At 39.0% G+C, this 115343-nt stretch carries 108 protein-coding genes, 1 tRNA gene, 1 pseudogene and 1 riboswitch (1 of these 111 running past the window's edge); of the genes and pseudogenes, 57 read left to right on the top strand and 53 right to left on the bottom strand.

The genetic code is table 11. The annotated features are described in order from the left end of the window. From RMB06_RS09380 to RMB06_RS09370, 3 genes are all read right to left on the bottom strand, one after another. A protein-coding gene (locus RMB06_RS09380; RefSeq protein WP_199997483.1) for an NADH:flavin oxidoreductase/NADH oxidase crosses the window boundary here: on the bottom strand, nt 1-175 show its 5' portion. It extends 935 nt beyond the left edge of the window; only the first 175 of its 1110 coding nucleotides appear in the window; the start codon lies at nt 173-175; the stop codon falls past the left edge of the window. Nucleotides 176-184: 9 nt separating this feature from the next. Further along, nucleotides 185-2305 (bottom strand): TonB-dependent receptor, encoded by a 2121-nt coding sequence (locus RMB06_RS09375; protein ID WP_311079177.1) that lies wholly within the window; start codon nt 2303-2305, stop codon nt 185-187. A 134-nt stretch (nt 2306-2439) separates the two neighbouring features. Further along, nucleotides 2440-3006, bottom strand: coding sequence for a DNA-3-methyladenine glycosylase (locus RMB06_RS09370; RefSeq protein WP_311079175.1), 567 nt, complete (start codon nt 3004-3006; stop codon nt 2440-2442). Nucleotides 3007-3081: 75 nt separating this feature from the next. On the opposite strand from RMB06_RS09370, the gene mutM reads away from it, so the two are divergent. After that, nucleotides 3082-3906 (top strand): bifunctional DNA-formamidopyrimidine glycosylase/DNA-(apurinic or apyrimidinic site) lyase, encoded by an 825-nt coding sequence (gene mutM, locus RMB06_RS09365; RefSeq protein WP_032005485.1) that lies wholly within the window; start codon nt 3082-3084, stop codon nt 3904-3906. A gap of 19 nt (nt 3907-3925) precedes the next feature. Further along, nucleotides 3926-4216, top strand: a complete 291-nt coding sequence (locus RMB06_RS09360) for a peptidylprolyl isomerase (RefSeq protein WP_002051379.1) — start codon at nt 3926-3928, stop codon at nt 4214-4216. An 88-nt stretch (nt 4217-4304) separates the two neighbouring features. On the opposite strand, the gene RMB06_RS09355 is transcribed toward RMB06_RS09360, so the two are convergent. The 4 genes from RMB06_RS09355 to typA form a co-directional block, all read right to left on the bottom strand. Beyond that, nucleotides 4305-5486, bottom strand: a complete 1182-nt coding sequence (locus tag RMB06_RS09355; protein WP_311079173.1) for a carbohydrate porin — start codon at nt 5484-5486, stop codon at nt 4305-4307. A gap of 199 nt (nt 5487-5685) precedes the next feature. Next, entirely contained in the window at nt 5686-6027 is a 342-nt protein-coding gene (locus RMB06_RS09350; protein ID WP_284089959.1) for a gamma-glutamylcyclotransferase family protein, read from the bottom strand. Between the two features lie 134 nt (nt 6028-6161). Continuing rightward, nucleotides 6162-6593, bottom strand: coding sequence for a large conductance mechanosensitive channel protein MscL (gene mscL / locus RMB06_RS09345; RefSeq protein ID WP_311079172.1), 432 nt, complete (start codon nt 6591-6593; stop codon nt 6162-6164). A gap of 257 nt (nt 6594-6850) precedes the next feature. Next, complete coding sequence (gene typA, locus RMB06_RS09340) at nt 6851-8686, bottom strand: translational GTPase TypA (protein WP_002116501.1); 1836 nt, start codon at nt 8684-8686, stop codon at nt 6851-6853. 178 nt (nt 8687-8864) lie between these two features. Here typA and RMB06_RS09335 point away from each other — a divergent pair, with 178 nt between their 5' ends. The 5 genes from RMB06_RS09335 (at nt 8865) to RMB06_RS09315 (ending at nt 14415) form a co-directional block, all read left to right on the top strand. Next, nucleotides 8865-10223 carry a uracil-xanthine permease family protein gene (locus RMB06_RS09335; RefSeq protein ID WP_262440452.1) on the top strand — a complete coding sequence of 453 codons (1359 nt, stop codon included), beginning with the start codon at nt 8865-8867 and terminating at the stop codon, nt 10221-10223. Nucleotides 10224-10286: 63 nt separating this feature from the next. Then, on the top strand, nt 10287-11300 hold the full coding sequence (locus RMB06_RS09330; RefSeq protein WP_069141457.1) for a methyltransferase: 1014 nt from the start codon (nt 10287-10289) through the stop codon (nt 11298-11300). Between the two features lie 21 nt (nt 11301-11321). Next, on the top strand, nt 11322-12782 hold the full coding sequence (locus tag RMB06_RS09325; RefSeq protein ID WP_311079171.1) for an amino acid permease: 1461 nt from the start codon (nt 11322-11324) through the stop codon (nt 12780-12782). Nucleotides 12783-13047: 265 nt separating this feature from the next. Continuing rightward, the gene (locus RMB06_RS09320; RefSeq protein WP_311079222.1) at nt 13048-14253 is read left to right on the top strand and encodes an RtcB family protein; all 1206 of its coding nucleotides are present in this window, start codon (nt 13048-13050) and stop codon (nt 14251-14253) included. A gap of 3 nt (nt 14254-14256) precedes the next feature. Then, nucleotides 14257-14415 (top strand): hypothetical protein, encoded by a 159-nt coding sequence (locus tag RMB06_RS09315; protein ID WP_017402640.1) that lies wholly within the window; start codon nt 14257-14259, stop codon nt 14413-14415. A gap of 121 nt (nt 14416-14536) precedes the next feature. Here the strand turns inward: RMB06_RS09315 and omp38 are convergent, their stop codons facing one another. Beyond that, nucleotides 14537-15580 carry an outer membrane protein Omp38 gene (gene omp38 / locus RMB06_RS09310; RefSeq protein WP_014207589.1) on the bottom strand — a complete coding sequence of 348 codons (1044 nt, stop codon included), beginning with the start codon at nt 15578-15580 and terminating at the stop codon, nt 14537-14539. A 379-nt stretch (nt 15581-15959) separates the two neighbouring features. Here omp38 and RMB06_RS09305 point away from each other — a divergent pair, with 379 nt between their 5' ends. The 3 genes from RMB06_RS09305 to RMB06_RS09295 all read left to right on the top strand — a co-directional run bounded on the left by RMB06_RS09305 (nt 15960) and on the right by RMB06_RS09295 (nt 18332). Continuing rightward, complete coding sequence (locus RMB06_RS09305) at nt 15960-16475, top strand: GspH/FimT family pseudopilin (protein ID WP_311079170.1); 516 nt, start codon at nt 15960-15962, stop codon at nt 16473-16475. A 108-nt stretch (nt 16476-16583) separates the two neighbouring features. Continuing rightward, nucleotides 16584-17759 (top strand): thiolase family protein, encoded by a 1176-nt coding sequence (locus tag RMB06_RS09300; protein ID WP_170248313.1) that lies wholly within the window; start codon nt 16584-16586, stop codon nt 17757-17759. A gap of 129 nt (nt 17760-17888) precedes the next feature. Then, nucleotides 17889-18332, top strand: coding sequence for a VOC family protein (locus RMB06_RS09295; protein WP_017392465.1), 444 nt, complete (start codon nt 17889-17891; stop codon nt 18330-18332). Nucleotides 18333-18380: 48 nt separating this feature from the next. On the opposite strand, the gene RMB06_RS09290 is transcribed toward RMB06_RS09295, so the two are convergent. From RMB06_RS09290 to RMB06_RS09265, 6 genes are all read right to left on the bottom strand, one after another. Beyond that, on the bottom strand, nt 18381-18734 hold the full coding sequence (locus RMB06_RS09290; protein WP_017385603.1) for a multidrug efflux SMR transporter: 354 nt from the start codon (nt 18732-18734) through the stop codon (nt 18381-18383). 81 nt (nt 18735-18815) lie between these two features. Further along, nucleotides 18816-19301, bottom strand: coding sequence for a DUF934 domain-containing protein (locus RMB06_RS09285; RefSeq protein WP_130173375.1), 486 nt, complete (start codon nt 19299-19301; stop codon nt 18816-18818). Continuing rightward, the gene (locus RMB06_RS09280) at nt 19294-20937 is read right to left on the bottom strand and encodes a nitrite/sulfite reductase (RefSeq protein ID WP_004789205.1); all 1644 of its coding nucleotides are present in this window, start codon (nt 20935-20937) and stop codon (nt 19294-19296) included. Before RMB06_RS09280 ends, RMB06_RS09285 begins: the two co-directional genes overlap by 8 nt. A gap of 165 nt (nt 20938-21102) precedes the next feature. Continuing rightward, nucleotides 21103-23508: a glucose/quinate/shikimate family membrane-bound PQQ-dependent dehydrogenase gene (locus RMB06_RS09275; RefSeq protein WP_017400275.1), complete on the bottom strand. Its 2406-nt coding sequence runs from the start codon at nt 23506-23508 to the stop codon at nt 21103-21105. Between the two features lie 174 nt (nt 23509-23682). Then, nucleotides 23683-24915: a carbohydrate porin gene (locus RMB06_RS09270; RefSeq protein WP_311079221.1), complete on the bottom strand. Its 1233-nt coding sequence runs from the start codon at nt 24913-24915 to the stop codon at nt 23683-23685. Nucleotides 24916-25070: 155 nt separating this feature from the next. Beyond that, nucleotides 25071-26189, bottom strand: a complete 1119-nt coding sequence (locus RMB06_RS09265; protein WP_086265204.1) for a CaiB/BaiF CoA-transferase family protein — start codon at nt 26187-26189, stop codon at nt 25071-25073. A 210-nt stretch (nt 26190-26399) separates the two neighbouring features. Here RMB06_RS09265 and RMB06_RS09260 point away from each other — a divergent pair, with 210 nt between their 5' ends. The 5 genes from RMB06_RS09260 (at nt 26400) to RMB06_RS09240 (ending at nt 32238) form a co-directional block, all read left to right on the top strand. Further along, a complete protein-coding gene (locus RMB06_RS09260; protein WP_002116561.1) occupies nt 26400-27410 on the top strand; it encodes an AraC family transcriptional regulator in 1011 nt (336 codons plus the stop codon). Between the two features lie 169 nt (nt 27411-27579). Then, entirely contained in the window at nt 27580-28785 is a 1206-nt protein-coding gene (locus RMB06_RS09255) for an acetyl-CoA C-acetyltransferase (protein ID WP_284089965.1), read from the top strand. 18 nt (nt 28786-28803) lie between these two features. Continuing rightward, a complete protein-coding gene (locus tag RMB06_RS09250; protein ID WP_311079168.1) occupies nt 28804-30939 on the top strand; it encodes a 3-hydroxyacyl-CoA dehydrogenase NAD-binding domain-containing protein in 2136 nt (711 codons plus the stop codon). Nucleotides 30940-31104: 165 nt separating this feature from the next. Continuing rightward, nucleotides 31105-31362, top strand: a complete 258-nt coding sequence (locus RMB06_RS09245; RefSeq protein WP_001280981.1) for a hypothetical protein — start codon at nt 31105-31107, stop codon at nt 31360-31362. 15 nt (nt 31363-31377) lie between these two features. Further along, nucleotides 31378-32238 (top strand): patatin family protein, encoded by an 861-nt coding sequence (locus RMB06_RS09240; protein WP_311079166.1) that lies wholly within the window; start codon nt 31378-31380, stop codon nt 32236-32238. A 29-nt stretch (nt 32239-32267) separates the two neighbouring features. Here the strand turns inward: RMB06_RS09240 and RMB06_RS09235 are convergent, their stop codons facing one another. Both RMB06_RS09235 and RMB06_RS09230 read right to left on the bottom strand, forming a co-directional pair. Then, entirely contained in the window at nt 32268-32687 is a 420-nt protein-coding gene (locus RMB06_RS09235; RefSeq protein WP_311079164.1) for a GNAT family N-acetyltransferase, read from the bottom strand. A 12-nt stretch (nt 32688-32699) separates the two neighbouring features. After that, a complete protein-coding gene (locus tag RMB06_RS09230) occupies nt 32700-33911 on the bottom strand; it encodes an SAM-dependent methyltransferase (RefSeq protein ID WP_202733267.1) in 1212 nt (403 codons plus the stop codon). A gap of 128 nt (nt 33912-34039) precedes the next feature. Between RMB06_RS09230 and RMB06_RS09225 the strand changes: the two genes are divergently transcribed. Both RMB06_RS09225 and RMB06_RS09220 read left to right on the top strand, forming a co-directional pair. Next, nucleotides 34040-34681, top strand: coding sequence for a hemolysin III family protein (locus RMB06_RS09225; RefSeq protein ID WP_031944657.1), 642 nt, complete (start codon nt 34040-34042; stop codon nt 34679-34681). A gap of 132 nt (nt 34682-34813) precedes the next feature. Further along, on the top strand, nt 34814-36124 hold the full coding sequence (locus RMB06_RS09220) for an MFS transporter (RefSeq protein ID WP_002116183.1): 1311 nt from the start codon (nt 34814-34816) through the stop codon (nt 36122-36124). Between the two features lie 66 nt (nt 36125-36190). On the opposite strand, the gene RMB06_RS09215 is transcribed toward RMB06_RS09220, so the two are convergent. Together RMB06_RS09215 and secA are read right to left on the bottom strand one after the other, a co-directional pair. Then, nucleotides 36191-36634 (bottom strand): hypothetical protein, encoded by a 444-nt coding sequence (locus RMB06_RS09215; RefSeq protein ID WP_075383739.1) that lies wholly within the window; start codon nt 36632-36634, stop codon nt 36191-36193. A gap of 131 nt (nt 36635-36765) precedes the next feature. Continuing rightward, entirely contained in the window at nt 36766-39486 is a 2721-nt protein-coding gene (secA, locus tag RMB06_RS09210; protein ID WP_311079158.1) for a preprotein translocase subunit SecA, read from the bottom strand. 406 nt (nt 39487-39892) lie between these two features. Between secA and RMB06_RS09205 the strand changes: the two genes are divergently transcribed. From RMB06_RS09205 to RMB06_RS09195, 3 genes are all read left to right on the top strand, one after another. Next, nucleotides 39893-40543 (top strand): peroxiredoxin, encoded by a 651-nt coding sequence (locus tag RMB06_RS09205; RefSeq protein WP_005050084.1) that lies wholly within the window; start codon nt 39893-39895, stop codon nt 40541-40543. A gap of 215 nt (nt 40544-40758) precedes the next feature. Next, the gene (locus tag RMB06_RS09200; RefSeq protein WP_206217045.1) at nt 40759-41571 is read left to right on the top strand and encodes an MBL fold metallo-hydrolase; all 813 of its coding nucleotides are present in this window, start codon (nt 40759-40761) and stop codon (nt 41569-41571) included. Then, nucleotides 41568-42146: a dual specificity protein phosphatase family protein gene (locus tag RMB06_RS09195; RefSeq protein WP_213072821.1), complete on the top strand. Its 579-nt coding sequence runs from the start codon at nt 41568-41570 to the stop codon at nt 42144-42146. The genes RMB06_RS09200 and RMB06_RS09195 overlap by 4 nt, the downstream gene beginning before the upstream one ends. Before the next feature lie 29 nt (nt 42147-42175). Here the strand turns inward: RMB06_RS09195 and RMB06_RS09190 are convergent, their stop codons facing one another. The 5 genes from RMB06_RS09190 to RMB06_RS09170 form a co-directional block, all read right to left on the bottom strand. Further along, nucleotides 42176-43234, bottom strand: coding sequence for an SPOR domain-containing protein (locus tag RMB06_RS09190; protein ID WP_002116434.1), 1059 nt, complete (start codon nt 43232-43234; stop codon nt 42176-42178). Further along, nucleotides 43225-44511, bottom strand: coding sequence for a bifunctional tetrahydrofolate synthase/dihydrofolate synthase (gene folC / locus RMB06_RS09185; protein ID WP_311079155.1), 1287 nt, complete (start codon nt 44509-44511; stop codon nt 43225-43227). The genes RMB06_RS09190 and folC overlap by 10 nt, the downstream gene beginning before the upstream one ends. After that, the gene (accD, locus tag RMB06_RS09180; RefSeq protein ID WP_002116475.1) at nt 44508-45404 is read right to left on the bottom strand and encodes an acetyl-CoA carboxylase, carboxyltransferase subunit beta; all 897 of its coding nucleotides are present in this window, start codon (nt 45402-45404) and stop codon (nt 44508-44510) included. Before accD ends, folC begins: the two co-directional genes overlap by 4 nt. Further along, a complete protein-coding gene (gene trpA, locus RMB06_RS09175) occupies nt 45401-46204 on the bottom strand; it encodes a tryptophan synthase subunit alpha (RefSeq protein WP_002116163.1) in 804 nt (267 codons plus the stop codon). The genes accD and trpA overlap by 4 nt, the downstream gene beginning before the upstream one ends. Before the next feature lie 246 nt (nt 46205-46450). Continuing rightward, a complete protein-coding gene (locus RMB06_RS09170) occupies nt 46451-47500 on the bottom strand; it encodes an AraC family transcriptional regulator (protein WP_014207612.1) in 1050 nt (349 codons plus the stop codon). Between the two features lie 121 nt (nt 47501-47621). Here RMB06_RS09170 and RMB06_RS09165 point away from each other — a divergent pair, with 121 nt between their 5' ends. Next, on the top strand, nt 47622-48497 hold the full coding sequence (locus RMB06_RS09165) for a metal-dependent hydrolase (RefSeq protein ID WP_311079154.1): 876 nt from the start codon (nt 47622-47624) through the stop codon (nt 48495-48497). Nucleotides 48498-48505: 8 nt separating this feature from the next. Here the strand turns inward: RMB06_RS09165 and RMB06_RS09160 are convergent, their stop codons facing one another. From RMB06_RS09160 to RMB06_RS09145, 4 genes are read right to left on the bottom strand one after another with little or no spacing between them, the layout of a single operon-like run. After that, the gene (locus tag RMB06_RS09160; RefSeq protein WP_311079152.1) at nt 48506-49501 is read right to left on the bottom strand and encodes a DUF2804 domain-containing protein; all 996 of its coding nucleotides are present in this window, start codon (nt 49499-49501) and stop codon (nt 48506-48508) included. Nucleotides 49502-49538: 37 nt separating this feature from the next. After that, on the bottom strand, nt 49539-50051 hold the full coding sequence (locus RMB06_RS09155; RefSeq protein ID WP_001139542.1) for a DUF1543 domain-containing protein: 513 nt from the start codon (nt 50049-50051) through the stop codon (nt 49539-49541). Between the two features lie 9 nt (nt 50052-50060). Continuing rightward, nucleotides 50061-51290 carry a tryptophan synthase subunit beta gene (gene trpB / locus RMB06_RS09150; protein ID WP_002116129.1) on the bottom strand — a complete coding sequence of 410 codons (1230 nt, stop codon included), beginning with the start codon at nt 51288-51290 and terminating at the stop codon, nt 50061-50063. Continuing rightward, nucleotides 51265-51933, bottom strand: a complete 669-nt coding sequence (locus RMB06_RS09145; RefSeq protein WP_311079149.1) for a phosphoribosylanthranilate isomerase — start codon at nt 51931-51933, stop codon at nt 51265-51267. Before RMB06_RS09145 ends, trpB begins: the two co-directional genes overlap by 26 nt. Nucleotides 51934-52059: 126 nt before the next feature. Further along, nucleotides 52060-52267: riboswitch (cobalamin riboswitch) on the top strand. Nucleotides 52268-52290: 23 nt separating this feature from the next. Between RMB06_RS09145 and RMB06_RS09140 the strand changes: the two genes are divergently transcribed. From RMB06_RS09140 to RMB06_RS09130, 3 genes are all read left to right on the top strand, one after another. Next, entirely contained in the window at nt 52291-54141 is a 1851-nt protein-coding gene (locus RMB06_RS09140; protein ID WP_311079148.1) for a TonB-dependent receptor domain-containing protein, read from the top strand. A 95-nt stretch (nt 54142-54236) separates the two neighbouring features. Then, nucleotides 54237-54815 (top strand): cob(I)yrinic acid a,c-diamide adenosyltransferase, encoded by a 579-nt coding sequence (locus RMB06_RS09135; protein ID WP_032056707.1) that lies wholly within the window; start codon nt 54237-54239, stop codon nt 54813-54815. Between the two features lie 75 nt (nt 54816-54890). Beyond that, on the top strand, nt 54891-55604 hold the full coding sequence (locus RMB06_RS09130; protein ID WP_311079145.1) for a glycerophosphodiester phosphodiesterase: 714 nt from the start codon (nt 54891-54893) through the stop codon (nt 55602-55604). A gap of 28 nt (nt 55605-55632) precedes the next feature. On the opposite strand, the gene RMB06_RS09125 is transcribed toward RMB06_RS09130, so the two are convergent. Continuing rightward, the gene (locus RMB06_RS09125; protein ID WP_311079144.1) at nt 55633-56166 is read right to left on the bottom strand and encodes an META domain-containing protein; all 534 of its coding nucleotides are present in this window, start codon (nt 56164-56166) and stop codon (nt 55633-55635) included. 208 nt (nt 56167-56374) lie between these two features. On the opposite strand from RMB06_RS09125, the gene RMB06_RS09120 reads away from it, so the two are divergent. The 3 genes from RMB06_RS09120 (at nt 56375) to RMB06_RS09110 (ending at nt 59744) form a co-directional block, all read left to right on the top strand. Continuing rightward, on the top strand, nt 56375-57547 hold the full coding sequence (locus RMB06_RS09120) for an acyl-CoA desaturase (RefSeq protein ID WP_002116208.1): 1173 nt from the start codon (nt 56375-56377) through the stop codon (nt 57545-57547). A 99-nt stretch (nt 57548-57646) separates the two neighbouring features. Beyond that, nucleotides 57647-59089 (top strand): YdiU family protein, encoded by a 1443-nt coding sequence (locus tag RMB06_RS09115; RefSeq protein ID WP_017385626.1) that lies wholly within the window; start codon nt 57647-57649, stop codon nt 59087-59089. 73 nt (nt 59090-59162) lie between these two features. Further along, on the top strand, nt 59163-59744 hold the full coding sequence (locus RMB06_RS09110) for a L,D-transpeptidase family protein (RefSeq protein WP_311079142.1): 582 nt from the start codon (nt 59163-59165) through the stop codon (nt 59742-59744). Between the two features lie 70 nt (nt 59745-59814). On the opposite strand, the gene RMB06_RS09105 is transcribed toward RMB06_RS09110, so the two are convergent. Then, nucleotides 59815-60501, bottom strand: a complete 687-nt coding sequence (locus RMB06_RS09105; protein WP_002116101.1) for a response regulator — start codon at nt 60499-60501, stop codon at nt 59815-59817. Between the two features lie 21 nt (nt 60502-60522). Continuing rightward, the gene (gene baeS, locus RMB06_RS09100; RefSeq protein WP_104079964.1) at nt 60523-62181 is read right to left on the bottom strand and encodes a sensor histidine kinase efflux regulator BaeS; all 1659 of its coding nucleotides are present in this window, start codon (nt 62179-62181) and stop codon (nt 60523-60525) included. Nucleotides 62182-62313: 132 nt separating this feature from the next. On the opposite strand from baeS, the gene RMB06_RS09095 reads away from it, so the two are divergent. The 3 genes from RMB06_RS09095 to RMB06_RS09085 all read left to right on the top strand — a co-directional run bounded on the left by RMB06_RS09095 (nt 62314) and on the right by RMB06_RS09085 (nt 66733). Further along, nucleotides 62314-62691, top strand: a complete 378-nt coding sequence (locus RMB06_RS09095; RefSeq protein ID WP_311079140.1) for a hypothetical protein — start codon at nt 62314-62316, stop codon at nt 62689-62691. A gap of 290 nt (nt 62692-62981) precedes the next feature. Continuing rightward, the gene (locus RMB06_RS09090) at nt 62982-64784 is read left to right on the top strand and encodes an acyl-CoA dehydrogenase C-terminal domain-containing protein (protein ID WP_311079138.1); all 1803 of its coding nucleotides are present in this window, start codon (nt 62982-62984) and stop codon (nt 64782-64784) included. Nucleotides 64785-64951: 167 nt separating this feature from the next. Continuing rightward, entirely contained in the window at nt 64952-66733 is a 1782-nt protein-coding gene (locus tag RMB06_RS09085) for an acyl-CoA dehydrogenase C-terminal domain-containing protein (protein WP_002116088.1), read from the top strand. Between the two features lie 72 nt (nt 66734-66805). Here the strand turns inward: RMB06_RS09085 and RMB06_RS09080 are convergent, their stop codons facing one another. Further along, a complete protein-coding gene (locus RMB06_RS09080) occupies nt 66806-67684 on the bottom strand; it encodes a LysR substrate-binding domain-containing protein (RefSeq protein ID WP_311079216.1) in 879 nt (292 codons plus the stop codon). Between the two features lie 123 nt (nt 67685-67807). Between RMB06_RS09080 and RMB06_RS09075 the strand changes: the two genes are divergently transcribed. Together RMB06_RS09075 and RMB06_RS09070 are read left to right on the top strand one after the other, a co-directional pair. Beyond that, a complete protein-coding gene (locus RMB06_RS09075; protein WP_311079137.1) occupies nt 67808-68518 on the top strand; it encodes a glutathione S-transferase family protein in 711 nt (236 codons plus the stop codon). Between the two features lie 161 nt (nt 68519-68679). Continuing rightward, complete coding sequence (locus tag RMB06_RS09070; protein ID WP_002116490.1) at nt 68680-69162, top strand: phosphate-starvation-inducible protein PsiE; 483 nt, start codon at nt 68680-68682, stop codon at nt 69160-69162. Nucleotides 69163-69200: 38 nt separating this feature from the next. Here the strand turns inward: RMB06_RS09070 and RMB06_RS09065 are convergent, their stop codons facing one another. Continuing rightward, nucleotides 69201-69584: an RcnB family protein gene (locus RMB06_RS09065; protein WP_005064209.1), complete on the bottom strand. Its 384-nt coding sequence runs from the start codon at nt 69582-69584 to the stop codon at nt 69201-69203. A gap of 165 nt (nt 69585-69749) precedes the next feature. On the opposite strand from RMB06_RS09065, the gene RMB06_RS09060 reads away from it, so the two are divergent. Next, the gene (locus RMB06_RS09060; RefSeq protein WP_002116392.1) at nt 69750-70196 is read left to right on the top strand and encodes a hypothetical protein; all 447 of its coding nucleotides are present in this window, start codon (nt 69750-69752) and stop codon (nt 70194-70196) included. A 278-nt stretch (nt 70197-70474) separates the two neighbouring features. Here RMB06_RS09060 and RMB06_RS09055 read toward each other — a convergent pair whose 3' ends face one another. Next, entirely contained in the window at nt 70475-71938 is a 1464-nt protein-coding gene (locus RMB06_RS09055) for a phospholipase D family protein (RefSeq protein WP_311079136.1), read from the bottom strand. Nucleotides 71939-72013: 75 nt separating this feature from the next. Then, nucleotides 72014-74083 (bottom strand): zinc piracy TonB-dependent receptor ZnuD, encoded by a 2070-nt coding sequence (znuD, locus tag RMB06_RS09050; RefSeq protein ID WP_311079134.1) that lies wholly within the window; start codon nt 74081-74083, stop codon nt 72014-72016. 136 nt (nt 74084-74219) lie between these two features. Between znuD and RMB06_RS09045 the strand changes: the two genes are divergently transcribed. Next, nucleotides 74220-74984, top strand: coding sequence for a DUF4184 family protein (locus RMB06_RS09045; protein WP_068528965.1), 765 nt, complete (start codon nt 74220-74222; stop codon nt 74982-74984). 170 nt (nt 74985-75154) lie between these two features. Beyond that, nucleotides 75155-76939 (top strand): aspartate--tRNA ligase, encoded by a 1785-nt coding sequence (gene aspS, locus RMB06_RS09040; RefSeq protein WP_216967758.1) that lies wholly within the window; start codon nt 75155-75157, stop codon nt 76937-76939. Between the two features lie 59 nt (nt 76940-76998). Here the strand turns inward: aspS and RMB06_RS09035 are convergent, their stop codons facing one another. Continuing rightward, nucleotides 76999-78027: a stealth conserved region 3 domain-containing protein gene (locus tag RMB06_RS09035; protein ID WP_311079131.1), complete on the bottom strand. Its 1029-nt coding sequence runs from the start codon at nt 78025-78027 to the stop codon at nt 76999-77001. 207 nt (nt 78028-78234) lie between these two features. Here RMB06_RS09035 and RMB06_RS09030 point away from each other — a divergent pair, with 207 nt between their 5' ends. Continuing rightward, nucleotides 78235-78453 carry a hypothetical protein gene (locus RMB06_RS09030; protein ID WP_014207632.1) on the top strand — a complete coding sequence of 73 codons (219 nt, stop codon included), beginning with the start codon at nt 78235-78237 and terminating at the stop codon, nt 78451-78453. Nucleotides 78454-78490: 37 nt separating this feature from the next. On the opposite strand, the gene RMB06_RS09025 is transcribed toward RMB06_RS09030, so the two are convergent. Continuing rightward, nucleotides 78491-79441 carry a lipooligosaccharide outer core biosynthesis glycosyltransferase GtrOC6 gene (locus RMB06_RS09025; protein ID WP_086393594.1) on the bottom strand — a complete coding sequence of 317 codons (951 nt, stop codon included), beginning with the start codon at nt 79439-79441 and terminating at the stop codon, nt 78491-78493. An 8-nt stretch (nt 79442-79449) separates the two neighbouring features. Continuing rightward, nucleotides 79450-80205 (bottom strand): glycosyltransferase family 25 protein, encoded by a 756-nt coding sequence (locus RMB06_RS09020; protein WP_039762845.1) that lies wholly within the window; start codon nt 80203-80205, stop codon nt 79450-79452. Between the two features lie 68 nt (nt 80206-80273). On the opposite strand from RMB06_RS09020, the gene ghy reads away from it, so the two are divergent. Further along, nucleotides 80274-81164, top strand: coding sequence for a glycosyl hydrolase Ghy (gene ghy, locus RMB06_RS09015; protein ID WP_311079128.1), 891 nt, complete (start codon nt 80274-80276; stop codon nt 81162-81164). Here the strand turns inward: ghy and RMB06_RS09010 are convergent. The 8 genes from RMB06_RS09010 to RMB06_RS08975 all read right to left on the bottom strand — a co-directional run bounded on the left by RMB06_RS09010 (nt 81161) and on the right by RMB06_RS08975 (nt 90769). After that, entirely contained in the window at nt 81161-82195 is a 1035-nt protein-coding gene (locus tag RMB06_RS09010; RefSeq protein WP_060465998.1) for a glycosyltransferase, read from the bottom strand. The genes ghy and RMB06_RS09010 overlap by 4 nt on opposite strands. A gap of 11 nt (nt 82196-82206) precedes the next feature. Beyond that, a complete protein-coding gene (locus RMB06_RS09005; RefSeq protein ID WP_060465997.1) occupies nt 82207-82971 on the bottom strand; it encodes a glycosyltransferase family 2 protein in 765 nt (254 codons plus the stop codon). Next, entirely contained in the window at nt 82968-83723 is a 756-nt protein-coding gene (locus RMB06_RS09000; protein WP_060465996.1) for a polysaccharide deacetylase family protein, read from the bottom strand. The genes RMB06_RS09005 and RMB06_RS09000 overlap by 4 nt, the downstream gene beginning before the upstream one ends. After that, nucleotides 83720-84748, bottom strand: a complete 1029-nt coding sequence (locus tag RMB06_RS08995) for a glycosyltransferase (RefSeq protein ID WP_060465995.1) — start codon at nt 84746-84748, stop codon at nt 83720-83722. The genes RMB06_RS09000 and RMB06_RS08995 overlap by 4 nt, the downstream gene beginning before the upstream one ends. A 22-nt stretch (nt 84749-84770) precedes the next feature. Continuing rightward, complete coding sequence (locus RMB06_RS08990) at nt 84771-85661, bottom strand: ELM1/GtrOC1 family putative glycosyltransferase (protein WP_311079123.1); 891 nt, start codon at nt 85659-85661, stop codon at nt 84771-84773. Between the two features lie 67 nt (nt 85662-85728). Beyond that, a complete protein-coding gene (locus tag RMB06_RS08985) occupies nt 85729-86655 on the bottom strand; it encodes a branched-chain amino acid transaminase (RefSeq protein WP_004705670.1) in 927 nt (308 codons plus the stop codon). 24 nt (nt 86656-86679) lie between these two features. Next, complete coding sequence (glnE, locus tag RMB06_RS08980; protein WP_311079121.1) at nt 86680-89430, bottom strand: bifunctional [glutamate--ammonia ligase]-adenylyl-L-tyrosine phosphorylase/[glutamate--ammonia-ligase] adenylyltransferase; 2751 nt, start codon at nt 89428-89430, stop codon at nt 86680-86682. A 67-nt stretch (nt 89431-89497) separates the two neighbouring features. Further along, the gene (locus RMB06_RS08975; protein WP_032056720.1) at nt 89498-90769 is read right to left on the bottom strand and encodes a sensor histidine kinase KdpD; all 1272 of its coding nucleotides are present in this window, start codon (nt 90767-90769) and stop codon (nt 89498-89500) included. A 564-nt stretch (nt 90770-91333) separates the two neighbouring features. Between RMB06_RS08975 and RMB06_RS08970 the strand changes: the two genes are divergently transcribed. Genes RMB06_RS08970 through RMB06_RS08960 form a run of 3 tightly spaced genes read left to right on the top strand, consistent with a single transcriptional unit; the run spans nt 91334 to nt 93513 of the window. Further along, on the top strand, nt 91334-92431 hold the full coding sequence (locus RMB06_RS08970; protein ID WP_309165046.1) for a hypothetical protein: 1098 nt from the start codon (nt 91334-91336) through the stop codon (nt 92429-92431). 51 nt (nt 92432-92482) lie between these two features. Beyond that, nucleotides 92483-93103 carry a Panacea domain-containing protein gene (locus tag RMB06_RS08965; protein WP_309165047.1) on the top strand — a complete coding sequence of 207 codons (621 nt, stop codon included), beginning with the start codon at nt 92483-92485 and terminating at the stop codon, nt 93101-93103. An 11-nt stretch (nt 93104-93114) separates the two neighbouring features. After that, entirely contained in the window at nt 93115-93513 is a 399-nt protein-coding gene (locus RMB06_RS08960; RefSeq protein WP_309165049.1) for a hypothetical protein, read from the top strand. A 235-nt stretch (nt 93514-93748) separates the two neighbouring features. Here RMB06_RS08960 and RMB06_RS08955 read toward each other — a convergent pair. Beyond that, nucleotides 93749-93835 (bottom strand) — tRNA-Leu (locus RMB06_RS08955). A gap of 182 nt (nt 93836-94017) precedes the next feature. Here RMB06_RS08955 and queA point away from each other — a divergent pair. The 5 genes from queA to secF all read left to right on the top strand — a co-directional run bounded on the left by queA (nt 94018) and on the right by secF (nt 99837). Next, nucleotides 94018-95055, top strand: coding sequence for a tRNA preQ1(34) S-adenosylmethionine ribosyltransferase-isomerase QueA (queA, locus tag RMB06_RS08950; protein ID WP_311079117.1), 1038 nt, complete (start codon nt 94018-94020; stop codon nt 95053-95055). Nucleotides 95056-95349: 294 nt separating this feature from the next. Next, complete coding sequence (tgt, locus tag RMB06_RS08945; protein WP_002116306.1) at nt 95350-96483, top strand: tRNA guanosine(34) transglycosylase Tgt; 1134 nt, start codon at nt 95350-95352, stop codon at nt 96481-96483. A 97-nt stretch (nt 96484-96580) separates the two neighbouring features. Next, entirely contained in the window at nt 96581-96910 is a 330-nt protein-coding gene (gene yajC / locus RMB06_RS08940) for a preprotein translocase subunit YajC (RefSeq protein ID WP_002116168.1), read from the top strand. 51 nt (nt 96911-96961) lie between these two features. Beyond that, complete coding sequence (secD, locus tag RMB06_RS08935) at nt 96962-98863, top strand: protein translocase subunit SecD (protein WP_002116237.1); 1902 nt, start codon at nt 96962-96964, stop codon at nt 98861-98863. 8 nt (nt 98864-98871) lie between these two features. Further along, complete coding sequence (secF, locus tag RMB06_RS08930; RefSeq protein ID WP_014207646.1) at nt 98872-99837, top strand: protein translocase subunit SecF; 966 nt, start codon at nt 98872-98874, stop codon at nt 99835-99837. A 63-nt stretch (nt 99838-99900) separates the two neighbouring features. On the opposite strand, the gene coaBC is transcribed toward secF, so the two are convergent. After that, entirely contained in the window at nt 99901-101154 is a 1254-nt protein-coding gene (coaBC, locus tag RMB06_RS08925; protein WP_002116235.1) for a bifunctional phosphopantothenoylcysteine decarboxylase/phosphopantothenate--cysteine ligase CoaBC, read from the bottom strand. Nucleotides 101155-101253: 99 nt separating this feature from the next. Here coaBC and radC point away from each other — a divergent pair, with 99 nt between their 5' ends. After that, nucleotides 101254-101973, top strand: a complete 720-nt coding sequence (gene radC / locus RMB06_RS08920; RefSeq protein ID WP_311079113.1) for a DNA repair protein RadC — start codon at nt 101254-101256, stop codon at nt 101971-101973. 61 nt (nt 101974-102034) lie between these two features. Next, nucleotides 102035-102946, top strand: coding sequence for a bestrophin family protein (locus RMB06_RS08915; RefSeq protein WP_068563554.1), 912 nt, complete (start codon nt 102035-102037; stop codon nt 102944-102946). Between the two features lie 5 nt (nt 102947-102951). Here the strand turns inward: RMB06_RS08915 and RMB06_RS08910 are convergent, their stop codons facing one another. Further along, entirely contained in the window at nt 102952-103803 is an 852-nt protein-coding gene (locus tag RMB06_RS08910) for a PHP domain-containing protein (RefSeq protein ID WP_311079112.1), read from the bottom strand. 44 nt (nt 103804-103847) lie between these two features. Between RMB06_RS08910 and RMB06_RS08905 the strand changes: the two genes are divergently transcribed. Genes RMB06_RS08905 through mnmC form a run of 4 tightly spaced genes read left to right on the top strand, consistent with a single transcriptional unit; the run spans nt 103848 to nt 107181 of the window. Beyond that, entirely contained in the window at nt 103848-104462 is a 615-nt protein-coding gene (locus tag RMB06_RS08905) for a septation protein IspZ (protein ID WP_005064166.1), read from the top strand. A 34-nt stretch (nt 104463-104496) separates the two neighbouring features. Then, complete coding sequence (locus tag RMB06_RS08900) at nt 104497-104799, top strand: YciI family protein (RefSeq protein ID WP_002116400.1); 303 nt, start codon at nt 104497-104499, stop codon at nt 104797-104799. Between the two features lie 4 nt (nt 104800-104803). Continuing rightward, nucleotides 104804-105283: a hypothetical protein gene (locus tag RMB06_RS08895; RefSeq protein WP_238515358.1), complete on the top strand. Its 480-nt coding sequence runs from the start codon at nt 104804-104806 to the stop codon at nt 105281-105283. 23 nt (nt 105284-105306) lie between these two features. Next, entirely contained in the window at nt 105307-107181 is a 1875-nt protein-coding gene (gene mnmC / locus RMB06_RS08890) for an FAD-dependent 5-carboxymethylaminomethyl-2-thiouridine(34) oxidoreductase MnmC (protein WP_311079109.1), read from the top strand. 36 nt (nt 107182-107217) lie between these two features. On the opposite strand, the gene RMB06_RS08885 is transcribed toward mnmC, so the two are convergent. Beyond that, nucleotides 107218-107532, bottom strand: a complete 315-nt coding sequence (locus tag RMB06_RS08885) for a rhodanese-like domain-containing protein (RefSeq protein ID WP_002116171.1) — start codon at nt 107530-107532, stop codon at nt 107218-107220. 91 nt (nt 107533-107623) lie between these two features. On the opposite strand from RMB06_RS08885, the gene RMB06_RS08880 reads away from it, so the two are divergent. From RMB06_RS08880 to RMB06_RS08870, 3 genes are all read left to right on the top strand, one after another. Beyond that, the gene (locus RMB06_RS08880; RefSeq protein WP_002051423.1) at nt 107624-108112 is read left to right on the top strand and encodes a YajQ family cyclic di-GMP-binding protein; all 489 of its coding nucleotides are present in this window, start codon (nt 107624-107626) and stop codon (nt 108110-108112) included. A gap of 34 nt (nt 108113-108146) precedes the next feature. Further along, a complete protein-coding gene (locus RMB06_RS08875) occupies nt 108147-108641 on the top strand; it encodes a DUF4442 domain-containing protein (RefSeq protein WP_017482212.1) in 495 nt (164 codons plus the stop codon). A 76-nt stretch (nt 108642-108717) separates the two neighbouring features. Next, on the top strand, nt 108718-109224 hold the full coding sequence (locus tag RMB06_RS08870; protein WP_068930203.1) for an ester cyclase: 507 nt from the start codon (nt 108718-108720) through the stop codon (nt 109222-109224). A gap of 70 nt (nt 109225-109294) precedes the next feature. Here RMB06_RS08870 and RMB06_RS08865 read toward each other — a convergent pair whose 3' ends face one another. Genes RMB06_RS08865 through RMB06_RS08855 form a run of 3 tightly spaced genes read right to left on the bottom strand, consistent with a single transcriptional unit; the run spans nt 109295 to nt 111047 of the window. Next, nucleotides 109295-109711 carry an acyl-CoA thioesterase gene (locus tag RMB06_RS08865; protein ID WP_002116010.1) on the bottom strand — a complete coding sequence of 139 codons (417 nt, stop codon included), beginning with the start codon at nt 109709-109711 and terminating at the stop codon, nt 109295-109297. 1 nt (nt 109712) lies between these two features. Beyond that, nucleotides 109713-110150: a thioredoxin TrxC gene (gene trxC, locus RMB06_RS08860; RefSeq protein WP_003655112.1), complete on the bottom strand. Its 438-nt coding sequence runs from the start codon at nt 110148-110150 to the stop codon at nt 109713-109715. Next, a complete protein-coding gene (locus tag RMB06_RS08855; RefSeq protein ID WP_311079104.1) occupies nt 110151-111047 on the bottom strand; it encodes an alpha/beta hydrolase in 897 nt (298 codons plus the stop codon). Nucleotides 111048-111239: 192 nt separating this feature from the next. On the opposite strand from RMB06_RS08855, the gene RMB06_RS08850 reads away from it, so the two are divergent. From RMB06_RS08850 to RMB06_RS08840, 3 genes are all read left to right on the top strand, one after another. After that, nucleotides 111240-111575 (top strand): TIGR01244 family sulfur transferase, encoded by a 336-nt coding sequence (locus RMB06_RS08850; protein WP_002116083.1) that lies wholly within the window; start codon nt 111240-111242, stop codon nt 111573-111575. 363 nt (nt 111576-111938) lie between these two features. Continuing rightward, entirely contained in the window at nt 111939-113135 is a 1197-nt protein-coding gene (locus tag RMB06_RS08845) for a hypothetical protein (protein ID WP_311079100.1), read from the top strand. Between the two features lie 82 nt (nt 113136-113217). Next, a complete protein-coding gene (locus RMB06_RS08840) occupies nt 113218-114591 on the top strand; it encodes a dihydrolipoyl dehydrogenase (protein ID WP_311079099.1) in 1374 nt (457 codons plus the stop codon). A 62-nt stretch (nt 114592-114653) separates the two neighbouring features. On the opposite strand, the pseudogene RMB06_RS18265 reads toward RMB06_RS08840, so the two are convergent. Beyond that, nucleotides 114654-115164 (bottom strand): annotated as a pseudogene (locus tag RMB06_RS18265) (DUF2007 domain-containing protein). Nucleotides 115165-115343 lie beyond the last annotated feature (179 nt).

The following is a 115343-nucleotide window of genomic DNA, read 5'->3' as shown; positions in this document are numbered from 1 at the left end:
TCGCCTCTACAATACAAAGTCCTGCACCAGATAATGCATAATTTGCCCATTGCTGTTCATGCCAATAGGTAATTTCACCATCATCTGTTGCCGAATATTGGCACATCGGAGCAATTACAATTCTATTGACCAGTTGTAGTGAACCAAAGTTAACCGTTTCAAATAATTTTGCCATTTTTAATTCCTAGAATTGCTTAATTACACGTAAACCTGCACTCCAGTTACGCCCATCCGCTGGTTCAAAGTAACGTCCATTACCATCATTTACGATCACTGAACCTGCATAGTTTTTATCAAATAGGTTATCTACACGGGCAAAGCTATTCACTTTCCAGTCGCCCATTACCCATGCATAACCCACATTAGCTGAGGTTACACTGTAGCTTGGTGCTGCGTCACTGTTGGTATCATTCACGTATACTTTATCCATATACTGTACATCTACACCACCATATAGACCATGCGATGGCTGCCAAGCCAAAGAGGCATAAGCTTGATTTTTAGCAATTCCAGGGATGGCATTGCCTGATGGGATTTGAGCAATACTTCCTAAAGCTGGAATATCAGCATCAAAAGTTGCATCTAAATATGTATAGCTAGCAGTCGCTGTTAAATCTCGCCACAACTTTTTATTCCATGCAAACTCTACGCCTTCACGTAAGGTTTTATCTGCATTACGAAAGGTTGATCGGCCATTTGAGTTCCCTGCAGAAACGATGTCGTCTTTGGTTTTAGTTTGGAATACTGCCAAAGTAAAATCACCTAATTGGTTTTGTGATTTTAAGCCTGTTTCATAGGTATCGCTTGTAGATGCTGTTAAATCAAAATTAAAACCACTTTCTCCATCTGGACGATATGCCATTTCAGTAAAAGTTGGGGTTTCAAAACCTTTGGCATAACTCACATAGGCCATGAGTTCAGGTAAAATTTGCCAACTTAAAGCAGCAGAAGGCAAAACTTTATCGTAATCAGTTTTGCCGCTATCATCGCCATTACTTAAATAGTTATCTTTAGATTTGTAATGAACATTGCTATAGCGCACACCTGTGTCTAAACGCCAAGTTGGTAAGAACTGCCATGAAGCTTGCAAATATGGATCGATATTCCACAAAGTATTATCTTCATCACGGCGTAACCTACCTTTGACACCATAAATACCATCCGCATTAAAGTTTTCAAAACCTTTACGATCTTCATCCATTGCATCGAGTGCAACACCGACACTTAGCGTGGTATTAGGAAGTAACTCTTTGCCTGTCCAACGAAGATCAGCACCATAATAATCCCGTTCAAAATCGATCACCCCGCCTGCATGATTGATGCTGGCATCTTGTGTGGATTTAGGAATAGATTGATATTGAGTAACTTGGCGATTACCTAAATATGCCATGGCATAGAGTTCATTTTTATCATTAATAGGCTTAGACCATGTCACCCCTGTTTGGGTCTGTTCAATATCTTTACGGACATTAAATTGCTTTAAAAATGGAACTTGTTGCTTTGGGTCGGCACTCCACTGATCATGCGTTAAACCCTGCGGGTCGTCTGCATGAATTTTGACATAGTTGGTTATCCAGTTGATTTTGCTACCATCATCAAGATTCCAACTGAGCTTTGCATTATTTAGTACTTTTTCTGCACCGCTATGTTCTCGGTAACCATCAGTATCGAAGTATGATGAACTAATAACATAACTTGGTTCATTCGCACCCTTTGCTCCACCTTGTAGCACGAGCCCTGCTCGGCTTTTATCGTGACTGCCTCCCGAATAACTCAGCTCTATTGAATCTTTCCCTTGCCCTTCTTTAGTAGACGTTAAAATTGTCCCACCCGATGAGTTTCCATAAAGTGAAGAAAAAGGTCCTGTTAGAACTTCAACATGGTCCAGACTACTTAAATCGATATTAGACGTTTGGCCTTGTCCATCCGGCATTGTTGCAGGAATACCATCGACATATAAACGAATACCTCGAACACCAAAAGTTGAACGTGCACCAAAACCACGCATAGATAACTGTAAATCTTGCGCATAATTTTCACGATTGCGAAGCTGTAAACTCGGTATACCCTTTACAACTTCGGTTAAATTTACTTGTGAAGAAGTATCAACTTGAGGTGCATCTATCCGAAAAACCGAAGCCGGTGTCTGCAAATAGGTTGTATCGGTACGGGTTGCTTCCACATGTAATGTTGGCAATACAGTTACGTCTTGTGTTAAATCTTCTGCCCAAACAAGTGGGCTAGAAATACAGCCCATACTCATCAAAATACAGTAATGCAGTCGGTCTAAGCGTAATAAGGACATGCTTATTTCCTTTATTTATATTGTAGTTATGATAACAAAAAGCGGTGTCTTGTCTGGATATTGAATTCGATCTGCATTGTTGTAAATCTGGAACACTCTTCCTCGATATCTAAAAACTGATTTCCAGATTAAAATTATCGACTCAAAGATGGATGATCTTTCCAGCAATATCGTTCAGGCCAATGTTTTGCTTCTTCGGCATAATCAATTCCAATCCGTGGCGTCAATACCACTTCTGGCTGCGTTGAAGCTGCTTCAATCCATAGTCCAGACTCCTCTCCCAAGGTTTGACCTTTTAAAGTCCGATCAATACCCAAATAGCGTGTCAGTTTGCCGGGTCCAGCTAGAAGCTTATAGTCTTTTTTGGTTGAAGCACCATTTAAAAATGCAGAACGAATCATTACCCCTTCAGGCACACCTTTTGTCTGAGTAATGAGATTGAGCATTTCATACATGCCATAAATTAAATAGACGTAAATTGTGCCACCAGGACAATACATTACCTCTGTTCGAGCGGTGCGTTTGTCATTGTAACTATGGCAAGCTTTATCACGAACGCCCAAATAAGCTTCAGTTTCACTAATTGTACAGCGGATCACTTGGCCATCAGGTTGTCGCTTACACAATACGCAGCCGATTAAATCATAAGCTACTTCTGAGGTTTCTCGTTGAAACCAGCTTAATGGTAAAATATATGACATAGTAATCTCTGAAATATTACATACCACACGTTATACTTGATTAATCCAGTATATCTGTTAATTCTGCGAGTTGGCATGCCTGAGTTACCCGAAGTCGAAACCACCAAAACCAGTTTATTTCCATTATTGAATCAAAAAGTTCTAAGTGTTGAAGTACGCAATCCTAGCTTACGCTGGCCTATACCAGATGATGTTCAGAAACTTGTTGGGCAACGTCTCATTGGGTTAAATCGACGTTCAAAATATATTTTGGCAGAGTTTGAACAAGATCAAATGCTTTGGCATTTAGGCATGTCAGGAAGCTTTCGTCTAACCGAGCCAAATGACGAACTGAGAAAGCATGACCATTTAATTATTCAATTCGAAGATCAGCAATTACGTTACCATGACCCTCGCCGTTTCGGTTGTATTCTTTGGCTTAATCCCGAGACTCAAGGCAAACTCATAGATACTTTAGGGCCTGAACCTTTAAGTACTGATTTTCATGCAGAATATTTAGCTTCTAAGCTCAAGAATAAGTCTGTCGGCATAAAAATTGCACTCATGGATAATCATGTAGTGGTTGGTGTAGGCAATATCTATGCAACTGAAAGCTTATTTAATGTAGGCATTCACCCAGCTCAGCCTGCTGGCGATTTGACTATGCAACAAATTGAAAAACTTGTTGTCGAGATTAAACGCATTTTAAAGTCGGCAATTGATTTAGGTGGCTCGACATTACGAGACTACAGCAATGCCATGGGAGAAAATGGTTATTTCCAGCAAACACTTCTTGCTTACGGTCGTGCTGGAGAAATGTGTGTTAACTGTGAAACCACATTAGAAAACTTAAAACTTGGTCAGCGTGCCAGTGTATTTTGCCCACAGTGCCAACCGCTTAAAAAGCTGAGAAAGCCTTAATTTTTTGGAGGAAGACAACATGCAAACAGCAATTGTCCGACATATTTTAGTTAAAGATAAAGACTTAGCTGAGCAGCTAAAAAAGAAGCTTCAAAGTGGCGCTGACTTTGCCAAACTTGCCAAGCAATACTCTACCTGTAATTCGGCAAAACGTGGTGGTGAACTTGGTGAAGTCAAAAAAGGGCAATTGGTGCCCGTCATCGACAAAGTTGTTTTTACAGCTGCTGAACGTGTGTTACAAGGCCCAATCAAAAGCCAATTTGGCTATCATCTTTTAGAAGTTAAATTCAGAATGGGTAGCTTAAGATAAGCCCCCTCACAAGTTAATGTAAACTCATAACCGATAGCCCAGTTACTCAATAAAAGAGGCCATTACCGACCTCTTTTATTTTTTAAATTTACCACCAATATTCTAGTTGCATGCCAAAATTTGACCCATGTCCTGTGTTATAAAAATCACTATCAGGATATAAACGATCTCTCAAATTCTGTTCATCCTTGTTCCAAAAAGCATATGTGTAATACAACCGAAGTTCAGGTCTGTCGTAATATCCTGTTCCTTTTAGTGACCAAGTTGGTGCAATAGTCAATTTTGTTAGACTTCGATTTTGATCATTGCTATCTATCCGGTCATAGCCAATTTCGGTCGATATTTTAAAATGGTCTTGTACAACATAAGCTATTCGGGAGCCTATCGAAAACCATTCATTATCATTCTGATTCTTAAATTTATCTTTTTGATATATAAATTGAGCCTGTCCATTGAAAACTTTATTTTCAGATTCCCAATCTAAAACTTCAATGAATCTTAAAGAAGAATTATCTCGGTCCAACTCAGGGTTGCCAGTATAACTTAGCCCCATACCTGCTCCTTCGCCATATTGCAAAGCAACTGTATTCTTACCATTTAAGACATCGGAAGTTATATTCTGCAATGTTAAGGCCCAACCTGTATGATCTGCATCAATAATAGATAAGCCTGTATTGAGTTTATTTGTACCATTTAGCTGAACGTCTTTTATGGTAAAGTCATGTCTATTAATATATTTTTTCTGAAATACATTATCTTTTCTAGAAAAAACATAACTTAATGACAGATCATTAATTTTATAATTATCGATCCCGAACCCTGTACCACTTTGGTTCCAATAGAATAAATCAGACATATGAATATCATTTCGATTATAAAATCTTCTTCCAAACCAAAGATTTGCTCCATTTAAATAAGAAATATTTTTCCAGTCTAGATAGATCTGGTTTAAGCGCGTATAGCCATCGTCACCACTAAAACTTAAACTTTGACCATACTGGTTATAAAATTGAAGCATTCCATTAATACTAATCTCAGAATTATCATTCAATTTTAGAAGATTCTGTTTGGCAAATAGCTCCGCATATTGTTCACATTCATTTCCAAGGCGGTATTTTGAAGGTGCACCAGTAAGCTGAAAACATTCTTGTAATTCCCCGCTCTCTGCAACTCCTATGCCTGTACGTACATATCCTCCAATTTCAGTAGCGAAAGTAATTTGCGATATGGCATAAAACGTAGTTCCAATAATCCAAGGAGACTTCTTCATTTAAAATTCCTTTTTAAGTGTGAGTTTTCCACACTCACTTATATTCCAAGCAAGGTTGGATAAAAGGACTAATGGTTATTAGAAAGAAAATGAAGACTATTTGATTGATTTGAAAAGGCTCAAACAAGAGCCTCTATATATTATTTTTAAAATTAGATCTAAAAGAGAAAAATTGAGTTCGTAAGGCCAGCTTTTGTATTTAAATATTTTTAGCATGAGCATTCATTTGATATGTCCAAGCTTTAACAGTCTCTCCTGATTCAAGCATTACATCTACTACAACTCGTTCATATTGAAAGCCTTCAAAATCATCAAGCATCTGCCAGTTTTCAGCAAGTTTTTCTGTGCTAAATAGATAGCCTTCTACCCACTCCGCCTGAGGATCTAACACAATTGCTTTTAAGCCTTGATCTGGTCCCCAATCTAAAATATGTATGATTCCTCTTACCGAAGCTTTGGTCCACGTTCCCCCAATCTGTTCGAGAATATGAGCATTTGCTTTATTTGGACATAATGTTCCATACACAAAAAGCTGATTCATTCATCTATCCCTTTTTCAATATTCATAGTTGGTCTGATCTGCGATCTTGCAATTTTATCAATATCTTAATTCCAATATAAAATATGAAGTAATAAAAAACGGCACTCAAGGTACCGTTTTTATTTCAAGTCTTATTAGGCTTGTTTTTTCAACTCATCACGAATTTCACGTAATAATTGAATATCTTCAGGAGTTGCAGCTGGAGCTTCTGGTTCATTTTTATCACGGCGAAGTCTATTTAATAATTTCACCATTAAGAACACAACCCAAGCCAAAATAATGAAGTTAATTAAAATGGTGAGGAAATTACCATAAGTTAAAACATTAACACCTGCTTTTTGCAAGGCATCTAAAGATTGTAAATTATTAGGGTTTGCACCTAATACAATGAATTTTTGTGAAAAATCAACACCACCACCAGTAATCATACTGATAAGTGGCATGATAATATCTTTTACTAAAGAGTCTACGATTTTGCCAAAAGCACCACCAATAATCACACCGATGGCTAAATCCATCATATTGCCTTTAATGGCAAATTCTTTAAATTCTTGAATAATACTCATCTAAACATCTCCAGATGTCGGGGGGCCGAAACACGTCATATTTTTCTTTTTCATTGGCATCTTATCGAATTAGATAGTACTCGCCATGATATTGATAATTTAATATTTTTATCAAAAAAAGAAAGTTATTTCACACTTTAACAACATATTCTCTTACAACAAAAATATGATTTTAAGCCCACTTTAATTTCAAATATAACGATTAAAAAAAACCGCTAAATTAATTTAGCGGTTTTTTCTTTTTCATTTAAGAAAAATTATTTATCACGGTTACGTTTACGTTCATTTTCAGTCAAGTAACGCTTACGGATACGGATTGATTTAGGTGTTACTTCTACTAACTCGTCATCTTCAATGAATTCAAGCGCTTGTTCAAGCGTATATTCAATTGCAGGTACTAAAGTTAAAGCATCATCTGTACCAGACGCACGAACGTTAGTTAATTGTTTCGCTTTAGTAGGGTTTACAACCATATCGTCTGAACGAGAGTTAATACCCACAATCATACCTTCGTAAACTTCTAACTGTGGTTTAGCGAACAAACGACCACGGTCTTGTAAACTGAACAATGCATAGCCCAAGCAAGTACCTTGAACCATAGAGATCAATACACCGTTTTGACGTTTCGCAACAGTACCTTGTTTAACAGGACCATAATGCGAGAAGCTTGAAGTCATGATCCCTGTACCAGAAGTCATGGTCAAGAATTCAGAACGGAAACCAATCAAACCACGTGAAGGTACAGTTGCTTCAATACGGATACGGCCTTTACCGTCAACTTCCATATTGGTCATCTCGCCTTTACGGTGACCCATTTGTTCCATTACAGCACCTTGATGCTGTTCTTCAACGTCAAAAGTTACGTTTTCGTAAGGCTCTTGTCTTTCACCATCAATTTCTTTGATGATTACTTGTGGACGAGATACGCCCATTTCGAAGCCTTCACGACGCATGTTTTCAATTAAAACTGAAAGATGAAGTTCACCACGGCCAGATACTTTGAAACGGTCTGGACTATCAGTGTCTTCAACACGTAAAGCTACGTTATGAATTAATTCGCGATCAAGACGTTCACGGATATTACGTGAAGTTACGAACTTACCTTCTTTACCAGCAAACGGAGAGTTGTTTACTTGGAAAGTCATAGATACTGTAGGTTCATCTACAGATAAAGCCGGTAATGCTTCAACATTTTTAGGATCACAAATCGTGTCAGAAATGTTAAGTGCGTCGATACCAGTAATACATACGATATCACCAGCAGATGCTGATTCAACATCGATACGCTCTAAACCATGGTAACCCATGATTTTTAAGATACGGCCGTTACGTGTATTGCCTTCTTTGTCAATTACAGTAACAGGAGTATTTAATTTTACTGAACCACGCTGAATACGACCAACACCGATAACACCTACAAAGCTGTTATAGTCAAGTGATGAAATCTGCATTTGGAATGGACCATCAACATCAACTGCTGGTGGTTCAACGATGTCTACAATCGTTTCAAACAACGGAGTCATGTCTTCTGCAAGTTCTTCAGGAGCAGGACCCGCTACACCACGTAAACCTGATGCATAAACGATTGGGAAATCTAATTGCTCATCAGTTGCACCAAGGTTATCAAATAAATCAAATACTTGATCAATAACCCAATCTGGACGTGCACTTGGTTTGTCTACTTTGTTAATAATAACAATTGGTTTTAAACCACGAGCAAAGGCTTTTTGTGTCACAAAACGTGTTTGTGGCATTGGGCCTTCTTGAGAGTCAACTAAAAGTAATACGCAGTCAACCATAGACATTACACGTTCTACTTCACCACCGAAGTCGGCGTGTCCCGGGGTATCCACGATGTTGATACGGTAAGTTGTATCAGTACGTTTATCTAACCAAGTAATAGAAGTGTTTTTTGCAAGAATGGTAATACCACGTTCACTTTCAAGCGCATTTGAGTCCATGACACGCTCAATCTCGCCTGCTCGTTCACCGAGAGCACCAGATTGCTGAAGTAGTTTATCGACAAGTGTGGTTTTCCCGTGGTCGACGTGCGCAATAATTGCGATATTACGGAGATTTTTGATATCTGACATGAAAATTCGAAACGCCTGAAATTTGAGGGCAAATTATACAGAAAAACACTACTCTTGAGTAGTGACAGTTTATTGACATTGACAAAAAAATTTTCCAATAGCTTGTATTTCGTTTTGTAAAGATAGGTATCTCGATTAGAATAGCGCCAATTTGCGAAATTGCGGCGGACCTACACCCATGTCCAATCAACACTCTCAAGACCATCTTGACCTCGTTTATGGCTTAGATGATCGACCAAAACCTTTGGTCGCTTTTTTAGCAGCGTTCCAGCATTTACTTGCGATTATTGTACCAATTGTTACACCTGGGCTTTTAATTTGTTTAGCTTTAGGTGTGTCACGTACCGAAACCAACATGATTTTATCGATGTCTTTGGTGATTTCTGGTATTGCTACATTTTTACAATGTAAAAAAGTCGGCCCGTTTGGTGCAGGCCTTCTAATTGTTCAAGGTACAAGTTTTAACTTTATTGGTCCAATTATTGGTATTGGTAGTGCAATGGTTGCCGCAGGAACTCCTGTAAACCAGGTTATGGCTGCAATTTTTGGTGTAGTAATTGCTGGCTCCTTTATTGAAATGGGTGTTTCGCAAATTCTTCCATGGGTAAAAAGATTAATTACTCCTTTAGTAACCGGTATTGTTGTCTTATTAATTGGTTTAACACTTATTAAGGAAGGCTTAATTAGTATGGGTGGTGGCTACCAAGCCATGCAAGACCATACTTTTGCAAGTGCAGACAACCTTATTATGTCATGTACCGTACTTGCTATTATTATTGTGCTAAACCGCATTCGGGTGGTTTGGATTAAAAGTTCAGCCATTTTAATTGCTTTAGTGATTGGTTACATTCTTGCAGGATTTATGGGTTACCTAGATTTCTCAGGTATTAAAGATGCGCCTCTTGTACAGATTCCAACACCAATGCACTTTGGTTTAAGCTTTTCTTGGGGCTTATTCATTCCAATGGCTTTTATTTATTTAGTCACATCTTTAGAAGCGATTGGTGACGTGACTGCAACTAGTAAACTTTCAAACCAACCCGTTAATGGTCCGGAATGGATGAAACGTATTAAAGGTGGCGTTTTAGTGAATGGTGCAAACTCTTTACTTGCAGGCTTATTTAATACTTTCCCAAGTTCTGTTTTTGCTCAAAATAATGGTGTAATCCAACTCACTGGGGTTGCAAGTCGTTATGTGGGTATTTGGATTGCTGCTTTACTTATTTTATTAGGTTTATTTCCAGCAGTAGCTGGTGTAATACAAGCCGTACCACAGGCGGTATTAGGTGGCGCTGTGATGGTCATGTTCGGTGCCGTAGCTGCATCAGGTATTAACATTCTCTCATCTATTCATTTAGATCGCCGAGCACTTTTGATTATCGCAATTTCACTTGCATTAGGTTTGGGTGTTGCTCAAGTTCCTCAAATTTTGGAACATCTACCAGAATTATTTAAAAATATTTTTAGCTCTGGCGTAGCGACAGGCGGTATAGCAGCATTAATTTTAAATGTTGTACTTCCTGAAACACACAAATAACTATTTTTTAATTTTGATTACTGCCCAGTTTCCACTGGGCATTCTTCTTCATGAGAGATGTACATGGATCCTAGAAGTGAAGTGGTATTGAGACAACAAGACTATTTAAAAGGTAGAGTCTTGTTAATTAATGCACCGAATGATGCCCTAGTCAGTCAATTACCAGCGGATATTAATGCTTCAGTCTGGACATGGAACCATGCTGACTATCAGAGCTTTATAAATAGTGGAACAAATGCGCATTTCTCAGTTGAGTTTCCATTACAAGAATTCGATCAAGCCGTCATTTTTGTTCCCAAATCTAAAGAACTATTAAATTACATACTGCATGTCGTAATGAGCAATCTTAAAACTGCTCAGTCTGTTTTTTTAGTCGGTGAAAAAAAAGGTGGTGTTGAACGCGCTGCCAAACAACTACAAAGCTTCGGCAAAGTCCTTAAACTTGATAGTGCACGCCACTGTCAGCTATGGCACTTAAAGATTGAAAAAACAGAACAAATTAAACCTCTCGAAAGTTGGCTTAAAACTTACACTGTTCATGTTAATGAACAAGAGCTTACGATTTGTGCCCTTCCCGGTGTATTTAGTCAAAATCATCTAGATGTCGGAACTGCTGTTTTACTCCCTTATCTTAATCAGGTGAAATCAGGTAGAATTGCCGACTTCGGGTGTGGTGCTGGAATTATCAGTTGCTATTTGGCAAAAATAAATTCAAGTAATATTATTCATGCCCTAGATATTGATGCTTTCGCTTTACGGTCAACGGAAATGACTTTTAGTCGAAATGGAATAGGTTCAGACCAGTTGAGATTGCAGCCTGTTACAGGAATTGCAGACGCTCCAACAGAACTCGATGCCATTGTCAGTAATCCCCCTTTCCATCAGGGTATTCATACCAACTATGATGCAAGTGAAGGACTCTGCCAGAACGCTAAAAAACATTTAAAGGCATCAGGTGAGCTATGGATTGTAGCAAACCGTTTTTTAAACTATCCGATCTTAATTGAGAAGCACTTTGGTCAGTGCCAGATTAAAACTGATCATCAAGGCTTTAAGGTGTTATATGCCTGTGCATAACAAACTATGTAAGGAATCTCCATGAGCGAAACACATGCTCCTGAAAAACTCCAGCGTAAGCTCGGGGCTCGTCATCTGAATATGATCGCCATTGGTGGTTCCATTGGTACAGGCCTCTTCCTTGCTTCTGGATCAACCATTGCAAACGCTGGTCCCGGTGGAGCGCTACTCGCCTATTCACTCATTGGCATTATGATTTACTTCTTAATGACCAGCTTAGGTGAGCTTGCAACTCACACACCAACATCTGGTGCCTTTTTTACTTACGGCAGTCGTTATGTCGAAGAAGGCTTTGGTTTCGCTCTAGGCTGGAACTATTGGTACAACTGGGCAATTACGGTTGCATTCGAACTTGTTGCGGTTCAGTTTATTATGAAGTTCTGGTTCCCTGATATTCCAGGGTTCTATTGGAGTGCCCTGTTCCTTATTGTTATCTTTCTGATCAATGCTATGACAGTAAAGGGATTTGGGGAAAGCGAATTCTGGTTTTCGATGGTCAAAGTAATTGCGATTATTGCATTTATTATTATTGGCTTAGCCATGATCATCAAGATTATGCTAACTCCAGGTGTTGCAACCTTTGGGAACTGGACCTATAAAGAGGCACCTTTTGTAGGCGGTTTACAAGCCATGATTGGTGTAGCAATGATTGCTGGATTCTCTTTCCAAGGAACCGAAATGGTTGGGGTTGCTGCTGGCGAATCAAAAGATCCAAAGAAGACAATTCCACTTGCAATCAAACAGATTTTCTGGCGAATCTTATTATTTTATATCCTATGTATTTTCATTATCGGCACTCTGATTGCCTATGATGACCCGAATTTACTACAAGCAGCTGCCACTGAAGATATCGCACTATCTCCATTTACATTGCTTTATGAAAGAGTAGGTTTTGCTTTTGCTGCGAGTTTAATGAATGCTGTCATTCTTACTGCTATTTTATCAGCAGGTAATTCAGGCATGTATTCCTCAACTCGTATGTTGTTTAAAATGGCTCAAGAAGGCCGTGCACCAAAGTGGTTTGCAAAACTTGATGGTCGTGGCGTTCCAATGAACGCGCTATATGCAACGACATTTATTGCTGCATTCTGTTTCTTAACGACATTTATTGGTGAAAAACAAGTATTTAACTGGCTACTCAATATGTCGGGTATGTGTGGTTTTATTGTTTGGTTAGGAATCGCGATTTCACATTACCGTTTCCGTAAAGGATACATTGCTCAAGGCTATAAATTAGAAGATTTAGCATATCGTGCCAAATTTTTCCCATTTGCACCTTGGTTTGCATTTATTCTCTGTTCAATCATTATCTTAGGACAGAACTACCAAGCCATTTTAGGTGGAAAAATTGATTGGTTAGGCTTACTTTCAACCTATATTAGCTTACCTTTGTTCTTGATCATTTGGTTAGGTTATAAGTGGAAAAATAAAACCAAATTGATCTCTTACGATCAAATGAACGTCAAACCTGAACAAGATTAAAACTGGTCATTAAAGTAAATCAAAGATCAAAAACTTGATCTTTGATTAAAAGAGCGTAAAATGCCGTTCAGATTTTCAACGGCACTTTTAAATAAGGAGGACATCATGCCATTAGTACAAGGTAAAACAGATTAAATAATTTGGCACGATGTCAGCTCACGGACAAGTGTACAAATTCACACCACTTGTCCGAATGCTTAAATTTAAAACCTAGCATTCGCTAGGTTTTTTTATGCCTGCTCGGACAAAAATAAGAGAAAAAATTATGGGCATACAAAAAATATTAAACAAGGAGGCACTCTACGGTGTCCCTGTTAAAATTTTCACTCAAGACATAGATAGTGAAAGTATCGAACAACTCAAGAAAATGGCACAACTGCAATTCATCTATTCTCATATTGCTGTTATGCCCGATGTTCACCTAGGAAAAGGCGCAACTGTAGGTAGTGTTATTCCAACTAAACACGCCATAATCCCTGCTGCTGTAGGGGTAGATATTGGTTGTGGTATGAATGCAATTCGCTTGAGTTTAAAGGCTTCACAATTACCTGATAACTTAAGTCGTTTGCGTGATGCGATCGAACGCAAAGTCCCGGTTGGCTTTGCTTTACATAAACAGGTTAAGGCAAAGGCTTCCAGCATTATTCCACTTGAAAAACGCTTAGAGCCAATTATCAAAAAGCATCCTGGCCTTGTTCGTATGCTTCGACAATTTGATGCAACATGGCAAAAGCAACTTGGGACTTTAGGTGGTGGTAACCACTTTATAGAGTTATGTATTGATGAAAATCAAGACGTATGGGTAATGCTACATTCAGGTAGCAGAGGGCTTGGTAATGTTATTGGTACTTACTTTATTGAGTTAGCCAAAAAAGAAGCGCAGCTTCGCTTTGGCCATGTACCTGATAAAGACTTAAGTTATTTTGCTGAAGGTTCAAACAGTTTTAATGATTATGTAGAAGCTGTAGAGTGGGCACAAGAATATGCTTTTGAAAATCGAAAAGAAATGATGCGATTAGTCTTAGAAGCAATTCGACCTCTTCTACCTTCGTTTCAAATGACAAAAGAAGCGATTAATTGTCATCATAATTATGTAAGCCGTGAAACACATTTTGGCGAAAATCTATTGATTACCCGAAAAGGTGCAATTAGAGCAGGCTTAGATGAGCTAGGTATTATTCCAGGTTCAATGGGAGCACGATCTTATATTGTTAAAGGCAAAGCAAATCCTGAATCATTTTGTTCTTGTTCTCATGGCGCGGGTCGCAAGATGAGCAGAAGTAAAGCAAAAGTTCTTTTTAATCAGCAAGATCTTATTGAACAAACCCAAGGTATTGAATGCCGTAAAGACAATGGCGTTGTCGATGAAATTCCAAGCGCCTATAAAGACATTGATGAAGTCATGGCGAATCAGTCAGATCTCATTGAAGTCGTTCATACTCTAAAACAAGTTTTATGTATTAAAGGTTAAAGCATGAAAATTAAAGAAATGCCAAAGATCAAAGTCCGTAATCAAGTAGCTCTATCCCCTTTACTTCACAAAGGTGGTATGCACGAAACGGAAAAACCTCGTGCTCAACATCGCAGAGACAGACAAGACACTAAACAGCAATTGAGAAAAGGTAATTGGTAACTAATTTAAACCAAGATCGAAAGTCATTATTAAGGAGACACAGAAATGACTAAATATTTTAAAAATCGCAATAAAAAAAGCGACTCTAACGAGTCGCTTTTTTACTGTTCAAGAGCTCAAATTATTGAGCTGCTGCAGGAGCTGCCGCTTCTTGACCAGGTTGAACAACTACAGTACGGCTACCAGTGATTGTCGCGAATACACGACGGTTCATAGCACGACCTTCTTTAGTTTTGTTGTCAGCAATCGGTTGATCCCAAGCGAAACCTTGAGTAGACAAACGAGATGCATCAACGTTGTATTCGTTTACAAGAGCTGATTTAACAGAGTTAGCACGAGCTAAAGATAAACGTTCGTTCAACTTACGTGGACCAGTGTTATCTGTGTGACCTTCGATACGTGCAGTAGCGTTAGGGTATTCAGTTAACTTCTCAGCAACTTTAGCGATTTCTGGTTTGTATTGGTCTTTGATGTTTGATTTGTTAGTATCAAAGAACACACGAAGTTCCATGTTAAGGTCTTCAGTTAACTCTTGTGGTTGTGGAGCAACTGGAGTTGGTTCAACTGGAGCAACTTCTACTACAGGAGCAGCAGGCTTCAAGTGACCACCAAGAACTACGTTTAAACCAGCAAGAGCTGTATAACGCCAGTATTTTTCGTCAAAATCATAAGTACCACGAGCTTCTGTACGAAGTGATAGTGCGTCGTTCAAACGGTAGAAAGCACCAACACCGGCATTACCGATAGTGTCTTTCTTGTCTTCATAGATACCATCAAACTCAGTTTTAGTTTGACCTGCACCTAATAATACATACGGCTTGAATTTGCTGTCGTAGTTCTTAGTGATTAAGTCTGAAGTTGCGTAGAAGTTACCAGCAATAGTTTTTTGCTTATATTCAGAACCAGCTACGCCAGTACCTTCAAGATCGCCTTTAACTTGGTTATATTCAGCTTCAAAGCCTAACCAAGGAGTTAACTCAACACCTAGTGCAGCACCAACGAATAAATCATCTTGTAATTCAGCATGACTTGTTAATTTATCGTTGTTGTGGTCACTATCCTGCCAAGTATAACCTACTAGTAAAGGAGTAACAGTTACGCCCGCATTAGCAGCAGCTAATGGAGCAGCGACAAGCATAGCAAGTGCAATACGACTCAATTTCATGGATATCCTCCAGAGATAACAATTGTTGTTCAAGCTCAGCCTAAATTTATTGGCCCCTGAGATATTTTCACCCCAGTATTATTTTTAAGCTATTCACATTTGAATCATACAAACACTTGATAGACTTTCCAAGTGCTTGATAATTTTAATCAAGTAAATTATTGACAAAATTACTTACAATTTCCGTTGTAATTCGGTAATTTTTCACTCAACTAGCAAATATGAACAACTTCTTTCTTTCGCTTACGGTGATTTTACCAGTATTCTAGCATCCTGATAACCTTTATTTAATTTTGTGTTTCCTCACTATAAAAATCATTATAAATCATTGATAGAAAGCATAAAATCAAAATATTTCTTTATATATTAAGGAATTTTAATGTTTAGAACTCCCGGTTTCACGTTGTTGGAACTCACTATAACGCTCGCAATTCTTATGATCATGGCCACTATAGCGCTTCCTTTATATCATCAATTTATGGCTTCTGTAGAATTAAAAAATTCGTCTCGACTACTCACAATTCATATACAAAAAGCCAAATACGACGCAATTCTACGACATAAGAGTGTCGTACTTTGCCCAAGTGTTGATTTGTCTACATGTAATAGTAACTGGGATACAAGTCTTATAAGCTTTGTAGACACGAATCAGAATCTACAAAGAGAAAACAATGAAGAAGTATTAACCAATGTTGAACTTGCTCATCGCTACGGTTCTTTAAAATTTCAAAAGTTTGGAAAAAAACTAAATAGTATTGTATTTCAGGGCGACACAGGACTCCCACGCGAATCTAACGGCACATTTACTTACTGTTCTTATAACCAGCTTAAAAACTTTAAATTAATTCTCAGCAAAATGGGACACACCCGTTTAGAAGACCTTAAAAATTGTTAGAACTCTACAGTCTAATGCAGAAGATATCTCTCTTTGATTTTTGCAATATACTGCCTAGGTTTTAAACATTTCTTATTTTGAGATTAAGAACAATCGGAGATTACAACAATGACTGACATCGTAATTGTAAATGGTGCTCGTACTGCCATGGGTGGTTTTCAAGGATCACTATCAGGACTTACAGCGCCTGAATTGGGCGCGGTAACGATTAAAGAAGCAATCGCACGAGCAGGTTTACAGCCTACTGATGTCGAAGAAGTTATTATGGGTTGTGTACTGCCTGCTGGCCTAAAGCAAGGTCCAGCACGTCAAGCGATGCGTAAAGCTGGCTTACCAGACTCTACAGGTGCAGTAACGATTAACAAGCTTTGTGGTTCTGGCATGAAAGCTGTTATGCAAGCCGCTGATATGATTAAAGCAGGTAGTGCTGAAGTTGTTGTTGCTGGTGGCATGGAGTCTATGACAAATGCACCTTATGTTTTACCAAAAGCACGAGCTGGCTACCGCATGGGCCATGGTGAAATTAAAGATCATATGTTCTTTGACGGGCTTGAAGATGCTGAAACTGGGCGTTTAATGGGCTCGTTTGCTCAAGATATGGCCAATACTCGTGGCTATACACGTGAACAAATGGATGACTTTGCGATTCGCTCTTTGAAACGTGCTCAAACAGCAATTACTGAAGGCTATTTCAAAGATGAAATCGTTCCAGTTACCGTACCTAGTCGTAAAGGTGACGTCGTTGTTGATCAGGATGAACAACCTTTAAATGCTAAAATTGATAAAATTCCTTCACTCAAACCAGCTTTTGCAAAAGACGGTACAATTACCGCAGCGAATGCAAGTTCTATTTCGGATGGTGCGTCTGCATTAGTATTGACTTCAAGTGAAGTTGCAGCACAGCGCAGTTTACAACCACTTGCGAAAATTATTGCGACAGCGTCAAACTCTCAGCATCCTTCAGAATTTACGATCGCTCCAGTTGGTGCTATTGAAAAAGTTCTTAAAAAAGCGGGATGGAATGCTCAAGACGTCGATCTTTGGGAAATTAACGAAGCTTTTGCTATGGTTACCATGTGTCCAATTGATGATTTCAAACTTGATGCTGAGAAAGTGAATATCAATGGTGGTGCTTGTGCCCTAGGTCATCCAGTAGGTTCTACTGGTTCTCGTATTATTCTTACTCTTATTCACGCACTCAAACGTACTGGCGGTAAAAAAGGTATTGCTGCACTCTGTATCGGTGGTGGTGAGGCAACAGCGGTTGCAATTGAACTCATTTAATCCAGATTCATTATTTTTAAATCCCACTTCGGTGGGATTTTTTATGAAAAAACTACAAAAAATGACCCACAAAATCACTTTTAAGTTTTAACTTATTCCTTTAAACGAAAACAACAATGGACAATAACAATGCAACTCAATCACTATCTCAATTTCCAAGGTCAGGCAGAGCAAGCTTTTAATTTTTATAAGTCAGTATTTGGCGGTGAATTCGGTATGTTAAGCCGATATGGTGATATGCCACCTACCGAGGGCGTGACTCTATCTGAAGCCGACAAAAATCTAGTTCTGCATGTATCTCTACCAATTAATGAATACACTGTACTTATGGCCTCAGATACAAATGATCAGTTCTGTGCCCCTAACAGCGTTTTTACCCAAGGAAATAATCACTACATCTCGATCAATCTTGAAAAAGATGAGCAAGAAAAAGCAAAACAACTTTTTGATGCTTTATCTGTGAATGGTCAAATTGAAATGCCTTTAGAAAAAACGTTCTGGGGTGCATTGTACGGTGCTTTTACCGATCAGTTCGGTATAAAGTGGATGATTAACTGCCAGCTTGATACTTAATACTTCAATATATCCCTTATAGAGATACTTACTATTTCTATAAGGGCTTTAAACATCGATATTAGAATATTGCGCAATAATCATTAAACCTACAGTAATAAAACCAATTCCCACCCATCCTGCCACATCAATATTCTGACCAAGAAAAATCTTCGCCAAAAAAGCTGTTGCTAATACACCTATCCCAGACCAAAGCACATATAAGATTCCAGCTTGCATATATTTCAAAGCAATAGCAGCGCATGCAAAAGAAATAATATACAAAACCAGAGCAATACCCTGAGCTGTTTTATTGACTAAGCCATTCCCCTTAGCAGAATAAAATGTTGAGAGTACATCTGTCGCAATAGCAAAAAGTAGCCACCAAGCACCAGGATTTATTTTTGAAATTAAACCAAACATTTTTGTTCTTCAGTTGAATCATTTAAAAATTATTCATAAAAAAAGCTGAACCTGAGTTCAGCCTTTATATTTAAAAACTATTTAAGCACCAGTTTGATAACTTGCTTGCGGTACGGCTGTTGAAGCTTGGTATGGGTTGGTAAAGTCTTGCAAACCAGCTGCCGCTTCTTGCACATCTTTACCTTCTTTAATCATAAAACTATCAAAACCTGAACGTTTTAAGTAATTTAGAACATCCTTAAACACATCACCAGTTGCACGCAATTCACCTTGGAAACCTTGGCGACGCAATAGTGCAGCGAATGAATAACCACGACCATCACCAAAGCCTGCAAACTCAATGAAGATTGCATCAAGTTCACTTAATGGAAATGTGTGCTCTTCAGGTGAATCATTTACAGTTACATACAAAGCTTTTTTGCCTTGAACGTTAGCTAATTGATCAAGTTGAGCTGTTGTAACCACAACATCACCTTGGGGAATAACACCATCTTCAGCAATGATTTGATAAGTATTATCTGCAATCGTGCCATCTTTATAAAGCACTGGTAGAGCTGTATTAAGCATATGCACGCTCCTTAAATGGTTGAATTCCTACACGGCGATATGTATCAACAAAACGCTCACCTTCAGTACGCAAATCAAGATAAGTATTTAATACTTCTTCAATGACATCAGGCACAGCATCTGCTGCAAATGATGGCCCTAAGATGTCACCGATTGATGCATCATGATCAGAATTACCACCTAATGTAATTTGGTAGAATTCAGCGCCTTTCTTATCTACACCTAAAATACCGATGTTACCTACGTGGTGATGACCACAAGCATTCATACAACCAGAAATATTTAGATCTAAATGACCAAGATCATAAACTTTGTCTAAGTCATCAAAACGACGTGTAATCGCTTCAGCAATTGGAATTGATTTTGCATTTGCAAGTGAACAGAAATCACCGCCCGGGCAACTAATGATATCGGTAATAAAACCAATATGTGCACGCGCCATATTTTGTTGTTCAAGCGCTTGCCATACATCAAACAAATCTTTTTGAGGTACATCTGCCAAAGCAATGTTTTGTTCGTGAGTCGTGCGAAGTTCACCGAATGTATATTTATCAGCAAGGTCTGCAATAAAATTCATTTCTTCGGTGGTCATATCACCTGGCGCAATACCTGCACGTTTTAAAGAAATCGTAACAATACGATAGCCCTTCACTTTATGCGCATGTGTGTTGATATTAAACCACTGTTTGAATTTTGGATGCTCAGCAAACAATGCTGTGAAGTCTTCATCTGCTAAATCTTGATAGTCAAACGGTGTGAATTCTTCATCCAGTTTTTTCAAGATTTCTGGCTGAATCTTCAATGCTTCACGTGTATGTTCGAATTCAGCTTCAACTTTTTGTGCAAACACTTCAGGAGTTAATGCCTTAACTAGAATTTTGATACGCGCTTTATATTTGTTATCACGACGACCATGCAAGTTATAAACACGTAAAACCGCTTCTAAGTAAGCAATTAAATCTTCACGTGGTAAAAACTCACGGATAACGCTACCGATGATTGGGGTACGGCCTAAACCACCACCAGCCATAATCTTATAGCCGATTTCGCCTGCTTCATTACGCACGATATAAACACCAATATCGTGGAATGCAGTTGCCGCACGATCTTTTTCTTCAAGTGCAGAAACAGCAATTTTGAACTTACGTGGCAAGAATGCAAATTCTGGGTGGAATGTACTCCACTGACGAATTAACTCACATGTTGGACGTGGGTCTGCAATTTCACCAGCAACCACACCTGCATATTGGTCAGTTGTGGTGTTACGAATACAGTTACCACTGGTTTGAATGGCATGCATTTGTACAGTTGCAAGTTCAGCCAAAATGTCTGGCACATCTTCAAGTGCTGGCCAGTTTAATTGAATGTTTTGACGCGTAGATACATGTGCATAACCACGGTCATAAGCAGTTGAAACTTCGGCAACTTTACGTAACTGTTTAGAATTCATTAAGCCATACGGCACAGCTATACGCAGCATAGGCGCATAACGTTGCACATATAAACCATTTTGCAAACGTAATGGACGATATTCATCTTCAGAAAGTTTGCCAGCTAAATAGCGTTCTGTTTGATCACGGAACTGAGCAACTCGTTCATTAACCAGCTGCTGGTCGAAATCGGTATATAAATACATGGCGTATGGCTAGTAGATTCATTATTAAGGCGGATAGCATAGCGAGCTTTTATTCATCAATAAAATGCTTTTTTTGCATATTTAATAGCGGTTTTATTGATAAGCTTTAATATAAATCGACATAAAAAAGCCCGGATAAATCCAGGCCCTTTCTATAAAAGCTTTTTATTTGTTATCTGGTAAAGCATAAGCCACTAAATAGTCGCCCATTTTCGTACCAAATGAACCATGACCACCAGCCATGATTACGACATATTGCTTACCATTGATTTCATAAGTCATTGGTGTTGCTTGTCCACCTGCTGGTAAACGCGCTTCCCAAAGTTTCTTACCATTCGTGACGTTAAACGCACGTAAGTAGTTATCTTGAGTTGCACCAACAAACATGACATTACCGGCAGTAGAAATTGAACCACCTAAACCAGGCACACCAATTTTCACAGCTGGTAACTGGAACAAGTTCGGCAAACTGTCACGAATTGTACCAATACGTTTTTTCCATACCACTTCATGAGTTTTCAAATCAACGCCAGCTACATATCCCCAAGCCGGTTGTTTACAAGGTAAACCAAGCGGAGATAAGAATGCGCTAATTTCAACACCATACGGTACGCCATACATCGGTTGTACGCCCTGCTCAGTTCCTGCACCTTTTGCAGTTTGTGCACGGTTTGGATCAGCAGGAATTAAACGACTTACGAATGGCAGACCAATCGGGTTCATTACAGCAACCTGACGATCAGGGTTAACTGACATACCGCCCCATTCAAACACACCCAAGTTACCAGGGAAAACTAAAGTACCGTTTTCAGATGGTGGCGTATAAATACCATCGTAATTTAGACGTTTGAAAGATACACGACACATGAGCTGATCAAGCATAGTGGCACCCCACATGTCTTTATCAGTCAATTTATCTTGTGGTGCCAAGTTCAAGTCAGAGAATGGCTGAGTTTTTGAATAGAACTCACCTTTAGTTTGTGGTCCACGTTTAACTGTTTGTGGAACTGGTTTCTCAGTTACAGGAACAATCGGTTGACCATTACGGCGATCAAGCACAAAGGCATTACCTGTTTTCGTCAATACATAGATTGCAGGAACAGTTTGGCCAGCTTTGTTTTTGATATCAGCTAAAGATGGTTGTGATGGTACGTCCATATCCCATAAATCATGATGGGTTGTCTGGAAGTTCCACACTAATTTACCAGTAGAAGCATTAATCGCTAACATTGAGTTTGCATAACGCTCTTTCAGCTCGGTACGGTCACCACCCCAGATGTCTGGTGTACCTACACCTGTTGGTACATAAACGATATCAAGTTTTGCATCGTATGCTAAAGGTGCCCACGCGTTTGGTGAGTTATGAACAAAAGTAGTACCTTCGCCCGGCATCGCATTTGGATCTGCTGCACCAGTATCAAATACCCAAAGAAGTTTACCAGTGTTAACGTCATATCCACGAATCACACCAGATGGCTCTTTATTTGAGTAGTTATCTGTTACAGAACCAGCAATTACAACAGTTGAACCAGTCACGATACCAGGAGATGTTGGGTTGTAACCGCCTGGATACGCATATGGCATAAACTCTTGCAAGTTCACTTCACCATTTTGACCAAAGTCAGTACATGCTTTACCAGTGTCAGCATTTACAGCCACTAGACGGCCATCGTTGACTGGTACAAATACCTTACGTGGACATTGTGTAGAACTAGATTTCTTGCTTTGAAGACTCGTTGCAAACTCAGTTGTATTGTTTGCATCGTAGTACATCACACCACGACAAGTTAAATGTTGGAATGATTTATCCGTTTTAAGTTTCGGATCAAAACGCCATTTTTCTTTACCTGTAGCAGGATCAATCGCAATTAACTGCTGGTGAGCTGTACAGATAAACATGTTATTACCGATTTTAATCGGTGTAACCTGATTAGTCGTTTCGCCAGAGTCGTTATCTGTTTTTAAATCACCAGTACGTAAAGTCCAAGCAACTTTCAAGTCTTTTACGTTTTGGTCATTGATCTGTTTCAATGGAGAATAACGCACACCTGCTTGAGTACGACCATAAGCTGGCCAATCACTTTCAGCAACACCAGGCACGGCTTGAGCTGTTTCTGGTTGAGGTGTTTTGATTTCACCATTAATTTCTTGCGGATCATTGAAGATAGAATAAACCATCAACACGATTGCAATTGCTAAAGTTGAAGATAAGGCAACCTTACTTGATCCAAGGTTGTTGATTCCACGAGTTACAGCCGGAACCAATAACCATAAACCAAGAATACCTAAAATATCTAAACGTGGTGCAAGCGCCCAAAAGTCTGTTCCAACTTCCCAGACACTCCAGATAATGGTACCTAGCATTAATGCAGCATAAACCCACAAAGCAGTAGAAGCACGCTTGTAGAGTTGCCATGCAACAATGAGGAGTAATACTCCAGCTATAATGTAGTAAATTGAACCGCCTAGTGTAGCGAGCCAAATACCTCCAATTAACAGGAATAACGCCAGTAACCCAATAATAATTACGGTAAAAGTCGTTAAACCTGATCTTGAAGTAGGTTGATTCATAAACCACCTCTTATCAATCATCATTTTTATAGGAAAGATGTGCCAAGAACCTTATAGAAAAATGGCATCACCAATACATCTAAAACAAATTCAGGCATCAAGAAAAAACGGAAGGTCAGGATAATTCAATTAATGAGTTAGCCCTTGACAATCCGTTTTTCGGAGTAATTACGCTTAGAATGCAGTTGAGAATTTAATACCGCCAACCCAAGTGTTATCACCATTTTTTAATGCGCCAACATGACGAACATATTGCACATTTGGACGAATAGTTAACCAGTTAGTCGCATGAATACCGTAGTAAAGCTCGGTATTGTATTCAGTGTCATATTCTTTAGTTTGAACATCGTTCCAATCATCATTGATATGGATACGAGCCACACCGAGTGCCAACTCATCTTGAGGACGTTGATTGAGCAAACCTTTATAGACCAAGCCTACATTTTGCATATTATCAATTTTGTTGGTATCAGAGTCATGGAAAGTCAGGTTCACAAAACCTGTCAAACCGCGATCTGTTTGATCAGCAGGCTGGAATAATTTTTGTTTTGCAGTTACCCAAACACCTTGTTTATGTGAGTTTTTGGTTTCATTTGCAATTTCTTTGGCGTCAGCAGTGCTGTAGTAATAACCTAAACGGTATTCACCAGCCATACTTTGAGCACCTAATTTAGGTGACCAAACTACTTCGGCAGGAATAATTGCACCGTGAGAACCATCAGTACTTAAGTTAAAACCTTTGCCTCGGTCCAGATTTTCTGGATTGTACTCATATACACCAACTTGCGTATATAAGTCGGGTTGCAAGTTATATTTAACACGCATTGCCCATTGGCTTACTGGCCAGTTATACCACTGATCACCCACCCAGTTACCGACTTGCGAACCACAAAGCGCTAAATTCTGGAAATCACAGTCAAAACTGTTAAAGTCTTCACCTTCACCAAAACGACCGACTTTAAGGTCTAATTTTTGATCCATGAATTTTTTCTTAATCCATAAATCTGTTAAACGCCAAGTTTGCTCACGCCCCCACACTTCTTGTACCGAGCTTAAGTGCCCTGCTAAAGCTGGTGAATGTTCAGAAAGCGACTGTCCATCACGATATGTTAATGTGATTTGAGCTTCAGTATCTTGCCAACCTAAAATTTTATTTAGGTCAAAATGAGTTCCTAATGCCAGTTGCCCCGTATAAGCACTACCATGCGTAGATGTATTTTTTGAATCTAAAATACCGGCATATTCGCCGGTATATCCAAAAGAAAAATCATAACCTTGTGCTTGTAACGCGGTGCGTTGACCGTTCCAATCACCCAACATCCAAGGACTATTTGGGTCGAATGCAGCAGCAGCTTGTGCATGCTGTATAAAAAGAGTAATTGATAAAACGGATAAACAGGAAGCCATCAAGGATTTATGTGTTTTCATGTTTACATACCTTTTATGTCTTTGTTTATTAAGGGTACGCTAATTTTATGTAAAGAAATTATTCAAAATGTTAATCAATTGATTAATCTAATAATAATCTTAATACACATTGTATGAAAAATGGCCTCAGCTGTTTACCACTGCCCTTCACCAAGTTTTTGACCAATAAAGGAATATCTCATTTCCGATCTTGAAAACTTAATTGGACAAGCCAATTGTGGTTCTGTAACCGTCGCATTATTTTGCAAAGGTACATCCACAATCCATCCACGTTCTTGTGCTAAAGGCGAGTTTAAGGACTCTGTTAGGCTTAAAACAGGTTCTACACACACATCAAGATTTGCAAAAATTTCATGCCATTCTTTAAATGATTTCGTTTTGATTTTCTCTTGAATGGCTTGTTTAACTTCCTGTCGGTCTTCTACATCTAAGGAAGCGCCTTTTTGTAATAATAAAGGCAAATCAAGCGCCACTGATAAACCAGACATAAATTGTGGCTCAAGACTACCTATTGAAAAATAACGGCCATCTTGAGTCATATAATAGTCATAGAAAATGCCGCCATTGAGCATGCCATGCTCTGGTGCCTGTTCAACCTGTGCAGCAAGTGTGGCGGATGCCGCCATACTATTTAGGCTAGCAACACAATCAGTCATAGAAATATCAATATATTGTCCCATTCCACTACGTCCGCGTTCGACGACCGCAGCTAAAATCGCAATGACAGCATGAAGTGAACCACCTGCAATGTCTGCAACCTGAATACCGAGCGGTGGCGGACCACTGTCTTGTCGGCCGCTATATCCAGCAATACCAGCTAAAGCTAAATAGTTAATGTCATGCCCAGCCCTGTCTTTATAGCTTCCTGTTTGTCCATATCCTGTAATTGAACAATAAATGAGACGCGGGTTAATTTCGGCAAGTGTCGCGTAGTCTAATCCTAGACGGCGCATGACATCAGGTCGGAACTGCTCTATGACAATATCAAACTCAGAAATTTTGGCTTTAATCAGATCAATACTCGCCTTATCCTTTAAATCCAGAACAATCGACTGTTTATTTCGGTTTAGATAACTATGTGCTGTTGCTTGACCATTTGCGTATGGCGGCATGATTCGGATTAAATCAGGACGTGATGGAGATTCAATATGGATGACTTCTGCCCCCATATCGGCTAAATACATTGTGGCAAAAGGTCCTGGTAAGAGCGTCGAGAAATCGAGAACTTTAAGTCCATTTAATGCTGTCGTCATCGTATTTTTAACCACTATTATTCGAATTTTCTTTTATATTAGTTAAGCAAATATTCTAAAACAATGTCATGTTCAGCCATTTACCTTGATCATTTCGGCAATTTAACATGTAAAAAGTGCTTTTACTCTGTTGTAAATCGCCAATTTATTTTTTTAGACGGTCATTTAGGTCAATTTAAAGTGAACATCAAAGAGACTGAAGGATTCAATATGAGTCGCGATACGATTAGCATCCACTTCGTGAATGCGGCTTTGACAGGCGTAAAACGCCTTGGCATGGATGTTGAAATGCTCCTTTCACATGTGGGTATTGAAGCGGAATTATTACGTCAACCTAAAGCTCGAATCTCACCAGAACAATATACTCGATTTATAAAAATGTTGTGGATGGTCACACAGGATGAACACGTTGGATTTGACGTACAACCGCGTCGTCTGGGCACTTTTGCCATTATGTGTCAGTTGATTATTCACGCAAAAACATTGGGCCAAGCCCTTGAACTGTCATCTCAATTCTACAAATTATTTGGCGATGAATGGTCTGTAACTCTAGAGCGTGACAAACATGAAGCACGTCTAGTTCCCCTCATTCCAAAAACTTTAGATCCAGACCATTTCATTACTGAAAGCATGCTCATGATTTGGCACGGTCTAGCATCATGGTTGATTGAACGTCGTTTGCCATTAGAACGTGTTCATTTTAGCTATCCACGTCCTGCACATGCCGATGAATATGATGCATTATTTTTTGCACCAGTTATGCAGTTTGATGCACCACGTACTGAAATTACCTTTGCAGCTGATTATCTTGATTTGCCAATCCGCCAAGATGAGAAAACGCTAGAAGAATTCTTAAAAGCAGCTCCTGCTCAGCTTTTAGTAAAATTCAAAAACACCAACTCGCTAACTTCTCGTATTCGTGAAGTGCTCAAAAGCCAAATTGGTGAAGAAATGCCAACGCTTAATGACGTGGCATCAATGTTGTATTTATCTCCGCAAACCTTACGCCGCCGCTTGGCTGCCGAAGGTAAAAGCTACCAAGGCGTAAAAGATGCCCTACGCCGAGATGCTGCGATTCACTTGTTACTCAACCCTGAGTTAACACTTGAAGATGTTGCTCAACAAGTTGGTTTTAGTGAAACCAGTACGTTCCACCGCGCATTTAAAAAGTGGACGGGTGTAACTCCTGGCCTATATCGCCAGCTACATGGTTATCACTAACTCTTAAATCTCTTTAGTTTCACATTTAGCCCAAGTTCAACTTGGGCTTTTTTGTATTTCTATTGGCAAAAATCATCACCTGACTGGTGCGCTTATCGTCATTGCGTTGCCTTTTAAAACCAGTACACTCAAAACACAACAAAGTTTAAGTAATAAAAAAGGAACTGTTATGAGCGAGGCTTATATTATTGATGCCATTCGCACCCCACGCGGAAAAGGAAAAAAAGATGGCTCTCTTTACGAAGTAAAACCAATTACCTTACTCACCACATTATTAAATGAATTACAGCAGCGCCATCAACTCGATACCTCTAAAGTTGACGATATTGTTTTGGGCTGCGTAACACCAATTGGCGATCAAGGTGGTGATATTGCCAAAACAGCAGCGATTGCAGCAGGTTGGAATGATGATGTTGCTGGGGTGCAAATCAATCGCTTTTGTGCATCAGGCTTAGAAGCAGTCAATATGGCAGCAATGAAAGTCCGCTCTGGTTGGGAAGATTTAGTGGTTGCTGGTGGCGTTGAATCAATGTCACGCATTCCAATGGGTTCTGATGGCGGACCGTGGGCGTTAGACCCTGAAACAAACCTTAAATCATCATTTGTTCCGCAAGGTATTGGGGCCGACCTCATCGCAACCTTAGATGGCTATAGCCGTGAAGATGTTGATAATTTCGCTGTGAAATCACAACAAAAAGCTGCGGCAGCTCAATCAAATGGTTATTTCGACCAATCAGTTGTGCCGGTAAAAGATCACTCAGGTGTGGTGATTTTAGAGAAAGATGAATTTATTAAAGGCAATACCACACTCGAAGGTCTAACGAAGCTCAACCCAAGCTTTGAAATGATGGGGCAAATGGGCTTTGATGCAGTTGCTTTACAAAAATATCCAGAAGCACAAAAAATCAATCATGTTCACCATGCAGGTAATTCATCAGGCATTGTCGATGGAGCAGCTGTAGTTTTATTAGCTTCTGAAAAAGCTGTCAAAGAACAAAATTTAAAACCACGCGCTAAAGTTTTGGCGACTGCATTGGTTGGTACCGACCCAACCATCATGCTGACTGGCCCTGCGCCTGCTGCACGTAAAGCTTTAGAAAAAGCTGGGCTTACGATTGATGATATTGACCTATTTGAAGTTAATGAGGCATTTGCGGCAGTTGTTATGCGTTTTATTAATGAACTCAACGTCCCAGCTGAGAAAGTCAACGTAAATGGCGGTGCGATTGCTTTAGGTCATCCATTAGGGGCAACAGGTGCCATGATTTTAGGCACTTTACTTGATGAGCTTGAACGACAAGATAAAAAGCGCGGTTTAGCGACCCTCTGTGTTGGCGGTGGGATGGGTATTGCCACCATTATTGAACGCGTATAAAAATTAGGGATATAGAAGATGAGTGCAATTCAATACGAAAAAAATGCCGACAATATTGTCATTTTAACGCTTGATTCAACTGGTCAATCTGCGAACACCATGAATGCCGAGTTTCGTGACTCGCTCGATGAAGCGACTCAGAAGCTTAAAGCAGAAACAGAACTTTCAGGTGTTATTTTCCGCTCGGCTAAAAAAACTTTCTTTGCAGGCGGTGATTTAGATGAACTGATTCAAGTTCAGCCTGAACATGCAACTGACTTTTTCAACATGGTTGAAAAGCTAAAAGGTCATTTACGTACAATTGAAACGCTTGGTATTCCAGTCGTTGCAGCATTAAATGGCACAGCACTTGGCGGTGGTTGGGAAATCGCATTAAGTTGCCATCACCGTATTGCAATCAATGACCCGAAAAGCAAATTTGGCTTACCAGAAGTTACTTTAGGTTTACTACCAGGCGGCGGTGGTATTGTACGTATGGTACGTTTGCTTGGGCTTCAAAATGCGTTCCCATTTTTAATGGAAGGCAAACAGTTCGGTGTTGATAAAGCAAAATCTTTAGGCTTAATTCATGACACTGCCGAAAATGAACAAGAACTTTTAGATAAAGCAATTGCTTGGATCAAGGCCAATCCAAAATCTCAGCAGCCCTTTGATGTGAAGGGTTATAAAATTCCGGGTGGTGATCCAAAAACTCCAGCAGTTGCACAAGTTCTTGCAATTGCCCCAGCCATGTTAAGAGACAAAACCAAAGGTTGTTACCCTGCCCCTGAAGCGATTATGGCTGCCGCAGTTGAAGGTGCTCAAGTTGATGTTGATACAGCGTTGCGCATCGAGTCTCGCTACTTTACTCAGCTTACCACAGGCCAAATTTCTAAAAATATGATCGGCACTTTCTGGCATGGTCTAAATGCAATTAAGTCTGGTGCGAGCCGCCCTGCTGACGTTGCAAAATGGCAAGCCACTAAAGTAGGTGTGTTGGGTGCAGGCATGATGGGTGCGGGCATTGCCTATTCAACAGCCATTAAAGGCATTCCAGTTGTACTTAAAGATGTATCTGTTGAAAATGCAGAGAAAGGCAAAGCGTATTCACAAAAGCTCTTAGATAAACGCGTTTCACAAGGCCGCATGACCGCAGAAAAACGTGATCAGGTTTTATCGCTCATTACGGCTACAGCTTCTGCCGAAGACTTACAAGGTTGTGATTTAATTATTGAAGCCGTATTTGAGAATCAAGAACTTAAAGCTAAAGTCACTCAAGAAGCCGAGCAATATCTAGCGCCTAACGGTGTGATGGCATCAAACACCTCAACCCTACCAATTACAGGTTTAGCGCAAGCAAGTAAGGATGATAAAGCTTTTATCGGTCTGCATTTCTTTAGCCCTGTCGACAAAATGCAGTTGGTCGAGATTATTAAAGGTAAAAACACCTCCGCAGAGACACTTGCCAAAGCTTATGACTTTGTACAACAAATTGGAAAAACACCGATTGTTGTTAATGATAGCCGTGGTTTCTTTACCAGTCGTGTGTTTGGTACGTTCATTCAAGAAGGTATGCGCCTGCTTGCTGAAGGCGTCCACCCAGCGCGTATAGAAATGGCTGCACTGAAAGCGGGTATGCCAGTTGGCCCCCTCGCTATTCAAGATGAAGTATCTTTAACATTAACCGAACATGTTGCCAGTGAAGCACGCAAAGCTCTTCAGGCCGAAGGAAAAGATTTACCTAAAACTTCTGTAGATGAAGTGGTTCACACCATGATTCATGAGTTAAACCGTAAAGGTAAAGCTGCTGGAGCTGGTTTTTATGAATACCCTGAAAATGGTAAAAAGCATCTATGGGAAGGCCTAAACCGCTGGAAAAAAGAACATGATATTTCTGAACAAGATATGATTGATCGCATTCTGTTTGTACAGGCCTTAGATACTTTACGTTGTTATGAAGAAGGCGTACTGGAGTCTGTAATTGATGCCAATATCGGTTCTATCTTTGGGATTGGTTATGCACCTTGGACTGGAGGAGCAATTCAATTCCTAAATCAGTATGGTACTGATAAAGCACAAAAACGCGCAGAAGAATTGGCTGCCAAATATGGTGAACGTTTTACACCACCAGCTTTACTAAAAACTAAAGCTGAGCAGAAACAAAATATTCAGTAACTTAGTCCTATTGAATATTTAAAAAACTGCATAAACCTTACCCATATAAATATATTTTATTTATATGGGTTTTTCTTTATGACCTTTAAGATTTCAGCCCCCTGCCTAAATATGCTATAAATAGACTTCATTTTTGTGCTTCTATAGCACATTCGAGAAATTCTTATGTCCGATAAAAATTCTTCCGAGTCAGCAATTTTAGGCTGGAAATTTGTTCTGATCGTTGGTGTTTTAAGTGCGATTTTCCTTGGCTTTTTCTATTTAGCAATGAGTAATGAACCTGACTATATGCCAGGTGCACAGCGCAAAGCTCAACAAGAGCAAATGCAGCAAAAGGCTGAACACTCTACAGAGCAACATGCTCAACATAGTGACAACATGCCTGAAATGGATATGCAAGAACATAAGCAATCAACTCAGTAACCAGATATTTTTCAAATGACAGATTTTTCCCGCAACGCACTGGTTGTAGAAGGTGGAGGCATGCGTGGTGCCTTTACCAGTGGTGTACTTGACTCATTTTTACAACAGCAGTTTAATCCTTTCGATTTATATGTTGGTGTATCATCTGGTTCAACCAATGTGGCTAATTACTTGGCAGGCCAGCAAGGCCGCACTCTAACGTTTTATATTGATCACTCACTTCGTCCTGAATTCATCGATTACAAACGCTTTTTTAAAGGCGGTGATTTACTTGATTTAAAATGGATGTGGGAAATTGGTGAGCAAGAGCATCCTCTTGATCAACAGAGTCTTTTTGCCAAAAATCCTGATTTTTATATGGTGTTGACGCATGCTAAAACAGGCCATGCAGAATATCTTCGTGCGGGTAAAGATAATTTGCTAAATGCGCTTCGTGCTTCTAGCTCAATTCCAGTTTTAACGCGTCATCCCGTCGATATTATGGGTGAACCTTATTTTGATGGTGGTGTTGCAGATGCCTTACCCGTTCGCTGGACAGCTCAGCAAAGTGGCGTCAAAAAACTGTTAGTTTTACGCACTCGCCCGAAAAATTACTTCAAGGCAAGTAGTCGAGGTGATCAATTCCTCGCAAAATATGCGTTTAAACATCATTATGGTTTCGCTAGTAGCTTGCGTAGCCGCTGTGCTCGTTATAACGCTTCGGTCGATTTTGTTCGTGGTGAAAATCCAGACCAGCAAATTCTAGAAGTGTGCCCACCGCCTCTTAAAAATATGGCTGGCCGTTTAACTACCAATCCGAAAAAGCTTCGTTATAGTTATGAAGTTGGTTTAGAGACTGGCTTACAGGCAATTGAAAACTGGCATGCAATGAAATAAATCTAAATTGAGACTTCTAAAAAGAAGTCTCAATTTAACCCTAAAACCATATCAATATGTGGAATGCCACAGTCTTGGTAAACTTCGCCTTGTACTTTAAAGCCTAAAGCTTCGTAAAAAGCGGTCACATAGGTTTGCGCTGAAAGCTTTAAGTAGGGCAGTTTATGATGACGCGCATATTCAATAATATGCTGCATTAAAATTTTACCTATACCCTGCTTTCGATAAGGCATTAAAACAGCAACACGCCCTACGCTATGCTGCGGCAACAAACGTGCTGTAGCGATAGGCTGCTCTTTGTCAGAGACAATAAAATGTAGAACAACTGCATCCAAGTCGTCCCATTCATCTTCAGGTGCAATTCCCTGTTCTTGGATAAAGACTTGTTCACGGATGTATTTGGCATCTTGCTCAAGCTGTTCCCAATCACCCTCTATGATTTTATACATCCGCACACCGTCCTAGCATTTGCAGCCAATATTTTCGATCGGCAACTGGTCTTGTAATAACAATTCTAGTGTGTGTTTCTTAATCCCATACATTTCTTTCAATGCTTGGATTTGAGCCATAATCTTGGTGTCAGGCTGTGAAACGTTTTTGCGTTTTGTCGCCAAAATCATTTTATTTTTGCTGGTATGTTCAAGCGATACAAACTCAAAAACTTTGGTTTCATAACCATACGCTTTTAAAAGTAACGCACGTAAAGTGTCAGTCAGCATCTCAGCTTGTTGTCCAGCATGAATACCAAACTGTAGCATTGGTTGTAAAACTTCTGGGCTATGTAATTGAGGGCGTATCTCTTTGTGGCAACATGGCGCACACATAATCATCGAAGCGTTTAAACGGATTCCAGTATGAATAGCAAAATCTGTCGCAATATCACATGCGTGTAAGGCAATCATTACATCCAGCTTTTCCGGTTGATAACTACGAACGTCACCTTCAAAAAAGTCTAAGTGGTTAAAATGCACTTTGTCTGCAACGTTCTGGCAAAATTCCACCAAATTACGGCGCAGCTCTACACCAGTAATCAATGGTGTTTTCTGCTGTTGTTGCAGATAATCATACAATGCAAAAGTTAAATAACCTTTACCTGATCCAAAATCGACAATGCGTAACTCCTGTTGAGATGCATCAATCTGTTCGTAGGCACTTGCAAAAATTTCGATAAATTTATTAATCTGTTTCCATTTACGAGCCATGCTTGGAATGACCTGAGCTTTTTCATCAGTAATACCCAGCTCTTTTAAAAATGCATTTCCCTGCTGTACATAACGCTGCTTTTCACGGTCATGCGCCTGAACCGTTTGTGTCGTATTTACAGCCTGCTTTTTACCCATATTTAACATGGCTTTTTTCTTATTTTTTTTAAGTTGAATTTCTTGAGTAGTCGAAAATAAGTTTGCTTGCTTACACTGAGTGATTAATTGCTCAATCTGCTGCAAGCCTTCTTGAAATGAATAGTTTTTAGTCACATCTTGAGTCGTGTGATGGTATAGAGCTGAAAGCTGCTTTTGACCATGTAGCTCTACAACGCGGAAAGTAATTTTTTCCAGCTGCGCCAACTCTCCCTTATATTGGCTCAAGATCAAACGCTCAAAAGCTTGTTGGTCAAGCATTTGCTTGATTTCATGAAAGAATTGCTGTTCTTGCTCAAAGGAGAAAACCGACACGGATATACCTAAAAAATGAAGACTCATATAAAATAGAAGTTTAAAGGGTCTAGGATTAAAAATAAAATAACTTTACGACTGTTTTGTATTTCTATACATTTGTATTTTTAATCAAAAAAATTAAAGTTATGAGTAAATCTGTGTTGGAAACTTACGATCCAAAAGAAGAACTATTTAATGCCTATAGTCATGGTGCTGGTGTTGTTATGGCAGTTGTAGCTTCTATCTTTTTAATTATAAAGGGATCTTATCTTTCAACTGCTCAGTGGGTGGGTTTATGGGTATATTCATTTAGCCTAATTTTAGTTTTTACCAGTTCTACACTCTATCATTTTGCTCAAACACAAAACCTACGCTACTGGTATAAAAAACTCGACCACACCGCCATTTATTATTTAATTGCTGGAACATATACCCCATTCTTAAGCATTGCTATACCTACACAAAAAGCTCATATTTTACTTATTGCTCTCTGGAGCATTGCTGCAATTGGTACACTTTTCAAGTTAGTTTTTATTCATCGTTTTCAGAAAATTTCGCTACTCGCTTATGTTCTTATGGGTTGGCTTGCTGTTTTTGTTATGGATGATATGCGCACCTATCTAAGTAAAGACGCGTTGATTTTGTTAATTATTGGCGGATTAGCTTATACGGTTGGAGCATTGTTTTACGCGTTAAAAAAGGTAAGATATACCCATGCGATCTGGCATATTTTTGTGCTTTTAGGTGCAGGGGCACATTTTCTTGCAATCTATTGGTACGTAGTTTAGTCCATTTTTCACTCATATTCAGTGATCCTGAAAGAGTCATGGATGATGTTCTTTCACGCTATTCTTTGAGAAAAATACGTCTTTAAAAAGAGTAGTCATTAAAAATAAATTTTAACGGATATAAGGACTTATATGGAGTCAACCTCTGCGACTGCTGCTCCTGTAGTAGCCACTAATTCAAAAACACGAGTTTTGTTTGCAAGCTTAGTCGGTACAACTATTGAGTTCTTCGACTTTTATATCTATGCAACAGCTGCCGTGATTATCTTTCCTCACCTATTTTTCCCTGCTAGTAGTGGCAGTGCCGCAGTCTTACAATCTCTGGCAACCTTTGCAATTGCCTTTATTGCTCGTCCTATCGGTGCCGCATTATTTGGCCATCTAGGAGATCGTATTGGTCGTAAAGCCACATTAGTTGCAGCTTTATTGACCATGGGTATTTCAACGGTATGTATTGGTTTACTTCCAACCTATGCCCAAATCGGAATTGTCGCACCATTACTATTAGCTGTTTGTCGTTTAGGACAAGGCTTAGGTTTAGGCGGTGAATGGAGCGGCGCAGTATTATTAGCGACTGAAAATGCCCCAGAAGGTAAAAGAGCATGGTACGGCATGTTTCCGCAGCTAGGTGCTCCAATTGGCTTTATTTTAGCAACAGGTTCTTTCTTATTATTAAGTGCAGTTATTCCTGAGCAAGCATTCATGCAATGGGGCTGGCGTATTCCATTCATTGCCAGTGCTGTATTGGTTATTGTTGGCTTATATATCCGTTTAAAACTTCATGAAACTCCAGCTTTCCAGAAAGTCTTAGATAAGCAAAAAGAAGTTAATATTCCATTTAAAGAAGTTTTAACCAAACATACAGGTAAGCTTATTCTTGGTACAGTTGCAGCCATTTGTACCTTTGTTGTGTTCTATCTTACTACCGTATTTGCTTTAAACTGGGGAACCACAAAGCTTGGATATGCGCGTGGTGAATTCTTAGAACTTCAATTGTTTGCCACACTTTGCTTTGCCGCATTTATTCCTTTATCTGCTATTTTTGCAGAAAAATTTGGTCGAAAAACAACTTCTATTGGCGTTTGTATTGCTGCTGCGATTTTCGGCTTGTTCTTCTCTAGTATGTTAGAGTCTGGAAATACCTTAATCGTATTCCTTTTCTTATGTACAGGCTTAGCAATTATGGGCTTAACCTATGGTCCGATTGGTACAGTTCTTTCTGAACTTTTCCCAACCTCGGTTCGTTATACAGGTTCAGCATTAACCTTTAACTTGGCTGGTATTTTTGGTGCATCCTTTGCCCCACTCATTGCGACTAAGCTTGCTGAAACTTATGGTTTATATGCAGTTGGTTACTATCTTACTGCTGCATCACTTTTATCATTAGTTGCGTTCTTACTCATTCGTGAAACGAAAAATGATGATGTAAATAATCAGATTTAAAGTTTTAAAGACACCCCTATAAAAAAGCCAGTTCAATTTGAACTGGCTTTTTTATACGTATATGAATTAGTTCATTGATGCAGGATTTGCTGGAGCAACACTATTTGTTGCAGCTGGCACTGTTACACTGCTTGCTGCAACTGCTGCTGGTCCTGCTACTGCTGCTTCACCAATTAAAGCAACTTTTGCTTTTTCTTGGCTTTTTGCAGAGAGAGCAGGGTTACTTGCCACAATACGATTAATGTTTGCTGAGTTTGCTGGAGCAATCGCAGTAGTTTGTAAAATAATTGGGCGATTACCTGTGTTACCCAACGTATAGCGAATACCTGTACGTGGACTAATCACTGTAGTATTTTCTTGCTTCACTACAGCTTGAGCCGAAGTTGGGCCTTTTGCTGCAAGTACTTTGTCAACCGTTGTCGTTTGAGGGGCTGAAGCTGCTTCTGCTGCAAAAACAAAACTTGGTACAGCAAGAACAGTTAAAAATAAAGGTTGTAATACTTTTTTCATTGTCTTTCCAACATACACTCTGGATGAGAAGTAAATAGCATTTAATGCTTAAAACTGCAAACATTATTCACAGGCTTACTACAAACATAAAAAAAGCAGAACAATTGTTCTGCTTTTTTTGTGAAGGCAGATTAGATCTTACCGTGACATTGCTTATATTTTAGTCCTGAACCACATGGGCATGGGGCATTACGGCTTTCTGGAACAGGGAAAGCTTGCTGATCGGCAGACTCGTTCATGGTTTCTTGAGAAAGTGTAACTTCACCAGTTAAACCATCTACATCATCATGTTCAAAAGAAAGCTTCATTGATTCAGCTTGCTGCTGCTGTTGAGCTTCCATTTCTGCAAGTTCTTCTGGTGTTGGGATATGTACACGAGACAAATCAGTTACAACATCAGTTTTAATAATACCCAACATGTTTACGAACAGGTTGAAAGCTTCTTTCTTATATTCCTGCTCAGGGTTCTTTTGCGCATAGCCACGTAAGTGAATACCTTGACGCAAATAATCCATTGCAGCCAAGTGATCTTTCCAATGGCGATCAAGAGAGTTTAAAACGAAATGGCGCTCAAGCATTGCTGCTGATTCATCACCCATTTGAGCACGGCGCTGACGATAACGCTCAATCACTTCATCACTAATACGCTCAACCAAACCTTCTTCATCTAAACGACGATCTTGGTCTAACCATTCCTGGATTGGTAGCTCAATACCTAAATCAATACGTAAAGCATTTTCTAAACCTTCCACATCCCACTGGTCATGAATTGACTCTGGTGGAATAAAGTTGGCAATCATGCCTTGCATCACTTCACGATGCATTTCTTCAACGTAGTCTTTTAAGGTGTTTTCAGCTAATACTTCATCACGTTGTGAGTAAATGATCTTACGCTGTTCGTTATTCACGTCATCGTATTTCAATAAGTTCTTACGAATATCGAAGTTACGCGCTTCAACTTTACGCTGAGCATTCTCAATTGAACGGCTCACCATTTTATGTTCAATCGCTTCGTCTTCTTTTAAACCCATCGCGCGCATCATACCAACGACACGGTCGCCTGCGAAAATACGCATAAGGTCATCTTCAAGAGACAAATAGAAACGAGAAACACCAGGGTCACCCTGACGGCCGGCACGACCACGTAACTGGTTGTCAATACGACGTGATTCATGGCGCTCAGAACCAATGATGTGCAAACCACCCGCTTGCAATACATCTTCGTGGTCCTGCTCCCATTGTGCTTTTAGACGTACTTCATCTTCTGCAGTTGGGTTCTCCAGTTTGGCAAGCTTAGCTTTCCAGTTACCACCCAAGATAATGTCCGTACCACGACCAGCCATGTTAGTAGCAATCGTTACTGCATTCGGGCTACCCGCCTGAGCAATAATGTCAGCTTCACGCTCATGCTGCTTTGCATTCAACACTTCATGGTGAATACCAGCTTGCATTAACTTAGAAGATAAAATTTCACTGGCTTCAATCGTTGCCGTACCAATCAGAATCGGAGCAACACCCTGCTGACGAATATTCATAATTTCTTGAATAATCGCGTTATATTTGCCGTTACGGTTTAAATAAATTAAATCATTTTGGTCGTTACGAATCATTGGGCGATGCGTTGGAATAATCACAACATCAAGGCCATAAATTTCTTTCATTTCCGCAGCTTCAGTATCGGCAGTACCTGTCATACCTGAAAGCTTTTTATAAAGACGGAAGTAGTTCTGGAATGTTGTTGTCGCTAAAGTTTGGTTTTCAGGCTGAATTTCCAAGCCTTCTTTTGCTTCAACAGCTTGATGCAAACCTTCTGACCAACGACGACCCGGCATCGTACGACCTGTATGTTCATCGACAATAACCACTTCACCATCATGAATAATATAGTGAACATCACGTTGGAATAGAAAATGCGCACGAATAGCAGCAGATACATGGTGAACAAGGTTTAGGTTTGTTGCTGAATACAAGCTTTCGCCTTCGGCCAACAAGCCCATTTGAATAAGTTCTTGTTCAACAGTTTCATAACCAATTTCAGTCATTTCAACTGAACGCTGCTTTTCATCAATCCAGAAATGGCCGCCATCTGCTACTTTTTCTTCTTTTTGCGGATGTAATTTAGGTGGAATTGTATTGATTGCACTGTAGAGGTGTGAAGAGTCTTCACTTTGACCAGAAATAATTAATGGTGTACGAGCCTCATCAATTAAGATGGAGTCAACTTCATCGATAATGGCATAGTGCAAACCACGTTGTTTCTTTTCTGCTAAAGAAAACACCATGTTGTCACGTAAATAGTCAAAACCGAATTCGTTATTGGTACCGTAAGTAATATCGGCAAGGTAAGCTGCCGCTTTTTCTGACGGACCTTGCATTGAATAAATTGTACCAATTGATAGACCCAAAAATTCAAATAATGGGCGGTTCAACTCGGCATCACGCTGTGCCAAATAATCATTCACAGTAATGACATGTACACCTTGGCCACTCAAAGCATTTAAATAACACGCCAGAGTACCCATAAGGGTTTTACCTTCACCAGTACGCATCTCGGCAATCTTACCTTCATGTAAGGTAATACCACCAATTAACTGAACGTCATAGTGACGCATACCCATCACACGCTTAGCAGCTTCACGACAAACCGCAAACGCTTCTGGAAGTAATTTATCTAAACTTTCGCCATTATTATAACGTTGTTTGAATTCTGGAGTTTTTGCAGATAAGTCTGCATCGCTTAAAGCTGATATCGTCGGCTCGAGCGCATTGATTTGCTCAACAATTTTGCGCATGCGTTTGAGTTCACGCTCATTTTTTGTACCGAAGATACCTCCGATCAGACTTGCCAACATGGATAAACTCTCTAAATCTTGCTTGGTCAAATGAATAAACTTTTTCTCAGTCGTTTATTATGGTGCCAGAAATTTGAAGTACAAGGGGTTTGCACAAAACCCCTAAAAAAAATCTGATAGTTAGACGAATGGTTTTTCATTCATCTAATCTCCCCTTAATGTGCCGAGCACCAAAAACACACCATTAACGCTCATCGATTAAGCATAACTTCCGAGAAATCTAATTTAGCAAATTTACCTTAAAGTTACATTGATTAAGCACTTAAAATAATGAGTTTTAGTCATATATATTTACACTTATATAAAAAGTTCATAATAAAATACAAAAACAATAATTTTAATCATAAAGTAAATGCTGCATATTCATTCAATCGAATAACAAATTATGCGCAATTGAGGAAAGATCATGACACTACGATTAGGAGATACTGCTCCCGATTTTCAACAAGAATCGAGTGAAGGCACAATTAATTTTTATGATTTTTTAGGGGATAGTTGGGGAATCTTATTTTCACATCCAGCCGACTATACTCCCGTATGTACAACTGAATTAGGTTATACAGCAAAATTAAAAGATGAATTTACGAAGCGGAATGTTAAAGCGATTGCTTTGTCTGTAGACGATGTAGAGTCGCACAAGGGCTGGATCAACGATATTAATGAAACACAAAATACAACTGTAAACTTTCCAATCATTGCAGATAAAGATCGTAAAGTATCTGAGCTCTATGGCTTCATTCACCCTAATGCCAGTGAAACTCTAACAGTGCGCTCATTAGTGATTATTGATCCTAACAAAAAAGTTCGCTTAATCATTACCTACCCTGCTTCGACGGGCCGAAATTTTAACGAAGTCTTACGTGTTGTGGATTCATTACAATTAACAGACAAGCATAAAGTCGCTACACCTGCGAACTGGCAGCAAGGTGAAGATGTCGTTATTGTGCCATCACTTAAAGATGAAGAAGAAATTAAACAACGTTTCCCTAAAGGTTATACGGCTGTTAAACCTTATTTACGCCTCACGCCACAGCCTGAAAGCAATAAAACCGACTAAAGGTTTTATTGCTTGCAAGACAAACGCAGTGCGTAGGCAAATATCTGAAAAATTCCCTACAAGACAAGCAAAGCGCGTAGGCCCACTTAGATTAAATATCACACCCGAAAAAGTCATCCGTAGTGATGGCTTTTTTATTTATGTATTGAATACTCATGGTTTTTATTGTTCAGATCAGTTATAACTCGAAACGATTCGGTAAAAAAATAAAAATCATGATCTATAAAATTCATCATTTAAAGTGTGGCAGCATGTGCCCAGTTTGTGCACCCTTATTTGGACAAAAAGGCTTCCGAGCTGAAGTAATCTGTCATTGTCTTTTAGTTGAAACTGATCGAGGCTTAGTGCTTATCGATACTGGCTTTGGCTTGCAAGATTACTTACATATGAAGCAGCGCCTAGGCTCATTAGTTAAACGCTTAGGCAATATTGAGCATAATCTTGAATTTAGTGCGATCCAACAAATCCAAAAGCTCGGGTTTAGTCCCAAAGATGTACAGCATATTTTTGTCACTCATCTTGATTTCGACCATGCTGGTGGTATCTCAGATTTTCCTCATGCCACAGTTCATGTTTTAGCAGCAGAATACAACGCTGCCCAACTTCCAAATTTTAAAGGCAAACTTCGCTATAGAACCAATCAATATAAAGATCATCGGTATTGGAACTTCGTTGAATATCAAAAAGGTGAAGCATGGTTCAACCTCGAAAAAGTTAAAGGTTTTCCGCTGTTTCAAGATGAAATTTTAATGATACCGCTGTTAGGACATACAGCTGGACATTGCGGGATTGCCATAAAGCAACAAAATCAATGGGTATTATTTTGTGGAGATGCCTACTACTCACACCTAGAGTTAAACCCTAAAAATAAATTAAGATCACTTGGTCTGGTGGAAAAAACATTTGCAGAAGATAATGAAAAGCGTCTTTTTAACCTCAAGCGTTTACAGCATTTAGCTCAACATGAACCCAAGATTGAAATAATTTGTGCTCACGACCCTGATGAGCTGAAACGGTATCAAAAATGAAAAAATTATCGCTCCTTACACTTGTCATCTGTATAAGTTTACAAGGGTGTATGCAGCACGAAAGTATCGCCCATGAGCATCGACCACAAGATTGGGGAAGCTTAGTTTCTCAGACTCATAACTTTTATCAAATTAGTAATGATGTTTATCGCAGTGAACAACCTGATACAGCAATGATTTCTGAATTAAAGGATCATCAAATTGGAACGATCATTAATTTAAGAGCCAAAGACGCAGATAGTTTAGTTTTTAAAAATGAAAATTTTAATCTTGTACATATTCCTATCAACACTTGGGCAATTGACCGACAAGATCTCTTAGAAGTCATGCAACAAATCAAAATTGCCAAGCAGAATGATCAGCGCGTTTTATTGCACTGCTACCATGGTTCAGATCGTACAGGGGCCAGCGTTGCCATGTATCGCATTATTTTTGAAAATTGGGCAATTGATGATGCGGTTAAGGAAATGAAACAAGGGGGTTACGGTTATCATATTATTTGGAAGAACATTGACCGATTATTTACACCTGAAAATGTAAAATGGATTCAACAGCAACTGTCGAATCCATCTTAGTGACATCTTGAGTGGAATTTTTAATTTGGTTAACGTTGGTCTAACGGTACCCAGTCAATCACCCACGCTGATTTCATGTTTAAACTTGAATCAGAAGTAATTTTCTTACGAGCAGCATCTGCTGTATCACGGTCTTTTGCAGGTCCAACCATAATACGAATACCCTTACTGGTTGGGCTTGTAGTGACCTTATAGCCTTTAGCTCGTAATTTAGAAACAACTGCATCTGCATTGGCTTGATTAGCAGCCAAAGCGACTTGAACCATCCACTTTTTATCGCCATTTTCAAGCAGTTCACGTGCTTTTTCAGCTTCAGCTTTTTTCTCAGCTTCAGCTTTTCGTTTAGCATCAGAGGCTTTTTTATCAGCTTCTGCTTGTCGTTTGGCTTCAGCAGCTTTCTTGTCTGCTTCTGCTTGGCGTTTTGCTTCAGCAGCTTTTTTATCTGCTTCTGCCTGTCGTTTAGCTTCAGCTGCTTTCTTGTCTGCTTCTGCTTGGCGTTTTGCTTCAGTTGCTTTTTTGTCTGCTTCTGCCTGTCGTTTAGCTTCAGCTGCTTTCTTGTCTGCTTCTGCTTGGCGTTTTGCTTCAGCAGCTTTTTTGTCTGCATCTATTTTTGAAGTATCAGTTGTTTTATTCACCGTATTGGTTTGCTGGTTTTTAGCTTTCGCCTCACCCACTAACTCCGGTGGAATATTATCTGAACTTTCTTGAGCCGCTGTACGGCGCGCATTAATAGCAGCGTACTCTGCTGCAGCTTTACGAGCAGCATCAGCTTCAGCTTGCTGCTGCATTGCTAAGAACTCAGCTGCACGTGCTTCTTGTTCAGCAACGGCCTTTTCACGCGCACGACGCTGTTCTTCTAGCAAACGTTTTTCAGTTTCAACATCAACCGCAAGCGGTTGTAGTTGTACCATTTGCCCTTCAGTTGTCTGTTTTGGTTTAGTTTGAGTTTTTGGCGATGTGGATGCGGATGGTTGAGCTTCAACCTGTTTTATTTCCTCATTTCCTTTTAGAAGCAATGCTGCCAATAAAACACCACCTCCTAGTAAAACAACGCCACCCATCCAGCGTTGTTTGTTATTCATTGACATTCTTCCAAATACTCCCAAATCGCTTCTAAAGTATGAAACGAACCACAGGCCAAAATCAGCTGATTGTTATTTGTTTGCTCAAGCGCTGATTTAAAAGCCTCTTTGATATTGCCATATTGTTGTACTGTCTGGCCTTGCAAGGCATCATTGAGTTGCTGAATCGGTGCAGCACGCGGCACATTCAATTCAGCAATTTTCCAATGTAAAACAGTAGGTTTCAATAAATCGACTACTGATTTTATATCTTTATCTGCCAGCATTGAAAATACTGCGACAACTTCTGTGTACTGTTTATTGTATTCTAAGAAATTTCGCAATTGCTTTAACAAAAATTCAACACCATGTGGATTGTGCCCAGCATCAAAAATGACCGTCCTCCCATCCACTTGACGCTGTTCAAAACGTCCAGCTAAGCGAGCAGATTGGATACCTTTTTCTAATGCTGACTGAGAAATCTCAAGTCCACTATTTAAAATGGCCGCAACCGCTCCTGCAATATTTTCAATCGCTAATGTACCTAAAGGAAGTTTTAAAGTGGTTCCTTCCGAAGCAAAGTACCAGTTTTGTCCATCTTCTGCGAGCTTATAAAAATAATCACGATTAACGGTATATAAGTCTGCTTGTGAACTTTGTGCTTTATCTTGAATTGCTTGCGGCAATGGTTGCTCACCCGCGAAGATAACCGGAATATATGGACGAATAATGCCTGCTTTTTCAAAAGCAATTTTTTCGACGGTATCGCCTAGCCAATCTGTGTGATCTAGGCCAATATTAGTAATTACTGCAATGTCGGGATCAATCACATTGACAACATCTAAGCGTCCGCCCAGACCAACTTCAAGCACCCATACATCACATTGTTGTTGTTTAAAAATAACAAAAGCAGCCAAAGTGGTTGCTTCAAAAAAAGATAAGCTTAAATCACAATCGCGACGAGCCTGATCGACTTGAACAAAAGCATCAATCAGACTTTGATCATCGACTTCAACTCCACCTAACTTAACTCGCTCATTAAAGCGATAGATATGCGGTGACTGATATAACCCAACTTTATAACCCTGTGCGTTTAATATCGCAGCCAGTGTAGTTGTGGTTGAGCCTTTACCATTCGTTCCGGCTATTGTAAAAACTTTAGCATTAGGCTGAGTTACACCCAGCTTTTCTGCAACAGGAATTACACGTTCCAGACCAAGATCTATCCCTGTAACGTGAACATGGCTCCAATAATTGAGCCATGTATCTAAAGAGTCTATTGAAAGTGGAGCTTGTTGGTTCAAGGTAAGTTCATCAATTTCGATACAAGTCGAGATACAGTATCACGTAAAGCATGACGATGAACAATCTGATCGATTACACCATGATCAAGCAAATATTCAGCACGTTGGAACGGTTCTTCAAGAGTTTCACGTACAGTCTGCTCAATTACACGCTTACCAGCAAAGCCAATCATCGCTTTAGGTTCAGCAATATGAATATCGCCCAACATTGCTAAAGAAGCTGTTACACCGCCATACACAGGATGTGTTAACACAACGATATATGGTAAGCCAGCATCTTTTAATTTTTGAATCGCAGCAGAAGTACGCGCCATTTGCATAAGCGATAACATACCTTCTTGCATACGCGCGCCGCCAGAAGCTGCGAAACAGATTAATGGCTGACGTTTTTCAATTGCAAGCTCTGCAGCCTTTACAAAACGGTCACCTACAACTGTACCCATTGAGCCGCCCATAAAGTCGAACTCAAAAGCACATGCAATCATATCTACGCCATTTAAGTTACCTTGCATGGCAATTAACGCTTCCGTTTCACCAGTTTTGCTTTGCGCTTCACGCATACGATCTGGATACGGTTTAGAGTCAACAAACTTTAATGGATCTTTAGCAGTAAATTCTTGACCCAATTCAGTTACAACATTATCGAAGAACCAGTTCAAGCGGTCACGAGCTTTCATTCGTAAGTGTTCGTCACATTGCGGACACACATATGCATTGAAAGAGATTGCTGTACGTGTCACTAGTGCATGACATTCAGGACATTCAATCGTTGGCTCAGTAAATGTTGCTTTGAGAATTTGTTGCTCATCTGCGACTTCAATACCTGGAACCGGACGTTTTGTCCATGGTGTCGAAGGGCTAAGAACTTTCCCTGGTTTCACTTCTTGATTCATACTAACTCATCGAGCGCTGCTCGAAGCTCCTTGACTTTACTCACCGTCTGTTCAACAGCGTCATCCGCTGCCAACGTTGCAAAATTTTTAACGAAAGCACTACCTACAATCACGGCATCAGCAACATTACCCATTGCTTTTGCTGAAGCAGCATCACTAATACCAAAACCAACACCCACTGGAATATTAGTGGCATTTTTGATTTTTTGAATACGCGCAGCAGCTTCTGCCGTATCAAGTGTTGCTGCTCCTGTTACACCCTTAAGTGAAACGTAGTAAATAAAACCACTTGCCTGATTAGTCACATGTTGAATGCGTTGATCTGTAGAAGTTGGCGCAAGCAAGAAAATTTGGTCCATATCATGTTGTTTCAACACAGCACCAAACTCTTTTGACTCTTCTGGTGGTAAATCCACAAGTAATAAGCCATCTACACCACATTGTTTCGCATGAGAAACAAACTTCTCGTAACCAATCACTTCAACCGGATTCAGATAACCCATTAAAACAACAGGTGTTTCCTGATCCTGCTCACGGAACTCTTTTACCATGTTGAGTGCATCCAACGTGTTAGTCCCTGCCGCAAGCGCACGTTCAGCTGCAAGCGCAATTACCGGACCATCAGCCATTGGATCTGAAAATGGTAAACCAAGCTCAATGACATCTACTCCTGCCGCAACCATTTTATGCAGTAACGGAACCGTTACTTGTGGCTGTGGATCACCCGCCATAACATAAGATACAAGCGCTTTACGTTGTTGGGACTTAAGCTTTTCAAAACGGGTGGCAAGACGTGACATAGGGTTGTGCTTTCCTTGAATTATTTAAAATTGAGGAGTTGTTTGTAGAAATACAAGAACATCGCATTTTAACGCTATTTTTTGTCCATTGAACAGGTCTAACGTTATGGCGATATTCGATTGTATGATTCATACAACCCATGGTGTACATTTATCAATATTTTGAAACTTTTCTCAATGATCAAAGCTTCCTATTTTCGAGCCATTATTAGATCGCCACATGATCAAAAAACAATCATGCAAAACTTATTTCTCAATATTTTTATTGGCGAGTTGTAATTCCCTTTTCCGCATGAGTAAAGTTTGTCCTGTCAAATTTTTATGAGCCCGTGCAAGTGCCGACTGATCCGAATATCCTAACTGTTCAGCAATTGTGGTGAGGCTTTCATTTTGGTGAAGTAATATTTCACAGCGTTTCATGCGTTCAGTATCTAAAATTAATTTAAATGAAGTATTTAATGACTGTAATTGACGCTGCAAGCTTCGTACTGAAATATTCAACTCGATGGCAATATCCTCTATTTTAGGGGCTTGTTGCTTGTGTTTAAAATATTCATGAACAATCCAATGTATTTGCTGGGCTAAATCTGTATGTATTTTCCGCTGAGCTAATGCCTCTTCTGCTTGTTTCACTAAAAGTTGCATTAAGCTGGGGTCTGCATGTCGAGGACGAACATTCAATCCCTCACTTGCAAAAGTTAATGCATAGTAAGGTTGCTCAAATGATAATTTACATTGAAAGAAACGCTGATAGTGAACTAATGGACCACGTGAGCGGTGCACAAACTCAACATGCTGCAAGAGAAAATCATGGAAAGGAGCAATTTGTTTAGCAAGCTGAACCATAGCAGCTAAAGTCAGCTCACAAAGTATGATATTACTGGCATCAACTAGCGGCCAATATAAACGGATATTAGAAGCATCTTGTTCAACTTGCATAGGCACGACTTGCTCACCGTCAATCACGAGACGATGAAATTTCATGACATATTCAAGAACCTCTGCAAAGCTGCCACTTCGAGAAGCCATATATCCCAGTACACCAAAATTGGCAGGTGTAATACAAGTTGCCATTTCTAGGGCTAAATTAGAAACTTGTAGACGAGACTCTGTCAGCTCTAAAAGTTCAAGAAAAAAGTTTAAAGAAGATTGAGCATCAATAGATGAAGCTAAAATATTTTGAACTTGACGGGCCTGAACATCTGTAAGGTTTAATACCTGCCAATCGATTCCTTTTTCTTTTAGATAAGTATTCCACAGATAAAAGTAGCCATTTGAAATCGTAAAATCCTGCATGGCTCATCCTTTTTTTAATGCCATCTTGTCGCAAACTGTATAAAAATTGGCAATAACTGTCAAAACAAAGCCGACTATTAGCGACATACTAATGAACATGTTAGATGCGAGAAATAAAAATATGAACGCACATGTTTCTTATCAGGTCGAGCCAGTGGTTCGTAAAGATCTGGATTTTCATTTAAACGAAGCGCCTCGCTTTTGGTTTAATAACGATCCTTTTTTGACTCGTATGTTTGATGCGCTCAGCTTAACCTTTCCAGATGGAGAGCGTTATTTTATTGAATGTGTCCGTATGTTCCGAGACAAAATTGATGATCCCGAACTACAAAAACGGGTTGCGGACTTTATTAAACAAGAAGCTCAACACGGTATTGCTCATGACAAAATGAATCAGGTCATGAAAGAGCAAGGCATGCCTGTTGACCAGTTCACAGCTACACTTAAAAGAATTTTTCGCTTTGAACTCACCAAACGCTCACCGCAATACAATATTGCAATGACGGCAGCAGCTGAACATTTAACAGCGCTAATGGCAGAAACGTTTTATAGCCATAAAAAAACTTTGGAAAATGCTCACCCCTATGTCCGAGCACTGTTTGCTTGGCATGCCATTGAAGAAATGGAGCATCGTGATGTTGCTTTTGACGTCATGAAACAGGTGGGTGAAGTTCCTGAGTCGACTCGTCGTTTTGTCTTGGTTCTTACAACAGTACTGATGTTTGGCTTTACACTCTATCGCACCAACATCATGTTGAAATGTGATGGCTTTAGTCCAAGAGAAAGACTCTTGATGAATCTTAAAGGTTTACCTTGGTTCTTTGGCAAAAATGGCACATTAACCGCTATGAAAAACCAATATTTAGATTGGTTTAAAAAAGACTTTCATCCAAGTCAGCATCCAGTCATTCGTCAATATCCTGTTTGGATTGAAACACTCGAAAAGACAAATGATCCTATTGTAGCTGGTGAGGCATTCTGGCAAGCAGGTTTATAACCTGCTTGTTACCATTTCGCATAATGTTGTTCTAGTAAACCGTATTGCGCATTGCAATTGATTATATCGGTTGCCTCATGCTCAATCGTTCCGCTAATTTTAGCTTGCCACTGGTTAAACTGACTGCCAATCATTCTTAAATTAATATTTTCATATCGGCACCAACCAATATGGACCTGTAGATTAAGTTTTTGATCTAAAGAGCTAATTTGCCAAAGCTCATCATTTACTTTTTCAAATAAAACATCAGTTAGTGGAAATAAAACTCCGTTAATCCATAAGCAGTTTTCATTACCAAAACTTTCATTAACACCAGAAGCCAGATTTAGTCCTATACGACGCCCTTGCTCATCCCAGAAATTACATGAAAGCCAGAACCAAGCCGTTTCAGGTCGCAAAAAACCGCAGGTATCATCTAAAGAGGCAAATGTCTTTTCATCAAATTGTACAACTTGGTTTTGCTTATTAATAAACATTCCCTCTACAGCCAATGTGGTCTGCTTTTGAGTATAGGTCCAACCATTGATACCTGTCGGCGTACATAAACTTAATATATCGGTTCCAGCACAAAAAATACGAGCGCTAAGCTGAATCTCACCATATTTAGTGACTCGAATGTATCGCACACCATTCGCATGCTGGATATCAAACTGATAAGGCGATTTAGAAAAATAACTTTGATTAAATAAGGGCTGTTCATCAAGGTAGGTTTTATGCCCCAAAGGCTGAATGGCATTCCACTCGATGACTTGCCCTGTTTCATGGTCATAAATATAGAAAAAACCATGCCCGACCCAGCCGATATCTGCAATTGCCAAACCAATACTATAGTGTTTATGTTGAATGCCGCAGAATTTAAATTTTTTATATTTTAATTGCTTACGCCAGCCTTTAAGGACCTTACCGTAAGGGGTTTTATAAATATAATGTTGTACGTGAATGGTTGACGGTACAGATTCAAAACGCCCGTAGCGAGGCTTTCCATTTTCTTGAATTAAATCCATTTACCCACTTCCATATGAATATTAGATTTCAAATGACCTATACCACGGTCAAATACGTATTTTCCCAAATTGTTTCAGCAAAATCGCCTTTTATTAAATGAATATAGCGCCCTGCTACACAATCTATTGCTAAGCAGTCATCAATATCAATGACTCGATCTGTATGTGCTTTTTGCCACTGCCGATCTATAAATTGTTTACCTAATTGTTTGGCAGCTACCGCATTCGGTGCAACCACAAACTCATAACGGTGAAGTTCACCGAATTCACTTGCATTATATCCGCCCAGATTAATTAAATATAATTTTAAATCATCTGGTTGTGGAGCAGCATCTGTAAAATGAATTTGATAATTTTGCCCTTGAGAGCTAACTCCTGAGAGCTTGGCCCAAGCATCAATATGCAATCCTTGAGCCTCACCAAACCAAGCCTGTTTAAGTTGAGGATAAACTTCTTCCAAAGTATCTCCTACAGCCATGACTACATCATGAACTTCTGTATTAGCGCGTGCATGACGCCCGCCTAACATCACCATAAACAAACTTGGCATTATATCCTCTTACATCTCGACCATTTCTACGCCATCAATACGTGCAACTGTCATTAAATCTTTATCACCACGACCTGAAACAGTCGCAATAATAATCTGATCTTTAGACATCGTCGGTGCAAGCTTAGAGACATAAGCCATCGCATGCGAGCTTTCAAGCGCAGGAATAATCCCTTCAATTTTAGTTAAATCACGGAAACCTTGTAGAGCTTCTGTATCATTAATCGGCACGTACTCTACACGCTTCATATCTTTCAAGAAGCTATGTTCAGGGCCAACACCCGGATAATCAAGGCCCGCCGAGATACTATGTGTCTCAATAATCTGGCCCTGTTCATCACTCATTAAATAAGTACGATTACCATGTAATACACCCACATGACCTGCATTTAACGGCGCAGAGTGTTTACCAGTTTCAATACCAAAACCAGCTGCTTCAACACCATACATTTTCACGTTGGCATCGTTTAAGAATGGATAGAACAAGCCCATTGCATTTGAACCGCCACCCACACATGCAACTAATGCATCTGGTAAGCGACCTGCTTGCTCCAAAATCTGTTTACGTGCTTCACGGCCAATAATCGACTGGAAGTCACGAACGAGTTGAGGGTATGGATGCGGGCCTGCAACTGTACCAATCACATAGTACGTCGTATCAACATTAGTTACCCAGTCACGCATCGCTTCGTTCATGGCGTCTTTCAACGTTTTAGAGCCACTTTGTACAGGAACAACTGTAGCGCCTAACAAACGCATACGGTAAACGTTCATGGCTTGACGCTTAACATCTTCAGCACCCATATAAACAACACATTCAAGACCTAAACGTGCTGCAATTGTTGCTGTTGCTACCCCATGCTGCCCGGCACCAGTTTCGGCAATAATACGTTTTTTACCAGAAAGCTTTGCCAATAACGCCTGACCAATCGTGTTATTTACCTTGTGTGAACCTGTATGGTTCAAGTCTTCACGTTTAAGGTAAATTTGCGCACCACCTAACTCTTTTGACCATCGCTCAGCATAATAAAGTGGACTAGGACGACCTACATAGTAGGCGAGGTCACGGTCGAATTCTGCCAAAAACTGTTCATCATTTTTCATGCGGGAATAGAGATTTTCTAAATCTTCTAATGCCGCCATTAAAGTTTCTGACACAAAACGTCCGCCATGGATACCGAAATGCCCTGCAGCATCTGGATACTGTGTATAGTCAATCACATTGTTTTGCTGATCCACGTTGGACTCCTTGCATAAATCGTTCAATGAGTTGTTGGTCTTTTATACCTTTTGCGGACTCTACGCCTCCGCTCACATCTACTGCAAAAGCACCGGTAGTATGAATAGCGTCAATGACATTGTCAGGGGTTAAACCACCTGCCAAGATTAATGGAATATCAAGTTTTGGGAATTTAGACCAGTCAAACTGATGTCCTGTGCCCCCTTTGAGCTCAGGATGCCATGCATCGAGCAATACAGCACTGGCACCCGCTGCCTGATATTTTTGAATTTCAGCAACTACATCCAGATCAGGTTTAACCTGAATCGCTTTATACCAGCGACGTTTACAATGGCGAGCAATTTCCTGACATTGTTCTGGAGTTTCATCGCCATGTAGTTGTAATACATCTAGGGGAACACAATCAAGTACATCCTGAATTTCAGCAGCACTCGCATTTACAAACAAACCTATCATTTGTACATAAGGTGGAATTACTTTTGCTAATTCTTCGGCCTGTTCAACTGTTACATGTCTTGGGCTTGGCGGAAAAAAAACAAAACCAATCGCATCTGCTCCAGCAGCAACAACTGCCTGAACATCTTGAATGCGAGTAATTCCACAGATTTTTGCTCGTGTACGTTTTTGGTTTGATTGGCTCATGATCTGCCTAAACTACAACCATTTCTTAAAATAAGCGCCATTGTAATGCAATTTTTGTCCCTTGCGTAAAAGTTCTCAGGGAATTGCTCCAAATGACATTGTATGAAGTAAATCGCCACTTTATACTGCGTAAAATTGGAAGCAAGTGTAAGCAATTCATGCTTTAGGGAAGCTGGTGAAAGTCCGGCACTGCCCCCGCAACGGTAACAATGTAAAGCATATTTTTTAAGTCGATACCGACTTACACCACTGCAGTAATGTGGGAAGGTGAATATGTCCATAAATTAAATATGGCGCTGAAGTCCGGAGACCTACTTGTTTCATCTATCTACCCGATCATTCACGTGGGGTGAATGTATGGAGCATGTTATGTCTAAGTCTTTTCAACCTACTCGTCTGGTAGGGGCTATCGCTATTGCGATGGGGTTTTCACCTGTTATTTTTGCTGAAGATACAACGAATGTAACTCAGCTTGATCCAATTGTAGTGACTGCTTCAAAAAGTGCTGAAAAAGCAAGTGAAGTTCCGGCGCGGATTTCAGTGATTGATGAAAAAACCATTGAGCAGAATCCATTACTAAACGTTTCAGATATTATCCAACGCGATCCTTCTGTTTATATAAAACAAAGCGGTGGTCTAGGTCAGATTTCTGAAATTTCACTTCGCGGCACTAAATCAGTTCATACATTAGTTCTTAAAGATGGCGCTCGTTTAAATAGTCAAAATGAGCTTGGTCCATTATATCCGGCATTTTTAGATACAACAGATGTTCAACAAATCGAAATTTTAAAAGGGCCGGCATCTGTTCAATATGGTAGTGATGCGATTGGTGGTGTCGTCCAGTTAATTTCTAAAAAACCAGAGAAAACAGGAGCTGAGCTAACTGGTATTTATGGTGAAAATAATACTTATAAGGCTATTGTTAATACCAATCTCGTGACTGACCAAGGGTTCTATGCACAAGTAGGTGGGCAACGCTTAGAAAGTGATGGAACACGTATTTTTGAAAGCCAGCCACAAAATGAAAAAGCTGGTTATGATCAAAAAGGCTATCACGCTAAAATAGGTTTCTTCCAAGAAAACTTAATAGATGCTTCTGCTTCAATTAGTGAAAATAAAGGCACTAACGTTTTTAGTAATGACTACATAACCAATACAGCACAACGTCAATTCGAAAATCGAGTTATTAACACTAAAGTTGCTTATAATATTTTGCCTGATCTCATCATTAATGCACACTATGCAAATGTTCAGGATAAACAAAATGTTCCTGCTTATGGCTCATATTACAATACTGAAAATAATGAGAGTGATTTAAACCTGAAATGGAAATTCACTCCAAACCAAAATATTTTAGTTGGTGCTACCTATAACGATGCAAATTATAAAAGTAATACCATTCTTAACTCAGATAAAAGTGTAAATAGCACAGGGTATTATTTACAGCATCAACTCAAAAATGATCTTTTTGACACCCAAGTCGGTGTTCGTTTAGAAGACAACCAACGCTTTGGTACTCATACTGTTGGGCAAGGTGCTATACGCTATCATTTCTTACCTAATGCTAGTGTATATGCAAATATCGGCAGTGCTTTCAGAGCTCCGACCTTAAATGAACTATATTCTCAATGGGGAGGCAATGAGAACTTAGCCCCAGAAGAAAGTACTTCTTATGAAATGGGTATGAACTACGATCTTACATCAAATGTGAGTACTAATTTTTCTGTTTATCATACAAAAATTAAAGATCTTATCGCCTACAATGCTGGCACTAATACAAATATAGCTAAAGCAAACTTTACAGGTGGTGAAGCTGGAATTAAGTGGCGTCAGGATGATCTATTCTTGTCCACTGAATATGCTTACGTAAAAACAGAAAATGAAAAAGATAATACAGAAATTGCCTACCGTCCTCGCCAGACTCTCACTATAAGCACAGGTTTAGAAAATGCAGTATATGGAATTAGTGCTTCATTAATTGCTAGAGCGAAATCTTATGCAGACTCAGCCAATTCTATGCGAGTACCTGGTTACGCAACTGTAGACTTAAATGCTTACTGGAATATTATTCCTAACGTGAAAGTATTTACCAATATTCAAAATGTAGGTGATGTTCAGTATCGTGAAGTATTAAATACTTATCCTTCAAATGACTGGTATGTTAATACAGGCCGTCAAGCTTCTGTTGGGGTCACTTTCCGTTATTAATTTCTCACGCCAACTATAAAAATATTTTCTTAACTCCAGTTTCGGGGTAATGTTCTGACCGACATTATCCCTTTTTTATGTTCAGGATATCCATCATGGGACACCGTTTAAGCAAAATCTATACACGCACAGGCGACTCAGGTACAACAGGTTTAGGCGATGGTTCTCGTGTTGCCAAGGATGATTTACGAATTACGGCACTTGGTGATGTTGATGAACTCAACGCCATTATTGGGGTACTTCGTGCTCAAATCACAGATAGCCAAGTAAATGATAAGGCTGATTGGGATAAAAGCTTAAGTCTGATTCAACATTGGCTTTTTGATTTAGGTGGAGAGGTTTGTATTCCAAACTACAATCTACTCCAGCCCGTTTGTATTGAATTCCTTGAAAAAGAAATTGACCGTATGAATGAAGACTTACCGATGCTTAAGGAGTTTATTCTACCGTCTGGTTCTTTATCTTGTAGTTATGCTCATCAAGCCCGTGCCGTTTGCCGCCGTGCAGAGCGATCACTCATGTCGGTGCAAACTCGTGATCAAAATATTCAAGCTACAGCACTCCAACTTTTAAACCGTCTATCTGACTGGTTATTTGTCGCATCGCGTGCTTTACAGCGTGCTGAAGGTGGACAAGAAGTGCTTTGGCAAAAAAATATTAATGAGATTATTTAAAAATAGATTAGATTAAAACATGGTCTCTACTCTTTTTAAAGAGACCATAGTTAAAATATTTCATAGAAGAAAATTATGCGCATTATTGGTCATCGTGGTGCACGCCGAGAAGCTCCTGAAAATACACTTGGTGGGTTTCAGCACATAAAAAATTTAGGTATTCGTGGTGTCGAATTCGATATTCGCCAGCTTCAAGACCAAGAGTTAGTTGTTATTCATGATGACAATTTTTTGCGTACAGCTGGAGTCGATCAAATTGTAGAGCAATCGACTTTGGCTCAAGCGTTGGCATTTGATCATCGTCAAAGCTGGCCCAATTGGCCGACTCCTGAACCAACGCCTACACTTACAACTGTTTTAAACTTACTTGATAATTTCGATCATATTGAAGTTGAAGTTAAAGCTGTAAGAGATATGGCATTGGCCGAAAAGCTCGTTCAAAAACTCGAGACGGAATTACATGGTTTTGAGAAAGTCGTAACCATCACAAGTTTTGATCTTCAAATTTTAACAGCCTTACGCGATATCAACTCTCAATTTAAACGCGGATTGTTAGTTGAACTTCCTGTTGGGGCAACGGCAATTGAACTCGCGCATCAATATGGTTGCGGTCATATTGGTTGGCATGATCAGTTGGCAACAGATGAAATGATCCAACTATCACATCAAGCTGGTTTGAACATTAGTGTGTGGACAGTCAATGATGTAGAAAGAGCAAAAAGGCTGCGTGATTTAGAGATTCAGGGCTTAATTACAGATATTCCAACTACGATGTTACAAGCCCTGTAAATATAAAAAAGGTGGTAAAAACCACCTTTTATTTCTTTTGTGCCTGAATGAGGCGCTGACCACTCTGATCAAGTAGATATAGCGTATTACCTACGAGTTGGAAGCGTTGGATACGTTGCAAAGCATCTACCAGCTCTGCTTCTTGAGCCAAAGCACCATCACAACTTGAATGACCTGCATTTACTTGCATATCAAGTTTTTGCTGGCTGAAATTAAAGGTGTAACGGCCAAAAACAGCATTACAGCCAGTATGTCCCGATACTGTTTTGACTGCTGAGTTCAGTGAAAGGGTTGGCCATTGGTTAAAAAATTTTGCCTTCTGACCACTGATCTGAGTGATCTGCCAATCAATATCTTGAATGCCATCTGGACTCACTCGCTTTTTTACAATAGGGGTTTGAGTCTGATGAACTGTTCTTTTTGTTTGAACTTTTTTCGTAGTATGTTCGGGTGCACTTTGACATGCGGCTAATACAAGACTGATTGTGACCAAGACACACTTCAATGATAATTTTCTTGAAATATCAATGCTGTTCTTTTTTTTCAATCGTTGTACGTTCATTAAACAACTTCTCCTGCTTGAAAAACTCTTTGACATAGTTTAATTCTGTTACGGTTCTTTCAATACATCTGTACAATAATGCTAGTGATTCTCACTAAGCACGTGCTAATATGAAGGATAGAATAGCAATATATCTTGATGATTGGTTTTGCTATGTCGTTTTGTCTTTGTACCTTGTTTCACAAGGATTCTAGGAGCGCTGCCGGATATGACTTCCGCCCCACTCAAAGCCCCAATTAACTGGACCGCTAGCATTACCTTAATTGGTTTACCAATTCTTGCCGCAATCATAATCCCGATTTATGCGTATTATTATGATTTTAGTGTAAGCGCATGGGTAAGCTTATTTTTTCTTTTAGCTCTAAGTAGTATGGGGATTACTGCTGGTTACCATCGCCTTTGGGCTCACCGAGCTTATGAAGCGTCGTTACCGCTTAAAATTCTTTTAATGATCGGTGGAACATTTGCCGTACAAAATAGTATTTTGTTCTGGGCATCTGGTCACCGTACTCACCATCGACATGTTGATGATGTTGATGAAGATCCGTATTCAATTGAGCGTGGTTTTTGGTATGCCCATATGGGTTGGATGATCCGCGATCATTCACCATCTGAGCCAGACTTTAAAAATGCACCAGACCTACTCAATGATAAATTGGTCATGTTCCAGCATAAATATTACGCACTACTTGTAGTCGCAGTTCATGTTGGTATTTTAGGTTTAATTGGTTGGGCAACAGGTGATCTATGGGGTGTAGTCCTCCTAGGTGGTCTCTTACGTTTAATCATTAGCCATCAAGTTACATTCTTTATTAACTCGCTTTGCCACATGTTTGGTAAACGTCCTTATACAGACGAAAACTCAGCACGTGATAATTTCTGGTTAGCTATTGCCACTTGGGGCGAGGGTTACCACAACTATCACCATATCTTCCAATACGACTATCGTAATGGTGTGAAATGGTGGCAATATGACCCAACAAAATGGTTGATCTGGTCATGTTCTAAAATTGGTTTAGCTAAAAATTTACGTCGTATTCCAAGCTTTAATATTAAAAAAGCAGAACTGGCGATGAAATTTAAATACGCTGAACAAGACCTCGCTATTTATGGTCATGATGTAAATGCAGACATTACTCAAATGAAGCAACGTATTGCACAAGAGTATGAAGCATTTACACACACATTAAATGATTGGGCAAAACTTAAAGAACAAGAGTTACAAGCGAAAAAAGCAGCAATGGCTGAAAAGATTCATAGAATGGATCATAAGCTTAAAGTTGATTTCCAATTGCTTGAACACCGTTTAAGTCATCACCGCGAATGCTTAGAAACACTGATGCGTAGTGTTAAAAAGAATACCAACGTGGTGTCAGACTAAAATAAATTCTGATCTAAAATAGCTCTTTCGGGAGCTATTTTTATGCCTGCTTTTTAACTGTGTTATAGTGAAATCTGCTCTCTCTATTTTGCTAAGCCTATGCAGTTTAATCCGCTCTACCCTTCACTTCCGTCTAAATTATTTCATGTTCAGCAACCATCACCTTTACGTGGTGCAAAAGCAGGACATTTTAACAGTGCTTTGGCTGATGAACTGCAATGGTCAGAAGACGATAAAAATGCATGGGTTGAGATCTGTAGTGGACAGCGTACATTCCCTGAATTTCCGTCTCTTGCGATGGTCTATGCTGGCCACCAATTCGGACAATGGGCAGGACAACTCGGCGATGGACGTGGCTTACTGATTGCGCAAATACTGAATACAAAGGGTCAAACCATTGACCTACATCTCAAAGGTGCAGGTCCTACGCCTTATTCAAGAATGGGAGATGGGCGAGCAGTATTACGTTCTGTGGTCCGTGAATATTTAGCAGGACATGCTCTAAATGCTTTAGGCGTCGCATCTAGTCATGCAGTCGGTTTTACAACCTCGACTCAAGGTGTACAGCGTGAAAAACTAGAGTTAGGCGCAATGCTACTTAGAACATCTGAATGTCATATTCGTTTAGGACACTTCGAATGGATTAATCAATATGCGCCTGAATTGCTGTCAGAATTCACTCAAAAATGTATTGAATGGCATTATCCAGAATGCTTAGAAACTGAAAATCCAATTTTATCCTTTGCAAAAAAGGTAGTTGAATGTACTGCAATTATGATTGCGAAATGGCAATTGGTTGGGTTTGCTCATGGCGTTATGAATACCGATAACTTAAATATTACAGGTTCAACACTCGATTTTGGTCCATATGGCTTTATGGAGCGTTTTCGCCCGAACTGGATCAACAACCATTCCGATTATCAAGGTCGTTATACTTACCAAAATCAACCAAGTATAGGCCATTGGAACTTATGGACGTGGCTAAACAACTTAATTCCTCTCGCTGAACCTGAACAAAAAGATAAGTTTAAAGAAGAGTTAGCACGTTGCTTAGAACAATTTGAACCAATCTTTTTAGAACACTATGGACAAGGTTTATGTCAAAAAATGGGACTTCCCCATTTCCACAAAGACAGCCTTGATTGTAGTTTTGCGTTTTTAAGAATCTTACAAACTGAACAACTCGATTACACTCAAAGTTTTATTCGTCTTCAAAATAAAGAATATAAAACTCTACGAGATGATTGCCTTGATATTCGACAGTTTGATGAGTTTCTTAGCCAATATCAAAGTATTCGTGAACATCAAGATACTGATGAACTTGATGCAAATATGCAAAAAGCAAATCCGATTTATATTTTACGGAATCACATGGCTCAGCGTGCTATTGAAGCAGCGGAAAGAGATGATTTTAGCGAAGTAGATCGTTTATTTAAGCTACTTAATCATCCATACACAAGACAACCAGAGCTTGAGCAACCACAAGATTTAGGGCCATTACCAAGTGATGTTCCAGATGTAGCAGTGAGCTGTTCATCTTAATATTAAAAAACTAAAACTCTCTTAAGTTAATTTGAGACACTTAAGAGAGTTCATTGAGTATAAAAAATAATATATGAAAATTAGACCCTTCATTATTTGCACAATTCTTATCATTCCACTGGGAATCGCTTTTTATAATTATGAAAAATATTTACCGACTTTTACGTCAAGCCATCAAGCCCTCTCAAATGAAGAGATCCAAGAAATAATCAAGACCAAGCCTGTTACCTCAATTGAAGTGTTTAAAAACCAACGCCTACTTCTGCTCAAGAGTAATCAGGACGTGATTCGGCAATATCCGATTCGTCTCGGCTTTAATCCCAAAGGACATAAACACTTTGAAAATGATGGTAGAACACCTGAAGGGATTTATTCTATAGATTGGCGAAACTCACAAAGTGCTTACTATAAATCTTTGCATATTTCCTATCCCGATGCGAAAGATATTGCTTATGCCAAGCAACATAATCAACCAACAGGAGGAGATATCATGATTCATGGATCTGTTCCGAAATCATTACTCTCGATGCCTTTTAGCTCGACTTATATGCCCCATAAGGATTGGACGTTAGGATGTATCGCGGTTAGAAATGTAGATATAGATGAAATTTGGCAATTAGTACCCAATCATACCAAGATTATAATTTATCCATAAAATCTTTAAAACTATCCACATTTTCTGTGGATAACATTGTGGTTATCCACAGAATAACTTTTATGAAGACTTACTCTTCAGGATATTCGAAGCGATAACCTACGCCATAAACTGCTTGAATCCACTCATGGCGGTTACCAGTTTCCGCTGCTTCACTAATTTTTCGTCGCAAATTTTTGATATGGCTGTCAATCACACGATCGGCAACATCGAAGCTATCTGGATTAATATGATCCAATAATTGTGCACGTGAATAAACTTGCCCCACATGCTCTAAAAATAGCTCAAGTAAGCGAAATTCGGTTGGTGTTAAACTCAATGATTTTTGTTGATACCAAATTCTTTGTTGTGCTTTATCAATTCGGAAAGAATCATTTTGCTCAGGCTCTGCCTTACGCTCTAAACGACGTAAAACAGCTTGTACACGGGCTACCAACTCTTTTGGACTAAATGGTTTACATACGTAATCATCAGCGCCCATGTTAAGACCTAATACTCGGTCAATTTCTTCGGTACGGGCAGTGACCATAATAATCGGTAAATCTGATTGTTCACGAACTTTACGGCAAATCGTTAAACCATCCATTCGTGGAACCATTAAGTCCAAAATCATCAAATTTGGTTTACGTTGCTGGAAGCTCGCATAAGCATCTTGACCATCATGAAACATACTTACTTCAAAACCGGCAGCTTCAAGATAATCACGCACCAAATGCGCTAATTCGACTTCATCTTCAACCAACATCACATGTTTCATGAGATATTTTTCCTTTTATATTTAACTCTGCTTTTTAAAAGTAAGTACACAACGTAAACCACCTAATGGTGAATGTTCAAAACTGAGTGTACCACCAAGCGCCTGCGCAATCTTACAAGACAAAGCTAAGCCCAGCCCTGTTCCACCTGTACTACGCGTACGCGAATCATCTACGCGATAGAAACGTTCACCTAAACGGGATAACTGCTCATCACTTAAACCATAAGGACTATCATCGACATATAACGTCCACTCTTGAGGAGTCTGACTTGTATGAATATGAATTTTGCCACCTGTTTCCGTGTAACGAATACTATTACTAATTAAATTAACAATAATCTGTTTAAACCGATCACGGTCTAATAATAGCGGAGAACTTGTTCCTTCAACTTGAATTTCAAGACCAGCCTGCTCAAGTTTTGGTTTAAAGTTTTCAACTTCTTGTAGTACCACTTCCCATGGATTAACAGAACTCAAATAACACTTAAGCTGCTGGGCATCTGCCTGTGCCAAGTCTGCAAGGTCTTGGGTCAATTTTTTCAGACTTGAAACCTGACGCATCATCGCATCTAAATGTTCTGGGGTTGCTTTTCGAATCCCGTCTTGCATCGCTTCAATTTGTGCTTGCAATACAGCCAAAGGCGTTTTTAATTCATGGGAAGTATCTGCCACCCATTGACGTCGCGACTCTTCATGCTGATGTAAAATTTCTGCTAAATGGTTCAATTGGGTTGATAAATCGCCCAACTCATCATTTCGTTTAATAACAACTTGATGTTGATAATTTCCTTTGGTTAATTCATTGGTTGCATTTAATAAACGCTGAATCGGCTTTTTAAAATAAGTCGCCATCAAAAGCGCTGCAACTAAACTTGAAAGTAAGGTTAAAGCATAAATTAAGAGTAAATAGCGCTTTTGATTACTAAAGAAATTAATACTCAAAGCATCTTCTTTATCTAAAACAGGTTTTAAACCTAAATATCCAACCACTTGATTGTTTAAGATAATCGGACGAAATGACATCTGATCTGAAGAAGGCGGTTCACCTACTACAAACTGGTGCTGCGCATCATATAAAGATAAACGCGAACTCAATCCTAAGCGGTCTGGTAAAGCGATAAAACGCTTCTTACCATTTTGCGTTTCAATATCTTTTAAGCTTCCCTTCTTTGATTTATTTTTATCATCACTTGGACGAAACTGGTTAGCACTTAAAGGGAAACGCAACCCTTCAAAGGGTTGATATTGTGAAGGTAGATTTTGCTCAAGCGTTCTTAACTCTTCCTCACTAAAAATACTATTTTTATTAGTTGGTGCAACTTGAGGTGAGATATTGATAAGGGCATGTTCATCGAAAGAATGCTGTTGTATGGCAATGTCATATTGACGACGAAGCCACCACTGAGAGAGACGATCATAGTCATCGGGAGCCGCGGTTCCTTCGATTTGTAAAATCTGTGCCTGAATTGCATTTCCCCAATCATGATAGACTGTATAGACGTCACCCAGATTGGTAATGAGGCGGTCTAGTTTCTGCATTTCAACGTCGGCTACATATTTGGCAAAGTTCTTTTGCATTGTCCAGTGCAAAACGCTCAAGCTTGCAGTCGCAATAAGCAATGTAGTGAGCAAGACTGTCAAAAATAACCGTAATGCAATGGGAACACGTAGAACGTTCAAAAGCACTCTCTCATTTTTACGCTATATTTTGCATTGTAACCAACAACGAAAAGAAAAACTCTCCATTGTTTCTACATCTTTATTATCTAATCTTTAAGCCATCAGTAAACACAACATTAAAGGGCTTTAAATATGAAAATGACGGCAAAAATTGCATTATTCAGTGCGGCAATTGTAACAATGGGAAGTTTAGCGGCGTGTCAATCGACAACTCAACCACCTAAACCAGAGCGTGGAATGATGCAAGATGGCCCACGTGAGGGTCATCACCGTATGAAGCACCGTGAGTTCACTCCAGAACAAAAAGCTGCATGGGAACAGCACCGCGCAGAACGTCAAGCTCGATTCGAACAAATCCAAAAAGCATGTGATGGTAAGGCCAATGGACAACCCGTAAGTGTTCAACTTGGCGATAAAACACTGGAAGGAACGTGTAACCTTCGTTTTGAACCAAAACGTCCTCAACCACCGGTTAATGCCCCTGTTCCTGCAGCTGTTCAAGCAAAATAATTCTAAAATTATGAAACAAAAAGGCTCCTATAGGCGCCTTTTTGTTTATACATAACTGTTTACGATTTTGACTATTTGTATCATATAAACATAACTAAAAGTATTTACACTCAAAGGGCTTACATAGTTTCAGCATTTTTTTCTTGACTTTGCAGTCACAAAGTAAAGGTCCTGAGGTGCTTGTACAGTTATGCAAGTTGTTGCACGATGTAATAGTCCAAGGTGCCTCATGGCACATTATCATAGATTAAGATTATAACTCTGGTTTCACCAGTATTGAGGAACCCGATATGCCACAATACAAAGCGCCCTTACGTGATATGCAATTCGTTTTGCATGAATTATTAAATGCTGAAGAACACTATGCAAAATTACCTGATTTCCAAGGTAACGTAAGCCGTGAATTGGTTGATCAATATTTAGAAGCGGCGGCGGACTTCTGTGAAAATGAGCTTTCTCCTCTAAACCAAGTTGGCGACCGCGAAGGTTGTACTTGGAATGATGGCGTAGTTACTACTCCAACAGGCTTTAAAGAAGCTTATCAAAAATATATTGAACTTGGCTTTCCGTCTTTATCAGCAGAAGAACAATACGGTGGTCAGGGCTTACCTAACTCTTTAGGTATCGCAATTTCTGAAATGGTAGGTAGCTCTAACTGGGCGTGGGGTATGTACCCTGGCCTGTCTCACGGAGCTGTCCGTACTTTAGAACATCACGGTTCTGATGAACAAAAAAATACTTACTTACCAAACCTTGTTTCAGGTGTTTGGACAGGTACGATGTGCTTAACTGAATCTCACGCAGGTTCAGATTTAGGTATTATCCGTACTAAAGCAGAACCAAATGCTGATGGTAGCTATGCAATCTCTGGCGAGAAAATCTTTATCTCTGCTGGTGAACATGACATGGCTGAGAACATCATCCATATCGTTCTTGCTCGCCTACCTGGTGCACCAAAAGGTACTAAAGGTATCTCATTATTCATCGTTCCTAAATTCAATGTAAATGCAGATGGATCTATTGGCGAACGTAATGCGGTACGTTGTGGTTCTATCGAACACAAAATGGGTATTCATGGTAACGCGACTTGTGTCATTAACTTTGACCAAGCGAAAGGTTACTTGATTGGACCTGAAAACCGTGGTTTGAACTGTATGTTCACCTTCATGAACACAGCGCGTATTGGTACTGCGGTTCAAGGTTTAGCAGCGTCTGAATCATCTTTCCAAGGTGCGTTGACTTACGCGAAAGAACGTTTAGCAATGCGTTCACTTTCTGGTCCTAAAGCTCCAGAAAAAGAAGCAGATCCTATTATCGTTCACCCTGCTGTTCGTAACATGCTTTTAACTCAAAAAGCGTTTGCTGAAGGCGGTCGTGCTCTTGTTTACTTACTTGCTCAATACGCAGATATCGTTGAAAAAGGCGAAACTGAAGAAGAGCGTAAGTTTGCTGACAACATCTTGTCTTTATTGACTCCAATTGCAAAAGCATTCTTAACTGAAACAGGTTCTGAATCTGCTAAGCACGGTGTACAAGTCTTCGGTGGTCATGGCTTTATTTCTGAGCATGGCATGGAGCAAATCGTACGTGATACACGTATTGCTTGCTTATACGAAGGTACAACTGAAATTCAAGCACTTGATTTGTTAGGTCGTAAAGTATTGCAAACTCAAGGTGCAATGCTACGTGACTTCACTAAGATCATCCATAAATTCGTAGAAGCAAACAAAGACAACGCTGCTATGAAAGAATTTGTTGAACCGCTTGCGGCGCTTAACAAAGAATGGGGCGATCTTACTATGCAAATCGGTATGCGTGCGATGCAAAACCCAGATGAAGTCGGTGCTGCTGCTGTAGATTACCTATACTTCGCAGGTTATATCACTTTAGCTTACCTATGGGCTCGTATGGCGCTTGTAGCACAAGAGAAATTGGCAGAAGGTACAACCGATGTTGACTTCTACAATGCAAAAGTAACTACTGCTCGTTTCTACTTCAAGAAAATCTTGCCACGTGTACGTTCTCACGTAGATGTGATCGCTGGTGGTCTAGATCCATTAATGTCATTAGACGCTGAACATTTCGCTTTCTAACCATAGTTAGTTGCGATATGCAATGTTAAAAAACAAAAAAGGACTGCTCAGTTTTGACGGTCCTTTTTTTATAAAATCAATGATAAATTTACACTTTAAATTCCATATCCATTTCGTTTTACAGGATATCTAGCACAGGCCAATGTGCACAAAAAAGGTGAACGATTATGCCAATTTACAATGCTCCTTTAGCTGATATGAAATTCATCTTAAATGATGTATTTAAAGCAGAACAATTTTGGCAGTCTAATGAGAAACTCGCTCATGTAGATGCTGCAACAGCTGAAGCAATTTTAGAAGAAATGGCTAAATTTGCTCAGAACGTGACTCATCCATTAAACCGTACTGGTGATGAAGAAGGTGCTCGCTATGAAAACGGCGAAGTATTCACACCAGCTGGTTTTAAAGATGCATTTCGTCAATATGCAGAAGGTGGTTGGATTGGCTTAGGTGCCGATGAGGAATGGGGCGGTCAAGGCATGCCAAAAATGCTCACCGTTCTTTCTGATGAAATGTTATTTGCGACTAACCCATCTTTCATGCTTTACCCGCTTCTTTCAGTAGGTGCTGGTATGGCTTTAAGCAGCTACGCATCTCAAGAACAAAAAGAAACTTATTTACCTAAGATTTATTCAGGTGAATGGTCAGGTACCATGTGCTTAACCGAGCCACATGCAGGTACTGACTTAGGGATTATCAAAACTAAAGCAGAACGTAATGAAGACGGTACTTATAACATTACAGGTACTAAAATTTTCATTACTGGCGGTGACAACGATTTAGCGGAAAACATCATTCACTTGGTACTTGCTAAAACTCCAGATGCCCCTGCTGGTTCACGTGGTATCTCGTTATTTATCGTACCGAAATACCTTGTAAATGAAGATGGTTCTTTAGGCGACCGTAACCATGTTGGTCCAGGTTCTATTGAACATAAAATGGGTATCAAGGCATCTGCAACTTGTGTGATGAACTTTGATGGAGCTAAAGGTTACCTCGTTGGTAAAGAAAACGAAGGCCTTGCTGCAATGTTCGTTATGATGAACTACGAACGTTTATCAATGGGTATTCAAGGTTTAGGTGCATCTGAATTTGCTTATCAAAATGCTGCTCAATACGCGACTGACCGTTTACAAGGTCGTAGTGCAGCTGGTGTTCAATCACCAAACAAACCTGCTGACAGCATTTTAGTGCATGGTGATGTACGTCGTATGTTGTTAAATGTACGTGCCAATAATGAAGCATCTCGTGCATTTGCTGTCTATGTAGGTCAACAACTCGATATTACTAAATTCTCAACTGATGCAGCAGCAGTGAAAAAAGCCAATGACCGCGTTGCGCTTTTAACTCCAATTGCAAAAGCTTACCTCACAGATACAGCATTCCAAGCAACTTTAGATGCTCAAATGGTATTTGGTGGTCACGGTTACATCCGTGAATGGGGTATGGAACAATGTATTCGTGACCTTCGTATTGCTCAAATCTACGAAGGAACCAACGGCGTTCAATCTCAAGATTTAATTGGTCGTAAAACCATTAAATGTGGCGGTGCATTCATTGCTGAATACATCACTGAAATTCGTGACTTTGCGAATGACCTAGACACTGACTTGAACTTCATTAAAGATGCAACTTTAGATGCTGCAACTGAAATTGAAGCAATCACTCAGTTTATTATTGAGCAAGCTGCTGAAAATGTAGAGTTCCCGAACTCAGCTGCGGTTGATTATTTACATGCGGTTGGTTTACTCAGCTTCTCATACATGTTTGCAAAAATTGCTGCCGCTGCTAAAGATAAGTCTGGTGATTTCTATCAGAACAAACTTGCTTTGGCTCAGTACTTTGTTGAACGTATCTTGCCGGATATTGATGCGCGTATTGCTAAAATCAAAGCTGGTTCTGACTTAATTATGGGCTTTAGTGAAGATTACTTTACAAATCAAGCTTAATTAAGTTCTTTATAAAAAACGCCTGAATAATCAGGCGTTTTTTTATTTCTAATCATAAAAGATAGATAACTTTTAAGTTTTTAATTTCTCGACTAAGAAGTCAGCAGTAATATTGACACTGGGTAAAAGCCCTCGTCTTGTCAGCATCAATAAACTTGTCGTTACGCTACCAGCAGACCAGTCTGGCAAAACATGAATTAAGCTACCCTCAGATAGTTCATTCATACAAAAAGTTTCAGGTAAAAGTGTAATACCCAATCCCCTTTTTGCAGCCCCCTTTAAGATCTCTGACTCATTTGCTACAAAGCGGATGTTTGGATGTACTATCTCTTTCTGACCATTTATATTTTGAAAATGCCATGGATTCATTTGCAATTCAGGCCATATACCTTCATGTTTAAGCAAATCTTCTGGTGTATGTATAGGAGCCGATTTCATTAAGTAGGTAGGCGCTGCAACAGCAATGATTTTATCATTTTTAAGCACACGTTGAATTAATCCAGAATCCGGCAATGGTTGAAAATGACTACGGATCACAATATCAAAGTTTTCACTCATAACATCAACGTAACGATCAGTTACCTCTACTTGTAATAACAGCTTAGGATAACGTTCTGCAAGTTCAGGCAAACAATCAGATAGAAGATACTGAGCAATGGGTACAGAAGCACTGAGCCTGACTACACCAGTTGGCTCTTGTTGTTGTATTAATAAATTTTCTTCTGCGTAACGAAACTCATCTACTGCATTTTTGGCATGTTGATAAAACAGTTTTCCTGATTCGCTTAAGACAAAACTACGTGAACTACGATGAATTAACGTTAAGCCCAGCTTATTTTCTAATATTGCAACACGCTTACTAATAGTTGATTTAGGTAAATTGAGCTGTTTAGCTGCGGCAGAAAATCCTTGATGCTCTACAGCAACAACAAAGAGATAAACATCATTCAAGTTGTGTCTAAGTAGCATTCTTCAATGTCCATATATGTAGACAACAAGTTTCATAATACCTGACTACTAGAAACTTTTCTGTCGACTTATGATGATTTTACATATCAAAAAAGAGTAATCATCATGTCAACTTTCACTTTATTTTATGGCGTCCCTTCTGGCTGCTCATTTGGTTCAATTGTTGCCTTGGAATGGTCAGGTTTACCTTATCAACTCTGTAGAATTGAGATGCCGACTCAGTGTAATACCGAGGAATACCGCCAAATTAATCCAGTCGGTGAAACACCTGCACTGCTCTACGATAATGGTAAAGTTTTAACGGAAAGCATGGTTATCTTGAACCATGTCATGGCAAAAAGCCTGAATGCGGCTTTTCATTATGAACAAGGAACAGAACAATTTAATCTCTTTAATCAGAAACTAGCTTTTTTGAATACGACTTTATTCAATGCATTTAGCCCACTCTGGTATAGCCTTGAACACTCGTCCTCAGAAAGTAATAAACAAGCATTACGTGAATATGGAGCAGCCCAAGTTAAAAGAGCATTTACAGCTTTAGAGAATAGCCTGATAAATCAAACTTGGTTAATGGGCGATCAATTGTCTTTTGTGGACGGATACTACGCAGGTATCGCACGATGGTTGAAATATCATAATGTTATTGATATTGATGAATTTCCAAACTGCAAACGTCTTTATGAACAATTACAAAATGAGGCGGCGGTTAAATTTGCACATGCAATTGAACAAGAACAATCCGTAAAGAGTATAGGCAACTTTTTAGGCCATATTGTATTTGAAGATGTCATTCAACAATATAAAAATTTGAAATAGTCTTTGTATTTATAGTGGATATCACCTTACTACCTGAGTTGAATTAAATCTTCATAAAAATGCCTGAATAATCAGGCGTTTTTTATTTTGTATTTACTATTTCCATTGGCACAAAATTTGTTTAATTTCTAAACATTACGAAGTGAACAAAAGATCTTATTATGCCTGATCCTAAAAAATACGAACGAATACTCGACCGTTTCGGACATTACGCCGTAGAAGCCTTTCATTATTTAGCCTTATTTATTATCGGGTGTATGGTGGCATGGTCGGCAGCCAATACGGTTTTTGAAATTCTGACCGTCAAAAAGTATGCTTCAATTGATGATATTTTATTATTATTTATTTACTTAGAGCTTGGAGCAATGGTTGGAATTTACTTTAAAACCAATCATATGCCTGTGCGTTTTCTTATTTATGTCGCGATTACGGCCTTAACCCGTCTACTCATTTCAGATATTCAACATGATCATAAAGCGGATATCGATCAAGTCATTATTACGGGCTCAATTTTGATTTTAGCTTTATCTATTTTAGTCGTTCGATTTGCTTCATGGCACTACCCATCAGTGATGAAAGAGAAACATGCAAAAACTTCTAATAATTTGAAAACCCCTCAACCGCAAGATGACGAGTTAGCATAGAAAAAGGCCTCACTATTGAGGCCTTTTTATTTTTACATTTAACGAACTCGGTAAATGTTGTGTCTTGAGTCTACTAATAAGTATTGGTTAGGGGTTTTAACCCAGTGGTATCCACGTGGTGGCGCATATAAACGGTGTGCTCTCCAGTCCGAAACATAATAGCGGCTATGGCGATATTGGGCAGGAATACGTTCACCACGTTTAAAAGCAACATAGTTACCATAATGCTTACCACGATCAGCATTTGACCAAACTGGCGCTCGGTGATCATTACGATAATCATGACGGCGGTCATCACGATGCTCATATCGATCATAGTTTTTACCATGGTCATTGTTCCAACGGTGTCCAGAATCGGCCATCGCGGTAGCTGATATACCTAACATTAATGTCGAAAGTACAAGAACGATTGGCTTTTTCATGGCCTATTTCCTTTTAATCTTGATATGAAGCTAGATTAAAAGAGACTCAAGGAGAAACCATGAATAAAACCGCTTTGATTGCTAAACTTTGTAATGACTATAAAGAAAATATGAAGAATCTGTATCTGTGCTACCATTAGCATTTTTCAAACTAGGTCAATTGCTGTGTCTGAAATCAGTTTTGAGCGTCTTCATCAATTTTTTTGCAAAGTTCCAAGTGTACAAGAAGCCCGTATTATGGCTCATGGAGCAGATGGCGAACATGCTTGGTGGTTTAAGTTCAGTATTGACGTAGAGCATGCACTTGCATGGCAAACAGTTCAAGAACTAGGTCATGTTTTAAACTATCTATCGACAAATGAACGCCTACCAACATTATTCTTCCCTGTTTCACCGCCACCTTACATGAATGGTGAAGCCAAAGATTTTTTATCATGGATTATTCAATGTAACCATCCTGAATTCTCTCCGGATGTGGTTTGCGATTGGCTTGAAGCCCGTTTGCCAAATCCTGTTGACGACGAGTCACAGTGGAAAATTAAGACGGATTTGAGTGAAATCGAAAAACTTGATGATAAAGCGTTGGATCAATTGATTCCGCCTGCACCTTAAATTATTTCAATGATGGGTAGGCTAAGTGATATAGAAATTAATATTTTCCAATATTCGCTTGTGCTAAATGTCATCCACAACCTGCCCGAAATTTATGAATATATTGTATTTGCAATAAAATCGGTTAAATGAAGATATTGAACAGGTTTTGTGGATGACAAATGCCTTTGGTTACTTTGGGCAAAACCAAAGTAACGAATGAGCTCTAGTTTTAGGGTGAGACTAAGTAAGACTCCGTCGTGAACATATAGCCTCAACGTTTATATAAAAAAATAGAATTAGAAAGTCGATAATCCTGACCATTCCATAAAACGATAAATCCAATACTTCACTTTAGACTCATCAGCATACTTCACGTAATCCACGCTCATCTGCCTATCTTTTAGGTTTGACCATGAGGTATTGAAGTAATCTTGAGCATCTTTAAAAACTTGATCTTGAACTTTGCCAATGACCAACATATCCGTTTCAAGATTGTAATTTTTTAAATTACGGGCCGTAAAGTTGGCGGATCCTACAATCAACTCAGCGTGTTGGGCATTATATTTCAAGATCATTTTGCTATGGTTCTGCTCACCATGGGTATCACACCAACGGATTGGAATACCAGCAGCATGTAACTCTGAAGCCACCTGACGGTTTGGAATACCATTCTTTTGCCGACCAAACGCATCTTTATTTGGGTCAAGTAAAACTCGGACAATAACGCCTCGTTCTTGAGCACTTTTTAGGGCTTTAATAATCTTGCGTTCAGATAAATAGAACATACTTAAATCAAGATGCTCTTTCGGCTTCGCTGAGTTAATTAATTTCAATACAGATTGATAAATTGCACCTTCAGTTAAAACTTGCACTTGAGGTTTGGTTATGTCTTTTTCAAAGTCACCTAAAATAAGCGATGGAGAGCTACTGCCTGACATTTGTGCAACTGCAGCTTCAGTTTGAAGAACATCAGCAGCTGTTGCCCCTGTTACAACCAACGCGACATTAGAGTGTCTAGAGCTGCCATTGTGTGGATTTGCTGAGGTCACTAATGACTTCCAACCAGCATCGGTATCAACGACAACAGTTTTACGGTGATTTGCCTTAAAGTTAAATAAGTTTAGATAGCTGCGCAGTGTAATTTTTTCATCACCGAATGGATTCGGTAACCAGCCCTTTTCAGGGTTATTGCCAATATTTTGACAGCAGATGTACCAGAACCCAGACCAAAACGGGTTAGAAGCACGCAAAGGGGCTAAATTCGTTTCAATCACATCAACACCTGCTTGACGTAACTGACGGTAGTGTTCAGGGCTGATACCACCGTATACCGAGTTAATCGGGTCGGTAATCATAACGATCTGAATTTGGCGGTTCTGTCTTTTCTTACTTACTAATGCATCGGTTAGCTCTTGCATTAATGGTCTTTGCTTGAGTTTTGAGTCACCTACTTCAGAATTAAACAAGAACATATCCACCACAATCGTGGTTTTTGCCTCATCAATCATTTTCAAGATTTCATCAAAGATGTGCTGATCAACCTGCTGTTGCCCTTTTGCATCAAGATAAGTTTTGTCTGCTAAAAATTTAACATCGGCATGTCTAAGCTTGCCACTAAAGTTAATCCCTTGTGGTAATGGTTTTACTGTGTGGTAAATCGCCGATGCAACATATGCAATAGCAACAACGCAAAGTAATACCGCCATATAACGACGCCCTGACCAATTTATTTTTTGATGAATTCGTTGAAAAATACGCATAAAAAAGACCTAACTTGATGGTTTCAAATTAGGTCTTTTGGATTGATTTTTCAAGTTTAGTTTCGTGTTAAAGCCTTAGAAACTAAAATCAACACCTACAGTAAAATTACGTCCAACTTGTGGAATATTTGATAAGAATGAAGCATGTTGATAAACCGTGTCATCTAACAAGTTATTTGCTTTCATATAAACACGGTAATCAGTTTTTGCACCATATTGTCCAGAGTATGCTACGCCAAGATTAAGCATGTTGTAGCCTTCAGTTTCGGTCTCGTAAGCTGCAATCTTATCTTGGTTAAAGACATGATAGTACTCGGCAGAACCACTAAAGCCATCGCCAAAGTCTGCATCAACTTTAGTACCTAAACGTCCCGCTGGAATACGTGGAGCATTACCCTCTGCATCAATTTTACCGCGTACATAGTCACCAAAAGCACTGATCTTGTACATTGGGGTAATTTGATAACCAATTTCACCCTCGGCACCATAGAAACGAGCTTTATCTTGAGTGTATTGAACTAAACGGAAGTCTTTATAACGGTCAAGGGTTTGTGCATAGATGTAGTCATCAAACCAGTTATGGTACACATGAAGATGATAATCAAGTTTGTCATTATCAAAATGCAAACCTAACTCAACATTATTCGATTTTTCCTTACTGAGTTGATCATTTCCTAACTCATAAGTATTCGTCGCAAAATGTCCACCATTTGCATATAACTCTTGAGCTAAAGGCAAACGCTCTTGATGTGAAGCGACAAAAGAAAGTTTATAGTTCGGTGCAAACTCCCAATTCGCAGCACCTGCGTAAGAGAATGCCGAACCATCAAAATCCTGTTTAGAGTTGTCGTCTACATCAATTTCTTGCTGATCTGCACGGGCAGAAAGCTCAAAATGTACGTCTTTCCATTGTTTATGTTCTAAAGCAAATAAACTCCACTTTTTGGTAGTGGTCGGGGCCATAAATGCTTCTTCGCCAGTTAAATCTAATTTCTGTTGACCTAACTGTGCACCAATTACCCCTTCCCAACTTGCAATCGGGTTATGCACCAACTCAATACGTCCATCATAACCTTTGTTTTGGAATCGGGTTGCAATTGCTCCCTCTTCAATTTCATCATGCTGATAGTCAGTATAGCTCGCTTGCGCACGTAACTTTTGGAAGCCTGCAAATGGATCATTTAACTCGGTTTTAAAATCGTAACGCTCAGATTTTAAATCAATCCATGGGCCACCATGTTCATGTTCTTCATGCTCATGATCGTGAGCTTCTTCACCCTCTTCATGTTCATGGTCTCCACAATGCAAATGCGGTCTTCCACCTAGATGAGCGCTACAACTTTCGTACTCATGGCTATGCCCCGGTAAGCCATACTGGTCTCTGCGGTTGCTATAAGAAATACCCGTATAACCACGGTCATAAATCCAAGACAAACCAACATTAACCGAGTCACCCTGCGCAAAAGTATTGTCTACACGGCGCTCTTTTTCACCTTCATGAATATAATTGGGAGCAATATAATTATTCGCATCACGAGTTAACCCCTCAACACGTAAAGCAACTTGGCTGCCTAGGCCAACAGTTACGCCAGCGCTCGCCAGTTTTTCATCACTTCCAGTGTTGTAACGTAAGCCAACTTGTCCTTCATAACCATTTTCAGGCATTTGCGTAGGGATCTTGTTATCAATGACGTTAACTAAACCACCGACGGTCCCCGCACCAAACAGTAAAGTTGAAGGGCCGCGAATTACTTCGACTTGTTTTGCAAGCACAGGATCTACAGTGACAGCGTGGTCAGGAGACAAGGTCGATACATCAATATTTTCTGATGAATTTTGAAGTACTTTAACGCGTGGTCCATCTTGTCCACGGATGACCGGGCGACTCGAACCAGCCCCAAACTGATTCGCGTAAATTCCGACTTCACTACTGAGTGCATCCCCAATGGTAGCAGCGCCTTGCGACAGATGCTTTTGATCAACAACAGTATCTGCCACAGCAAAATCTTGTGAAGTTTGCTCAAGTGGGTGAGCCTTAATTCGAATAGTTTCTAGCTTTTCAACATTTTCACTTTCTGCTGCAAACGAAGGTACGGATATGACAGCTAAAATGGATAAGGTCAAAATATTTTTATAGAACAACATGAGGTGATTCTCTGATCGCTACGCCTTTTGTTTTGTTATATTATAACATTTCAGTCTTTTTGCAATAAAAAACATTTCCAATCGGCTGATTCGTTAGACTGGGCAATTAAATGATGTGAGTAATCTCTGTTTTATAATGCCTTTTACAATCTCTCATGCCGTTATAGCGCCTCCTCTTTCAAAGCTTAGCCGAAACACTTTACCAGTTGCAGCTCTAGCAATTGGAAGTATGACACCCGATCTTTACCGCTTATTTACAATGCAATCAGGTATGTTGACACATCAATGGAAAGGCCTGATTTATCCTAACCTTACCTTAGGCCTTATTTTTTGTGCTATTTGGTACTTTCTATATCGACCTGTAATCTACCGTTTTTTCGGCATTCAGCATGATCTTGACCTCAACTCTTTAAAACGTATTTTTTTATTTTTGGTTGGAACATTACTCGCACTTATTTTAGGAATTGCAACACATTTAATCTGGGATGGTCTAACACACTCAGACTTTCGGACCTTTGTATTTAAAGATGTATTAGCAACAAATATTCATCTTTTAGGGCACCCATATCCCTTACATCGTCTTTTACAGTTAGGCTCCTCTGCTCTTGCCTTACCTTTTATTGTTTGGATGTGTGTTCACTATTATCAGCGCTATAAACAACACTGGAAAGTAAGTAAAAAAATTAAATTTTTTGCATGGTTTCTTTTGATTTTATCTACAGTGTTAGGCCTATTTTCTTTTTGGGATTATGCCCGCTACATTCCTCATGAAGTTTGGCATGCCGATACGTATTATTTTACGGGCCGCTCTATTAATGAATTTATGCAAGGTTGGTTAAGTACCTTTAGCTTAGGATGCTTACTATTCTTGGTTTTAGATCGACAACAAAGAATGGGATGAATAATTAAAATCGCTGCCAAATTGCTCATTTTCAGGTTAATTTCTGCGGTTTTTTGATCTAGTTCTTGTGACAAACCATCCAACAAGGCATAATCGAAAACTTACTTTTTTGACGGTGCGCGGTTTACGCATCCGTCCTTTCAGCCAATATAGTTTGGATAATCTTCATCATGATGCGAACTCATTACTGTGGCTCTTTAACTGAAGCCCAAATCGACCAGACCGTTACACTATGCGGTTGGGTACATCGTCGCCGTGACCATGGCGGTGTTATTTTCCTTGATATGCGTGACCGTGATGGTCTCGTTCAAGTGGTTATTGACCCAGATACTCCAGAAGCATTTGCAACAGCAGATAAAGCACGTTCTGAATATGTATTAAAAATTACAGGTCGTGTTCGTCGCCGTTATGAAGGTACTGAAAACCAAAATATGGTGAGTGGTCAAATCGAAGTTTTAGGCAAAGAAATCGAAGTTCTTGCTGCTTCTGAAACTCCGCCATTCCCATTAAATGATGACACCATCAACGTGTCAGAAGAACACCGTTTAAAATATCGTTTCTTGGACATCCGTCGTCCAGAAATGTTAGATCGCTTACGTTTCCGTTCTAAAGTAACTAACTTGATCCGTAATTATTTAGACGATCACGGTTTCTTAGACGTTGAAACTCCGATTTTAACTCGTGCAACTCCTGAAGGTGCACGTGACTATTTAGTACCAAGTCGTGTACAAAATGGTAGCTTCTACGCACTTCCACAATCACCGCAATTGTTTAAACAATTATTGATGGTTGGTGGTATTGATCGTTACTACCAAATCGCGAAATGTTTCCGTGATGAAGACTTACGTGCTGACCGTCAGCCAGAATTCACTCAAATCGACATTGAAACATCGTTCTTAAACGACGATGAAATCATGGATTTGATGGAAGGCATGACTGTTAAATTATTTAACGACTTGCTTGGCGTAAAATTTGAAAAATTCCGCCGTATGCCATATAGCGAAGCAATGCGTGACTATGCATCTGACAAACCAGATTTGCGTATTCCGTTGAAACTCGTTGACGTTGCAGACTTAATGCAAGAAGTAGAATTCAAAGTATTCGCTGGTCCTGCAAAAGATCCTAAAGGTCGTATTGTTGCTTTACGTGTTCCTGGTGCAGCTTCATTGCCACGTAGTGCAATTGATGAATACACCAAATTCGTTGGCATCTATGGTGCTAAAGGTTTAGCGTACATTAAAGTTAATGAACTCGCTAAAGGAATTGAAGGTCTTCAATCTCCAATCGTGAAATTCATTGAACCGATTGTACTTGAGCTGTTGGAACGTGTTAGCGCACAAGATGGCGATATCGTATTCTTCGGTGCTGATAAAGCTAAAGTTGTAAATGACGCAATGGGTGCGCTTCGTGTCAAGATTGGTCACGACTTGAACCTTTCAACTTGTGAGTGGGCTCCACTTTGGGTTGTTGACTTCCCAATGTTTGAAGAAACTGACGATGGTAAATGGACTTCTGTTCACCACCCATTCACGTTACCTAAATCTAGCGTAGAAGACGTGAAGAGCAATCCAGGTGAAGCACTTTCTGTTGCTTACGACATGGTATTGAACGGTACTGAAGTTGGTGGTGGTTCACTTCGTATTTACACATTAGAAATGCAAAAAGCGATTTTTGAAGCGCTTGGTATTTCTGATGAAGAAGCAGAAGAGAAATTCAGCTTCTTACTTAACGCGCTTCGTTATGGTGCTCCTCCACACGGTGGTTTGGCATTTGGTCTTGACCGTTTAGTTATGCTTATGACTGGCGCGACTTCAATTCGTGACGTTATTGCATTCCCGAAAACTAAGACTGCTGAATGTCCACTTACTCAAGCACCTGCCCCTGTTGAAGCAAACCAGCTTCGTGACTTGGGTATCCGCTTACGTGAAAAGCCAAAAGCTGAAGAATCTAAATAATTTTTTAGATCTTCAAATTAAAAAACCCTGCTTATGCAGGGTTTTTTATTGAGAAAAATTTAATGAGACATTTCTTTTTCAAAACTTGAAAGCGTATTAAATTTTTGTTCAAAAATTTGAATAACTTCTGTTTTTAGTTTTTCAAAATCGACCACTTGTTCATCGTCATTTAGACAAATTTGTGGAAGCCGTTCATTTTTAATAATTTGATTAATTTCGGGGAGGTTTTGCAGTCTTAAATTAAAATTTTGGCCGCGCTCAAATATATTTACAGGATAAAAACGGGTTGAACATAACTGCCATAACCTAAACAAATATTGGTTAACATCTAAAGGCTGTCTAAAACGATGACTTGATACTTCTTTTAAATAAGTCTCTTCAGTTTGCCAAACTTCTTCAAACACTGATTTCAAAAATGGTTGAGGCAAATGAGTACTATAAAAGCTCGAAAATTTTCGGTTATATAAACTTAAAAAATTCCCCCAATTATTACTCATAGAGTAGCGATGATTAAAAAGTGCATAGGGATTGTTATGAAATAATTTCCGCTTATCAAAATACTTATTAATGATTGCGACATCAGTCAATGCAACTGCGCCTAAAAAGTTCTCTTCTCCCACAACCATTAAAGGCTGTAGCTGAATACCATCACAAGGTAAACCATTTTTAAAAAAGAACTCTGGCTCTAAAGGGCTATTAATAAAGGTGTCATCATTAAAATAAACAAAGTGTTCTGCTAAGCCTTCTATTTTATGAATATTGATTTCAATGGCATGTGAGTTAAAGGTCGGTAAACAGACTGGTTCTATAATTTGATCATGGGTAACTAGATTTAACTTGGGGTGATTCTTGACTAAAAATTCTGGGAAATGACCACAGGTCACAAGATGAATTTTTCTAACCCAAGGACAAAATTTTTCAACAGATCTAAACCAAAAATGAAGATTATTCCAATCGCGATAGCGACATTGGTCAGCGAGTTCATCGATCTTAGTTTTAGTTTCTTTGGATTTATAATATAGATATTGTTGCTGCCATTTCGTATCGGTTGAGTCCACCCAAATCATTACAAAATCTATAGGCTGCATCAAACATATATCCAAATAAATTCAGCAATTTACTAGATAAAATTCGATAAAAATCGGATACCAAGTTTATTAATGTTAATAAAACTTCATAATTTATCCATAATTTTACTTTTTCTACAGAATTTGCTTAATTAAGACTCTATTGAGATGGTAGTAGGCAAATGGCATAATACCCCCACTCTTTCTTTTCTCCCTTGGTAATTCATTATGGCAATGCGTCCTGACGTTCGTCGACATGCTTTAGTCGTGATTGTATTCTCTCTCGCACAATGGTTTTTCATGCGCTATATTCTTGCAAATGAATTATTTAACATGACTACAAATCAACGAATTTTATTTTTCTGTGTAAGTAGCTTGGTTGGTGCATTGCTTATATTTGTTGCATTGATTTATATGGTTTTAAAAGGAAATGCGGATAAAAATTAATATCCGCATCCCACATAAAATTTAGAAAATCTTAAATTTATTTCCCAATATAATTATCACATAACTGAATCAGTTCCGGATGTCTGTCATGTTGATGGACAATAGGAATGATTTCTTGATTGCGATTGATAATAAATCCCTGATCATTAACTGCAATTTGATCTATTGGGTATAAACCTAGAGTTACAATAATGGATTCAAATGGCTGACAGCGTGTTACATCAGCTAAATTATTAGTAATTAATAATTTATTATGCATAGCTTGATCATAAATTCTTTCAGACATTTTTTGATATGGCTGTTTGCAGAATTCTTCGATCATCTTATTGATATAGACTCTAATTGATTCATGATCACCAATAGTGACACCTGAACAAGAAACTTGCTCATCTTTTGCAAGATTATAAAAGTCCTCACCGTATGCATCCAAGATCCATTTTTGGTTATATTGCTCAGTACCTATGGTGAAATTTGGATTTTCCATCCCAACCAATAGTCCTTTGCCAAGATTTTTGAAAGGGTTACTTTGGAAAAAAACATCTCGAACATCGCTAAGCAATACATGTGAAGCATCAGGATGGCTTTCTACAATTTCTTTATATTCAAAGAAACGGCTCACATGCGGATAACCTGTAATTTTAAGCGCTTTTATTTTTGAATCAGCGTTTTCTTCATTTACAGTTAAGCCAATAATTTTCTTAAGAATATTTTTTACAAACTTGAATTTATAAACACCTGAATATTTTGACTTTGATTTAAATTTACCAATAGTTGAAACTTTAAATTCAATTTTAAAATTTTTGATATCTGAAAATGCATTAACAAATTCTGTCATTTGCTCTTTATATATAATTAAAGCCAATATGCCATCAAAGTTTGCTTTTTCCAAAGAATATACAAAAGAAGAGATGAGGTCAGCATCATATCCAGTAGCTGACCCGATAATAATATTTTTTTGCTTAATCATAAAATTATCAATAAAACCCATAAAAATGACTAAATTATATATTTATTAAGTATATATTTCTTTAGTTTAACTCTTAAGTAACGTAATAAATCACTATCATCTTGAGAAAGAGGCGTAACTAGACTCCTTTCCTTTTCTAAGTAACTTAATGCATCATTATTTTCAATAATTGGGTGATCGAATAAAAAGCTGACATAGAAACTAAAATCCCCTCGCCCAACAAGGTCCTGCCAATGATCATAAATTTTTATCGGTTGATGATAATCAACTAACATTTGAGCCATTTTACGATCTACAACATAGGCATAAGCATAGGCAAGTTTTTCAAGATAGTCGTAATCAACTTTTAAAACTTTTTGGTTATACAATTCTTCGGGTAAAAATTTTCCACGAACACGATTGCATATTTTCATTTGAATACCGCCCAAGCTTAAGAAAAAGCAAGGACCTAAATTCAAAGAATGAATGTGTTTTTCTAAATCTTGGAAATCAATTTCAAAACGTTCGATCACATCATCTTCAAAAATAATTGCATATTCTTCATCAGAGCTTAAAAAATCTTTTAATGCAGCTATATGTGACATTGCACAACCAAGCTCACCTGGTGTCATCGGTTTCTTCTTACCTGCTACACCCTGTTGAAAATACTCACTAACACTTAAATTTTTTCCTATAACCCCAAATTGCTTAAATTCATCGCGATATTTGTAAAATGTTGCTTGAGAGTACAACTTTTTTAAACGTTCACTATTAGCAGATTCAATACTGATTAAATATTTTTTCATTTCATTCAAATGTTAAAATGAGTCAGGGATAGTCTATCTAATTATAGTTATATCGAGTGTAAAATTTAATGCTAAATCGCCTGATTCAAAAAAAATGGTACAAGTACCAACAAGCAAAAAAAGCGAAAACTTTTGACTCCCATTGGTATATGCGTTTTGGCTGGTTAGAACAACCTTTTACTACACTCGAGCAATTAGATTCACTCTTTGAGATCCATTCCCCTAGAAAGTTTACATTTGCAGACAGCTTTTATGCTTATGAAAATGGCCGTCATTTCATTTTTTTTGAAGAAGTCGATGACCAGCATCCGGTAGGCTTTCTTTCGGTTTTAGAAGTCTTTAAGGATGGCACTTACACACCACCTGAAACCATTTTAAAACTCGATTACCACCTCTCATACCCTTGCGTATTTAAAATAGATAACACTTGGTATATGGTCCCAGAAACATCAGCCAATAAAACCATCGAACTTTGGAAATGTACTGAGTTTCCGCTGAAATGGGAAAAGCATTCCAACCTTATTGAAAATATTGAAGCAGTCGATAGCACCCCTTTTTACCATGAGGGCTTATGGTATCTTTTTACCTCAACGCGTCGTGATTGTAAGAAATTTGGTGACCGTTTAGACCTGTTCTTTACCGAAGATATTTTAAATCCGAACTGGCAAGAGCACCCAATGAACCCAGTGTGCCGAGGCAGTCAGCAGTTCCGTATGGCAGGCAAACCTTTTATTTATAAAGGGCAACTGGTTCGACCAAGCCAAGATTCTTTAAAGCGATATGGCGGCAATATCGAATTAAAAGCGATTACTCAGCTTAGCCCAATAGCTTATGAAGAAAAATTACTAGAAGTAGTTTTACCAGACTGGAATCAAGCAGATGACGGTTGTCATACTATTAATGTCGAAGATAACTTCGTGGTACTTGATGCCATCCGCCTTACACCGAAGAATAATTAAGTTTTCACCAGGCCTTTATAAATATTAAGCGTCTGCTCAGCCATGGCTGGTACAGTCAGTTCAGCCTTGGCTTTTGCATACAAAGGGCTAAAGTCGTTTTGAGCCTCAGGTTGCAGTGCATATTCAATCGCTTTTGCTAAACCTTGTGCATCTCCAATTTGTGCCAGATATTGCTCTGGCAACCACTCGGTCACACCGTTCACTTTGGTTGAAGCCATTGCTTTATCGGCCTGTAAAGCTTCGACCATAACAAGTGGGAAACCTTCACGATCTGATGATAAAACCACCATATCAGCCAGTTGTACCAGATCACGCGCATCAGTTCTAAACCCAAGAAAAGCGACCCGATTTTGCATGTTCAATTCGCTGACTTGCTTTTCCAAACTTGCTCGAAGTGAACCGTCACCAACAATCCATAAATTGGCATCAATCTGTTGCATCGAATCAATCAACAAGCTGATATTTTTTACTGGTTCTAGACGTCCAATACACATAACAACTTTTTTGCTTGTGTCTAGCTCGGTAAAATCTTTTTGAATCGATTGAAGTAATTTTTCTTTATTTTCAGTTGTAAGTACGGGCTGAGGATATACCCCGTTATAAACTACGTGTGCTTTAGACTCTGGAATGCCTTGCGTGAGCGCTTGGCTCACCGCAATAACTGCATCACCTGCTAAATAAGCAGATTTATTCTTTTTAGTACCATGAACAGTCGTTACAAACTTTGGACCAGATACAAATGGCTTAATGCGGGCAATCAGCTCAGCCGCTTTTCCTGCTTGTGCATGAACAATAGCGGGTTGGATCTGCTGAATAAGATTTTTAAGTTGCCAAAGTAAAAAAATATTCCAACGACTACGGGCAAAATCGATAGCATGAAAATGTACTTGTTGGCTAAACTTGTCTACATAGCAAGGATGTGCAATCACATGTACTTCATGGTTTAAAGCAAGCTCATTAACAAGGTTAAAAGTGTGCTGCTCTAATCCACCTACTCCACCACTCGTTGCCAATACCTGAACAATTTTCATAGCTTGCCTACTTATTTCTTATCTTTATTCATGGTCTGTTCAAACAGTTTGGCTTCTTTTAGAAAAGCATAAAACGCATTAATCATACTATTTACGAAACCACGCCAACCATTTAAGAAACTACGGCGAATAAAATAAGACTTCATAAAAGTCACAGGCATCACCAAAACCAATTTTGCAACACTTGGAGACTTTCCTTTTTGGTATTTCTCTAACGCTTTTAAGTTGGAATATTGGTTATTTTTTTCGACCTTAACGAAAATACTCGACTCACCATAATGATAAATATCATGTTGGGCACGCTGAGATTCACCGTCTACAATCACATTTTCATGGACCTTATTAGCAAGATCATAATGCCCTTTAGACTTACGGAAAAAACGTACCTTTGCATGTTTTTTAGTATGTTTGCTGTTTGGAACACCTAAGAACACATCATTAATTGGTGTGATTAATGCATCAAGCTTGTTCTGTTGAATGGTCTCAACAATCTCTTGTTTTAACTCGTTAGATAAAACTTCATCGCCATCTAGATTGAGCACCCAATCATTTCGGCATTTTGCTAAAGCTAAACTTTTTTGCCCGGCATAACCTTGCCAATCTTGATGAGAGATTTGCGTATTTTCAAAACGCTGAGCAATTTCATAAGTATTATCAGTACTGCCAGAGTCTAAAATAATAACTTCATCAAACTCACTGACACTTTGCAAAGTCCGCTCTAACCAAGCACCACAGTTTAAAGTGACAATATAGACACTACATGGAATTTTATTCATAACTTATAACGTCCTTTAGCAAGGGCGATACGCATCTGTAAAGCATTCATGGCACCATGCGTGCTGACACGTGGAATATTAAATTGATTAGCTGCTTCATACGCTTCGATTTTTTTACGAGTCGATACTGCGTTTTTAAAGCCAATCTCTTGAGCCATTTTCTGGTGCTTTTCATTAAATCGACCAAATGGATAAGCAAAACTCGGGCACTTTCCAACTAATGCTTCAACATCACGCTTAGACTGAAGCATCTCGTCATAAGCAGTTTGATCATCAAGTTTAAGTAAGTTCACATGATGTTGGGTATGTGCACCAAATTCAATTAAACCAGAGTTGGCCATTTCATGGATTTGATCATGAGTTAGCTTTTCGATTCCTTCAATTCGTGTCGCCAAATAAATGGTTGCCTTTGCATTATATTTTTTTAGTAATGGATAGGCATAAAGATAATTATCCATAAAGCCATCATCAAAACTTAAAGCAACGACATTTTTTTGATTCCGATATTGTTCAAGCTCGGAAACAAAGCAAAAAGTAGTCCCCTTACGCGTCAATAACGTTAAGAGTTGTTCAAACTTTTCAGGAGGCATATTCATGCCAGAGGCCGCATCTTTAGGGGTAACCTGATGTAGCATCACAATGCGAGGTAGTTTACTCGAACGAAACGGAAGCCAGAATGTATAATTACCCAGCACATATAACAGTGCAGCAAGTACTAATAGGCCTACCGCAACGTACAAAAACCACATCATGCATAAACCTCATGTGACCATTCATAATCTTCTGAAAAGGGCTGCTTAAATGTCACTTCAACCATAAATTGGGTAATGCGTTTAGCATTGAAAGACCTACGTGTTTTCTCCCAGCCTTCTTTCGCTATTTTTTCAGCCTGCTCTGGATTTTGATCAAAGAATTGGATCTTCTTGGCCAAGTCAAACTGATCATCAAAGTAAACCACTTCCTGCTCAGTATAGAGCTTCTCAAAGCCCGGAATTCTTGGGCTAAAGGTAAGTAAACCATTACCAGTCAGCTGTACAATACGGTCAGAACTATACAAGGTTACATCATTACGACGTGAGTAATTAAGTCCCATTTTTGTTTCAGACAGAACTTTATAATACGCTTTACCATAAACGCCAGGTTGTTCAAAACAACCATAATATTGATAGTTCACATGGCCTTGTTGCAAAGCATCTGCCAAGTCCTTTAAGAACTTCTCACGCTCAGGTTCTTTATAGACCACGCCGCAGAAAATAAAAGTCTTGTCAGTCTTAGAATTTGAAAATTGCTGTAATGTTTCTACATTACGGTGACCTACATTTGGCAGATAGGCTACGCTTAAATGAGGCTGTTTTAACTTTTGTAGATATTCCCCGCCTGTTGTACAGAAAATAGCATCCAAATATGGCGAGAATGCTTTAACAAAGTCGAGTTTGTTTTCAAGATAAAGCGGATCAACATACCAAAATGCAATTTTAGTATTTGGATAAGATTCTTTAATTTGTCTTAGAACATCTGGACTCATTAAGTCACTATGTCCAATCAGTACCAAGTCCGGCTCAATATTATTAACGACTTTTAAGACTTCTTTATTAGCCCAATTGGCACCCAGTTTTTTTGTTTTAAAAATGGTGCCCATTCGAGCCATATCTCGAAAACTAAAATCATAAACGAAATGGCCATTTTCAATTAATCCGGCAGAAATTTTACGGTCTGTGCAGTAAAAATGGGCGCCTTGTTTATTAAAGCCAAAATTTGCAATATGCAATATTTTCATTTATTTACTCAAAATAAAAAATTTAATTTTTTGATAAAAGATATGTTGCCACACGGTCTGCTTCTTTAAAAGCATAAGGTTGTGGTAACTGTACAACACAAGTCTGCTGTGAAATTAATTTTGATTCTAACATTTGATCAACTGAGTGCGTAATCCGGTCGTCTTTCAAACGGTCCATTGCCATCACCCCGACTCGACAACCCGCGGTAAGCGCCTCAAAAATCATAGAGACGCTGTCTTCTGTCACCCAAACTGCTTCTGCTTTTTGCATTTCTTCGAAAATCCAGCCTTGGGGTGTTTGATCAACTGGAAATATGTGTAAATGCTGGGCAAAACTTTGTTGTCTTAAAATATCGACAAACTCTGCTGGGGTTCGACGAGAAGTGGTCAGAATAATTTCAGCGTCTGGATTATTCTCAACAATTTTTTGAACACTGGCTAATACTTTATTCTGGTTCCATTGATGTCGTTTAGACGAACCACCTAAAGCGATTAAAACTCTCGCGGTTTGATGGCGATTTTCATTACGAATGGGATTTAATGCACCACGTGTGACAATCACATGGCTATCAGCATGAATACCGTCATGTTCTGGAATAACAGCGTAATCAAAGCAAACCACAGGTAAGTTAGGCTTCATTAAAATAATAGTTTTGGCTTTTTTGAAAATTTTACCGAGCAACCAAACGCGAAAATGGGTGTGGCTTCCCACGCCAAACACAAAATCAGGCGCTTGTTTAAATAAGGAGTTTTTTGAAGAGAAAAATGCCTGAATTAAAGAAATAATAGGTAACTCAGAAATTAGGATCTCTTCAAAAGTTGTTTCTGGCTGTTGTCTTTGCATTGCCTGAAACAAGCCTAATGCTTGTGAGCGGTGCCCTGCCTTACCATCAGAGACATAGACAATATGCATAAAAGCTCCCGAAGCCAAAAATAAAAAGGCGAAACTTATGTTCGCCTTTTTATGTTAACGGATTAACTTATTTTACGTAAGTTAACCAGTGTTCATATTTCGGATTTCTACCTTGAACCGCATCAAAGTAAGTTTTTTGGATTTCAGTGGTAATTGGACCACGAGTACCCGAACCGATTGGACGGTCATCGTATTCACGAATTGGTGTTACTTCAGCAGCAGTACCTGTGAAGAATGCTTCGTCTGCAATATAGAATTCGTCACGTGTAATACGGCGCTCAACAACTTGATAACCAAGATCTCTAGCGATTGTCATCACAGTTTGACGTGTAATACCGTCAAGTGCACCGCCAGCGATATCTGGAGTGTGTAAAACGCCATCTTTAATCAAGAATACGTTTTCACCTGAACCTTGGCATACATAACCTTGTGGGTCCATGAGCATTGCTTCATCATAACCAGAGTGTGCAACCTCTTGATGAGCAAGAATTGACAACGTGTAGTTACCAGATGCTTTTGCTTTACACATAGTCACGTTTGGATGATGGTGAGTAAATGATGAAGTTTTAACGCGAATACCTTTAGCCATCGCTTCATCACCAAGGTATGCACCCCACGCCCATGCAGCAACAGCAGCATGAATGGTGTTATTTGTTGCTGCAATACCTAGTTTCTCTGAACCGATCCAGATTAATGGACGTAAATAGCAAGAAGCTAGTTTATTTTCACGGACTACATCGATTTGTGCTTGTTCAAGCGTTGCTTGATCATACGGCACTTTCATTTGATAAATTTTTGCTGAATTTAACAAACGTTTTGTGTGGTCTTGAAGACGGAAAATGGCTGTACCTTTAGGAGTTTCATAAGCACGAACACCTTCAAATACGCCCATACTGTAGTGTAATGTATGGGTTAAAACGTGAATCTTTGCATCACGCCAATCAATTAATTTTCCATCTTGCCAAATAAAACCATCACGATCAGCCAAATTCATGGAACACTCCAAATTGTTATAAAATCATTCACTATCCAACTCAACCGAGGCGGTTGGGTCTATTAATCTTTGCCATAAATTGCAAACGACCGCACGGGTACTACGCCAGTCCGCTGCGCTGACTTGCATGGATTGATTTGCAAGGGCTAAGCGGTGGCTTTCGGCACGTTCACTAAGATAGGCTCGAATTAATGCTGTGGCATCTTCACTGGATAAGCAGTCTGCTTTAGCAGCATCTTCTAATATTCTTACATTATCAGAATAATGGGCGAGATCGGGTTTCGTCCCGCTCCATGCAAGTACAGCATACTGTGCCATAAATTCGATATCGACGATACCACCTGCGTCCTGTTTTAAATGAAAAATACCATGTTTTTTTTGTTCAGAAGACGAACCTAGATGGTCTTTCATTTTCTGACGCATTTTCAACACTTCTTCACGAACATAAGCCTCATCTCTAGATTGAGTCAATATCTCGCGTCGAAATATTTCAAATTTTTGGCAAAGCACCTCATCACCTGCAATAGAGCGGGCACGTACTAATGCCTGATGTTCCCAAAGCCATGCACTTTTCAACTGATAATGTTCATAGGCTTTTAGACTTGTTACCAATAAACCAGCCTCACCTGAAGGTCTTAAGCGTGTATCAATCTCATAAACACGACCATCTAGCGTTTGCGTAGTCATCAAAGACATAAACTTTTGGGCAACACGCATAGCGAATTCAAAGCCACTAATTGACTTGGTTCCATCCGTATCAGCTTGTTCATCTAAGTAATGAATAAAGACGAGGTCTAAGTCAGAACCATAGCCCAGCTCAATGCCACCCACCTTGCCATAACCAATAACAGCAAAAGCTTTATAGTCGAGTGAACAGCGTTTCCCATCAACATCACATGGGTAACCATGACGCTTCGCCACGGTCTGATAAGCTAAATGGAGAGTTGCGTTTACACTGACTTCAGCAATATCAGTCAATGCATCAGAGACTTTCATTAATGGACTTTCAGCTAAGACATCACTTGCCGCAACAGTGAGCACATTACTCTTTTTAAACAGGCGAAGTGCTCGCATTTGGTCTTCGACCTGATCAATCTCAATACGAAGTAACTGCTGACGTAATGAGTCTTCTAAGTCCTTACGTTTTGGTAACTCAAAATCCATCGATAAGAACTCATCTAGTAGCACTGGATATTGCGTTAGCTCTTCACAAATCCACGGACTCACCGTCGCCATTTTCACTAAGCGCTGCAATGCTCCCTTACTTTCAATCAGCATCACTAAATACACGGTTCGACGCATGACTGATTCAATCAGTGGCATTAAGCGCAACAGAGCAGTTTGTGGTTGTTCAGACTGTAAGATCGCTTCAATTAAATGAGGCCAAAACGTTTTTAAACGCTGCACAGCATTTGAAGGAAGTTTTTTAAGTGCATGACCATGCCAAAACTCATGAATCAGATTTTTCGCATTGTCATCCAGCACTTCATCTAATTGCTGCTCTAACTGCCCAAAATTTTCAGTTGCTGCATTAGTGCTGGTATCTTCAATCAGTTGCTTAAATTGAACTTTTACTTTTTGACGTTTCTCATTAAGAACATCGAGAAACTCATTCCAGCTAGCAAAACCTAAGGTATCTATAATGCGTTGTCTTAAGTCCAATTCTTCGGGCAATAACTGGGTCTGTTGGTCATTGAGGGCTTGAATCGCGTGTTCAACACGGCGTAAAAATAGGTAAGCATCTTCAAGTTCTAATACAGCTTGTTTTTCTAATAAGCCAGCTTCACCAATGTGCTCAAGACTAACTAAACATTGACGGTCTTGTAACTCACGTTTAGAACCGCCGTAAATCAGCTGGAAGACCTGAACAATAAATTCAATTTCGCGAATACCACCCGCCCCGAGTTTAATATCATCCTCAATATGACGACGTAACACTTCACGCTCGATCATTGCTTTCATATCACGCATGGCAGCAAAAGCGGTGTAATCGACATAGCGGCGGAACACAAAAGGACGTGTCATTTCTAACAAATCCTGCCCTTCTTTACCTCCAGTGACAACACGCGCTTTAATCCACGCATAACGCTCCCACTCACGGCCATGTTGACTTAAATATTTTTCTAAAGCGGCATGACTAATCGCTAATGCCGAGCCATCCCCCCAAGGACGTAAACGCATATCAACTCTAAACACAAAACCTTCGGCAGTAATGTGTTCAAGCAAATAAATGAGTTTTTGTCCCCACAAAATACAGAACTGCTGTACATCAATACATTTGCGACCGTTGGTTTCACCTTGCTCATCAAAGGCAAAAATTAAGTCGATATCACTCGACAAGTTAAGCTCTTGAGCACCAAGTTTACCCATGGCAACAACAATCAAATCTTGAACTTTGCCAGAGTAACTCACAGGTTCGCCGTGCTTCGCCACAAGTGCTACACGCGCAAAATCCTTTGCTGCACAAATACTGGCATCTGCAAAATCAGAAAGTTCACGAGTGAGTGTGACAACATCGGTCAGCTGATTGGCATCCTGCCAAATCCAGCGGAACATTAAACGACTACGTAAAATGCGCATTCCGCGCATCCAAAGCGTTTCATCACCAATTCCATCTAGCGTGGTCTGTACAAATTGGTAAATCTGTTCGGTCGAGAGCGGTGCAGTAAATTGATCTATTTGATAATCTTGTTCTAAAACAGCTTGATGCAAACCTAAAACTTGTTCTGCGTACTGACTGGCACGCAATGTTTTTTGTAACTGCTCCGCATTCATATAAAAAGCTCTTTTCCTCGTACTCTGTTTTTAGTTATAGCAGTTCGAGTAGTGGTAGGAAAAGGGATTAGACTAATTTTGCTTCTGATGAAGAATGATGTTCGGTATGCACCTCATGACTTTCTTGAGCTGAAGGTAATAGAACCTTAAATGTCGTTCCTACCCCTTCTTTGGAGCTAACAGTAATTTGTCCCTGATTAATCTCGACAAAACGCTTGCAAAGACTCAAACCTAAACCAGCACCTTTTTCCCCTGCAGTACCTTTAAAGCTTGCAGTAATACGTGGATGGAATAAATTTGCCATTTGTTGCTCGGTCATACCCAGACCTGTATCTCGAACAGTAATTTCTACATTTGTATCCGCTTGTTGAGCTTCAATAAAGACTTTGCCTGATCCATCAACGTCGGTAAATTTCAGCGCATTTGACACCAAGTTTTGAATCACAGAGGTCATCATATTGATATCGGCGTAGATGTTTAAATCATCTGGAACACCATTAACCAGTTCAATATTTTTCTTTAAAGCTAAAGTGTGCAGTACATCGCAAACGATATTGCTGACTTGTCTAAGTTTAAAGTTAATCGGGTGATAGACAAAACGCCCACCCTCTGCCATCGCCCATGTCAGTAAGCTCTCAAGTAAGTTATAGGTCGATTGAGAGGTGTCGTATAAATAATCTGCAATATTTTGAATACTCGATTCATCTAAAGTTTCTCGCTCTTTAGCGAGTACTTCAGAAAATCCAAGCAATCCATGAAACGGTGCACGTAAGTCATGTGAGATAATCGAGAAAAATTTTGTCTTACTTGAATTAATTGCTACCTGTTGTTCATAAAGTTCATTTAACTCTTCATAGTTAAACTTCAACTCAACTTGTTGCATAAAAGTAGAACAATAATCGAGTAATAATTGAATATCATCATCTTCAAACGTTGCCGCATCGTCATCAAAAAAGACAGCAAAGCCCATCGAGGTTTTATCAGGGTGTAAAAGATGCACGGCTAGTGCCCTGCTGCACTCAATATTTAATTCTTTTAAATAGTTGATTAAATTTTGATATGAGGGATGTAAGTGATTAATAATCTGTTGTTTGGCGAAGCACTGTTTTAAATGCTTTGATGGTTTAAATGAAATGGCGGTCATGCCTTCAGGGCAACGGTGCCAAAAGTAGGGTTCCTGATTAAAAGTCAATAAGGCTTTTTTACAATTCAAAAGACGAAGACTAAACCGGAAAAATTGCTCGATGTAGTTCTGCTCGGCATTTAATCCAAGCAACAGAGATATCCTACAAGCACTTAACTGCTCAACCTGATTTAGTTCTAAACGTTGGAATGTCATTGCCCGCCTCACAGATTATGTCGTTTTTGGTCGGAACCGCTCTCAATAAATGTACTTATAATCATTATGATCTACTACAAACTTTAACACAGTACATTAAAAGAGCAACGTTCTTTTCAAAATAGAAATGTGAAGTTTCAATTAAAGGTTTTCAGATACATAAAGTGGGTATGCTTGAGGAAAATACAACAAATATTTGAAGGTAGACAGTTGTAAGATGTTAGAAATGCGAGTTCAGAATATTAGTAAAACAGAGTAAAAAATAATATTTGAATAAAAATTATAAAGTCCGACTGAATATGCTTGGCGCATCGCTAAGCCTATAGTAGAAATTGCGGGCAGAAGGACGATCACACGATTTCTTTTATAAAAAGGCATAACGAACCTTCAGACAAAAAAATACCGCTTTAGCAGCAGTTTATCTGCTTTGTTTTCAAAATGAGACTTCAATCTCGACCACCAATGTGGATGATAAATTTAGAGTGGCTTAGATACTTTGTAGGGTCAAGAATGTTATATAGTTATCTTAAATTTAATTAAAAAATTTATTTTGGGGTTTGAAGCATGGTAGATAAAAAAGTTGAAGCCATAAATAATATTGTTGAAAATCCAATTATATCTGGAAACGATCATGAAAGATGGTTTGAAGAGAACATACCAAATTATAAATCTTTAGCGCAAATAATAGCTGCAACGTTAAAAATCACCTTAGAAGCACATCAAATTAGTTATGTTGATATTCCTTTCAGAGAAAAATCAAAAAAAAGTTTCTTAAAAAAAATGGAAGATAAAAACAAAGAAAAATCTTATTCGCCACTTGATATGACTGATTTAGCAGGTATCCGAGTAATTACTTTAATTGAATCTGATGTTCACAAAGTTTGTGAACTTATAAAAAGCTTATTTAATGTTCATAAAAAAGATAGTGTGAACAAATCTGAAATCTTAGGAGATGATAAAGTTGGTTATAGATCTGTTCATTTCATTTGTGATATTGGAGAAACACGAGAAAATCTACTTGAATGGAAAGCTTTAAAAGGTCTTAAGTTTGAGATTCAAGTTAGGACTGCACTTGAACATGCTTGGGCTGAAATTGAACATGATAGAAGTTATAAATTAAGTGGTAAACTTCCATCAGACTTAACCCGTCGATTTAGTTTACTTTCAGGCTTACTAGAATCTGCTGATCTTGAATTTAATCGATTAAGTATTGAAATTGAAGAGTACACTAACACACTGAAAAACGATATTAAAAATAATAAAAATTTAGATATAGAGTTAACTACTGTTGGTGTAAATACATTAATTAATAACAAGTATTTAGACTTTATAAATCGTATTGACTCAAAAGGTGAGTTTAATGATTTAGGAATAGAAGAACTATTAAAATATGGTATATCGAATTTAAATGAACTTGATAAAAAGATAATAGAAACACTACCTTATATCAGAAGATGTAAATTTACTTCTAGACTTGGCTTTATAAGATATGTGATGTTTTTTGATGACCTTATGAAATATTTCGATACTTGTTGGGATAATAATATAAATAAATGGAAAGTTATGGATGAGAGTTTGTATGAATGCCTTAAGCAAAGATATCCAACTCTACCAATCGATGAAATTTTTGAACAAAAAGGTATTAAAGTAATAGAATTTTAGATACTAAAAATTCATAGACTTTAAACCTATGGTTGCATAAAATATTCACAAATGAATAAATCAAATTTTAGAGATTGTTTTGCTATGGATAATATTTTTCTATTTGATGAGAAAAAGTTGACTGAAGCAACAATTTTCTTTTTGCTTCAATCAGATAAGCACAGCATTAATATTTTAAAACTCATGAAGTTATTATACCTTTCTGAGCGAAAATCTTTTGAAATGTTTCATACCCCAATGATTGGAGATAGCCTTGTTTCAATGAATAAAGGTCCTGTTCTTTCTATGACTTTAGAAAGAATCAATCATGGTAGTCGTAAACAAACTTATTGGGATAAATTTATTTCCGATAGAGCAAACAATGACATCGCTCTTAAACAGGAAGTAACCATCCAATCCGACGATGATCTTCTAGAATTAAGTGACAATGACATCACTGTTTTAAAACAGATCTGGTTTGAATTTGGAAATAAAAATCAGTGGGAACTAGTTGATTATACTCATGATTACTGCCCTGAATGGCGTAATCCAGGTTCTTCAATGTACCCTATTGAATATAAAGACTTATTCAAAGCATTAGGTTTTTCAGAAGAATTATCTAATGAAATTATTGGTCAGCTTGAAACTCAAGCTTATATCAACCAATCTGTTCAAATGGTCAATAATCACTAGGAAAGTGTTGAATGTCTGAGTGGAAAGCTGAAGCGGGTGATGCATTTTTTTGTCAGGCTGGACCTAAAGAGCATTTGTTTGTTGTATTGTTTGATCCTGATACTTATCCAAGCGAAGGATATGGAAAAAGACTCTGCATCGTTTCAGTTAATTTTACTTCTGTAACAACCGAAAAGAAAATTGATCCTGCTTGCATTATTGAAGCTGGAGAACATCCGTTCATCCAGCATCAAAGTTTCGTACTTTATGAAAGAATCCAAGTTATGGATCATCAACATGTCTGCCATTGCGTGAATACTGGTGTATATAGGCCAGCAACCAAAGTGTCTGTTGAATTACTTGATCGTATTATTTGTGGTATCCAAGATTCTTCATTCACACCAAGAAAATTTAAAAAACTATTAAAATAATACTATTAAACTTTTAGGTTCACTGCTTCAAAGGATTTGAATCCTACTATTTACCCCCTACTCATTCATTAACAGTATTGGCGATTCGAGTTTGCTCAGTAAAAATTCATTATACCAATAAGCTTCTCTAGCATCTTTAATTGAACCAAAGCTCTTAGCAAATAAAAAATTACCCAACAAAAAACCCCTAAGCCGTTAGCTTAGGGGTTTTCGTAGAATCTTACGATTCTGAATCTGGTCCCGAGGGTCGGACTCGAACCGACACGTCATCTCTGACAGCGGATTTTGAGTCCGCCGCGTCTACCAATTTCACCACCTCGGGAGAGGAAGTATGTTTGTGTTGCGTATATTAGCGCGTTTGTAAAACTTGTCAAACCCTAAGTGAATATTATCGTTCACTTTTAGATCATTTAAACATTTTTCATGATTTAGGCCATAAGCACAGCCATAAAAAAGCGAAAAAGTTTATACTAGGCCTAATTTTTGTGGTGTTTTTTCTCAAATATGCAACTGTCCGACTTTTCCTTTGAATTACCTGATGAACTTATTGCCCGTTATCCTCTTGAATCACGTAGTGCTTCGCGGTTATTACACTTAGACTCAAAGGGTCAATATCACGATCACATGTTCACAGACATTATCGATCTGTTCGAAGAAGGTGATCTGTTAGTGCTCAATGACACTAAAGTCATGAAAGCACGACTTAAAGGAAAACGCTCTACAGGCGGTGCTATCGAGATTTTGGTTGAGCGCATGCTGAACCACACCACAGCGTATTGCCATATTAAATCGAGCAACTCGCCTAAAGCAGGTGCCGAACTTTATGTCGGTGCAGATAACATTCCTGTAATCGTACGTGGCCGTCACGAAAATTTATTTGTGGTTGAGTTTTCACAGCCAATTTTGCCTGTACTTGAGCAATATGGTCAGCTACCTATTCCGCCTTACTTTAACCGTGAAGCAGAAGAAATTGATACTGAACGCTATCAAACGGTTTTCCATAACCCAGAGAAAATTGCCAGTGTTGCAGCCCCTACAGCAAGCTTGCATTTTGATGAAACACTTTTAGAAAAATTAGAACAAAAAAATGTTCAAAAAACCTTTGTAACATTACACGTTGGTGCTGGCACATTTATGCCTGTTCGTACCGATGACATTACCAACCATATCATGCACAGTGAATGGTGTGATGTTCCTCAAGAAACTATTGATTTAATTTTGGCGACTAAGGCACGCGGCAATAAAGTGATTGCCATTGGTACAACCGCGACACGTGCTTTAGAAAGTGCAGCTCAAGCTCATGGCGGTAAAATTGCAGCTTGGACTGGCGACACACAAATCTTTATCTATCCAGGTTATGAGTTCTGCATCGTAGACCGTTTAATTACTAACTTCCATTTACCAGAGTCTACCTTGCTCATGTTGGTATCAGCGCTATCAAATAGAGACAACATTTTAGCTGCCTACGAACATGCAGTTAAAAGCCGCTATCGTTTCTTTAGCTATGGCGATGCAATGCTAATTGATAAGCTAGAAGTTTAAAAACTAAATTCTGATCGATATTGTTAATCATCTATAAACATCTTCTATAGTATGGATGCAAATATTTAGCAATATCGATTAGCTTTACCAAGTCGATTATAATTTTTATAAGCCTGAATTTTAGATATTTCCTTCATTAAAATATCTATGCCATAAAACCTATTCTTAGTTTCTCCAATCTTTTTATATAACGGCTACATTTAGTAGTAGAACTACGTCGCAGAATCAAGGAAAATAGCCCTCTTTTTAGCAGCGAACTGTTTCTTCGCCTCTGCTCGTGTTCAGGATTTTTAGATGAAGTTTGAAAAATTAGGTCAGTCGGGGCGCGCCCGTCGTGGTCGTTTAACTTTAGAACATGGTGTTGTTGAAACACCTGTTTTTATGCCAGTGGGGACTTACGGCACAGTCAAAGGCATGTTACCTCGTGACATCGAAGATATTCAGGCACAAATTATTTTAGGAAATACGTTCCATTTATATTTGCGTCCGGGTCTTGAAGTAATTAAAGAACACGGTGGTTTGCATGACTTTATTAAATGGAATAAGCCAATTTTGACTGACTCTGGCGGTTTCCAGGTTTTTAGTCTTGGCGCAATGCGCAAAATCAAAGAGGAAGGTGTTACTTTCCGCTCACCGATTGATGGTTCAAAAGTATTTTTATCACCTGAAATTTCTATGGAAATTCAGCAGGTCTTGAACTCTGACATCGTTATGATTTTTGATGAGTGTACGCCTTACCCTGCAACACATGAAGAAGCTCAAAAATCATTGCAGCTTTCTTTACGCTGGGCAAAACGTTGTAAAACCCATCATCATGATGAGCTCAAAAATCACAATGCGTTATTTGGCATTATTCAAGGTGGCATGTATGAAGACTTACGCGATGAGTCTTTAAATGGTCTTTTAGAAATCGGCTTTGACGGTTATGCAATTGGCGGTTTATCTGTAGGTGAACCTAAAGAAGAGATGATCAAAGTTTTAGATTATCTACCGAATAAAATGCCGCATGACAAACCGCGTTATTTGATGGGCGTTGGTAAACCAGAAGATATCGTTGAAGCGGTGCGCCGCGGTGTCGATATGTTTGACTGTGTAATGCCGACTCGTAATGCGCGAAACGGTCATTATTTTGTCACTGATGGTCTGGTACGTATTCGTAATAGTAAATATCGCCATGACCAGAGCCCGCTCGATCCACATTGCGATTGCTACACTTGTAAGAACTTTACCCGTGCTTATCTATTCCACCTTGAAAAATGTGGAGAAATGTTGGCATCTATGCTCGGTACTATTCATAACTTACGTTATTACCAACGTTTAACTGAAGGTATGCGTGATGCATTAGACAATGGCACATTTGACGAATTTGTTCAGGACTTTTATGCCCGTCGTGGTTTAGAAGTTCCACCATGTCCGGTTGATGAATAAGCCAGATTTGCGCTCAACCTCAAGACAAGGTAAATTGCAAAACGAATTAGGATTATGTCAGTTATCTGACTCATATTTTTAACTTTAGGAAATCAAAATGAGCTTTTTAATTTCTGCTGCTCATGCAGCACCAGCAGCTGGCCCAACTAATGGTATTTTGCCAAACATCTTGATGATTGTCGTATTCGTTGCAATCTTTTATTTCTTAATTTGGCGCCCTCAAGCAAAACGTGCTAAAGAACACCGTTCTTTGATTGAGAGCTTAGGTGTTGGTAGTGAAGTTGTTTTCGCTGGCGGTTTAATGGGCAAAGTAACCAAAATTGAAGGTGACTATGCAGTTGTTGAACTTAGCCGTGGTGTAGAAGTAAAAATTCAGCGTGCCAGCGTAATTTCAGTATTACCTGAAGGCACTCTAAATAACCTTTAATCATAAAACAGTCGTGCTTTAGCACGGCTTTTTCATTTAAGAAGAAAGCGAATGCGTTACCCTGCATGGAAATATTTACTGATTCTGGTTGTTCTGGTAATCAGTACATTATACGCACTGCCTAGTCTATATCCGGATGAGCCCGCTGTTCAAATTTCCGGTGCCAAAGCTGGTACCCAAATTGATCAAAGTGTGGTGAAAAAAGCAGAGCAAATTTTAAAAACAGCAAATATTGCGAGCCATGACAATACTTTTACAAATAATGCTGCCCTATTGCGTGTCAGTTCATCTGAAGCGCAGTTAAAGGCAAAAGAAGTATTACGTCGTGACTTAGGTGATGAATATGTTGTCGCCCTAAACCTTGCACCAACCACACCGGAATGGCTGCAAAAGATTGGGGCAAAACCAATGAAACTTGGTTTGGACTTACGTGGTGGTGTCCACTTCTTGCTTGAAGTAGATATGGACAAAGCCGTTGCCCAACGTATGGAAACCTCTGCCACCGATTTGCGTCGTCAGTTCCGTGAAAACAAGATCAAATTTAACAGTCTTGCATTAACAAATAATGTGATCACTGTTCAATTTGCTGACAATGCTGACCGTGATGCAGCAATGGATTTTTTACGTCGTAATGGGAATGAATATACCCAACAGGCTTTAGCAAGCTCTACAGGTTCTACTTTAAAGCTTACTTATACCGATGTACGTCGCCAAGAAATTCAGTCATATGCGGTAAATCAGAACTTAACAACATTACGTAATCGTATTAACGAACTTGGTGTTGCAGAAGCATTGGTACAAAGTCAGGGTAGCAACCGTATTGTTGTTGAATTACCGGGTGTACAAGATACAGCTGAAGCTAAACGTGTTTTAGGACGTACTGCGAACCTCGAATTCCGTTTAGTTTCTGACTTAAATGATCAATATATCGATCCATATACGGGTAAATATAATGGTCAACCTTTACCTCCGGGTACAGAAGTATTTGCTTATGAGTCTTTAGATAGCGGCCGTCAACTCTTGTTGCAACGTAACCGAATCTTGACTGGTGAGCGTGTTCAAAATGCAAGCTCTGGCTTTAGTCAGGACTCTGGCGGTGCCGAAGTAAATATCACGCTCGACAGCGCTGGCGGTAAGCTAATGTCCGATGCAACCCGTAATGCAGTTGGTAAACGCATGGCGGTATTGTTCATCGAGAACAAGCAAAAAATTAACTATGTCACAGATCCAAAAACTGGTGCGCAAACAGAAGTTCGTACGCCATACACTGAGTCTGTAGTCATTAATGCTGCAACAGTTCAAGCTGTTTTAGGTTCGACTTTCCGTATTACTGGTTTAAGTTCTCCTCAAGAAGCATCTGAACTTGCATTAATGCTTCGTGCTGGTGCTTTGGCTGCGCCAATGTACTTTGTTGAAGAGCGTGTAGTAGGTCCAAGCCTTGGTCAAGAAAATATTGATAAAGGTGTATTGTCTACTCAAATTGGCTTCTTGCTCGTTGCAATCTGGATGGTGGTTTTCTTCCGTGTATTCGGTTTAATCGCGAACTTTGCTCTTGTGTTTAACTTGGCAATGATTTTAACCGTGATGTCATGGATTGGAGCTTCCCTCACCTTACCGGGTATTGCCGGTATCGTTATTACCATTGGTATGGCGGTCGATGCGAACGTATTGATATGTGAGCGTATCCGAGAAGAAATGCTTTGGGGGGCCTCACCCAAACAGGCCATTGTGGCCGGTTATGATCGAGCCTATAACACCATTTTTGACTCGAACTTAACCACGTTCCTCGTTGCATTCATTCTGTTTGCAATTGGTACAGGCCCAATCAAAGGTTTCGCCGTGACATTAATGATCGGTATTATTTGTTCGATGTTTACTGCAATTACAGTAACTCGTGCAATCGTACAAATCATTTATGGCAAACGTCGTAATTTGAAAAAGTTGAGCATTTAAGGAGATCGATGATGACTAAAGTGACTCAACAAGATTCAAAACAATATGGTCGTCCGGATGATGCAAAAATCATCCCGTTCATGAAGATTGCCAAACCTGCAGCGATCTTCTCGATCCTGATTACTTTGGCTAGTATTTTCTTTATTGCAACTAAAGGTCTTAACCTCGGTTTGGACTTTACAGGTGGTGTTTCAGCTGAGCTTAACTATGCTCAACCAGCCAATCAGTCTGAAGTTATTCAGGCACTCGATAAAGCTGGTTTTAAAGATGCTGTAGTACAAACCTTAGGCAGCAATAAAGACTTACTTGTGCGCATGCCAGTACAAGAAGTTAAGGTTGAAGACCTTAATAACGCAATCACTAAGGCTGTACAATTACCAAATAATGCTGCTGAAGTTCATAAAGTGGACTCTGTAGGTGGTCAGGTTGGTAACGAACTCTATGTTCGTTCTGCTGGCGCGGTTGCACTTGCACTTATCTTAATGTTGATCTACGTAACCATCCGCTTTGAGTTCAAACTCGCGATGGGTGCCGTAATGTCTTTATTCCACGACATCATCATTATTATTGGTGCTTTTGCATTATTCCAATGGCCATTTGACCTTACAGTGTTAGCTGCGGTACTTGCTGTTATTGGTTTCTCGCTTAACGATAACATTGTAGTGTCAGACCGTATTCGTGAAAATTTCCGTAAGATTCGCGGTGCGACTCCTCGTGAAATCGTCGATATTGCGTTAACTGAGACTTTACGTCGTACCATTCATACATCAATGACGTTATTGCTGGTTGTACTAGCAATGATGTTCTTAGGTGGTGATGGTCTACACTGGTTCTCTGTGGCAATGTTTGTTGGTGTATTTGTTGGTACTTATTCTTCGATTTATATCGGTACTGCATTTGCATTATGGCGTGGTCTTAACCGCCAAGACTTCATCGTTCAGGTTAAACCTGAATTTGAAGATGAAATTCCTTGATTGTCTAAATAAGACTGTAAAAAAACCGCGATTCATTCGCGGTTTTTTTATTTGATCCAAAAATTATTTACGGCGCAGGGCATCCGAAATAGCTTCAACCAATTGTTGAGAAATTTCCTGTTTAGATGCTTTCTCTAACTCACGCTTTTTCATGTGATAGCTTTCAGCAAAGAAAACTGTCATCGCATTCTCATCAGAAGCAAACCCAATATCAGCACGTGATACATCGTTACACGCAATCATATCTAGTTTTTTAGCAACGAGTTTCCCTGCCGCATATTCTTCAACATTTTGCGTTTCGGCTGCAAAGCCCACCATAAATGGACGTTTTTCCTGACCTGCGATTGTTGCCACAATATCTGGATTTTTAACAAGGGAAACATTCAACTCATCCCCTGCTTTTTTAATTTTATGCTCAGCAACTTCTGCTACGCGATAGTCTGCAACTGCCGCAGTCGCAATAAAAATATCACAGCCTGTTTCTAGAGAACTCATACTGACGTCAAGCATTTGTCGTGCTGAGGCAACATTTACACGTTGAACACCATTTGGCGTATCTAAACTTACAGGTCCAGCAATCAGAGTCACTTGCGCGCCAGCAGCATAACAAGCAGCAGCTAAAGCGAAGCCCATTTTTCCAGTACTATGGTTTGAGATATAACGAACAGGGTCAATCGCTTCACGTGTAGGCCCAGCAGTAATAACTACTCGCTTACCTGCCAACAGTCCAAATTTCTCAGCGATAGCACGTTGAGCCTGATGGAAATAGCCAGCGACTTGGCGAGCAATTTCTTCTGGTTCCGGCATACGGCCTAAGCCAACATCACCACAAGCCTGCTCACCCGCATCCGGCATGATCACATGTACGCCATCTTCGACCAAGGTTTGCAAATTACGTTGAGTTGCTTTAGCCGCCCACATTTGCTGATTCATCGCAGGAGCTACCCAAACAGGAGATTTTGTTGCCAAAAAAACTGTACTGAGTAAATCATCTGCTAAACCATTCGCAAATTTAGCCAATGTGTCACAGCTTGCAGGTGCGACTAGTAATAAATCAGCCCAACGTGCTAATTCAATATGTCCCATACCCGCTTCAGCCGCAGGGTCTAGAAGTTCAGTATGAACAGGATTACCAGAAAGAGCCTGAAAAGTTAGTGGTGTAATAAATGCCTGAGCACCATGTGTCATCACCACACGCACGTCAAAGCCATAATCTTTGAGACGGCGGACTAAGATGGCACTTTTATAGGCAGCAATTCCGCCAGTAACAGCTAAAACAATGTTTTTATGAGGAATAACGCTTAAATCAAAGCTCACGAACAGGATACCTTTCTGTTGCAGTGGCGCTCACAATAGCATTAAATACGCGCAGACCCAAGATTGATTGGGCAAACAAAATAAAATTTTAAGCGGATTATGCTGGGGAATATGAATACTTCTATTAAAAATTGGCCTGAACAAGAACGGCCAAGAGAACGGTTATTGCAACAAGGTCCACAAAGTCTATCAGATGCAGAGCTACTGGCCATTTTTCTTCGCTCAGGTTCAAGACAACATTCAGCAGTCGAGTTATCTCGTTTACTCATTCAGCACTTCGGTAATCTTAATGCCGTGTTTGATGCCTCATTTAATGAGTTAACTCAATTTAATGGCATTGGGGCAACGAAATATTCACAATTACTGGCAGTCAAAGAACTTGGACGGCGTTATCTCGATCATCACTTCCAGACAAATAATCTCAGCCTCCATTCATCAGATTTAGTTTTGGATTATCTGCGCTACGAATTAAAAGGTGAGAAACAAGAAGTCTTTGCTGTTTTGTGCCTAGATCCGGAATTAAGAAAGCTTCATTTTAAAAAGCTATTCTTTGGTTCAGTTCAGCATTGCGCAGTTTCGGTCAATCAAACCCTACGCTACGCCTTACAGCAACATGCTTGCCAGCTCGTTATTGCACACAATCATCCATTTGGTTCAGCGCAGCCTTCTTCCGAAGATATTGCCTTAACTCAGCAACTTGAAGAGGCTTGTCAGCTTGTCGAAATTCGTTTGCTTGACCATTTTATTATCTCACCAGAAGGGAGCTTTTCCTTTGCTGAACAACAACTGCTCAACCCAGCAACAATATCAGTTCAATGATATTGACAAAGTACTACTAAGCCTAGAAGATCAAAACAAAAATAGCGACGTTTAAAATAAAATGATTGTTCGGGAACAGCCTAGTATTTTCAAAGTATTATTCTCTTGGCGAGGCACAATTTTACCCAAAATTTTGCCATCCTTAGGCGTTGTGATGCTGATCTCGGCAATCATTGGTGGAGTCGAATACATCAATCTTTATCGCTTTCCAGAGATTCCTCTGGTTGGCTTTACGCTCATTGGTGTCGTACTTTCTATTTTCCTAGGATTTAAAAATAGTGCATGTTATGACCGTTGGTGGGAGGCCCGAAAATTATGGGGCGTTCTAATTGCAACTTCACGCCATTTTGACCGTGACTGCCGTATTTTAACTCAAGCTCGCCGTGAGCGTGTTATTCAACATGTAATTGTTTTTGCTAATGTATTGCGTGACCGTTTACGTCGTCAGACGGCGAACCCAACTGAGTTAATACAAACCAGTGGTATGAGTCAGCAAGCACTCACTCAACTCTACCAACAAAATAATGCTCCTCAGTACACACTTAGTCTCATTCACTGGGAATTGTTGCAGGCACTTAAAGAAGGTGAAATTTCTGACATCATCTATGCACAAATGAATAAGAATGTTGCCGACTTAAGCGTCGTACAAACTGGCTGTGACCGAATTGCCAATACACCTATTCCATTTGCTTATTCAGTTTTACTTAACCGCACAGTCTATTTTTTCTGTTTTATGTTGCCGTTTAGTCTGGGTTCATTGCTTGGATTAGCAACACCTTTACTCGTCGGAATTTTGGCATACACATTTTTGGGTCTGGATGCTCTAAGCTCTGAAATTGAAGAGCCTTTCGGTACGCAAAGTAATGATTTACCGCTAGATGCAATGGTACGTAGTATCGAGATTGAGTTATTAGGGACTCTCGGTAAACCTACCCCACCGCCAATTCAGGCTCAAGATAACAACTTACTATAAAGAATTTAAATAAAATTCTCCCAAATCCCATGCTGCTTATCAGTTGGTTTAGGTGTATTTCCTAGTTTAATCCATGGCATATTTTCACCATGAAAGTCACTGCCAATTGAAACTGCCAACTGATATTGTTCAATCATTCGATCAATCATCTGGCGAGTAGATAGAGGTTCCATTGGTGGAGGTAACTCAATTGCATCTCCACCTGATGTCGCGAATAATTCAATTAAATAACGAATGTTAGTTGCAGATAAATCATAACGGGTCGGATGTGCTAATACTGCAAAGCCTTTACTTTGATGAATCACATCAATGGTTTCTTTTAAGCCTAGTCCTTCAAACTTTACAAAAGCACGTTTTCCTTCTTTTAAGAAACGATCAAATGCTTGTTGAGGACGAGCCACGACATTTTTCTCGACCAATGTTTTAGCAATGTGAGTTCTTGTTATCCTATCCGCCTGATGTTCTACTTTAGCAAGAACATCATCATAAATCTGAAAACCAATACATTTTTCTAATAGCTCACAAATCACTTTAGCTCTTTGCGCCCTAATTCTTTTTTGTTGTTCTAATGCTTCTAAAATTGGTGCTTCATCTTGCATATTTAAAGCGACAATATGTACACCATAACTCTTCTTAGTGGTTGGGCGCGACCACTGACTAGAAATCTCTGTACCAGAAATAATATTTAAATCATGGCCTTGTGCAGCAATTTTTGCACGCTGCAACCCATCCATTGTATCGTGATCAGTCAAAGCCAGTGTATGCAAGTTCACATCAATAGCAGCTTGCACCAGCAGTTCCGGAGACAAAGTTCCATCAGAAATATTGCTATGTGTATGTAAATCTATGCCTTGCATCTTTTATACTATGCCATTCGCCAAACCTGATCAGATACTCTAACATGAAAGCACTTCTGGACTTTGTTCCATTAATTATTTTCTTCTATTTATATAAAACAGTTGATCCAACTGACACCCAGCATCCTTTACTGAAACTGATCGGGTCTGCTGGTGGTGCTGATAATAATAATATTCTTGTAGCGACAACTGGCTTAATTATTTCAATGCTTGTGGTATATGGTGCCCTATTCGTTTTCCAAAAATTCCGTCTTGATAAACAACAGTGGTTTGTATTGTTTATGACTGTCATTTTTGGTGGTATCACCCTCATGTTAAGTGACGATTTCTATATTCGTCTCAAAGCTGCGATTTTAAATTTAGTTTTCGCAGGCGCATTCTTGGTTTCACCTTGGTTTGGTAAAGACCGTAAACCGCTCATTCAACGCTTATTTGACCCGATTTTAGATTTGAGTGAAAAAGGTTGGAAAAACCTCAATTTTGCTTGGGCAGCGATGTTTGTCGTGATGTCTTGTCTGCATGTATTCTTCGCGTTTTTATTTCACGGTGGAAAATATTGGGGCGAATTTACTGCATTTGGTGACATGATCGTGATGTTTTCATTTATCATTATTCAGTTCATTATTTTACGCAAACATTTTAAGTCACCAGATGCTTAAAATGCTTCCAGATTGATTATAGAGATACGATTACATGCCTTTTTTTGTTCTAAGCTGTACCGATAACGAAGGAACTTTAGAAAAACGCTTGGCAGTACGCCCTCAGCATATCGAACGCTTACAAAAACTCGATGATGAAGGCCGCCTTGTTACAGCGGGTGCTATGCCAAAAGATCCTAATGATCCGCAAGCAGGCTTCTATGGTAGCACCATGATTGTTGAATTCGACAGTCGCGAAGCATTAGATGAATGGTTAAAAGAAGAACCATTTCTTAAAGAAGGCATTTATGCTCACGTTGATGTAAAACCGTTTAATAAAGCATTTCCAAAAGGGTAATCGCATGCAGCTTGCAATCAAAAGCTTTCTTGGCTTGTGTTTGATATGTTCAACTGCTGGAGCAGTTGAACCTGCTGCGACACCAGCAACTCCTTCCCCAAGTGCGCCTTCAACCCAAGCCGCTAAACCAGCTCCAACATCGGCAACTGGAGTCAAAACAGCAGCGACGACAGCACCAACTGCACAACCACTTACAGCAGAACAGCTCGCAAAGAACAAGCAACAGCAAGACGCAAAAATCAAAGCCTTAGTTCAAGATCAAGCATCTCGCTTAAAACAGCTAGAACATGCCAACCTTGAAGCATTGGCTCAGAACCAAGAGTTACAGCTAAAAAATGATAATCTCTCTGTTCAGGTTCAAGTCTTACAAAGTGAACGAAGTGCGCAAATGTTTTTATATGGCGCTGTTACCTTAGCGGGTGGTGTATTGCTAGGTTTCTTTATTGCTAGTTATATTCATACAAAACGTCGACGCCAGTGGTAATACCAAGCGATCTATTAAATTCAATGAACGTATCAAACCGTATCCAAACAGCAGAGCTGGACTGGGAATTTGTCGATGGTATCGAGATTCCCATTTCCAAACAATTTGGTGATGTCTACTTTTCTAAAGATAATGGCCTACTTGAAACACGACATGTTTTTCTAAATGGTAACGACTTATCAGAACGATTAGCCAATTTAAAAGATTTTGAATATTTCAGTGTAGGAGAAACCGGTTTTGGTACAGGTTTAAATATTCTTGCACTCTGGCAACTTTGGCAGCAAATTCGTCCTAATAATCAAAGCCATTTACACACAATTAGTGTAGAAAAATTTCCGTTAAGTAAAGCTGATCTTATTCGCGCTTTAAATGTCTGGGATGAGCTTAAACCGCTTGCAGAGCAGTTAATTGAACAATATCCCCTGCCTATTGCAGGATGTCATCGTTTAACTTTCCCTAAAGAACGTTTTAGCATCGATTTATGGCTTGGAGATGCGCAAGAAATTTTTCCAAGCATGGCTAAAACTAAAGCTGTAAATGCTTGGTTTTTAGATGGCTTTGCACCGTCTTGCAACCCAGACATGTGGGAACAAAATGTTTTAAATAATATTGTCCGTCTTTCAGGTTATGGCACTACATTCGCCTCTTTTAGTGTTGCTGGCATTTTAAAACGTGGACTCAAAGCACATGGTATCGATATTTCTCGTCCACGTGGTTTTGGCCATAAACGAGAAATGCTCAAAGCAGTCTGGAAGCAGCCTGAAGCTGATGAAGATACCTTAGAATTAGATCAAACTCACGCATTGGCTACAGAGCAACAGCGTATTGCGATTATAGGGGCTGGTGTAGCAGGTTTAAGTACGGCGTGGGCATTTGCAGCACGTGGCCACCAAGTAACCTTATACGAGCAAACAAATGCATTATCGGGTGCCTCTGGAAACCCTTTGGCATTACTTAATCCAAAACTTTGTTCAATTGAACAAAGTCATGAACACCTCATGACCTTAAGTTGGCAACATGCTTTAAATTTTTATAAAAATTTTAATGCATTCCGTCCACTTCAAATTCAACAAATTGCATTGAAAAATGCAGATGAACTTCTCGATTTGGTAAATCAGTATCCAGCTCAAGTTGTTACTAACTCAGCGAACTCACTTGAAACTGATTACTCAAGCATATTGCTAACTGAGGCTGGCTCCGTCTCACCACATCAATTACGTGATGAAATTTTGCAGCATCCATGTATCAATCTCAAAATTGCCCATGTCACAGCACTTGTTTCTTGTGAAAATAAAGTTCAATTGCAAACCGACAATGAAATCATTGCAGAAGCAGACCATGTCGTTGTGTGCTGTGCTCGAGAAAGTGCTGCTTTATTCGACAGCTATCCACAGTTAAAACCAATACGTGGACAAGTGAGCTGGGTTGATAATACGTTTGCCCCTCTGCCTTTAAATGAAGCTTATAGCTATGGCGGCTATTGCATGCAACTTGATGCTGCACAGATGATTTTAGGTGCGTCTTTCTACCCAAATCGTGAAGATCAAGATGTACTTCCCGAAGACCATGTGCATAACTTTGAATTAATCCACAGTGTATTCCCTGAATATGCTGAAAAGTTACCGTCACCTTCGACATGGCAAGGGCGTGCATCCATACGGGCACAAAGCTTGGATTATTTTCCTCTGGTTGGAAAAATGCAGGAGAATAGCCGAATTGCTACTTTTGCCGGGCTTGGCTCTAAAGGCTTTCTTTTTGCACCACTATGCAGTGAAATCTTAGTTGCTCAAATATTAGGAGAAGCTTGTCCAGTGCCAGACCGCCTATTACAAAAATTGAGTCCTCAACGGTTCCAAAAGAAAGTGAAACCTAAAAAGCCTTATTTTAAACCGCAATAATTCATTTCAATAAAAAAGCACCCGAAGGTGCTTTTTTTATGCGCCCTGCTCTAGAGGCAAGCCAGCATCACGAGCTGCACGTGTCCCGCCCATCAGCACGACATATTCACGCGAGGCATCCAATCCTTCTAGTTTCTCAGCTGCACGAGGAGCTTTGCTACCACCACCACATAAAATATAAATCGGCTGACCCGCAGAGACCTGGTTCAAAATATCAGCATTCAAATCATTAATTGGGCGATTCACCGCACCTTTAACATGCCCTTCTGCATAAGCATTAGTATCACGGACATCCCAGATAACAGCATTTTCTGGGAATTCAAATGTTGTAATTTCTTGTTTACGGATCATTGTGCACTCCTTTGATGTAAACAACACTTGGCAAATGAAGAAAACCCTCTTAGCATCTCAAATATTCTTTCACTTTGTAAAGGTCTAAACTATGCCTTCTTTCGATATTGTCTCTGAATTAGAGTTATTTGAAGTTAATCATGCTGTACAAAACACACAAAAAGAGATTGCAACACGCTTTGACTTCCGTGGTCACGATGTTTCTATCGAATTAAATGAAAAAAATAAAGAAATCAAAATCAGTACTGAAAGTGATTTCCAGTGTGAACAAGTTTATAACATGTTAGAAAATCATTTTTATAAACGTAAAATTGATGTTCAAGCACTTGATCCACAAAAAGCTGCGGCTTCTGGCAAAAACTTTGTACAAGTCATTAAACTTAAAGATGGTCTTGACTCTGATACTGCAAAAAAAATTAATAAAGCCATTAAAGAAAGTGGCGTTAAAGTGCAATCTTCTATTCAAGGCGACAAAATTCGTGTGACAGATAAGAAGCGTGACACCTTACAACAAGTCATGACTTTTTTACGTGAACAACAATTCGGTGTGCCATTACAGTTTAATAACTTTAAAGATTAATATCTTGTCGGCCATTTAAAGCTAAGGTAATCCCATGTCTCAATCCAACCGTCTATCAAAACTGGTAAAAGCAACTTCAAAATTCCCTAAAGGCATTCGGAGCACGCTTTGGAGCAAGGCGTTTGGTCGTATCGTGCCGATGGTGGGTACAGCAAATATCCGCTATCTAGAAGTAGACTCAAACCACGTTACTGTCCGTTTAGATAACCAAAAAAATATGCAAAATCATATTAAAGGAGTGCATGCCGCGGCTATGGCTCTTTTAGCAGAAACTGCAACGGGTTTTTTAACCGGTTTACATATTCCTGATAATCGAATTTTATTAATCAAATCATTACATGTGGATTATTTAAAAGTGGTTGAAGGCGGTTTGACTGCGACAGCAACATTGTCTGCTGAACAACAAAAGTTTATTGCAGATAATGAGAAAGGTGAACTTATGATTCCTGTTACTGTGATTGATGATGCAGGCAATGAACCAATTCAATGCCAAATGCTCTGGGCATGGTTACCTAAACGTAAGAAATAATAACTAATCTAAAGTATTTTTAGACGGTTATTTACCTCAAGATATAAAACTAATATTTTGTATCTTGAGGTTAAAAATGAAAAAAATATTAATTCTTTCCTCTTTATTTACCAGTTTAATATTTACAACAATAAGTTCTCACGCGACTGAACCTCACATTAAAACTAGTAAAGTAACTTCGGCTAAATCAGAAGCTATTGATAAAGTAAGTGCTCAAAACAAAAGAATAGTGACCGACTTTTATGAAGGTGTCTTTTTAAAACATAAAGTCAAAGAATATGCAGACCGCTATATTGGTCAACAATACATTCAGCACAACCCTAATGTTCCAGATGGGAAAGCACCTTTTGTTAATTTCTTCACTGAAAAATTCCAAAAGAATCCTCAAGCTAAAAATGAGATTAAACGTGCGATTGCTGAAGGCAATCTTGTCGTTTTACATGTCCATTCGACTGAAAATGAAAAAGATCGAGGAAGAGCAATTGTTGATATATTCCGTGTTGAAAATGGAAAAATCGTAGAGCATTGGGATGTGATACAAAATATTCCTGAGCAAAGCAAAAATACAAATACGATGTTTTAACTTCTAAAAAATAGTTTTTCTTTTGAATAAAGATTAAAGCCTGAATACTAATATTCAGGCTTTCTGATTCTTATTGAGTCTCCAAAAACTTCTGTTTCGCTTCTTCAGGTATTTGACGCTTATTACCTTTTACATCTACTGCTACAAAGGTAAAGACTCCTTCAGTAATGCGTATTGGTTCACGAGAGTCATCATGACTATCCCAAACTTCAATTTGCATCTGAATAGAAGTATTTCCAACTTTTAAGATTTTGGTATAGCAGCTAATGACAAAGCCAACTTTTACCGGAACCAAAAAGGTCATTTGATTAATAGAAATTGTAGCACAGCGACCACGACTGAAACGTTCTGCGTGAATTGCTCCAGCCAAGTCCATTTGTGACACAATCCATCCACCAAATACATCACCACTCCAGTTTGTATCTGCTGGCATGGCAATCGTTTGTAAGGATAAAATTCCTTCTGGTTTGGTATAAGCTTCTGACACCTTAGCTCCCGAAATTCGTTTGAAGTTGTTGATCGAGCCACTGTTGCAATTCAGGCGCACGTAATGCGCCGCTAATACGCGCGACCTCTGTCGTTTTATTCATTAAGACAAGTGTCGGAATACTTCTCACATGAAAAGCTTGGCTCAAGCGAGGAGATTCTTCGGTATCAATCTTGGCAAAGATAACGCCTGGATTCTGTTTTGCGACCTGCGCAAAATGTGGAGCCATCATTTTACAAGGTCCACACCATTCTGCCCATAAGTCTATAAGAATAGGTAGATCACTATTCGTGATGTAGTTACTAAAATTCTGCTCATTTAGCTCAATTGGTGCAAGTGGTAGTAAGGGCTGATGACATTGCCCACAGCTTGGTTGCTCCGGAAGTTTTTCTTCCGGAACTCGGTTTTTAGCACCACACGATGCACATACAATAATCATTTACATCACTCCTATATGCTGATGTAAAAATTCTAATTGGGTTGTCACTGCTTTTTCAAACCATGAACCGTGATAGATATCAAAATGTTTCATATCCCATTCATGATAATTCACAAAAGGCGCAATATTTGTCGCAGCTTCACGGCTTGACTCAATAGGAATAAGCGAATCTTTTTGAGCAGCAATAAATAAAACAGGAATATTAATCTGGCGCACAACTTGGATTGGACGGTATCGCATCAGATTAAAAAAGACACGAGCAGGAACTTCCCCACTCCAATAATAATCAGGATTTACAATCGATAAATAGCCATAATAACTATCAGCCGTAGGCATAAAGCATAAGTTATGTTGATCAACAACAGGTAATCTCTTTGGATTAAGCCCCATCTTTGATCCCATATAATCCTGACTCGATAGCTTTAATGCTTGGGGATAGCGCTGCAAAGGATAGAGCTTGGCAGTTTCAGCACCATCTACATAAGGAATTTGTACTAAAACTGCTTGAATATTCTTTAACTCAGAAGCTAGGCTTAGCGCATATCCCCCACTTAAAGAAGTTCCCCAAAGCACAATCCTTCGGTTATCTACGAGTTTAGAAGTCGAAGCATACTGAATCACCGTCTTCCAATCTTCTAATTGTGAATTGATGGAGACCATTTCTCTAGGCTTGCCAGTGCTCCCCCCCCAATATCGATAGTCAAATAAAATAACAGCGTAACCTGCTTGTGCAAATCGCTGGGCATACTGAATGAGTTTAAATTGACGCAATCCGGCAAAACCATGCGCCATGATAATTACCGCAGATTTATTATTTGTTTTTGGAATATAAAAGTCAGCTGCGATCATTTCCTGATCACATGGAACATATAAAGGCTCAACCGTATAAGCGTGCATATGTGCTCCGTGGCATTATGGTCGAAGTAATGAATTTACAAAAAACATCCTGATCGCCTTTTAAAAATCTAGAGCTGTTCTATGACATAAGTTTTATCTATGTAGGAACAACGTTTTAGTGTCTTGTATCTCAGGTTAAGCTTAATGCTATGATACAGCATAAGAGGTTTTGTTAAATTTTGGAGTGACGAAATGTCAGATAATGTTGGTTTCGCAGGTCAAATTGGTCCAGAACACGTTGGCCAAGTTGTAGAAAAAGGATTTAAATCTATTATTAATAACCGACCAGATATGGAAGGCGGCCCAGAACAACCTACAAGCGCTCAGATTGAAGAAGCAGCACGTCAAGTAGGCTTAGACTATGTTTATCAACCTGTTGTAGCTGGACAGATTACTGAGCTAGATGTACGTACTTTTGCTAATCATTATAATGAATTGCCAAAACCTGTGCTGATGTTCTGCCGCACAGGAAACCGTTCAAACAACCTATATCAATTAGCAAAACAAATGGACTTATTAGACGACTAAGTTTAAAAAATTGGTACTCTTTAAAACCCTATTTTCTTCTTTAAAGTAGGGTTTTGATAAATTATTTTGCATATCTCTGCACGAACTCAACAGAACTAAAAATAATATTAATTTAGAGTATTTATATCTTTTGATTCATTTATTAATTTTCTATGAATAAATTTATTTTCGTTCTTTTAAGCTGTTTAATCATTAGCGCATGCTCCTCAATGCAAGTAAAACCTACTGTAGGAGTAACGATGGGTACACGCATTTAATCAGTTACTCTGCCTATAAATATCATGAGCAACCTCATGAAATATATGTTATTTTATAAACCTAAAAAATTATTTTAAATAACTTATCATTTTAATGGGGATAATCATGAAACTTACTCAAGGAGTATGTGGAGTTACTTTGGCTGCTTTTTTGACAGCTTGTGGTGGGGGTGGCAATGATGGTTACTATAATCAAAATTCAAATTCTGGTTCTACAACAACACCAACCACTCCATCACCAGATCAGGAGTTAGCGACCTCAGTTTTAAATAATGTAAAACAAGAAGGTAAATATCTATTTGGTGCCTATGATCTTAATGATGAAAAGCTATCAAAAGGTTATATTGATCATGCAATAGATACCTTCGCTCAAGGACCACTTAAGTTAACCTTAGACATTCGAAAAGTAGATCTTACTAAGTACTCCGACCACTATCGTGATAAATGTTTTATCAAGAGTACTACAGACTACCGCGCCTGCTATGTATTTAAAGGGGAAGAAATAAAAACTTTACTCACTGGATATAATGATTGGGATTTTGATATTACAGCAGACGACTTGAAGAACATTAAACTGGCAAACGACAATATATCTCCGAACTTACAGGACTATCAATCAAATACCAGAATTTATATTTTTGAAAATGAAAATAATGATAAAAACTTTCAAGATGTAACTATTACAGGTGCGTTTGCTTATCCTTTCCAACAGTCATGGGGACTTGAACAAACCAAGCAAAAAAGATTCGTATTAATTAATGCTGCCACAAGTGATTATAAAATTACGACAACCGCTCTCGTTCAAGATCCAGAGACAGGCCAACCAACTGAAAAAGAAGTAACCACGGGTGCAATGAGTGTTTATAAAGATAATACATCAATTGATGGTGATCTCTATGTAGTTCAAGGTGGTTCTGGTTTCAACGTACTCATTAATGACAATCCTAATGTCCCTTTTGCAGAGCCAATTTCATTTGTTGTGAACTCAACTCCTGGTAATACGAACAATGCGACATATAAAGTAATGGCTAATAATCACCAAATATTGAGCCTGCCAAGTATTACTAGCCTTGAAGGAAGCCGAGTTGAAAATGAATCACCAACAACGAATGCACAGAAATTTAATGGCAGTATTTATTTAGAAGGACAAAATATTTTTACTTTCAAACAAAGCTTGAATGGAACTACATTAGACTTTAAGCATGTTATTAATGGGGTAAGCATTGAAGGTCAGTCTATTAATCAAAATGGGACTGTTTCAACAACCCTAAAAACACCTTTTATGCAAAAATTTACATTTTAAAGCTAAATAATTAGGACAAAACCCTCTGTTTAAGAGGGTTTTTCTATATATTCTAAATATCTATTAAAATAGCTTAATGACAATGTTCGATATTATTATCATTGGCGCAGGTACTGCTGGTATTAGCGCATACAAAGAAGCCGTTAAACATACCAACAATATTTTAATTATAAATGATGGACCATGGGATACCACTTGTGCCCGTGTAGGCTGTATGCCAAGTAAAGTTCTCATCTCTACAGCAAACCGTATGTTTGACATTCAAAATGCTCAAGAGGTTGCTTTAGACGTATCTGCAAATATTAATACTAATCAAGTGATGCAGCATGTACAAACTTTACGTGATAGATTTACACAAGCAACTTTAAAAGATGTAGATCAATGGCCGACTGAGCATAAAATTTCTGGCAAAGCACATTTTATTGATCCACAAACTGTAGAAGTTAACGGAAAACAGTACAAATCAAAAAGTTTTATTCTGGCGGTTGGTTCAACTCCTAATTATGATCAAATTTGGAAGCAAGAATTAGGAAACCGGCTTATAACAACAGACCAAATATTTGAGTTAAAAACACTTCCTAAATCTATTGCTGTAATTGGTAGTGGTGTGATCGCTCTTGAGATTGCACAAGCTATGCATCGTCTAGGTGTAGAAACAACAATCTTCGCTCGCAGTAAACGAATTGGAATCCTAACTAGTTCTAGAGTTCAACAGCTTGCTCAAAAAGAGCTAGGAAAAGAATTAACAATTCTATTCGAGACTTTACCGAGTGAAGTTAAATGCAGTAAGGAAAACGCTGTATTAACTTACCAAGTTGATGAAACAGAGAAAACTCTCGAAGTTGAATATGTTTTAGCTGCAACCGGCCGTACAAGTTTAATTGATACTTTAAAACTAGAAAATATTGATAATTCATTCAAAGATATTAAGTTATTACCTGTAAATGCTAAAACTAAGCAGCTAGATACATATCCAATTTTTGTTGTCGGTGACGCTTACACCTCAACGCCACTACAACATGAAGCAGCACATGAAGGTAAAAAAGTTGTTTATAACTGTTTAAATTATCCACAGGTAAACTCAGTTAAGACACTTACTCCATTAGGAATTGTCTTTAGTCATCCTGAAATGGCGATCGTAGGTCAAAGCTATAAGCAATTAAAAGATGAAGGTATAGATTTTATTACAGGCGAAGCCTCTTATGAACGACAAGGAAGAGCTATTGTTCTTGGAAAAAATAAAGGTGCTATTGAAGTTTATATAGAACGGGAAAGCCAAAAGCTTCTAGGTGCTGAGCTATTTACAGAAGCAACTGAACATATGGCCCATTTATTAACCTGGATAATCGGTGAAGAATTAACGCTAAATGATATTCTAGAGAAACCCTTTTATCATCCGACTTTAGAAGAAGGTCTTCGAACTGCTCTAAAGCATGCACGTAGACAACTGAAGTAATCTATTTTAGAAGAGCCCTTTATTAATCAAAATTGGCTCTTCTCTACTTCACATTGCTTTAATTAATTCATTTGATGGGAAATAACCGCAACTAATGAAGCATTCTTTTCAGATGAACTAGTATATATCCATGTCTCTAAAGGCTTCCCATTTTTAGAAATAATATAATTTGTTGTGGTCAAATTCTTATCTTTAAATACTTCTTTTTTATAAGTTAGGCCCGTAGATTCTGGAGGTAGCCAGTTTTCTAAATTCTTCTGAATTTCAGTTGAATTTCCTTTATTATTAACTTCTATATCCAAACTTCCACACTCAGGGCAACATTCTTTACTCTCCCCCAAACTTTTGTTCAAGCTCATCACTAAAGTCTTTTTCAAGAAATGACTTCGCTTCATCAACATAGTTTTCTGGAACTAATAAACGAACCCCACCTAAAGCATTAGAATAAAACCAATCCATATTAATTGTATGCTCATTTTCAATATAAACAGGAATTTCAAATGCTTCTAGTTGAGTCTTTGCAATTTGTGCCTCATAAGGAAACGAGAAAGTTTTAATTACGATCCATTGCATATTAAATTTCTAATTAGGTAAATAATTTTAGAGTAGCTTTATTACTTTATAATTTGAATAAATTTTAATATCTAAAGGATTGAGAATACAAATTCCCCAATAAAAAAACACCCCCATTCATTAGAATGGGGGTGTTTAGAATAATGAGCTGGCGATGACTTACTCTCACATGGGTAACC

The organism is Acinetobacter sp. V104_13, assembly GCF_031798995.1.
Taxonomy (GTDB): Bacteria; Pseudomonadota; Gammaproteobacteria; order Pseudomonadales; family Moraxellaceae; genus Acinetobacter; species Acinetobacter pittii.
The sequence above is the reverse complement of the archived record's forward strand: the minus strand, read 5'-3'. Positions and strand labels throughout refer to the sequence as shown.

Coding starts and splice junctions, on each gene's coding strand:
- RMB06_RS09375 (WP_311079177.1), bottom strand. CDS start 2,305: ATGTCCTTATTACGCTTAGACCGACTGCATTACTGTATTTTGATGAGT.
- RMB06_RS09370 (WP_311079175.1), bottom strand. CDS start 3,006: ATGTCATATATTTTACCATTAAGCTGGTTTCAACGAGAAACCTCAGAA.
- mutM (WP_032005485.1), top strand. CDS start 3,082: ATGCCTGAGTTACCCGAAGTCGAAACCACCAAAACCAGTTTATTTCCA.
- RMB06_RS09360 (WP_002051379.1), top strand. CDS start 3,926: ATGCAAACAGCAATTGTCCGACATATTTTAGTTAAAGATAAAGACTTA.
- RMB06_RS09355 (WP_311079173.1), bottom strand. CDS start 5,486: ATGAAGAAGTCTCCTTGGATTATTGGAACTACGTTTTATGCCATATCG.
- RMB06_RS09350 (WP_284089959.1), bottom strand. CDS start 6,027: ATGAATCAGCTTTTTGTGTATGGAACATTATGTCCAAATAAAGCAAAT.
- mscL (WP_311079172.1), bottom strand. CDS start 6,593: ATGAGTATTATTCAAGAATTTAAAGAATTTGCCATTAAAGGCAATATG.
- typA (WP_002116501.1), bottom strand. CDS start 8,686: ATGTCAGATATCAAAAATCTCCGTAATATCGCAATTATTGCGCACGTC.
- RMB06_RS09335 (WP_262440452.1), top strand. CDS start 8,865: ATGTCCAATCAACACTCTCAAGACCATCTTGACCTCGTTTATGGCTTA.
- RMB06_RS09330 (WP_069141457.1), top strand. CDS start 10,287: ATGGATCCTAGAAGTGAAGTGGTATTGAGACAACAAGACTATTTAAAA.
- RMB06_RS09325 (WP_311079171.1), top strand. CDS start 11,322: ATGAGCGAAACACATGCTCCTGAAAAACTCCAGCGTAAGCTCGGGGCT.
- RMB06_RS09320 (WP_311079222.1), top strand. CDS start 13,048: ATGGGCATACAAAAAATATTAAACAAGGAGGCACTCTACGGTGTCCCT.
- RMB06_RS09315 (WP_017402640.1), top strand. CDS start 14,257: ATGAAAATTAAAGAAATGCCAAAGATCAAAGTCCGTAATCAAGTAGCT.
- omp38 (WP_014207589.1), bottom strand. CDS start 15,580: ATGAAATTGAGTCGTATTGCACTTGCTATGCTTGTCGCTGCTCCATTA.
- RMB06_RS09305 (WP_311079170.1), top strand. CDS start 15,960: ATGTTTAGAACTCCCGGTTTCACGTTGTTGGAACTCACTATAACGCTC.
- RMB06_RS09300 (WP_170248313.1), top strand. CDS start 16,584: ATGACTGACATCGTAATTGTAAATGGTGCTCGTACTGCCATGGGTGGT.
- RMB06_RS09295 (WP_017392465.1), top strand. CDS start 17,889: ATGCAACTCAATCACTATCTCAATTTCCAAGGTCAGGCAGAGCAAGCT.
- RMB06_RS09290 (WP_017385603.1), bottom strand. CDS start 18,734: ATGTTTGGTTTAATTTCAAAAATAAATCCTGGTGCTTGGTGGCTACTT.
- RMB06_RS09285 (WP_130173375.1), bottom strand. CDS start 19,301: ATGCTTAATACAGCTCTACCAGTGCTTTATAAAGATGGCACGATTGCA.
- RMB06_RS09280 (WP_004789205.1), bottom strand. CDS start 20,937: ATGTATTTATATACCGATTTCGACCAGCAGCTGGTTAATGAACGAGTT.
- RMB06_RS09275 (WP_017400275.1), bottom strand. CDS start 23,508: ATGAATCAACCTACTTCAAGATCAGGTTTAACGACTTTTACCGTAATT.
- RMB06_RS09270 (WP_311079221.1), bottom strand. CDS start 24,915: ATGGCTTCCTGTTTATCCGTTTTATCAATTACTCTTTTTATACAGCAT.
- RMB06_RS09265 (WP_086265204.1), bottom strand. CDS start 26,189: ATGACGACAGCATTAAATGGACTTAAAGTTCTCGATTTCTCGACGCTC.
- RMB06_RS09260 (WP_002116561.1), top strand. CDS start 26,400: ATGAGTCGCGATACGATTAGCATCCACTTCGTGAATGCGGCTTTGACA.
- RMB06_RS09255 (WP_284089965.1), top strand. CDS start 27,580: ATGAGCGAGGCTTATATTATTGATGCCATTCGCACCCCACGCGGAAAA.
- RMB06_RS09250 (WP_311079168.1), top strand. CDS start 28,804: ATGAGTGCAATTCAATACGAAAAAAATGCCGACAATATTGTCATTTTA.
- RMB06_RS09245 (WP_001280981.1), top strand. CDS start 31,105: ATGTCCGATAAAAATTCTTCCGAGTCAGCAATTTTAGGCTGGAAATTT.
- RMB06_RS09240 (WP_311079166.1), top strand. CDS start 31,378: ATGACAGATTTTTCCCGCAACGCACTGGTTGTAGAAGGTGGAGGCATG.
- RMB06_RS09235 (WP_311079164.1), bottom strand. CDS start 32,687: ATGTATAAAATCATAGAGGGTGATTGGGAACAGCTTGAGCAAGATGCC.
- RMB06_RS09225 (WP_031944657.1), top strand. CDS start 34,040: ATGAGTAAATCTGTGTTGGAAACTTACGATCCAAAAGAAGAACTATTT.
- RMB06_RS09220 (WP_002116183.1), top strand. CDS start 34,814: ATGGAGTCAACCTCTGCGACTGCTGCTCCTGTAGTAGCCACTAATTCA.
- RMB06_RS09215 (WP_075383739.1), bottom strand. CDS start 36,634: ATGAAAAAAGTATTACAACCTTTATTTTTAACTGTTCTTGCTGTACCA.
- secA (WP_311079158.1), bottom strand. CDS start 39,486: ATGTTGGCAAGTCTGATCGGAGGTATCTTCGGTACAAAAAATGAGCGT.
- RMB06_RS09205 (WP_005050084.1), top strand. CDS start 39,893: ATGACACTACGATTAGGAGATACTGCTCCCGATTTTCAACAAGAATCG.
- RMB06_RS09200 (WP_206217045.1), top strand. CDS start 40,759: ATGATCTATAAAATTCATCATTTAAAGTGTGGCAGCATGTGCCCAGTT.
- RMB06_RS09195 (WP_213072821.1), top strand. CDS start 41,568: ATGAAAAAATTATCGCTCCTTACACTTGTCATCTGTATAAGTTTACAA.
- RMB06_RS09190 (WP_002116434.1), bottom strand. CDS start 43,234: ATGTCAATGAATAACAAACAACGCTGGATGGGTGGCGTTGTTTTACTA.
- accD (WP_002116475.1), bottom strand. CDS start 45,404: ATGAATCAAGAAGTGAAACCAGGGAAAGTTCTTAGCCCTTCGACACCA.
- trpA (WP_002116163.1), bottom strand. CDS start 46,204: ATGTCACGTCTTGCCACCCGTTTTGAAAAGCTTAAGTCCCAACAACGT.
- RMB06_RS09170 (WP_014207612.1), bottom strand. CDS start 47,500: ATGCAGGATTTTACGATTTCAAATGGCTACTTTTATCTGTGGAATACT.
- RMB06_RS09165 (WP_311079154.1), top strand. CDS start 47,622: ATGAACGCACATGTTTCTTATCAGGTCGAGCCAGTGGTTCGTAAAGAT.
- RMB06_RS09160 (WP_311079152.1), bottom strand. CDS start 49,501: ATGGATTTAATTCAAGAAAATGGAAAGCCTCGCTACGGGCGTTTTGAA.
- RMB06_RS09155 (WP_001139542.1), bottom strand. CDS start 50,051: ATGCCAAGTTTGTTTATGGTGATGTTAGGCGGGCGTCATGCACGCGCT.
- RMB06_RS09145 (WP_311079149.1), bottom strand. CDS start 51,933: ATGAGCCAATCAAACCAAAAACGTACACGAGCAAAAATCTGTGGAATT.
- RMB06_RS09140 (WP_311079148.1), top strand. CDS start 52,291: ATGGAGCATGTTATGTCTAAGTCTTTTCAACCTACTCGTCTGGTAGGG.
- RMB06_RS09135 (WP_032056707.1), top strand. CDS start 54,237: ATGGGACACCGTTTAAGCAAAATCTATACACGCACAGGCGACTCAGGT.
- RMB06_RS09130 (WP_311079145.1), top strand. CDS start 54,891: ATGCGCATTATTGGTCATCGTGGTGCACGCCGAGAAGCTCCTGAAAAT.
- RMB06_RS09125 (WP_311079144.1), bottom strand. CDS start 56,166: ATGAACGTACAACGATTGAAAAAAAAGAACAGCATTGATATTTCAAGA.
- RMB06_RS09120 (WP_002116208.1), top strand. CDS start 56,375: ATGACTTCCGCCCCACTCAAAGCCCCAATTAACTGGACCGCTAGCATT.
- RMB06_RS09115 (WP_017385626.1), top strand. CDS start 57,647: ATGCAGTTTAATCCGCTCTACCCTTCACTTCCGTCTAAATTATTTCAT.
- RMB06_RS09110 (WP_311079142.1), top strand. CDS start 59,163: ATGAAAATTAGACCCTTCATTATTTGCACAATTCTTATCATTCCACTG.
- RMB06_RS09105 (WP_002116101.1), bottom strand. CDS start 60,501: ATGAAACATGTGATGTTGGTTGAAGATGAAGTCGAATTAGCGCATTTG.
- RMB06_RS09095 (WP_311079140.1), top strand. CDS start 62,314: ATGAAAATGACGGCAAAAATTGCATTATTCAGTGCGGCAATTGTAACA.
- RMB06_RS09090 (WP_311079138.1), top strand. CDS start 62,982: ATGCCACAATACAAAGCGCCCTTACGTGATATGCAATTCGTTTTGCAT.
- RMB06_RS09085 (WP_002116088.1), top strand. CDS start 64,952: ATGCCAATTTACAATGCTCCTTTAGCTGATATGAAATTCATCTTAAAT.
- RMB06_RS09075 (WP_311079137.1), top strand. CDS start 67,808: ATGTCAACTTTCACTTTATTTTATGGCGTCCCTTCTGGCTGCTCATTT.
- RMB06_RS09070 (WP_002116490.1), top strand. CDS start 68,680: ATGCCTGATCCTAAAAAATACGAACGAATACTCGACCGTTTCGGACAT.
- RMB06_RS09065 (WP_005064209.1), bottom strand. CDS start 69,584: ATGAAAAAGCCAATCGTTCTTGTACTTTCGACATTAATGTTAGGTATA.
- RMB06_RS09055 (WP_311079136.1), bottom strand. CDS start 71,938: ATGCGTATTTTTCAACGAATTCATCAAAAAATAAATTGGTCAGGGCGT.
- znuD (WP_311079134.1), bottom strand. CDS start 74,083: ATGTTGTTCTATAAAAATATTTTGACCTTATCCATTTTAGCTGTCATA.
- RMB06_RS09045 (WP_068528965.1), top strand. CDS start 74,220: ATGCCTTTTACAATCTCTCATGCCGTTATAGCGCCTCCTCTTTCAAAG.
- aspS (WP_216967758.1), top strand. CDS start 75,155: ATGATGCGAACTCATTACTGTGGCTCTTTAACTGAAGCCCAAATCGAC.
- RMB06_RS09035 (WP_311079131.1), bottom strand. CDS start 78,027: ATGCAGCCTATAGATTTTGTAATGATTTGGGTGGACTCAACCGATACG.
- RMB06_RS09030 (WP_014207632.1), top strand. CDS start 78,235: ATGGCAATGCGTCCTGACGTTCGTCGACATGCTTTAGTCGTGATTGTA.
- RMB06_RS09025 (WP_086393594.1), bottom strand. CDS start 79,441: ATGGGTTTTATTGATAATTTTATGATTAAGCAAAAAAATATTATTATC.
- RMB06_RS09020 (WP_039762845.1), bottom strand. CDS start 80,205: ATGAAAAAATATTTAATCAGTATTGAATCTGCTAATAGTGAACGTTTA.
- ghy (WP_311079128.1), top strand. CDS start 80,274: ATGCTAAATCGCCTGATTCAAAAAAAATGGTACAAGTACCAACAAGCA.
- RMB06_RS09010 (WP_060465998.1), bottom strand. CDS start 82,195: ATGAAAATTGTTCAGGTATTGGCAACGAGTGGTGGAGTAGGTGGATTA.
- RMB06_RS09005 (WP_060465997.1), bottom strand. CDS start 82,971: ATGAATAAAATTCCATGTAGTGTCTATATTGTCACTTTAAACTGTGGT.
- RMB06_RS09000 (WP_060465996.1), bottom strand. CDS start 83,723: ATGATGTGGTTTTTGTACGTTGCGGTAGGCCTATTAGTACTTGCTGCA.
- RMB06_RS08995 (WP_060465995.1), bottom strand. CDS start 84,748: ATGAAAATATTGCATATTGCAAATTTTGGCTTTAATAAACAAGGCGCC.
- RMB06_RS08990 (WP_311079123.1), bottom strand. CDS start 85,661: ATGCATATTGTCTATGTCTCTGATGGTAAGGCAGGGCACCGCTCACAA.
- RMB06_RS08985 (WP_004705670.1), bottom strand. CDS start 86,655: ATGAATTTGGCTGATCGTGATGGTTTTATTTGGCAAGATGGAAAATTA.
- glnE (WP_311079121.1), bottom strand. CDS start 89,430: ATGAATGCGGAGCAGTTACAAAAAACATTGCGTGCCAGTCAGTACGCA.
- RMB06_RS08975 (WP_032056720.1), bottom strand. CDS start 90,769: ATGACATTCCAACGTTTAGAACTAAATCAGGTTGAGCAGTTAAGTGCT.
- RMB06_RS08970 (WP_309165046.1), top strand. CDS start 91,334: ATGGTAGATAAAAAAGTTGAAGCCATAAATAATATTGTTGAAAATCCA.
- RMB06_RS08965 (WP_309165047.1), top strand. CDS start 92,483: ATGAATAAATCAAATTTTAGAGATTGTTTTGCTATGGATAATATTTTT.
- RMB06_RS08960 (WP_309165049.1), top strand. CDS start 93,115: ATGTCTGAGTGGAAAGCTGAAGCGGGTGATGCATTTTTTTGTCAGGCT.
- queA (WP_311079117.1), top strand. CDS start 94,018: ATGCAACTGTCCGACTTTTCCTTTGAATTACCTGATGAACTTATTGCC.
- tgt (WP_002116306.1), top strand. CDS start 95,350: ATGAAGTTTGAAAAATTAGGTCAGTCGGGGCGCGCCCGTCGTGGTCGT.
- yajC (WP_002116168.1), top strand. CDS start 96,581: ATGAGCTTTTTAATTTCTGCTGCTCATGCAGCACCAGCAGCTGGCCCA.
- secD (WP_002116237.1), top strand. CDS start 96,962: ATGCGTTACCCTGCATGGAAATATTTACTGATTCTGGTTGTTCTGGTA.
- secF (WP_014207646.1), top strand. CDS start 98,872: ATGATGACTAAAGTGACTCAACAAGATTCAAAACAATATGGTCGTCCG.
- radC (WP_311079113.1), top strand. CDS start 101,254: ATGCTGGGGAATATGAATACTTCTATTAAAAATTGGCCTGAACAAGAA.
- RMB06_RS08915 (WP_068563554.1), top strand. CDS start 102,035: ATGATTGTTCGGGAACAGCCTAGTATTTTCAAAGTATTATTCTCTTGG.
- RMB06_RS08910 (WP_311079112.1), bottom strand. CDS start 103,803: ATGCAAGGCATAGATTTACATACACATAGCAATATTTCTGATGGAACT.
- RMB06_RS08905 (WP_005064166.1), top strand. CDS start 103,848: ATGAAAGCACTTCTGGACTTTGTTCCATTAATTATTTTCTTCTATTTA.
- RMB06_RS08900 (WP_002116400.1), top strand. CDS start 104,497: ATGCCTTTTTTTGTTCTAAGCTGTACCGATAACGAAGGAACTTTAGAA.
- RMB06_RS08895 (WP_238515358.1), top strand. CDS start 104,804: ATGCAGCTTGCAATCAAAAGCTTTCTTGGCTTGTGTTTGATATGTTCA.
- mnmC (WP_311079109.1), top strand. CDS start 105,307: ATGAACGTATCAAACCGTATCCAAACAGCAGAGCTGGACTGGGAATTT.
- RMB06_RS08885 (WP_002116171.1), bottom strand. CDS start 107,532: ATGATCCGTAAACAAGAAATTACAACATTTGAATTCCCAGAAAATGCT.
- RMB06_RS08880 (WP_002051423.1), top strand. CDS start 107,624: ATGCCTTCTTTCGATATTGTCTCTGAATTAGAGTTATTTGAAGTTAAT.
- RMB06_RS08875 (WP_017482212.1), top strand. CDS start 108,147: ATGTCTCAATCCAACCGTCTATCAAAACTGGTAAAAGCAACTTCAAAA.
- RMB06_RS08870 (WP_068930203.1), top strand. CDS start 108,718: ATGAAAAAAATATTAATTCTTTCCTCTTTATTTACCAGTTTAATATTT.
- trxC (WP_003655112.1), bottom strand. CDS start 110,150: ATGATTATTGTATGTGCATCGTGTGGTGCTAAAAACCGAGTTCCGGAA.
- RMB06_RS08855 (WP_311079104.1), bottom strand. CDS start 111,047: ATGCACGCTTATACGGTTGAGCCTTTATATGTTCCATGTGATCAGGAA.
- RMB06_RS08850 (WP_002116083.1), top strand. CDS start 111,240: ATGTCAGATAATGTTGGTTTCGCAGGTCAAATTGGTCCAGAACACGTT.
- RMB06_RS08845 (WP_311079100.1), top strand. CDS start 111,939: ATGAAACTTACTCAAGGAGTATGTGGAGTTACTTTGGCTGCTTTTTTG.
- RMB06_RS08840 (WP_311079099.1), top strand. CDS start 113,218: ATGTTCGATATTATTATCATTGGCGCAGGTACTGCTGGTATTAGCGCA.